We start from the raw sequence: 112,149 nt of genomic DNA, 5'->3' as shown, positions 1-112,149 counted from the left end.
CTTGCGCTGGGTGTCCTTGCGCTTGCGGCGACGGGCGATGCGGTGCAGGGCGGCTGCTTCGGCGGCGCGCGGGAGCACGCCGGTCCCTGCGTCGGCGTGTTCCTCCTCCTCGGGCGCCCCCTGGTGCCCGATGGCCTTCGCCACCCCTGGGGCGGAGGCATCCCTGTTGGAACGGCCCTTGGACGGTCCAACGGCATACCTTGCTGGCTGGTTGGCGTTGGTGGTCATCTCGGGCTGCCAAGCTGGGAGTTCGTGGTCGTCATGCATCGGGCGGTTTCTCCAAGCACCGTTGCGGGTGTTGTGGGGACGGAAGCGTCTGTGGCCGTCAGAGGACACCGGCGGGTTCCTTGCCGGGCTCGGCACGACGGGCTGACTCGTCGAGTTCGGCCTGCACCCGGTCCTTGATCTGCGTCAGACGGTCCTTGCCGATGCGGTACCTGGCGGCTCGAATGGCAGTCTCGATGTTGCGGCGTGAGGCGCGACCTCCGCGTCCCAACGGTGCGGTGCGCGCGACGACGAGCAGTTCTTCGAAGGTTGCGTCGTGCTCGTGCGCATCCGTGTTGGCGTGTGCCTTCTGCGGCACATCGACCGCTTCCTCTGCCGTGTTCGGGGGTTCGGCCACATCGGGCAAGCTTTCGGCCTGCGCCGGCAGACCGGCGTCGTCCTCCGCAGGGGCGGGCGGTTCGATGGTGTTGTGGCCGGGGTCGGGGACGTTGTGGCTCTTTGTGGCGGCGGCTTCGTCGGCCTGGGGTGCGGGGTGGCGGCGGATCACAAGATCGAGGTGGACAGCGCCGGCGAGCGCGAGTGGGGCGATGGCGGACAGGGCGCCAACGGTGACGTTGTCGAGGTGGAGTCCGGCGGTGTGTGCCTGCTGGTTGAGACGGACGGCGTGGAGGGCGTTCGCCCAGATGCTGGTGACGGTCGCGAGGCCGACGAGTGCCCAGACGTACAGACGAGAACGCCATGGTGCGGCACGAAGGATGAGCAGGGCGGCGACGCCGATGGCGATGAACCCGTCGATCACGAGCGGGAAGGTGTAGGTCAGCACTCCGCGGATGTGGATGGCGACGGCCATCTGCCGCAGGGCGTCGTAGGAGAGGGCGAAGCCGATCGTGCCGACCAGGGCGACCCCGAGGCGGATCGCGGCGGTCAAGACCGGCACGGGGGACGTGGTGGTGCGTGAAGGCAAGCGGCGTACTCCAGGCGATGGCGGGTGCCATGGGCACAAGGGGCTGGCGGGAAGGGCAGTGACTCGTCGCACCCGTCGCATGCCTGGTCAGGCAGGTACGGATGGCCGCCGTGGTACGGGTGGACTCGTCACAGCGAGGACACCCGTCGCGGGGCTGACCTGCGATGCGACGAGTGCGACGAGTCTTTACGGGTGCGGGCTCGGGACGTGGGCGTCGTTCTCGTCGCCGCTGTCGGCCGTCGGCTCTTCGGGGCAGTAGCGGGCCCACGCGTCGATGAAGCGGAGGCGGGCGAAGCCCTTGGCCTGCCGTCCGCCTTCGAAGCGGTGGGTGGCGGCCTTGATGTCGAAGTCCTTCAGGAGGATCCCCAGGTGGCGCGGGCTCAGGCCGGCGGTGCCGTACTCAGCCCAAGGCGCCTCCTGATCCTTGAGGAGTTCGTCCAGGAGGTCACGGGTGCGCATGATGTCGGGATCTCCGCAGCGTGCGAAGGCACGGCGGATGTCCTGCAGCAGGCGCGTCTTCAGGTTGGACTCGTCGTCTTTGCCCGCCTCGGCCGCGCACATGGCCGCACACGCGGTACGGGCCTGCTCGGGCCAGGTGTCGCCGGCGAGTTCGGCGACGATCACCAGTGGCTCCCAGGTGTCCGCCGCACGGTCCTGCACCGGCATCGGCGGTACCAGATCCGCTGCGGTGTCCATCAGGGGTCGGAGCCAGGCGGTCAGCCGGTCGCGCAGACCGTGGAGGGCAGGGATGTCACGGCGGGAGCGGAACTGATCCACCCGCTCACCGTCCTTGCGGCGCTGCATGCGGATCACCACCGCCCGGTCCATGACCGTGTCCGGCAGGTCCCCGATGCCGGCGAGTGCGGCCATCGCGAAGGTGGGGAACGCCTGCGGCTTGTGCTCCGGGCCGGAGATGCGCAGGGCGGGCCGGTTGCGCTGGTGGCCGGCGTTGAGCAGGCCGCGCAGCTCCTCGTTCTTCTCGGCGGCCTTGATGCTGCCGAAGATGGTGTCGGCCTCGTCCACCAGCAGGGTGGGTGGGTCGTCGCCGATGGCGCGGAAGACCACCGCTGGGCTGGTGTTGACCGTGATCAGCGGTTCGCGCACCGTCTCGGTGATCACGTCCAGCAGGCGGGACTTGCCGCACCGCTTCGCTGGCCCGACCACCGCGAGACGGGGCGCGTGCTGGAGCGCGGGCTGGATGTGGGTGGCGGCCACCCACAGCGTCACAGCGGTCAGCGCCTCGCCGCTCGGCAGGATCACGTACCGCGCGATGGCTGCCCGCAACTCGTCCAGTAGCAGGGCCCCTTCATCGGGTCGCGTCGGCTCCTCGTCGGTGGCTGAGGTCGGGGGAGCGGGGGCGGTGGCGGAAGACGTAGGTTCGTCCACAGGCATTCCTCCCTGGTGGGCCGGACGGGCAAGGCCCGGCCCACCGGTTCGATCGTTCAAGGGCGACGGAGCAGGGGCTTGGACCGGCGGCTTCAGGACGCGAGGTCGTACGCGGACTGGCTGGTCACCCAGGCGTCCACCTCGTGCCAGCGGTAGCGCAGGTGGCGGCCGACCTTGTGCACGTTGGGGCCGATGGCCCGGTACTTCCACTGGTAGAGGGTCTTCACCGGCACGCCGAGGTAGGCGGCGACTTCCGCCGGGGTGGCCAGCGGACCCCGCCTGGCAGCGTCGGCGGTGGAAGAGGCGTTGGCGTTGCGGGCAGCGGTATTCGGCATACGGCTCCTTTTCGGTCATGGACAGCGTGCCTGGACAACACAGCCACACCGCGAGCGAAGAAGTCCAGCGTTGGTTCTAAAACTCTCCACTAATTCCCTCGGCGTGGCTGGGAGGGGGAATAACCGTAGAGGCGGATCGGCCGTTGACCAAAAAGTCGGCGGCTACGTCCTCGTCCTTGAGCCCACGAGGGGTCCCCTCAGGGTCGGTGCCGGCCGTTGTCGCAGGCCAAGGGTGACTAGGTAGGTGCGCAAATGGGCTGGAGCGGGCGGTGAGCACATCGGTATATACCTGCTCAAAACACCCAAACTTTCCGCGCGACGGCAAGTTAGCGCAGCGACCGGCGGGAATTGCCCGTGCGCGCCTCGTGAATAGGAGAGATAAACGCCACGCCGCCCACGGTCACCTGGCGGCGAGTTCTGTAGAGTTTTAGAGCCAACTCTTGCCATAAAGGCCAGCTGCAAGTTACAGCTACCTGTCATGGCAACTCGACCCGTCGAAATAGGCCCCGCCGGCCTCCACACCGCCCGCGCCATAGAGCGAATACGTATCGCGCGCGGCCTGACCCAGCACCAGCTGGCTGCCCGATGTACCGCGCTGGGCCGTCCGATGTCCAACACCGCCCTCAGCCGCACCGAGCGTGCCCACCGCCGCTGCGACGTCGACGACCTCGTCGCGATCTCCGCCGCCCTCGGCGTCTCGCCCGCAGTCCTGCTGCCTCTGGAGACCTCTCCAATCCAGATCTGGGAGTGCATCCAGGGGGTTCTTCTTGGCTGACGTGTACGACCGCTGGCACAAGTCCCACCCCAAGCCCACCGAGGCCGAGTGCGGTGAACACAAGAGCCGTACGCGGCAGATGGTCCCCACCGCTGATCACGGCGTCGGCAAGCGTTGGCAGGTCCGCTACCGCGATCTGGACGGCCGCCAGCGCAAGGAGAACTTCGACACCAAGGCCGAGGCGGACAACCGGGCCGCTGAGGTCGACGTCGAAATCCGGCGCGGCTCCTACGTCGTGCCAGCCGAGACGAAGCAGACGCTCGGCGCCTACGCGCAGAAGTGGCTGGACGCGAACTCCGTCGGTCCGACGACAGCCCTCCGCTATGAGGCGACGGTCCGCAACCACATCGTCGAGCACCTCGGGCGACGCGAGCTGCGTTCCCTCAACCAGCCCTCGGTCATCCAGGGCTGGATCCGCACTCTTCAGGACGCCGCCCTGGAGGTGTCGACGATCGAGGGCATCTTCGACATCCTCTCCAGCATCCTCGGCGCGGCCGTGGAGGACGGGCTGCTGCCGAAGAACCCCTGCAAGGCGAAGTCGGTCAAGCTGCCGACCGCGACCAAGAAGAAGATCATCCCTTGGCCGCTGGAGCGCGTTCGCGCAGTCATCGCCGGCCTGCCCAAGCGCTTTCACGCTGGCGGCAAGCTGGCCTTCGGCTGCGGCCTGCGTCAGGGCGAGGTCTTCGGCTTCGCCGTCGAGGACATCGACTTCAAGACCGGTTGGATCCACGTCAACCGCCAGGTGCGGCTCGTCGGCACGAAGGCCGTCTTCGCGCTGCCCAAGGGGAACAAGATCCGGTCCGTGCCTCTACCGGCCCAGCTTGCCGCTGCCCTCAAGGCGCACATGAAGGAGTTCCCGCCGGTCGAGGTCACCCTGCCCTGGGCCAAGCCGGACGGCGAGCCGAAGACCTTCCGTCTCCTCTTCGTGGACCAGAAGGGGCGGGCGTACAACCGCAGCGTCTTCAACATGGGCGACTGGAAGCGCGCCCTGGCCGCCGCCGGCGTGATCCCTCCCCGTGAGCGCGGCGCGAGGTACCTCCAGGCGGCCCGGGAGGACGGGATGCACGCCCTCCGGCACGCCTACGCCTCCGTGCTCCTGGATGCGGGGGAGAGCATCAAGGCGCTCTCCGAGTACCTCGGCCACTCGGACCCGGGCTTCACGCTGCGGACGTACACGCATCTGCTGCCGTCCAGCGAGACGCGGACCCGCAAGGCGATCGACGACGCCTTCATGGAGGAGTCGGCAGGGGGAGCCCAGGGCACATCGGTGCCCCCGGCGAAACCAATGTGCCCCCAATGTGCCCTGGCCGCCTGAAGGCCCCTCCTGGCACATGACGAGGGCGGGGTCCGAAAACCCCGCCCGCCACCCGAGAAATCCCAGCTCAGGGCCACACAAGGCAATACGGCTGATGCCCCGCCTCATGCAGCCGATGCGAGAAGTCCTGCCACTCGTGCAGCAGCTGGTACACGTTGAACGCGTCCCGTGGGCCGCCCCGGTCCGGGACCGTCGACCAGATGAAGGCCGCCGCGCCGACCGCTTCCTCGCCGATGCCGCGCAGGGGGTCGACGACGGTCATGGGGAGCTTGACGACGGCGTAGTCGGGGTGGAGGACGACCAGTTCCAGGGGCGGGACCTTGTGCAGGGGGACGCCCTCGATGCCGGTCAGCACCATCGCGGCCATGGTCTCCGGCTTGATCTTGGTGAACATGCCGTTCATGCCCAGCTCGTCGCCGCCGAGTTCCTCGGGGCGCATCGAGATGGGGACGCGGGCCGCGGTCGCGCCGTCGGGCGCGCCGAAGTATTTGTATGTCACCCCCACCCGACCACCATTCCTGCTCCCCGCCCTCAGGCGGTCGGCCCGATGGTCGAACCGGCGGTCGGACGGCCGGTCCAGCTGGCTCTCCAGCTGCCGGTCGGTCCGCCGGTCGTACCGCTCGGGCTCACCCGGTACACCCTGTGTCTGACGTGCGTCGCTCTGCCGTGCCTCGCTCGCTTCCTCCGCGTCGCGCCGGTGCCTTCCCCGCCGGGCACGTCGAGGACCCAGGTCATCAGTCCCCTCGCCCAGTCCGCCACCGCGATGCATATCTCCACCCGACTGCTTTTCTAGGACGCGTGGCCCCCGCCGCGCAACCCGATCATCGTGTCAGTGACCTCCCCCACGGCCGCCCGCCGAAACGTGCGGTGGAACAACAGTCCACGGGTTCTTCCCGGCCCCTGAGCATCCTCTGATCATTACGTGCGTAAGAGCTGTGTGTATCAGCTCTCAGTCTCGCAGATGGGACGCGCGCGGTGCCGCGGACCGGAGGCGGGCCGCCCCGTGCCCGGCCCGCGGCCTACCCTGAGGAGGTCACCCAAGCAACCGGAGTCCGAGAAGCCGGAGAAGTCGCACACCATGAGTGCCCTGAGCGAAACGCCCTATCCCTACGACGCGCCCGTCTCCCAGGCGCTCTTCGACCGCGCCTCCGCCGTCACGCCCGGCGGTGTGAACTCCCCGGTGCGCGCCTTCCGTGCCGTCGGCGGCACGCCCCGTTTCATGGTGTCCGGCCGCGGCCCCTACCTGACGGACGCGGACGGCCGGGAGTACGTCGACCTCGTCTGTTCCTGGGGGCCCATGATCCTCGGGCACGCGCACCCCGAGGTCATCGCCGCGGTCCAGGAGGCCGTCGCCCGCGGTACGTCCTTCGGCACGCCCGGTGAGGGCGAGGTCGCGCTCGCCGAGGAGATCGTCGCCCGGGTCGAGCCCGTCGAGCAGGTCCGGCTGGTCAGCAGCGGGACCGAGGCGACCATGAGCGCCATCCGGCTCGCCCGCGGGTTCACCCGGCGGTCCAAGGTGATCAAGTTCGCCGGCTGCTACCACGGACACGTCGACTCGCTGCTGGCCGCCGCCGGCTCCGGGGTCGCCACCTTCGCCCTGCCGGACACCCCCGGTGTCACCGGCGCGCAGGCCGGCGACACGATCGTGCTGCCGTACAACGATCTCGAGGCGGTGCAGGAGGCCTTCCACCGGCACCCCGGCGAGATCGCGTGCGTGATCACCGAGGCCTCGCCCGGCAACATGGGCGTGGTGCCGCCGGACCCCGGGTTCAACCAGGGGCTGCGGGACGCCTGCCACAAGAACGGCGCCCTCTACATCTCCGACGAGGTCATGACCGGGTTCCGGACCAGCCGCGCCGGATGGTACGGGGTGGACGGGGTCAGGCCCGACCTCATGACCTTCGGGAAGGTCATGGGGGGCGGGTTCCCCGCCGCCGCCTTCGGGGGGCGGGCCGATGTCATGGCCCACCTCGCGCCCGCGGGTCCCGTGTACCAGGCGGGCACCCTCTCCGGTAACCCCGTCGCCACCGCCGCCGGGCTCGCCCAGCTGCGGCTGCTCGACGACGCCGCGTACGACACCGTGAACGCCGTGTCCGCGCAGATCCAGGGCCTGGTCAGCGAGGCGCTGAGCAAGGAGGGCGTCGCGCACCGGGTGCAGACCGCCGCCAACATGTTCTCCGTGTTCTTCACCGACCGGCAGGTGCGCGACTACGAGGACGCCAAGCGGCAGGAGTCGTTCCGCTTCACCGCGTTCTTCCACTCGCTGCTGTCGAACGGCGTCTACCTGCCGCCGTCGTCCTTCGAGTCCTGGTTCGTGTCCACGGCCCATGACGAGCGGGCCCTTCAGAAGATCGCCGACGCCCTTCCGGCGGCGGCCCGGGCGGCTGCGGAGGCCACCGCGTGAGCAACAGCGTCAGCAGCAGCACCGGCAGCAGGGACAAGGACGTCACCGTCGTCCACCTCATGCGGCACGGAGAGGTCGAGAACCCGACCGGGATCCTGTACGGGCGGCTGCCCGGCTACCACCTGTCCGAGCTGGGCCGGCGGATGGCCGACCGGGTCGCCGAGCACCTCGCCCCGCGGGACGTGACGTACGTCTGCGCCTCACCGCTGGAGCGGGCGCAGGAGACGGCCGGCCCGATCGCCAAGGCGCACGGTCTCGACCTGGACACCGACGAGCGGCTCATCGAGGCCGACAACGTCTTCCAGGGCAAGACCTTCGGCGTCGGCGACGGCGCGCTGCAGCGGCCCGGCAACTGGAAGCACCTCGTCAACCCGTTCCGGCCGTCCTGGGGCGAGCCGTACGTCGACCAGGTCGTGCGCATGATGGGCGCGCTGAACGCGGCCAAGGACGCGGCGCGCGGGCACGAGGCGGTGCTGGTCAGCCACCAGCTGCCGATCTGGATCGTGCGGTCCTATGTCGAGCGGCGGCGCCTGTGGCACGATCCGCGCAAGCGGCAGTGCACGCTGGCCTCCCTGACGTCCTTCACCTACCTCGGCGACAAGATCGTGTCGGTCGGCTACAGCGAGCCCGCCATCGATCTCGTCCCGGCCCATCTGCGGGCCGGTGCCAAGCCGCAGAAGGGCAAGGGCACCGCCCAGGGGAAGGCCTTCGGGGCCTGAGCCGGCCTGGGCAAGCCCTGAGCAGGCCCCGAGCAGGCCTGAGCAAGCCCCGAGCGGCGTTTTCTGACGGTCCGTTTGGCGGCGCTTAGGTTATCTTTGCCGCAACTATTGCGAAAAACATAAGAATTATCGGAACCTCCCCGATCGCCGTGTCCTCTCAGTGGGTGACCACCACACAGGCGCGATGATCGGGGAACTCCATGCGCACCGTCTCCCGGACCTTCTCCCGCCGGGGAATACTCGGCCTCGGCGCGGGTGCCGCGGCCGCCGCCAGCCTCGCCGGTTGCGGGAGCCACACGTCATCGGACGGCGCCGGGGCCGCGGACGGTTCCGGCGGCGGAAAGAACGGCGGCAAGGGCGGCGACGCGAGCGGCGCGCCGCAGGGCCGCCTCATCGGGGACGGCTCCACGTCCTTCACCGGCAAGCAGCCGCACCAGCCGCCCGCGCCGGAGCCGCTGCAGCCCGGCCAGACCCCGCCGCAGTTCGTGGTCTTCTCCTGGGACGGCGCCGGCGAGGTCGGCAACGGGCTCTTCCCGCGCTTCCTGGACCTCGCCAAGGAGCACGGCGCGAGCATGACCTTCTTCCTGTCGGGCCTGTATCTGCTGCCCGAGTCGAAGAAGCGGCTGTACGTCCCGCCGAACAACAAGATCGGCGCCTCCGACATCGGCTACCTCGCCGACGACCACATCAAGGCGACGCTGACCAACGTCCGCCGGGCCTGGCTCGAAGGCCACGAGATCGGCACCCACTTCAACGGGCACTTCTGTGGCGAGGCCCACACCTCGGTCAAGTGGTGGACGCCACAGCAGTGGCACAGCGAGATCAAGCAGGCCAAGTCCTTCGTCAAGAACTGGAAGACCAACACCGGCCTCACCGACATGCCGGCGCTGCCGTTCGACTACGACAAGGAACTGGTCGGTGGCCGTACGCCCTGTCTGCTCAACCAGGAGAACCTGCTGCCCACCGCCCGCGAGCTGGGCTGGCGTTACGACGCCTCCTCGCCGGGCGGGCTGCAGATGTGGCCGGTGAAGAAGCAAGGGCTGTGGGACCTCCCGCTGCAGGAGATACCTTTCCCCGGCAGGAAGTTCCAGGTCCTCTCGATGGACTACAACATGATGTTCAACCAGTCGCAGAACTCGACCAAGGCGCCGGCCTACAACTACCCGGCCTGGCGCGAGCAGGCGGCCGGGGCGTACATCGCCGGCTTCAAGCGGGCGTACTTCTCGAACCGGGCGCCGTTCTTCATCGGCAACCACTTCGAGCACTGGAACGGCGGCATCTACATGGACGCCGTCGAGCAGGCCTTCAAGCACATTGCGCAGGCGAAGGAGAAGGGCGCCGACGTCCGGCTGGTCTCCTTCCGGCAGTTCTGCGACTGGATCGACGTACAGAAGCCCGAGGTGCTCGCCAAGCTGCGCACGCTCGCGCCCGGACAGGCTCCGGCCGGCGGCTGGAAGACCTTCCTCGCGTAGCCGCTCGCCCGCCCGCCTGCCGGAAATGTCCCGTGTAAATACGCCCTGAAATGCGGTTTTCCGCCCGGCAGGGGGGCGCCACAGAGCGCCGGAGGGGACATGCGAAACTTTTCACATGAGTACCCGTAGCCGCGCCGTCCTGCTCAGCGCCGTGGCCGCCGTCGCGGCCCTGACCTTGTCCGCGTGCGGCAAGGGCGGCACCTCCGGCGGCGGTGGCAACACGGGCTTCGTCACCGGCCACAACGGCATCGCCACCGTCCCGGCGGGCGAGCGCGCCAGTGCCCCGGACCTGTCCGGCAAGACCATCGACGGCAGGACCCTGGACGTCGCCGACTACAAGGGCCAGGTCGTCGTCATCAACGTCTGGGGCTCCTGGTGCAGTCCGTGCCGCGAGGAGGCCCAGTACTTCGCCAAGGTCTCGAAGGAGTACCAGGGCAAGGGCGTGCAGTTCGTCGGCATCAACACCCGGGACACCAGCACCACCCCCGCCGTCGCCTTCGAGAAGGAGCACGGGATCGGCTACCCCAGCCTGTACGACCCCACGGGCAGGCTGATGCTCCGCTTCGAGAAGGGCACCCTCAACCCGCAGCTGATCCCCTCCACGCTCGTCATCGACAGGCAGGGGAAGGTCGCCGCGCGGGCCCTGGAGGCGCTCGACGACACCACGCTGCTGAAGATGCTCAAGCCGGTCCTCGCGGAGAAGTGACGTGAGCGCACTCGTGACGCTGGCCGCGACGGGCCAGAACGAGACGGTGCTCAACGGCGCCCTGCTGATCGCGCTGCCGGTCGCGTTGCTCGGCGGGCTCGTCTCCTTCTTCTCGCCCTGCGTCCTGCCCCTGGTCCCCGGCTACCTCTCCTACGTCACCGGCGTCGCCGGCACCGACCTGGCCGAGGCCAGGCGCGGGCGGATGGCCACCGGCGCCCTCCTGTTCGTCCTCGGCTTCACCGCCGTGTTCGTCTCCGGCGGCGCGCTGTTCGGCTTCTTCGGCTCCACCCTGCAGGAGTACAAGGACACGCTGTCCAAGGCGCTCGGCGTGCTCATGATCCTGCTGGGCGTCTTCTTCATGGGGCTGATGCCCTGGCTGACCCAGCGTGAGTTCCGCTTCCACCGGCGTCCGGCGGCCGGTCTGGTCGGCGCGCCCCTGCTCGGCGCCCTGTTCGGAGTCGGCTGGACCCCCTGCATCGGTCCGACCCTCGCCTCCGTCATCGCCCTGTCCTCCCAGCAGGCGAGCGCCGGCCGGGGCGCGATACTGACCGTTGCCTACTGCCTCGGCCTCGGCGTCCCCTTCGTGCTCACCGCGATCGCCTTCCGCAAGGCGCTCGGTGCCTTCGGCTGGGTCAAGCGCCACTATGTCTGGGTGCTGCGCGCCGGCGGCACGATGATGATCGTCACCGGTGTGCTGCTGCTGACCGGTGCCTGGGACAGCCTGGTGCAGCAGATGCAGACCTGGTCCAACGGCTTCACTGTGGGGATCTGACCGATGAGCAAGACCGAAACCGACAAGAGCCAGGACCAGGCGAACCCGGACGGGGCGAACCCGGACCAGGAGGACCTCGGCGCGGCCGGCTCCCAGCTGTCCACCGCCCCGGCGGAGGAGCTCTCCGTCGCGCCGGGGCTCGGCGTCATCGGCTGGGCCCGCTGGTTCTGGCGGCAGCTGACCTCCATGCGGGTCGCGCTGCTGCTGCTCCTGCTGCTCTCGCTCGGCGCGATCCCTGGCTCGCTCATCCCGCAGACCGGCGCCGACCTCAACAAGGTCGACGACTTCCGCAAGGCCCACCGGACGCTCGCGCCGATCTACGACAAGCTCGGCCTGTTCCACGTCTACAGCTCGGTGTGGTTCTCCGCGATCTACATCCTGCTGTTCGTCTCCCTCATCGGCTGCATCGTCCCGCGCACCTGGCAGTTCGTCGGCCAGCTGCGCGGCCGCCCGCCGGGCGCCCCCAAGCGGCTGACGCGGCTGCCCGCCTACACGACGTGGCGTACGACCGCCGACCCCGAGCAGGTCCGCGAGGCCGCGCTCGCGCTGCTGAGGAAGCGCCGCTTCCGCGCCCATGTCGCCGGTGACGCCGTCGCCGCCGAGAAGGGCTATGTGCGCGAACTGGGCAATCTGGTCTTCCACATCGCCCTGATCGTGCTGCTGATCGCCTTCGCCTCCGGCCAGCTGTACAAGTCGGACGGCACCAAGCTGATGGTGGAGGGCGACGGCTTCTCCAACGCGCTGCCGATGTACGACGACTTCAAGTCCGGCAGCCTGTTCCAGAACGACGACCTCGTGCCGTTCAGCTTCGACCTGAAGAAGTTCACCGGCACCTACGAGGTCTCCGGCCCCAACAAGGGCACGCCGCGCACCTACGAGGCGAGGATCGACTACAGCGTCGGTGCGTACGGCAAGCCGAAGTCGACCACCGTCAAGGTCAACCAGCCGCTGCACATCGGCGACGCCAAGGTCTACCTCGTCAGCCACGGCTACGCGCCGGTCGTCACGGTCCGCGACGGCAAGGGCAACGTCGTCTACCGCGATGCCGTACCGCTGCTGCCGCTCGACGGGAACGTCACCTCCAACGGTGTGATCAAGGTGATGGACGGCTACCGCAACGCCCAGGGCCAGAAGGAACAGCTCGGCTTCCAGGCCTTCTTCGTGCCCACCTTCGACCCGAAGGCCGGCACGATGCTCTCCCAGTTCCCCGCGCTGGTGAACCCGCTGCTCGCGGTGAACGCCTACCACGGCGACCTCGGCGTCAACGCCGGCATCCCGCAGAGCGTGTACCAGCTGGACAAGACGCACATGAAGGCGTTCAAGGACAGCAAGGGCCAGCTGCTGAAGAAGCTCCTGCAGCCGGGCGACACCATGACGCTGCCGAACGGCGCCGGGTCCATCACCTTCGAGAAGGACATCAAGGAATGGGCCGGCTTCGAGATCGTCCAGGAGCCCGGCAGCGGCTGGGCGCTCGGCGGTGCCCTCGCCGCGATCTTCGGCCTGGCCGCCTCGCTGTTCATCCAGCGGCGCCGGGTGTGGGTGCGCGCGGTGCGCGGCGCCGACGGCGTGACGGTCGTCGAGATGGCCGGCCTCGGCCGCAGCGAGTCCGCCAAGGTGCCCGAGGAGCTGGGCGACCTCGCCGGAATCCTCTACGACCAGGCGCCGGGGGCACCCGACCCCGACGACGACCCTTCAGAATCCTCCGACACCCCAGTCGTACCTGCCGAAGGGGCTGAGAAGTGACTCTCGCCGCCGCAACCGATCTCGCCGCCGCGACCAACGAACACCTGGCGAGCATCAGCAACACGCTGATCTACTCGTCGATGGCCGTCTACACCCTGGCCTTCTTCGCGTACATCGCCGAATGGCTCTTCGGCAGCCGCAGCAAGGTGGCCCGTACGGCCGCCGCGCTGACGGCGTCGGAGACCTCCGCGAAGGCCCCCGCGGTCACCGTGAAGCAGGCCGGGGGCACCGCCGTGCTGGAGCGGCCCAAGGTCGTCGTCCGCTCGGCCGCCGGCGCCCGCGACGTGCCGGACGGGCCCGGCGCGCACGGCGGGGACGCGCAGGGCGACCTCTACGGCCGGATCGCCGTCTCGCTCACCGTGCTCGCCTTCCTGGTGGAGCTGGCCGGTGTCGTCGCCCGCGCGGCCTCCGTGCAGCGGGCGCCGTGGGGCAACATGTACGAGTTCAACATCACCTTCTCCACGGTGGCCGTCGGCGTGTACCTCGCGCTGCTGGCGCTGAAGAAGAACGTGCGCTGGCTCGGGCTGTTCCTGATCACCACGGTCCTGCTGGACCTGGGCCTCGCGGTCACCGTCCTGTACACGGCCAGCGACCAGCTGGTCCCGGCCCTGCACTCGTACTGGCTGTACATCCACGTCTCCACCGCGATCTTCTGCGGCGCGGTGTTCTACGTCGGCGCGGTCGCCACGATCCTGTACCTGTTCAAGGACTCGTACGAGAACAAGCTGCAGACCGGCGGCAAGCCCGGCGCCTTCGCGACCTCGGTCCTGGAGCGCCTGCCCGCCTCGGCCTCGCTGGACAAGTTCGCCTACCGGGTCAACGCGGCCGTCTTCCCGCTGTGGACGTTCACGATCATCGCGGGCGCGATCTGGGCGGGCGACGCCTGGGGCCGCTACTGGAACTGGGACCCGAAGGAGACCTGGTCCTTCATCACCTGGGTCGCCTACGCCTGCTACCTGCACGCCCGGGCGACGGCCGGCTGGAAGGGCCGCAAGGCCGCCTACCTGGCGATGATCGCCTTCGGCTGCTGGCTGTTCAACTACTACGGCGTCAACATCTTCGTCAGCGGCAAGCACTCCTACGCGGGCGTGTGAGCCGAGGGTCGCCCACACTGGTGACATGAGCGGTTCCATCGCACAGGGCACCAGTCAGACCCACGGGAACACGCACATACTCCACTTCCTGGTGCGGCTCCCGAGGCCCATGGAAGACGTCTGGCCGGCGGTGGCCACCCCCGAGGGACTCGGGGCGTGGTGCACCGCCGTCGACGTTCTGCAGCCCCGCCTCGACGGCGCGGTCGGCCTGCGCGACCTGGGCTCCGGCCGGGTCACCGCCTGGGACGTGGACCGGGTCGCGGAGTACACCGTCGAGGGCGGCGGCCGGATCCGGTTCCATCTGGAGCGGGGCGGCGACGGCGGGAGCGTGCTGCGCTTCACGCACGAGTTCCGGGGCGAGGCGGCGACGGAGTCCGGCTGGCGGGCCAGATTCGAACGCCTGATCGACATCCTGGCGTCCGCGCAGGGTCTGCCGGGGCAGCAGCCGTCCGAGCCCGTGGAGCCCCTTCCCGGGCAGTTCACCTAGGGGCGGCGCGGGGCGGCGGGCGCGGGGCGGCGTACGGCGGCAGGGGCTCAGGACACCGCGGGCAGGGTGCCGTGGGCCACCGAGGCGATGTGGTCGCGCAGCCGCTCGACGTACAGGCGCAGGTTCTTCGCCGCCACGTCCGTGTCCGGGTACCGGGTCGCCAGCCACAGCCCCTCGTGCAGCCGGTTCACCCACACGCACACCTGGTCGCCGTAGCTCACCCGCAGCAGCGCGTGCGCCCGCTGCTCGGCCCAGCGCTCGGCGCCGGGCACGGCCCGGGTGTCGACGTAGGAGACGATCGAGTACAGGTCCGGCGAGGTCGGCCGGAAGTCCGCGCCGAGCAGGCTCAGCACCCGGGCCAGCGGCATCCGCGCCAGCGAGCGGTTGGCCTGCAGCTCCGCGCGCACCGCCCGCAGGGTGTCGGGGAAGCCCGTCGTACGGCCCACCGGGACCTCGATCGGGGCGCCGCCCACGTACCAGCCCACCGAGTCGCTCCAGCGCGACTTCACCCGGGTGTGGAACGGCACCACCGTCCGGTACACCGGCTGCCCGCCCAGCTCGTGCACGATCAGCCCGGTCGCGGCCAGCAGACCGACCAGGCTGCCGCCGTACGGCCTGCAGAACGCCTCGAACGCGGCCGCCTCCGCCGCGTCCGCCAGCGGCTCGCACAGCATCCGCTGCCTCGGCAGCGGGCCGCCCGGCTCCAGGCCGAGGTCGACCGGGAAGCCCGGCAGCATGCCGTCGCAGCGCCGGATGAACGCGCGCCAGCGGCCGACGATCGCGTGCCGGGCGTCGATGCCGTCCGCGTCGGCCCGCTCGATCTCGCAGAAGTCGACGTAACTGGCCGCCGGGGCACGGGAGTCGGGATCGGTGTCGGCCAGGCCCGCCGTGTACAGCTCGTGCACCTCGGCGGCGATCCGGGTCAGGGAGTAGGCGTCGACGTTGCTGTGGTCGAAGGCCAGGTACACGCTGGCGCCGTCGTCCCGTACGACCGCCGTGTAGATCAGGTTCGGCCAGCGCAGCGCGTCCGCGACGGTGTCGAAACGGTCCTGGAGGTGCCGGACCAGCGCGTCCGCGTCCGGGAAGTCGCCCGCGTCCGTCCGCGCCAGGGACACGTCGGCGGCGTCCAGGGTGAACCGGCGCAGTTCGTCACCGGCCCAGCGGAAGCCGCTGCGCAGCGTCTCGTGCCGTACCGTCCACGCGCGCAGCGCCTCCTGGAGCACGTCGAGGTCGACCGGGCCCGGCAGGTCGAAGGCGGTGCCGAGCCAGGTCGGCACGAACAGCCCGTCCTCCCGGACGCAGCGGGCGGTCCTGATGTGCGACTCCTGGATGTAGGCCGGGGGCCGGGAGTCCTCCGGGAGTGACGTCGCCGCCGCCACCGTCGCCGGGCTCAGTGTCCACTCGACGAGCCGTCCCGGCCGGACCTCGCAGCGCTGGATGTCAGTGATTCGCACGCGTCTCCCATCGCAAGAAGGGGGCCCTGGTTGTGGGCCCCCTTCAAGGCCAATGCCGTGGGACGCGGCCGGGACATGCCCGTCGGCTTCATTTCAACGGAACGGGTGATGGTGCGAACGCGTGAGCGGACAACGGGCGGTGCGGCCGTACGGGGGTTCACCCGAGGGTGATCGAGTCCAGCTTCTCGCGCAGATACACATGGGAGTCGACCGGCGGGTACGCCACCCGGCCCACCGGCGCCGGCACGGACTCCACGCGGGTGCCCGGCGTGCACTCGCCGAAGTACACCAGCGACATCAGCTCCTCGGCGGGCGCGTCGACGGGCGGGGGCAGCACCCGGTGCCGCCCGGACCGCCAGCGGTCACCGGTCCAACGGGTCAGCAGGTCACCGATGTTGACGGTGAAGGCGTCCGGGTCGTACGGCGCGTCCTCCCAGCCGCCGGCGTCCGTGTACACCTGGAGCCCGCCCTTCCCGGCCTGCCGGTCGAGGATGGTCACGGTGCCGAAGTCGGTGTGCGGCCCGATCCGGAACTGCCCGGGCAGCGGCTCGCCGACGACGTCCGTGCCCGGATACCAGTTGATGTTGAAGCCGTACGTCGGACGGTCCATGTGCCGGGAGAAGAAGTCGCGTTCGAGCCCCAGCGCGTAGCCGAGCAGCGACAGCAGCTCCTTCTCCAGGTCGGCCATGCGTGCCAGGTACGTCCTGCACAGCGTCCGGAGCTCGGGCACCTCGGCCGGCCAGACATTGGGCGCGTACCACTCGGCGTTGACCACCGGGTCCTCGAACGGCTCGTCCGTCGCGAAGGTCAGCGACTCCTTCAGGTCGGGCGGCGTCTCGGTCCCCTCCGCGTACCCGTTGGCCTCGGCACCGGGCCCCAGCCAGCCCCGGCCGCCGACCTTCGCCTCGTACCGCTGCTTGACCCCGGCGGGCAGCAGGAAGAACTCCCGCGCCGTCCGCCGGATCCCCGCCCGCAGCCCCGGCTCCACGCCGTGCCCTTTCACCAGTAGGAACCCGGCGGTCTGCAGCGCCCCGTCGACGGTACGGGCGAGGGCGGCCCGGGCCCGCTCGTCACCGGCCAGCCAGGGCCGCAGGTCGATGGTGGGAACACGCGTGTCAGTCACCGATGTCCTCGTTCCACAACTCGGGGTTGTCCTTCACGAAGGCACGCATCACGGCCACGCACTCGGGGTCCTCCAGTACCAGGACCTCGACACCGTGCCCGGCCAGCCAGTCGTGGCCCCCGTGGAAGGTGGTGGCCTCGCCGATCACCAGCCGGGAGATGCCGAACTGGCGGACCAGGCCGCTGCAGTACCAGCAGGGCGAGAGCGTGGTGACCATGGTCGTGCCACGGTACGACCGCTGCCGTCCCGCCGCGCGGAAGGCGGCCGTCTCGGCGTGCATCGAGGGGTCCCCGTCCTGGACCCGGCGGTTGTGCCCCCGGCCGAGGAGCGTGCCGTCGGGCCCGTAGAGCGCGGCACCGATCGGGATCCCGCCTTCGCCCAGCCCGGCACGGGCCTCCGCCACGGCGACACCGAGCCAGGCACGGGCCTGCTGTTCGTCCATGGCTTTACTGTGCTGCGCCGGGGAAGGGCGGGGCAACAGCGCCCCGAACGGGCTCGGCGCTCACCCGTCCCCGGCCACCGCCCGCCAGATGCGTTCCGGCAACAGCACCGCCGCCTGGTCCAGGTCCACGTCGTCCACCCCGGACAGCCAGCGCCGGGCGACCGCGACGACCGGCCCCAGGATCAGGGACTCCAGCAGGGGCACCGGAAGAGGAGCCAGGTCACCGGCGTCCACATACCGTCCCGCCCACTGCGCGAGCGGCGACACGCGGGCCTCCTGCGCGTCCCGGAGCCGCCGCCCGTCGGCCATGGAGTGGCGGTCGGCGTACGCGGAGTGCAGAAGCAGCGCGGCGTCCCGGTGCTCCTGGACGAAGTTCAGGTACGCCCGCACCAGGGCACGGATACCGGTGTGGGCGGTACGGGTGTGCTCCAGCGCCGCGAGCAGCTCGCCGAGCAGCCGGCCGAGCCACCGCGTCAGCAGGGCGTTCATCAGTCCGTCGACGCTGCCGAAGTGGTGGTACAGGCTGCCGAGACTGACGCCGCTCGCCTTGGTGACCGCGGCGACCGTCAGCCCCTGCTCACCCGACTCGGCGTAGACCCGCAGTGCGGCGTCCAGGAGCTGTTCGACGGTGGCTTCGCCACGCTGCTGCTTGGGGCTCATTCTGAAGTAGGTTTCTAGAAAGATATTTTGGTTCTGGGCCCCTGTTGGCCCAGACTGGTCGCCTCATCCTCACATCCAGGAGCAGCCGGTGTCGTCACCCGAGAACCACAGGGGGAGTGAGTTGAGCGGGGAACACTGCGGAGTCGAGCCGCTTCAGGCCGGTGATCCGCGGCGGATCGGGCCGATTCCGCTCGTCGGCCGGCTCGGGACCGGCGGCATGGGGCGGGTCTACCTCGGTGTGCACGAGGGACGCTACGCCGCCGTCAAGCAGGTCCTGCCGTCGGTCGCCGGCGAGGACAAGGACTTCGTCCGCCGCTTCGGGCACGAGCTGGACAACCTCGCCCGGCTGCCCGCCGCGGCCACCGCCCCCCTCCTCGCCGGGGACCGGGACGCCCGCCCGCCGTGGTTCGCCACCGCGTACGTCCCCGGGCTGACCCTGCGCGAGGCCGTCGAGGCGCACGGCGGGCCGCTGCCGGCCGACTCGCTGTGGCTGCTGCTGCGGGAGGCGGCGGCCGGGCTGGCCGCGGTGCACGGGCTGGACATGGTGCACCGGGACGTCAAGCCGTCCAACGTCATGCTGACCCTCGACGGGGTCACCCTCATCGACTTCGGCGTCGCCCGGGCCGCCGAGCAGAGCCAGCTGACCCGGACCGGCATGGTGGTCGGCACCCCGGCCTACATGTCTCCCGAACAGGCCTCCGGCGCCCGGCGGCTGACCGGCGCGGTGGACGTCTTCGCGCTCGGGTCCGTGGTGGCGTACGCCGGGTGCGGGCGGCCGCCGTTCGGTGACGAGTCCGGGCACGCGGTGCTGTACCGGATCGTGCACGAGCAGCCGGACCTGGCGGAACTGCGCGCGGTGGACGCCGAGTTGGCCTCCGTCGTCGCCTCCTGCCTGGACAAGGACCCCGAGGGCCGCCCCACCGCCGCCGAACTGCTGGCGGCGGCCGAGGCCCACGTGGTCTCCGGCGCCCCCCTGTGGCCCGCCACCCTCACCGAACTCCTCACCGCCCGCGCCGAGTTCGCGGCCCAGGCGCCGGAGGCGGACGGGGATTCCGGTCCGGAGGGGGCAGGGGCAGGGGGAGCCACGACGGTCCCGACCCCGCGCGGAACGGGAACAGACAGGCCGGAGGCCGAGGGCGGCGGACCCGAGCCCGAGGCCACCAGGCCGGAACCCAAGAAGGACGGGCCCGAGTCTGAGACCGGCAGGCCTGGTTCCGAGGGGGGCGGGCCGGGGGCCGAGGGCACCGGGCCTGGATCCAGGGGCGGCGGCCCGCGTACGGAGAACGGTGGGCCGCGTACGGAGAACGGTGGGCCCGAGTCCGGGAACGGTGGGCCCGGGGCCGAGAACGGTGGGCCCGGGGCCGAGAACGGTGGGCCGGAGTCCGAGCTCGTCGTCCGGCCCACCGGGTCCGCCGCGCGTCGGCCGGAGCGGGAGCGGCGGCGTCGGCGCGTGCTGGTGGCCGTCGTGCCGATCGTGGTCGGCGCCGGTGTCGCGACGCTCGCCTTACAGCTGGCCCCGTACGCCACCGACACCCACCGGAACGGCGCCGCGGGCACACCCGGCGCCTCCGTCTCCGCGTCGGCCGATCCGGCGCCCGGCGCCCCCTCGGGGAGCGGCTCCGGGAGCCCCGAGCCGAGCGGGAAGGGCGCGGACGGCAAGGGCTCCGCCTCACCGGCGAGCGAGAAGCAGCGGCGCGGCAAGGGGGGTGCGACGGCGGACCGGCCGGGTGGCTCGGGCGGCTCCGGTGCCGGGTCCGGCGGCGCGTCCGGCACCGGGAGCGGTGGCAGCGGTGCCGGATCCGGCAGCTCGGGGGGTTCCGGCACCACCGGAGGGGCCGGCGGCTCCGGTGGATCCGGCGGCTCGGGCGGTTCCAGCAGCTCAGGAGGCAGTTCGGGAGGCAGCTCGGGGGGCAGCTCCGGCGGCTCGACCGGTGGAGGCACCGGTTCCGGCGCCTTCCGGCTGAAGAACGGCGAGAACGGCAAGTGCCTGGTCCAGGTCTACGGCTCCAGTGCCCTCGGCAGCTGCTCCGACTCGACCGCCGGCTGGACCTTCCGCAGCGCCTCCGGCGGCACCGTCAAGGTCATCAACGCCTCGACCGGGCAGTGCCTGAGCGCCAACATGAAGGGCCAGGCGGTCTTCGTCGGCGACTGCTCCAGCGCCAGCGCGGCGATCCAGTGGCGGACCGGCTCCGGCAACTCCCTGATCACGACCTACGACGGCGGCTGCCTCGACGTCGGCTACGGCGGCAACGTCGTCACGGCGAGCTGCGCGTCCGGAGCGGACTCCCAGAGCTGGGCCAGGAGCTGAGCGCCTGCCGCCGACTGCCCGGCTCCGGCGGCCGCCTGGTTCCTGACGATGCCATGCCCTCTGTGAACAGTTGACGGGGACTCAGTCGGCCACCCGCAGCAGCAGCTTCCCCGTGCTCGACCGTCCGCCCATCAGCCGGTGTGCCTCCGCGGCCTCCGCGAGGGGGAACTCGGCCGTCACCGGCAGGGTCACCGTGCCGTCGACCGCCTTCGCCAGCGCCCGCTCCGTCAGCCGGCGCAGGGCGTCCGGCGCGGTCCGGGCCAGGGTCAGGACGGAGAAGCCGGAGACCGAGACGCCGAGCGGGTACAGCTCGGGCTGGCCCACGCTCCACGGCTCGGCGCCGCTCGCGTTGCCGTAGGAGACCAGGCGCCCGAAGGGTGCGAGTGAGGCCAGTCCGGCGCGCAGGGTGTCGCCGCCGACGGGGTCCAGCACCAGGTCCGCGCCGCGCCCGCCGGTCGCCGCGCGCACCGGCTCCTGGAAGGCGCCGACGAACACCTCGTCGTAGCCGTGGTGCTTGGCGTACTCCGCCTTCGCGGCCGAGGACACCACGCCGTACACCGCCCCGGCGCCCGCGGCCCGCGCGAGCTGCCCGACCGCCGTGCCGACCCCGCCGGCCGCGCCCTGGACGAGGACCGACTCGCCGGGCTGGAGCCGGCCGACGGTGTGGACCAGGGCGTACGCCGTGGTGAGGACCGTCGGGAGGGTGGCGGCGGTGCGCAGGTCCAGGCCGGAGGGGACCGGGAAGACGGTCGTCGCCTCGGCCACCACCACCTCCGCGTATCCGCCGCTGCCGGTGTGCGCGACCACCTCCTGGCCGACGGCCAGGCCCGTGACGCCGGCGCCGAGCGCCCGGACCCGGCCGGAGACCTCCAGGCCGGGGACGAACGGCAGCGCGGGCACCCGGTAGCCCTCCGCGCGGGCCTTGAGGTCGGCGAAGTTCACGCCGGTCCAGGCCACGTCGATGCTCACCTGCCCGGGTCCGGGTTCCGGCACCTCGGCCGTGACCAGTCGCAGCACCTCGGGACCGCCGTACTCCTGGAACTCCACCGCGCGCATGCCACACCCCTGGCTCGACTCGACTGTTCAATCAAAAGCGAACACTCGTGAGTGTATGGTTTTCATCGAACACTCGGCAAGCGGAAGAGGGGAGCGTGGCGTGGTAGCCGCCGGTCACCGGGCCGCCCCGGAGCACACCCATCCCGACGACGTGCCCGTCCTCGCGGCGCTCGCCGCCCTCGCCGACCCCGTGCGCCTCGCCCTGGTCAGGGAGCTGGCCGGCGCCGCCGACTGGACCCGCAGCTGCGGCAGTTTCGACGTGCCGGTCGGCAAGGCCGCCCTCAGCCACCACTTCGCGGTACTGCGCGCGGCCGGCCTGGTGGAGCAGCGGGACGAGGGCCCCCGCCGGGTCAACCGGCTGCGCCGCGCGGAGTTCGATGCCCGCTTCCCGGGACTGCTCGACCTCGTGCTGCGCGCCGACTGACGCACCACGCCTGACGGTCCTTCACATTCCCTTCGCCTCACGTTCGTTGAGCGTTCCATCCGTCATCGTCCGGGGAGCGGACGATCCTGTCCCCGCTGACGCAGGAGACACGGGTGGTCACACACAGAGCCGAGACCGAAAGACCCCGTCAGACCGGTGAGCCCCGCCTGCGGGTCGGGGAGCCGGCGGACCCGCCCTCGCCGGGCTCCACGGCGCGCCGGTGGTTCCCGCGCGCCGTCGCCGCCGTCACCGCCCTGTGCGCGATCGTCGTCCTCGCCCAGGGCCATGTCGGCCTGCCCTTCACCCGTATCGTCACGATCGAGGCCAAGATGGCCTCGAAGGCGGACTACTTCGAGGATCCCGAGGTCCAGCGGCTGCTCGTCCGGCACGGCTTCCGGGTGCACATCACCCGCATGGGCTCGCGCGGGATCGCCGCCCAGAGCTACGACGGCTACGACGTCGTCTTCCCCTCCGGGCAGCCCGCCGCCGACCTGATCACCAGGAAGCGTGCGGCCGAGGGCCACCCGGCGACGACGTACCGCCCGTTCGTCAGCCCGGTCGTGCTCGGCACCTACCGCGAGTACGCCGAGACGCTGCAGGACGCCGGGATCGCCACCCCGTTACCGGGGGTGCCCGCCGGAGCCAAGCCGATGTACTACTCGCTGGACATGCAGAAGTTCCTGCAGGCGACCGCCGACGGCCGCCGCTGGGACAGCCTCGGCACCGACCGCGGCGGCAGACGCGTCGGCATAGACAGCCACGGCATCCACAACGGCAACAAGGTGCTCGCCCAGACCTCCGACATCTGCGAGGCCAACTCCGCCGGCACCTATCTGGGGCTCGTCTCCTACATCTGGAACCACGACAACATCCCGCAGGACACGGCCGAGGCGACCCGGTTCGCCGCGCGGATAAGGCTCCTCCTCAACGACCAGGGCATGCCGTCCTCGGAGAAGAACGAGACCTACGTCTCGGCCGAGGGCAAGAGCATCGCGCCGATCGCGGTGATCTACGAGCACCAGTTCCTGGCCCACCAGATCGCCACCCAGGCCGGCACCGGGCACGTCGACAGCGAGCGCGTGCTGCTCTATCCGTCGGCGCGGTTCATCGCCGAGCCGCAGCTCATCGCGCTCACTCCGGCCGGCGACCGGCTCGGCGACCTGATCACCAGGGACCCGGCGCTGCAGAAGCGGGCGATGGAACTGGGCTTCCGGGTCCGGGACGCCGAGGGCGCCTCCGCCACCAGCGACTCGCTGACCCGGTTCCTCACCGACCACCACATCCAGGCGCCCGTCCTGTCGGACGACGACACCAAGGCGGTGCTGCCCCGGCTCGACCTGCTGGAGAAGATGATCGAGATCGTCGGCGACTGCGACCCCGTGCCACAGTCGGCCCCCGGCGGTGACGCACCATGACCACCCGCGGACCGATGACCACCCCCGACCCGGTAGCCGCCCGCGGACCGTTGGCCGCCTGCGGGCCTATGGCCGCCCGCACCCCGATCGTCGCCCGCCGACCGATGGCCGCCCTGTGCCGGGCTCGTGGTCTCCCCGCCGCCCTGTGCCTGGTCCTGGTCGCCGCGCTCGGCTCCCTCGTCTCCTGCTCCGGCGGGGGTGGCGGCCCCGAGACCACCCTGCACGTCCTCGCCAGCGACGAACTCACGGACATGGAGCCCCTGTTGGGCCGGCTCCGGCAGGACACCGGGGTCCGCCTGGACATGGACTACCGGCCGACCAACGACGCGAGCGACACCCTGCTGACCGGCCGCCACTCCTACGACCTGGCCTGGCTCTCCTCCGACCGCTACTTCCGACTGAAGGCCAAGAGGGCGGCCGCCGGGACCCACCCGGCCGCCATCGTGCAGAGCGCCTCGGTCATGCGCTCCCCGGTCGTCGTCGGCCTCACCCGCGACGTGGCCCGCACACTGCGCGCCGAGGCGCCCGGCGGACGCCTGTCCTGGGCGGACCTCGCCGACGCCGCCGCCACCGGCACCGTGCGCTTCGGCATGGCCGACCCCCGGCACAGCAACAGCGGGCTCGCCGCGCTGGTCGGCGTCGCCACCGCCGCGGCCGGCACGGGCAGCGCGCTGAGACCGCAGGACGTCAGCTGCGACCGGCTGCGCGGCTTCCGCTCCGGGCAGACCCTCACCGCCGAGAGCTCCCACGCCCTGCTGGACGCCTTCGCCGAGCGCCCCGGACGCACCAACGCCCTGATCACCTACGAGTCCGAACTGCTCACCCTGAACGCCTCCGGGCGCCTCAAGCAGCCCCTGGAGATCGTGCACCCCGCCGACGGCATGGTCCTGTCCGACTATCCGCTGCTCCTGCTCGACCAGCGCAGCCGGGACGCCTACGACCGGGTGGTGAAGTGGCTGACCGCCGCCGACCACCAGCGGGAGATCATGCGGCGGACGCTGCGCCGCCCGGTCAGCACCGCCGTCGCCCGCGACCCCCGGCTCACCGCGCCCCTGGACAACGCCCTGTACTTCCCCGACGACCCGGCCGTCCTGGACCGGCTCCTCGCCGACTACGGCGACCCCCGGCGCCGCGTCGCCGACCAGGTGATCTTCCTGCTCGACTTCTCCGCCTCCATGCGCGGCTCCCGGACCACCGCGCTCCGGGCCGCGTTCGCCGGGCTCAGCGGCGCGGACTCCTCCGCCACGGGCAAGTTCGTCCGCTTCTACCAGGGCGAGAAGCTGACCGTGATCCGCTTCGGCGGGCGCCCGCTGGCCGAGCGCACGGTCACCGTGCACGGCGGCGCCGACCTCACGGCCCTCACCGACTTCGTCGCCGACGGCGGCTACGACGGCTCGACGGCCGTCTGGTCCGCCCTGGACCACGGCTACGGCACCGCCGAGCGGGCCCTCGGCGCGGACCCGGGGCGGGCCGTGGCGATCGTGCTGATGACCGACGGCGAGAACAACGCGGGCATCGACCGCGCGACCTTCGTCAGCCGCTACCGGGCCCGGCCCGCCGACGCCCGAGCCGTGCACACCTACCCCGTCCACTTCGGCGACGCGGACGCGGCCGAACTGCGCCAGGTCGCCTCGGTGACCGGCGGCCGCATGGTCGACGCCCGGCACTCGTCCCTGTCCAGCGCGTTCAAGGAGATCCGTGGCTGTTCTTGACGGCACCTGGTGGAGCGCCTGGTGGGGCGCGATGACATGGTGGCTGGTGGCCTTCGCCGGCCTCGTCGTGCTGGCCGTGCTCGTCGTACGGCGGGCCGTGAAGCGACTCGGGAGGACGGTCGAGGAGCCCCACTACCTTCCGCTGTATCTGGACAACGACGCGGTCATGGACGTGTTCAGCATGCGCAACCACCGGTCGGCGCTGCGCAAGGAGGTCGAGGAGCGGAACGTGCGCAACACCGGCTGCCTGGCGGCGATCCCGGTGCTGTCCCTGATGTTCCAGCTCACCGGGGACAGGACCACCGAGATCGTCGCCAAGTACGTCGACGAGAGCAAGCCGATACAGGTGATCGGGCTGCTGCTGTCCGTCCTGGAGCGGGGAGACGGGCTGGCCAAGGTGCGACTGCGGGAGAAGTCCCGGGAGAAGTCCACCGTCACCCCCAACCGCGCCCTCCTCGGCGCCGGGGTCACCGACGACGTGGTGCTCAGCGAGATCGGTGAGTTCGTCATGATCACCGGCCGGTTCGAGGCCCAGGACCCCCAGGGCGAGACCCTGGTGATGCGGGCACCCTACGGAGACGGCGAGCAGTCCGCGCACCTGCGGGTCGTCCTGCGCCCCGCCGGGCTGCGTCCCCCGGGCCGGCAGTTGCCCGAGGGCCAGTTCCAGGCCCACTGCCTGGGCAAGGTGACGACCTGGCGCCCCGACACCCGCGAGGTCGTGCTCCAGTACCCGGTCGCCGTCTTCCAGTGACCGTCAACCCTGCCCGGGGTCCTCCTTGTTCAGGGACCTGAGGAACTCGGGGTTGTCGTCGGGGGCGACCCACCGCCCGGCCGCGGCGCCGCGCGCCGTGGCCCCGCTCCGCACCTTGCCGGTGAGCAGCCAGGCCACCGGGCCCACCAGCACCTCGCCGAAGAGCAGGATGATGACCACCCACACCACCTTCGGCAGATGCCGCACCTCTTCCTCCGGGGTGTTCAGACAGTCCACGAAGGCATAGATCCACAGCGCCAGCACCAGCAGGAACGGCAGATACCTGAGCATGGCGTGCAGGGTATACGAGCGCCCCGGATATCGAGCGCCCCGAAGGGGCGCGGGGCTGTGCCGATATGCGCCTCCGCCGCGTCGGCGCGAGCAACCCGCCCGCACCCGCACCCGCACCCGTACCTGGCAACGGCGCGACAAGCCCCCCACGGCCGCCGTTTCTCCCCGTCGGCGATACTTGACCGCATGGCTTACGACGATCTTCGCTCCCTGCTGCGGGCGCTGGAGCGCGAGGGCGACCTCAAGCGCATCAAGGCCGAGGTCGACCCGTATCTGGAAGTCGGGGAGATCGTCGACCGGGTGCAGAAGTCCGGCGGTCCCGCCCTGCTCTTCGAGAACGTGAAGGGCTCGGCGATGCCCCTCGCCATGAACGTCTTCGGCACCGACCGCCGCCTGCTGAAGGCGCTGGGCCTGAAGTCGTACGGCGAGATCTCCGAGAAGATCGGCGGCCTGCTGCGGCCCGAGCTGCCGCACGGCTTCGTCGGCGTGCGCGAGGCCTTCGGGAAGCTGGGCGCGATGACCCACGTGCCGCCGAAGAAGGTCAAACCCGACAACGCGCCCGTGCAGGAGGTCGTCCTGCACGGCGACGAGGTGGACCTCGACCGGCTCCCGGCGCTGTTCACCTGGCCCAAGGACGGCGGCTCCTTCTTCAACCTGGGGCTCACCCACACCAAGGACCCGGAGACCGGCGTCCGCAACCTCGGGCTCTACCGCCTCCAGCGCCACGACAGGCGCACCATCGGCATGCACTGGCAGATCCACAAGGACAGCCGCAACCACTACCAGGTGGCCGCGAGAAGGGGCGAGCGGCTGCCCGTCGCCATCGCCTTCGGGTGCCCCCCGGCCGTCACCTACGCCTCCACCGCGCCGCTTCCCGGCGACATCGACGAGTACCTGTTCGCCGGGTTCATCGCGGGCAAGCGGATCGAGATGGTCGACTGCAAGACCGTCCCGCTCCAGGTGCCGGCGAACGCCGAGGTCGTGCTGGAGGGCTGGCTGGAGCCGGGCGAGATGCTGCCCGAGGGCCCCTTCGGCGACCACACCGGCTTCTACACCCCGCAGGAACCCTTCCCGGCGCTGAAGATCGACTGCGTGACGATGCGCCGCCGCCCCCTGCTCCAGTCGATCGTCGTGGGCCGCCCCCCGACGGAGGACGGACCGCTCGGCCGCGCCACGGAACGCTTCTTCCTGCCCCTCCTCAAGATCATCATCCCGGACATCGTGGACTACCACCTGCCCGAGGCGGGCGGTTTCCACAACTGCGCGATCGTCTCGATCGACAAGAAGTACCCCAAGCACGCCCAGAAGGTGATGCACGCGATCTGGGGGGCACACATGATGTCCCTGACCAAGCTGATCGTGGTCGTGGACGCCGACTGCGACGTGCACGATCTGCACGAGGTCGCCTGGCGGGCCCTCGGCAACACCGACTACGCCCGTGACCTCACGGTCGTCGAAGGCCCCGTCGACCACCTCGACCACGCCTCCTACCAGCAGTTCTGGGGCGGCAAGGCGGGCATCGACGCGACGAAGAAATGGCCCGAGGAGGGCTACACCCGCGACGGCGGCTGGCCGGACATGGTGGAGTCCGACCCGGATACGGCGGCCCTGGTGGACCGCCGCTGGAAGGAGTACGGCCTGTGAGCAGCGCCTCTGCCGCGATCCCCCAGCCGGGACGCACGAAGGCCTTTCTGCGACTGGTGATGATCGAGCACTCGATCTTCGCGCTGCCCTTCGCCTACATCGCCTCGCTCACGGCGATGTACGAGTGGGACCGGAACGTCCACTGGGGCCGGCTGCTGCTGGTCACCGTCTGCATGGTCGGCCTGCGCACCTTCGCGATGGCGGTCAACCGGATCATCGACCGCGAGATCGACGCCCGTAACCCGCGTACGGCGCACCGCGAGCTGGTGACCGGCGCGATGACCGTCCGGCACGCCTGGACGGGCGCCCTGATCGCCCTGGTGATCTTCCTGGGCGCGGCGGCCCTGCTGAACCCCCTGTGCCTGGCGCTGGCCCCCATCGCCGTGATCCCGATGGTGGTGTATCCGTACGGCAAGCGGTTCACGAACTTCCCGCAGGCCATCCTCGGTCTCGCGCAGGCGATGGGCCCGGTGGGCGGCTGGCTGGCCATCTCCGGGACCTGGAACTGGGACGCGGTGATCCTCGGCCTCGCCGTCGGCGTCTGGATCGGCGGCTTCGACCTGATCTACGCCTGCCAGGACGTCGAGACCGACCGCGAGATCGGCGTCATGTCGGTACCGGCCCGCTTCGGCATCCCGGCGGCGATCTGGGGCGCCCGGGCCTGCCACACGGTCACGACGGCCCTGTTCGTCTGGTACGCCCTGGCCACTCACGCCGGCGCGTTCTTCTGGCTGGGCCTGCTGATCGTCGCGGGAGCCTTCGTCTACGAGCACACGATCGTGCGCCCGCACGACCTGTCCCGCCTCAACCGCGCGTTCTTCTCGGTCAACGGCTTCATCGGCATTGCCCTGTTCGTGTGCGCCCTGCTCGATCTCCTGGTTCGAGGTCTGACCGCCTGAGTAGCCTCCGGCGGTGTGGGCCGACTTCACTCGCAGCTCGCCCGGTTCGAGGACGCCTTTCCCGGCTTCCGTACGGAGATCGTGGAGGGCAATGTCGTGGCATACCCGGTCAGGCCGTTCGACGGCAGCACCGTCCACGCGGTCTGGAACGCCGTCGAGTCCCAGCTGCCGTCGGGACACGCCCCGGTGACCGACGTGGCGTTCCCCTTCGACCACGCGCACGAGTTCTGCCCGGACATCGCGGTCATCCCGGCCGAGGCGGAGGCCGAGAACCGCATCTCCTACCCGCCGGACCTCATCGAGTTCGTCGCGGAGGTCGTCTCCCCGGAAAGCATCCGGCGGGACTACGAGCTGAAACCCCGTTGGTACGCCGCCCGGGGTATCCCCAACTACCTGGTGCTGGACCCGCTCAAGGGCCACGTCGTCACCATGTGGAACCCGGGGTCCGACGGCTACCTGGGCCGCGACACCATTCCCTACGGCCCCGAGCTCATCGTGCACTCACCCCTCGGGAAGCTCACCGTCCCCACCTCCCGCCTCCCCGTCCACCCCGAGGCCCCCCACCCGGCCTGAGCACCTCCCGACCCACCGGTACGCTCAAGGTGTGAACGCAGGAGAAACGCAGCGCGTGCCTTGGATCGTGGGGGTGTCCGGTGCTTCCGGGACGCCGTATGCGGCTGCCGTGCTGCGGGGGCTGCTCGGGGCGGGGGAGGCGGTCGACCTCGTGGTCAGCCGGGCCTCGCGGCTGACGCTGCTGGACGAGACGGGCATCTCGTTCCGGGACGCCCACTGGCAGGACGACCTGCGCGAATGGCTGGCCCGGGGAGCCGACGGCAAGCCCGGGACCTTCGACGTGGACATCAGCGGGGTGCGGTACTGGAGCGCGGGGGACCTCGCGGCCGGCCCGTCCTCGGGGTCGTACCCGGTGCGGGGGATGCTGATCGTGCCCGCCTCGACGGCCTGTGTCGCGGGCGTCGCGCTGGGCCTGTCCAAGGACCTGCTGCAGCGGGCGGCGAGCGTCACCCTCAAGGAGCGCCGCCCCCTGGTCGTGGCCGTACGCGAGACCCCGCTCAGCGGCCAGACCCTGCGGCACCTCGTGGCGCTGGACGACGCCGGCGCGAGCGTCGTACCGGCCTCGCCCGCCTTCTACGCGGGCGCCACCCACATCCAGGACCTGGTGGACTTCGTCGCCGGGCGGGTGCTGGACGCGGCGGGCGTCGGGCACGGCCTGTACCGGCGCTGGAAGGGCGAACTGGGCGGCGGCACGGACCAGTAGCGCACATGGCGGTACGTCCCAGCAGTACGGCTCATCACTTCAGGAACTCTTCAGACCTCTTCAGCGGAAGGCTTCGATCGCATGGACGCGGTGGACAGGCAGCTCATCCAGGCCCTGAGGGAGAACGGCCGGGCCTCGTACGCGGAGCTGGGGCGCCTCGTCGGCCTGTCGGGCCCCAGCGTCACCGACCGCATCAACCGTCTTGAGGCGGCCGGTGTCATCACCGGCTACCGCGCCACGGTGAACGCGGCCTCCCTCGGCCTCGGCGTCACCGCGCTGATCGGCATCTCGCTCTCCGACGCCGCCGACCACGAGGACGTCGCCCAGCGCCTGCGGGACCTGCCGGAGATCGAGGACTGCTGGTTCATCGCCGGCGACGACTCCTTCATGCTCAAGGTGCGGGCGACGGACGTGGACGGCCTGGAGAAGATCATCCGCCGGCTGTCCGGAACCAAGGGCGTCTCGCGCACCCGCACCACGATCGTGCTCTCCACCAAGTGGGAGAACCGGGTCGGGGAGCTGCCCGAAGAGGTCTAGGGATACGGTGGGCGGTGCTGTCGTAGAAAGGGCGTGTTGGCATGGACGTCGGGCTCAAGCGCGAGCTGGAGGAGAAGGTCCGCTCCGGTGAGCGGCTGACCCGCGAGGACGGCATCGCGCTGTACGAGTCGGACGACCTGGCCTGGCTCGGCGGCCTCGCCCACGAGGTGCGCACCCGCAAGAACGGTGACGTGGTCCACTTCAACGTCAACCGGCACCTCAACATGACCAACGTGTGCACGGCCTCCTGCGCCTACTGCTCCTTCCAGCGCAAGCCGGGGGAGAAGGACGCGTACACGATGCGCATCGAGGAGGCCGTCAAGCTCGCCAAGGCGATGGAGTCGGACAACCTCACCGAGCTCCACATCGTCAACGGCCTGCACCCGAACCTGCCGTGGCGCTACTACCCGCGCTCGCTCAGGGAACTGAAGAAGGCCCTCCCGAACGTCTCGCTGAAGGCCTTCACGGCGACGGAGATCCACCACTTCGAGACGATCTCCGGGCTGAGCGCGAGCGAGATCCTGGACGAGCTGATCGACGCGGGCCTGGAGTCCCTCACCGGCGGCGGCGCGGAGATCTTCGACTGGGAGGTCCGGCAGCACATCGTGGACCACCGGACCCACTGGGAGGACTGGTCCCGCATCCACCGCCTGGCGCACGAGAAGGGTCTGAAGACCCCGTGCACCATGCTGTACGGCCACATCGAGGAGCCCCGCCACCGCGTGGACCACGTCCTGCGCCTGCGTGAGCTGCAGGACGAGACGAACGGCTTCCAGGTCTTCATCCCGCTGCGCTACCAGCACGACTTCGTGGACATGAAGGACGGCAAGGTACGCAACACCCTCCAGGCCCGCACCCAGATGGCGACCGGCGCGGAGGCGCTGAAGACCTTCGCCGTCTCCCGTCTCCTCTTCGACAACGTCCCGCACGTGAAGGTCTTCTGGGTCATGCACGGTGTCCAGACCGCCCAGCTGGCCCTCCAGCACGGTGCGGACGACATGGACGGCTCGGTCGTGGAGTACAAGATCACCCACGACGCGGACAACTTCGGCACGCCGAACAAGCTGACCCGCGAGGACCTGCTGGAGCTGATCCGCGACGCCGGTTTCCGCCCGGTGGAACGCAACACGCGCTACGAGATCATCCGCGAGTACGACGGCCCCGACCCGGCCCGCCGGGAGTCGCCGCAGCCGATGCGGGTCTGAGATCCCTCGCCCGCCCACCCACCCGACTCGGTCGGCTGGTAAGCGGGGGGGAAGTGGTCCCACCTAAAGGGGCGCGGGGAACTGCGCGACGAGCCACGACGGCGCGGTAGCCGGGCGACGGCCGAAACCACCCCTTCGTTCGCCACGCCCCACACCGGGTACCCGGCGGGCATGGCTGTGACGAAAGCCCCCGAGGACGCCTACACCGCGGAGCCCTTCGTCCCCGACGGTGCCGATCTCGCCGCTCTCCGCCGGGCCGCCGCGGACTGCCGTGGCTGCCCCCTCCACGGCCCCGCCACGCAGACCGTCTTCGGCGCCGGAAACGCCCACGCGCGCGTGATGCTCGTCGGCGAGCAGCCCGGCGACCAGGAGGACCGCCAGGGCAGGCCCTTCGTCGGTCCCGCCGGCAAGCTCCTCGACCGCGCCCTCGCGGAGGCGGGCATCGACCCGGCGGAGTCGTACGTGACGAACGCCGTCAAGCACTTCAAGTTCACCCAGGCCGAGCCCCGCAAGCGCCGCATCCACAAGGCGCCGAGCCTGCGGGAGATGACCGCCTGCGGGCCCTGGCTCGCGGCGGAGCTGGCGCTGGTCGAGCCCGAGCTGATCGTGGTCCTCGGCGCCACCGCGGGCAAGGCGCTGCTCGGGTCCTCGTTCCGGGTGGGCGAGACGCGCGGGACCGTACTGGAACGGGAGATCCACGGCCGCCCCGAGCGGCTGGTGCCGACGGTCCATCCGTCGTCCGTGCTGAGGGCGCAGGACGAGGACCGCAGGGCCGCGTACGAGGGACTGGTGGCGGACCTGAAAGTGGCTGCGCGAGCCCTGGGGTAATGGCTAACATCGCCGCATGCCACTTACCTTCACGCTGGACCCCGCCATCACGCCCGAGCTGCGGGACGGCTTCCTCGACCTGTGGACGGACGTCAGCAACGCGGGCGGCGCCGTCGGCTTCGTGCCGCCGGTGACCCGCGAGGAGATACGCCCGGAGCTGGTCCGGCTGTTCGCGCAGCTGGCCGAGGGGCGCAGCCGGCTGCTCGTCGGGCACGACGAGGCCGGAGAGGTGGCCGCCACCGCCGTCATCTCGTTCAACGCCCACCGTCTGATGCGGCACTGGGTGTGGCTCTACACGGTGATGGTCCACCCGAGGCACCAGGGCAAGGGGTACGGCCGCGACCTGCTGGCGGCCGCCGCGGACGCGGCCCGCACCTTCGACGGCATCGAGGCGATCCGCCTGGGCTGCCGGGGCGGCCACGGCCTGGAGCGCTTCTACGCGTCCTGCGGCTACAAGGAGGTCGGCCGGGTGCCCGGCGCGATCCGGGTCGCCCCGGGGGACGACCGCGACGACATCACCATGCTGCTGCCCCTCGGCTGACCCCCGTGCAAGATCCCTCCCCGCTCGTGCTTCACTGGACGATGACCCCTTTTGGAATCGGACGAGTGGATTGAGATGCTCCGCTACACGCTGATGCGCCTCGGCATCTTCGCCGGCTGCCTCGTGGTCGTCTGGGGAGCCGTCTACTCCGGCATCTTCCCGCGCGGCTTCGGCAACTCCAACGGCCTCTGGGTCCTGCTGCTCGCCCTGATCCTGTCGGCGCCGATCAGCTGGGTGGTGCTGCGCAAGGAGCGGGACCGGGCCTCGGTGCAGATCGTGACCCGGGTCGACCGGATGAAGGCCAACCTGGACGCCAGCCGCGGCCAGGAGGACGGCGCCGACGACGCCGCGAGGGCGCAGGGCGGGGCGGCCGCGTCCAACTAGTCTTGCCCTCATGGGTGGGGCGAAGACCAAGCGGATGCCGCGTGCGGTGCGGGAGCAGCAGATGCTCGACGCCGCCGTACGCATCTTCGGGCAACGCGGCTACATGGCCGCCTCCATGGACGAGATAGCCGAACTCGCCGGTGTCTCCAAGCCCTTGGTCTACCTGTACCTGAACTCCAAGGAAGACCTCTTCACCGCCTGCATCCGCCGCGAGGCCACCGCCCTGACGGAGGCCGTCCGCGCCGGGGTGCGCACCGACCTGCCCGCCGACCGCCGGCTCTGGGACGGCCTCCAGGCGTTCTTCGCCCACACCGCCGAGCACCCCGACGCCTGGTCCGTGCTCCACCTCCAGGCCCGCACCCACGGCGAACCCTTCGCGACCGAGGTGGCCGCGATGCGCGAGGAGATCGTCGCCTTCGTGACCCACCTGGTGGCCGTCGCCGCCCGGGAGGCCCACCGAGCCCCCGACCTCCCCGAGCACGAGGTGGCGGGCCTGGCGGAGGCCCTGGTCGGCGCGGCGGAATCCCTGGCCGCCTGGGCCAACACCACCCCCGGCGTCACCGCCCGCCAGGCGGCGACCACCTTGATGAACTTCGCCTGGTCGGGCTTGGGCAATCTGATGCGGGGCAACTCCTGGACGCCGCCGACTGCGGATGCCTAGGGGCGCGGGGCTGTATCGATATGCGGCTCCGCCGCGTGGGCGCGAGTAACCACGACGGACCAGCACTCGGCAACGGCGAAGCACCCCAACGGCGCCTAGCTCACCTCACCCCACAGATGCAGTCGCCCTCCCTCACCCCGCAACTCGAACCGACCTGACCCATCCGCCCCGTAAGCCACCGTCCCCGGCAACAACACCGGCGCCAGAAACCGAGCCCGCACCACGGCGGAGCCGCCCGCGGAGCCGCCCGCGGAGCCGCTCGCGGCGAGGCACCGCGCCACCGTCCACATCCCGTGCGCGATGGCCCGCGGAAAGCCGAGGAGGCGGGCGGTGAGCGGGTGCAGATGGATGGGGTTGCGGTCGCCGGACACGGCGCCGTACCGCCGGCCCACGTCCCCCGCGAGCCGCCACTCGGCGACGACGGGCAGCGGTGCGGGCCGCGCCTCCCGGGGTTCGGCGGGCCCGTCGGTGCGGTGCCGCGCGAGATAGGTGCTCCGCGACTCCCATACGACCTCACCCTCGGCCCGCATCCCGGTGACCACGGTGGCCTCGGTGCCGCGCCGGTGCGGGGCCAGTCCCTCGACGTGCACGGCGAGTTCGTACTCCCCGGTCGCCGGAAGGGAGGTGTACCGGGTGATCTCGATCGAGGTGTGGACCAGCCCCAGCAGCGGCAGCGGAAAGGCCCGGTCGCTCATCAGCCGCATGGCCGTCGGGAAGCCGAGGACGTGCGGATAGGTGACGGGCAGGGCGCCGTCGGCCGAGCCGGTGGGGAAGCCGCACACCCGCTCGTAGGCGGCCAGCCGGTCCTGGTCGACCCGTATCCCGGCCCGCACCAGCCGGTCCCTAGGGAAGTCCGCGTGCGGGGAGGGCCGTTTGAAGGGAGAGCGAAGCACGCCGCCCGTGAGATGCAGCAACTCGCCTGGCATGTCCAGCTCCCATTGCTTACTCTGCAGTAAGGTTACCGCCGGTAAGTCTAACGTGAGCGTCCGTCACACAACCCCCGAGGCTGCACATCCCCGGCCCCGGAGCACCCCCGAACCCGCACGATCCCCTCACAAGGGACCCGTACGATCACCTCGCTAACCGGAGGTAACCCCTATCTCACGGACCGCCGCCGGTGAACGCCTCCACGCGTGAGGCACGTACGTCATGCAGCAAGCCGCGCACCGCTGCAACGCCAGAGGAGCCGCCCGTGTCCGCCCCCTTCCCGAACGCCCCCGTCTCCTCCGGCACCCCCGTCTCCGCCACCGACTACGACGGCCGCCCGGTCCTCGTGGAGCCCTGGGTCCAGCGGCTGGACGGCGCCGTGCGGGAGGTGTCCGTACCGCCGTTCGCGTCCCCGGTGAAACACGGCTCGCTCGCGGACCTGCCGTTCGACAACGCGGACGCGTCCCCCGCCGCGATCGTGCTCAGCCGCAGGCAGCAGGACGGCCGCTGGGCCGACGTGACGGCCGCCCACTTCGCCGAACAGGTCCTCGCCGTGGCCAAGGGGCTGATAGCGGAGGGTCTGGTGCCGGGCGACCGGATCGCCGTCATGGCCCGTACGACGTACGAGTGGACGCTCCTCGACTTCGCCGCCTGGGCCGCCGGCCTGGTCACCGTGCCGGTCTACCCGACCTCCTCCGTCTTCCAGACCCGGTGGATCCTGCACGACTCCGGGGCGGTCGCCCTGATCACCGAGACCGCCGCGCAGGCCGCCGCCCTCGGCCCCGAACTCCAGCACCTGCCCGACCTGCGCCACCTGTGGGTGATGGACAAGGACCACGTCGCCCGGCTCGCCGAGGCCGGCGTCCAGGTGCCGGACGGCGAAGTGGCCGTACGCCGGGGCATGCTGGGCCCCGACACCCTCGCCACCCTCATCTACACCTCCGGCACCACCGGGCGTCCCAAGGGCTGCGCCCTCTCGCACGGCAACTTCTTCGCCGAGGTCGACAACGCGATCGAGCTGCTCCACCCCGTCTTCAAGGCCGACCAGGGCGAGGAGCCGTCGGTCCTCCTCTTCCTGCCGATGTCCCATGTCTTCGGGCGCATGGTGGCCATCGCCTGCGTCCGCGCCCGCGTCCGGCTCGGCCACGCGCCTAGCCTGGCCGCCGACGACCTCCTCCCGGACCTCGCCGCCTTCAGGCCGACCTGCCTGCTGACCATTCCCTACATGCTGGAGAAGGTCTACAACTCGGCCCGCGCGAAGGCCGAGTCGGGCGGCCGGGTCGCCGCCTTCGACCGGGCGGCGGCGGTCGCCGTCCGCTACGGCGAGGCCCTGGAGGCCCGGCAGACCGGCACCGGCGGCGGCCCGAGCCGCTCCCTGAAGACCGCCCGCGCCTTCCACGACCCGCTGGTCTACCGCAAGCTCCGGGCCGCCATGGGCGGCCGCGTCCGGTACGCCATCTGCGGCGGCTCCCCGCTCGGCCGGCGCCTGGCCGCCTTCTACGCGGGCGCCGGAATCGAGATCTTCGAGGGCTACGGCCTGACCGAGACCACCGGCGCCACCACCGTCACCCCACCGCTCAAACCCCGCCTGGGCACGGTCGGCTGGCCGCTGCCCGGCACCCGCGTCCGCATCGCCGCCGACGGCGAGATCCTCGTCTCCGGCGACCACGTCCTGCGCGGCTACTGGGACCCGCAGGCCGGCGGGGTCGTCCCCGCGACCCGGGACGGCTGGCTGCCGACCGGCGACCTCGGCGAGCTGGACGACGAGGGCTACCTCACCATCACCGGCCGCAAGAAGGAGCTGCTGATCACGGCGGGCGGCAAGTCGGTGGCCCCGGCCCCGCTGGAGAACTGGCTGCGCCAGCACCCGCTGATCTCCCAGGTGATGCTGGTCGGCGACGGCCGCCCGTACGTGGCCGCGCTGATCACCCTCGACATCGACGGCCTGACCCACTGGCGGCAGATGATCGGCAAGCACCCGGTGCCGCCCGAACTCCTCGTCGGTGACCCGGAGTTGGAGACCGTCCTGCAGCGCGCGATCGACGAGGCCAACAAGCTGGTCTCCCGCCCGGAGTCCATCCGCCGGTTCGCGGTCCTGCCCGTGGACTTCACCGAGGAGTCCGGCCATCTGACCCCGTCGATGAAACTGCGCCGCGAGCAGATCACGACCGACTTCGCGAGCGAGGTGGAGGGCCTGTACGGCCCGGCCACCGGGCCCTGAGCGACCGGGGGTCGGCACCCGCTCCTCGCGCGCGGAGCGGGTTGCCGCCTGGGTCGGCCGTGGCCCGCCACCGATCCTCGTACGGCACCTGACTGCCAGTCAATCCTTGGGTTTCCTTCCCGTACCCAAGTGTTAGCTTGGATGTCGTGACCCTGGACGACCTCCGTGTGTTCGTGGCCGTGTGCCGCGCCGGCAGCCTCAGTTCCGTCGCCCGGGACCTCGGCTGCACCCAGTCCGCCGTCAGCCAGCACATCAAGCGCCTGGAGCGGGAGACCGGGGTCGCACTGCTGGAACGGCTGCCGAGGGGCGTCCTGCCGACCCAGGCCGGGCGGATACTGGAGGCCGCCGCGGCCGAGGGCATCTCCGGGCTCGACCTCGCCGTACGGCAGCTGCGCGACCTGGTCGACGGCCACAGCGGGCAGGTCCGAGTCGCCACCGGTGCCACCACCGTCCGGCACTTCATGTCCGAGGCGGTGGTCGCCTTCCGCCGCCGCCATCCCGCCGTCAACCTCGAATTCCGCACGGTCAGTTCGGGGCGCGGCACCTTCGACGCGCTGGCCGACGGCACCCTGGACCTGGCCTGGATCACCGTCGGCTCCCCGGTCCGGGGCATCGAACAGCGGACGGTCGCGGAACTGCCGTGGCTGCTCGCGGTCCCCGCGGACGACCCCCTCGCCGGGCGGCCCCGTCTCGACGCGGCCGATCTGGCCGGCGTACGGCTCATCCGGCTGCCCCCGAACTCCACCTCCGCCGTCCACTTGGACGCGGCCTGCGCCGAGCTGGGCGTCCGCTTCACCTACGACACGAGCGTCGCCGACTGGGACACGGCGCTGCAGCTGGCCGAGCTGGGGGTGGGCCGGGCCGTGGTCCCCGCCGTACCGGGCCTTCCGGTACCGGGGGAGGGCGACCTGCGACTCGTCCCGCTGCCGGGCCTGCGCCCCCTGCCGGTCGGCTGGGCCGTCCGCCGCTGGGACGCCCTCAGCCCTCCGGCGCGGGCCTTCGCCCACACGGTCGCGGAGTTCCGGGGCGGGGCCGCTGCGGGCGCTGCCGCGGGCTGAGCGGGAGTTCGGCCCAGACGGTCTTGCCGACGGTGCGCTGCGTCACGCCCCACCGGCTCGACAGCACGAGTACGACGACGAGCCCGCGCCCGTTCTCGTCCTCCGGCCGGCCGTCCAGGAACCGCAGCTCCTTGTCTCCCCGGGCGTCACTCACCTCGATGCGCAAGGTGTCCCTCTCGGAGAGGAGCCGCAGCCGGAGCTCGAAGTCCCGGCCGGGGACGCGACCGTGGGTGACCGCGTTCGCCGCGAGCTCCGCGACGATCAGCTGCGCCGTGCAGTTCGGGTCACTGTCGTGCGGATATCCCCAGATCGCGAGCTGGGTGGAGGTGAGCCGACGGGCCAGCCGGGCGCCGAGCGGGGTGGCACTGAGGCGCTGGACGAGTTCGGTGGCCCCGGTTGCGGGGGTGGAGATTTGCGGATTCACGTCACCGAGAGTGGTGGGTTCTCCCTACGCTGACCAGGGGAGGACCGGCGACTGTGCGTAGTCGTACGGGTGCGGTTGGTTTGCTGTACGGGAGTCGGAGGTGACGATGGACGAGCGGCGACCGGAGACGCCCGCCGAGGTCAACGGGGCGGTGGGTGTCTTCGTCGTGATCGGCAAGCAGCTGAAGTTGCTGAGGGAGCGGGCGGGGCTGAGCCAGCGGGAGTTCGGGGACCTGGTGGGGTACGGCCCCGACCAGATCTCGGCGATGGAGAGAGGGGTACGGACACCGAGGCCGGAGTTCTTGCGGAAGGCGGACGAAATCCTGGGAGCCGGGGGGCTGTTGACTGCCGTCATCCCGCAGGTCGAGGAGGCGATGAGCAGGGCGCGGACTCGGCATCCGGAGTGGTATCGGAGTTACGCGGCGATGGAGGCGGAGGCGGTTGAGCTGCATCACTACAGCAGCCACGCCTTGCAGGGCCTACTGCAGACCGAGGGGCACGCGCGGGCCGTGTTCGCGAAACGGCGGCCGTTTCTCAGCGAGGAAACCATCGAGAAGCGTGTGGCCGACCGCCTCTCGCGCCAGCAAGTGTTCGAGCGCCGACCTGCGCCAGTGGTCAGCTACGTCCTCGAAGAGGTTGTGCTTGACCGGCCGATGGGTGGGCAACTGGTCCACGCGGAGCAGCTGCGCCGCCTGCTTCGAGTCGGCGCCATGCAGAACGTCGAGATCCAGGTGATGCCGACGTCCTCGGAGGAACACCCCAACATGGACGGCGCGTTCAACCTCCTCTTCCCCAAGGGGCACCCGCAGGTTGCGTACACGGAAGTCCAGGGCTTTCCACGATTGATCACCGATGGCGAAGAGGTCCGGAAGATCGCAGACCGCTATGGGACCATGCGGGCGATGGCACTATCACCCACGGAGTCCCGGGCGTTGATCGAAAAGAAGCTGGAGTCGCTATGAGCAGTGGCCAACTCGCCTGGTTCAAGTCGAGCCACAGCGGCGGTGAGGGAGGAGACTGCCTCGAACTCGCCTACAGCTGGCGCAAGTCGAGCTACAGCAGCGGTGAAGGCGGCGAATGCCTGGAGGTGGCCGCCCACCCCACCGCCATCCACATCCGCGACTCGAAGCAACCCGCCGCCCCCCACCTCACCGTCGCCCCCGCCGCCTGGTCAGCCTTCCTTCTGGGCGAGAAGGAACGCCTGGTCCGCTGACTCGGCCTGTGCCGCGTCCCGTTGGCGGACGGTGCTGGAGCGGAGCGTGAAGCCGCCGTCGGCCAGCAGGCCTGCCATGAACTCGGGGCGGCGGCGCTCGAAGTCCAGCGTCACCGGACGCCCCCACGGCTGAGCCAGGCGTCGCGGCTCGTCGCCCGTCTGGAAGGCGAGGAGGAGATGGCCGCCGGGGGCGAGGACCCGGTGGAACTCGGCGAAGAGGCGGGGGAGTTCCTCCACGGGCGTGTGGATGCTGGAGTACCAGGACACGGCCCCGGCGAGCGAACCGTCGGTGAGGGGCAACTCCAGCATCGAGCCCTGCTCGAACCGCAGGGCGGGATGCTCGCGGCGGGCGACGGCGAGCATGGACGCGGAGAGGTCGAGCCCGAAGACGTCGAGGCCGAGGGAGGCGAGGCACGCGGTGGCGACGCCGGTGCCGCACCCGAGGTCGGCCACGGTCCCGGCGGTGCCGACCAGTTCGGCGAACGCACGGAGCAGCGCCCGCTCCAGCGGCTTGTCCCCGAGGTGGTCCCCGAAGTGGGCGGCGTAGTCCTCGGCGACGGTGTCGTAGAAGGTGCGGGTGGCGGTGAGAAAGTCAGCCGTGTCGGTCATGACGGGGGACCGTACCGGCCCGCACTGACACCCCCCTTAGGCTGCTGCCGTTCGGTCAAGTGATCGGAACGGGGGGAAAGAGACCGATGGACCAGGAAACGGGCGTTTTCCAGCCACTGCAGGCGGACGATCCGCCGGTGGTGGCCGGTTACCGGCTGGCCGCGCGGCTCGGCGCCGGAGGCATGGGCCGGGTCTACCTGGCGCACACCCAGGGCGGCCGGCCGGTGGCGCTCAAGGTGGTGCGGCCGGAGCTGGCGGACGACCCGGACTTCCGGCGCCGGTTCGCGCGGGAGATCGGGGCGGCCCGGCGGGTGCGGGGGGCGTACACGGCCGAGCTGATCGACGCGGACGCGGACGGCGTACCGCCCTGGCTGGCCACGCTGTACGTGCCGGGGCCGTCGCTGGCGGATGCCGTGGCCCGGCGTGGACCGCTGCCGGTACCGGCGGTGCTGTGGCTGATGGCGGGGGTGGCGGAGGCGCTGCAGGCCATCCACGCCGAGGGCATCGTGCACCGGGATCTGAAGCCGTCGAACGTGCTGCTGGCCGCCGACGGGCCGCGGGTCATCGACTTCGGCATCGCGACGGCCGCCGACGGCACCGCGTACACCGCCACGGGTGCCGTCATCGGCACGCCCTCGTTCATGGCTCCCGAGCAGGCGTCGGGCCACGAGGTCACGGCGGCGACCGATGTCTTCGCGCTCGGTCAGACGGCGGCGTTCGCGGCGCTGGGCCGGCCGCTGTACGGGGACGGCCCGGGGATCAACGTGCTCTACCGGATCGTGCACTCCGAGCCCGACCTGACCCTGCTGCCCGAGCCGCTCCGGCCGCTGCTGGCCCGGTGCCTGGCCGCCGATCCGGGGGAGCGGGCCACTGCGGCGGAGGTGGTGCGGTGGTGCCGGGAGCGGCTGGGGCCGGGCGCGGACGCGGGTGGTGGGCCGGCCGTGTGGCGGGAGATCACCGGGCCGGAGGTCGTGGTTCCGGGGCCGGTTCCGCGTCCCGCCCCGGCGCACACGCGGCCGTTGTACACCCAGCCGCTGCTCGCTCCGCCCCGTCCGCCGCAGCCGACGCCCGAGCAGCGGAAGGCCCGCAGGCGGCGAACGGCGCTGATCTCGGCCGCCGGGGTGGCGGGGGGTGCGTTGCTGGTGTCGTTGCTGGCGTGGTCGGTCATGGACGCCAAGGACCGGCTCGGGCGCCGGGACGCGGCGGATTCCAGGACGTCCGCCACCGGTCCGGCCGCGCGGTCGTCGGCGTCGGCGCCGAGCTCCGCATCGGACTCGTCGGACCCTTCGGCGCAAGGGGGCGGTGACGGTGGCGGCAACGCGTCCGGGGATGCCGCGTCCTCGTCGGCCTCGCCCCGGGACCCGCGGCCGGAGGGCTTTCCCCTGCTGTGGCTGGACGCGAAGACCTCGTTGAGCCTCAAGGACAAGGAGCCCGCACGGAAGGACCGCAAGGGTGACATCCGCTTCGACTGCCGGCCGATCGGGTGCGAACTGACCAGCGACAGCGCGGTGTTCTTGCAGATGTACGGCGCGCACGGCACCACCCTCGACGACTGCCGGCTCATGCTCAGGAGCGCCGACAAGCACAGTTGGACGCTGTCCGGGGCGGCGGTCGGCACCGAGTTCTGCATGAAGGACACCGAGGGCGACATCGGGCTGTTCGTGATCCAGGTGAAGTCCACGGCGGTCCCGGACATCGCCTTCCTGGAGGGAGACCTGACGATCTGGCGAAAGGCGGTCTAGCCCCGGCCCAGCCCCGGTCTAGCCCACCCCCGCCAGCCGCAGCAGCGCGGTCGTCGTCGCCGCGGCCACGACCACGACGGGGAACGGCGCCCGGCGCCAGGCCAGGACGCCCGCGACCAGGACCCCGGCGGGGCGCGCCCAGCCCGCGAAGCCGCCGGACTCCGTCAGCGCGCCGGTGGCCAGCAGGGCGACGAGCAGGACCACCGCCCCGGCCGAGGCCAGCTCCTGTGCCCGCGCGGGTATCTCGACCCGCCCGTGCAGCACCGGCCCCACCAGCCGGAAGGCGTACGTGCCGACGGCCAGCGCGAGGATCACCACGACGGTGGCGTTCATACGGCGGCCTCCACGCGCTGTCGGCGGTGCAGGAGGAGTCCGGCCAGGGCGAGCAGCACCGGCACCCCGGCGGGCACGGCGGGCGTCACCGCGAGGGCGATGACCGCGCCGAGCAGGGCACAGCGCCGTACCGTCGCATCGCCCCGCAGCTGGGGCAGCACCAGCGCCACCAGTACGGCGGGGAACGCGGCGTCGAGGCCGTACCGGGCCGTGTCCCCCAGGGCGTCCCCGGCGAGTGCGCCGCCCAGCACACCGATGTTCCAGACGGCGAACAGACCGAGCCCGGAGATCCAGAACGCCCTGCGCTGCCGTACCGGATCGGACTGGGCGAGGGCGAAGGCGACCGTCTCGTCGGTGACCAGGTGCGCGCCGAGGAAGCGGGCCGCGCGCCCCGTACCGATGATCTCCGCGACCGCCAGGCTGAACGCGGCCGTGCGGGTGTTGAGCAGCAGCCCCGTCGCCGCGGCGGCGATCGGCCCGCCCCCGGCGAGCAGCACGCCCACCGCGCTGAACTGGGCCGAGCCGGCGTACACCACCAGGGACATGAGCACCGGCACCCACATCGGGAGGCCGCCCGCCACGGACACGGCGCCGAAGGAGACGCCGACGACCCCGCTGGCGAGCCAGACGAGCGAGCTGTCACGGACCAGGGACATGTCATCAGGTGTTCGCGCTGTTCGCTGTACCGAACGCATGTTTCCTACAATGGACAGCAGATCGCCTGTCCGTCAAGGCGAACGATCGTACCGATGAAGCGAACGGAGCGAACGCGATGTCCGAGCCCCCCGCCCGGCTCCCGTTGGAGTGGATCGCCACAGCGCTCAAGCGCGAGCGGGCCCGCACCGGGCTGTCCCTGTCCGAGCTGGCCAAACGCGCCGGAATCGCGAAGTCGACGCTCTCCCAGCTGGAGGCGGCGGGCGGGAATCCGAACGTGGAGACACTCTGGGCGCTCGCGGTCGCCCTCGGGGTGCCGTTCAGCGCGCTGGTCGAGCCGCCCGCGCCGCAGGTCCAGGTGATCCGCGCCGGCGAGGGCCCGGAGGTCGCCTCCGGGCAGGCGAACTTCGTCGCCACCCTGCTGTCCGCGAGCCCTCCCGGGGCCCGGCGGGACGTCTACCGCCTGCGCGCCGAGCCGGGGGCTGCCCGGATGTCGGACCCGCACATCCCCGGCACGGTCGAGCACCTGATCGTCGGCTCGGGCCGGATGAAGGCGGGCCCCGCCGGGCAGGAGGTGGAACTGGGGCCCGGCGATTACCTGACCTACCGCGGGGACGTGGCGCACTCGTACGAGGCGCTGGAACCGGGGACGACGTTCATCCTCGTCATGCAGCACACGTGAGCCGGGAGGCCGCGGGAGGCCGCGGGAGGCCGCCGGGAATTCACCCGGAATTCATGGACGGCCGGGCCGGAAAAGGCAGGAGCCCCGTCGCCGGAACGGCGCGGGGCTCCTTGGGTACTGCTCTCAGGTTCTGCGATCAGGCAGAGATCAGACGGGGGTGACGTTCTCCGCCTGCGGACCCTTCGGGCCCTGCGTCACGTCGAAGCTCACCTGCTGGTTCTCCTCGAGGGAGCGGAAGCCGGAGGCGTTGATCGCGGAGTAGTGAACGAAGACGTCGGGGCCGCCGCCCTCCTGGGCGATGAAGCCAAAGCCCTTTTCGGCGTTGAACCACTTAACGGTTCCGGTAGCCATAAGCCCTCCTTGGGCTCAAAAGGGTTGCCCTGCTCCAGAACCTGCAAGTGTGAAACGGTGCTGCACAACTGCATACTTCTGAAAACGACGAGAGCCTGCGGTTACATGCTCCGCAGGCTCTGTACTGCAAGGGAAACCAAACTGCAACTTGCGGCAAGCCTAGCATCCGGGCGGCCGAAAGCAATAGGGGTCAAGATCACGTCACCCGGAGGTTTGAACACCCGATAGCCCGTTTGGCGGTGGGGGCGGTCCCGGCGCCGTACGGCACGGGGTCTAGTCTCGCGATGTGGACAATTCTCGCACCCGGCCGCGCGTCGGCCACATCCAGTTCCTGAACTGCCTGCCCCTGTACTGGGGGCTCGCGAGAACCGGCACCCTACTCGACTTCGAGCTCACCAAGGACACCCCGGAGAAGCTCAGCGAGCAGCTCGTGCGCGGCGACCTCGACATCGGCCCCGTCACCCTGGTCGAGTTCCTGCGCAACGCGGACGACCTGGTCGCCTTCCCGGACATCGCCGTCGGCTGCGACGGCCCGGTGATGTCCTGCGTGATCGTCTCGCAGGTCCCGCTGGACCGCCTGCACGGCGCCCGGGTCGCGCTCGGCTCCACCTCCCGCACCTCGGTCCGCCTCGCCCAGCTCCTGCTCGCCGAGCGCTACGGCGTCCAGCCCGACTACTACACCTGCCCGCCCGACCTCAGCCTGATGATGCAGGAGGCCGAGGCCGCCGTCCTCATCGGCGACGCGGCGCTGCGGGCGAACCTGCTGGACGGCCCGCGCTACGGCCTCGAGGTGCACGACCTCGGCGCGCTCTGGAAGGAGTGGACCGGCCTGCCGTTCGTCTTCGCGGTCTGGGCGGCCCGCCGGGACTACGCCGACCGCGAACCGGACATCACCCGCAAGGTCCACGAGGCGTTCCTGGAGTCCCGCAACCTCTCCCTGGACGAGGTCGCCAAGGTCGCCGAACAGGCCGCCCGCTGGGAGGCCTTCGACGAGGCGACCCTGGCCCAGTACTTCACCACCCTCGACTTCAGCTTCGGCACCCCCCAACTGGAGGCCGTCGCCGAGTTCGCCCGCCGCGTCGGCCCGACGACCGGCTTCCCGGCGAACGTGAAGGTGGACCTGCTGCGGCCGTGAGCGGGCATCACTAGGCTGCCGTACAGGAGGCGTCGAGGGGGAGAGTGCGCCATGCAGCCGCTGGAAGTCGACGAGCCGGCCACCGTCGGGCCCTACCGGCTGCTCGGCCGGCTCGGCTCGGGTGGCATGGGCCGGGTCTACCTCGGCCGCAGCGCGGGCGGCCGTACCGTCGCCGTGAAGATCGTGCACCCGCACTTCGCGCTGGACGAGGAGTTCCGCGCCCGGTTCCGGCGCGAGGTGGCGGCCGCCCGCCGGGTCGGCGGCGCCTGGACCGCACCCGTCCTGGACGCGGACCCGGACGCCCCGGTGCCCTGGGTGGCCACCGCCTACGCGGCCGGCCCGTCCCTCGCCGCGGCCGTCACCGACACCGGCCCGATGCCCGCGCACACCGTACGGGCCTTGGGCGCGGGCCTCGCCGAGGCGCTCACGGCCGTACACGAACAGGGCCTCGTACACCGGGATGTGAAGCCCTCCAACGTCCTGCTGACCCTCGACGGCCCCCTGCTGATCGACTTCGGCATCGCGCGGGCCATGGACGGCACGGCCTCCCTCACCTCCACCGGCGTGTCGATCGGCTCCCCCGGCTACATGGCCCCCGAGCAGATCCTCGGCAAGGGCGCCACGGGCGCCGCCGACGTCTTCTCCCTCGGCGCGGTGCTGGCCTACGCGGCGACCGGCGAGCCGCCGTTTCGCGGGGACTCGTCCGCCGCGCTGCTCTACAAGGTCGTCCACGAGGAACCCGAACTGGACTCCCTGGACGGCGACTTGCGCGAGCTGACCGCATCCTGCCTGGCCAAGGACCCCTCGTCCCGCCCGAGCCCCACCGAACTGGCCCACCACCTCGCCCCCGAGGGAGCCACCCGCCTGATCACCGGCGGCTGGCTCCCGGGCCCCCTGGTCGAACAGGTCAGCCGCAGCGCCGTACACCTGCTGAACCTGGACACGGGGGAGACGGCACCTTCGGGGCCGGTGGCTTTCGACAGCCCTGCGGTGACGGGGTCATCGGCGGGGACGCCGGTTTCCGGGGAGGGGCTGGGCGCGGGTGCGGGGCCGGCTCCGAGCACGGGTGCAGGGTCGGCTTCCGGGCCGGGGCCGGCTTCGGGCGTGGGGCCGGCTTCGGGCGTGGGGTCGGCTTCGGGCGTGGCCCCGGTTCAAGGCGCTGCCTCCATCCCTGCCCCCGCCGAGCCGAACTCGTTCGCCGGGGCCGGGGTGTTCGGGCCCGCACCGGTGATGAATCCCGGTGTGCCTGGGCCCTCTTCCGGGACCGCGACCGGTGTGGCCGGGGCTCCCCACGGCGCGCCGACCGTCGTGCCCGCGCAGCGGGACGCGCCGCCGCCCGGCCGGTTCTCCGTCAGCGTGGCGGCGGCCTCCGCGCCGGCCGAGGGCGGCCGTGGGCGCCGGCTGAGCTGCACGGTGGTGCTGGCCGTCGCCGGTGCGCTGGCCGTGGGGACGTTGGGCGTCGGCGCGCTGCTCCGGCCCTGGTTGCAGGACGACGGGAACAGCAGTGCGGGAGGCAGCGCCCCCTCCCTCTCCCAGACGCCGCCCTCGGCCTCCAACGGCGCCGGCGATCAGGGCACCGGAGCCGGCGCGATCCCGGCCCGCTACCTCGGCACCTGGGAGGGACAGGCCACCGGCCTCGGCGGCAGCCTGCCCATGGGCACCTTCCGGCTCACCGTCCGTCAGGCCGCCGTGGGCCAGGAGCTGGGACGGCTGAGGCAGACCGACCAGATCGGCGGTGTGTGCACCGATGTCCTCACCCTGAAGAAGGTGACGAAGACCCAGATCCTCGCGACCTCGACCGGCGCCAAGGACAACCCGGGGCACTGCGTACCGACCCCGCACCAGGTCGAGTTGACCCCGGTCGGCGACGACCTGAAGTTCACCTCGGACAGCTCGGCGGAAGGGAATCCGGTGGCGCGCATGTCGAAGGTGGGCTGACGGGCGAGGTGGACGCCCCTGCGGAATCAGGAGTCCGACGGGGCCTTGTAGAGCCGTACGGTGCCGAGGATTCTCCGTATCGTCGCGTCCGGTACCTCGTGGGGCACGTTCTTCGCGCCGAAGAACGACCAGGAGACCAGGCCCCCTGAGGCGTTCTTGAAGCCGAAGGTCCACGCCTTGCCGTCCGAGGCGCACTTCTTCGACTTCGGCACGCCCACGGACCAGGCCGTGCCCAGCGTGCCCTTGAGGCCGGAGTTCGTGGTGAACGCCTGGAGGGCGCCGGCCTTCACCTTCTTCTTGTCCGGCTGGGCGTACCCTCCGTACACCCAGGTCCCCGGGTCGGAGCCGGCGATGTCCTGGGTGCTCCGGTAACCGTTGTTGCCCCTCGTACCCACCTGGGCCAGTGGTGTGTTCTCCAGGGTGCCGTTCCGGTCGTCGTCCGAGGAACACCAGGTCTTCTGCAGCATGGCGACATTGCGGATCGCGATGAGCGGGTTGTCCTCCGGGTCCCCCTCCTTGGACACATAGCTGACCCAGTCGGCGGACTGGACCTCCCATTGGGGCGGGACGTCGAACGCGATTCCCTGGGTCGGGTTCGTCAGGACCTGCCAGCCCTTGATCGTGGCGGTCGCGGTGTCGGACCCACGGGGGTCGGCGGAACTCTGCGAAGATGAGGGGGAGTTGGTCGGCTTCGGGCCGGGCCCGTCGTTCTTGTGGCCGCCGAGCACCAGGAATCCGGTGACGCCCGAGGCGATGACGACCGCCCCCGCGGCGACGACTGCGACGATGCCGGCCCGGTTCCGGCCACCGCCCGTCGGCGCGGGCCCGGACGCGCCGGCGGCCGGCTGTGTCGGCATCTGCCAGGGCTGAGGCTGCTGGTAGGGGTTCGACTGGAAGGCGCCAGGGCCGGGTTGCTGGTAGGGGTTCGGCTGACCGGGGCCGGGCTGCTGGTACGGGTTCGGCTGACCGGGACCCGGCTGCTGGTACGGGTTCGGCTGGTGTCCGACCTGGGGCTGCTGCGGGTTCTGGCCGCCCCCCGGCGACTGCTCTCCTGGCCACATGTGCGGTAACGATACGGCGGCCGTCTCCCGTACCACGACCGAGGGTCTGGGTACGCCCCAGGCGGGTCCGCTCCCAACTCCCCACGCCTGACGGTCGATAGGATTCAAGCATGGACGCCTCTCACACCCTCACAGAGGCCCGCGACAGGGCGTCTCACGCCGAGGGGCCCGCACGGCGCGCCGGCGTCGCCGCGGCCGGATGAGCGGGGTGCTGCTGTGGGTCGCCGCCGCGCTGTGGGGCGCGGTGGCGGGAGCACTGCTTCCCAGGGCCGCCTACCGCTTCGCCGTCCCGGCGGGGGAGGAGTGGCGGGACCGGTGCCCCCGGGGACACGCGCTGCGGGGCTGGCTCGGGCCGGCGCGCTGCGGTCGGTGCGGGCGGGGTGGCGCGGGTTCCGCCGGACCGCTCGGGGCGGTGGAGTCGTCCGGTGCGGTGGAGTCGTCCGGTGCGGCCGAGCCGCCGTACGCCCCCTCCGTCCCCCTCCTCTCCGCGGCGACCGCACTTGCGTGCGCCGCGCTGGCCGCCGCCACCGGAACCCGCCCGGAGCTGGCGGTCTGGCTGCTGCTCGCGCCGGTCGGCACCTTGCTGGCGGCCGTGGACTTCCGGGTGCAGCGGCTGCCCGACCCGCTGACCCTGCCGCTCGCCGCGGCCGCCCTCGCCCTGCTGGGCCTCGTCGCGCTGCTGCCCGAGCACGCCGGTCACTGGTCCACCGCGCTGTACGGCGCCCTCGCGCTCGGCGCCGGCTACTACGCGCTGTTCCTCATCAACCCCGCCGGCATGGGCTTCGGCGACGTCAAGCTGGCCGTCGGCATGGGCGCCGTACTCGGCTGGTACGGCTGGTCCACCGTCCTGCTCGGCGCCTTCGCCGGTTTCCTGCTCGGCGCGCTGTACGGCGGTGCGCTCGTCGTCGTACGGCGGGCGGGCCGGAAGACGGCGATCCCGTTCGGGCCGTTCCTGCTGGCCGGGGCCTTCGCCGGGCTGCTGATCGGCGCGTACGCGGCCTGACGTCGGTGCGGTGAAGGCGCTGGCGTAGGCTGGTTCGGTCCGTCCAGACCCCTTACGAACCCTGACGAAAGGGACGCCCGGTGACCGAGAAGGCCGACCTCCAGTCCGTGCTCGACCGAGCCGCAGCGGGCGGACGCATCACGCCCGAGGAGGCGCTCGACCTCTACCGGGACGCCCCGCTGCACGCGCTGGGCGCCGCCGCCGACGCCGTACGCCGCCGCAAGTATGCCGGTACCGAGCACATCGCGACGTACATCATCGAGCGGAACATCAACTACACGAACGTGTGCGTCACGGCGTGCAAGTTCTGCGCCTTCTACGCGGCCCCCAAGGACAAGGACAAGGGTTGGACCCGCGACCTCGACGACATCCTGCGCCGCTGCGCGGAGACCGTCGAGCTGGGCGGCACCCAGATCATGTTCCAGGGCGGCCACCACCCGGACTACGGCGTCGAGTACTACGAGAAGCACTTCCGGGCCATCAAGGAGGCCTTCCCGCAGCTGGTGATCCACTCGCTGGGCGCCTCCGAGGTCGAGCACATGGCCCGGATCTCCGGTGTGCCGGTCGAGGAGGCCATCACCCGGATCCACGAGGCGGGCCTCGACTCCTTCGCCGGCGCCGGCGCGGAACTGCTCCCCGAGCGCCCCCGCAAGGCCATCGCGCCCCTCAAGGAGTCCGGCGAGCGCTGGCTGGAGATCATGGAGACCGCGCACCGGCTGGGCGTGGAGTCGACCTCCACCATGCTGATGGGCACGGGCGAGACGAACGCCGAGCGCATCGAGCACCTGCGGATGATCCGGGACGTACAGGACCGCACGGGCGGCTTCCGGGCCTTCATCCCGTACACCTACCAGCCCGAGAACAACCACCTGAAGGGCCGGACGCAGGCCACGATCTTCGAGTACCTCCGGATGATCGCCATCGCCCGCCTCTTCCTCGACAACGTCCAGCACATCCAGGGCTCGTGGCTGACCACCGGCAAGGAGGTCGGCCAGCTGTCGCTGCACTACGGCGCGGACGACCTCGGCTCGATCATGCTGGAGGAGAACGTGGTCTCCTCGGCCGGCGCCAAGCACCGCTCCAACCGCCTGGAGATCATCGACCTCATCCGCAAGGCGGGCCGCGTCCCGGCGCAGCGCTCCACGACGTACGAGCACCTGGCCGTCCACGACGACCCGGCGAACGACCCCGTCGACGTGCGGGTGATGTCCCACATCTCGTCCACGGCCATCGAGGGCGGCACGGCCCACCCGGAACTGAAGCTGCTGGCGTCCAACTGAGGCCGCCTTGCTGACGATTCACACCGACTCCAGGGGCCACGCCCTCGCCGTCGAGGGGGAGTTGATCGCGAGTGCCGGTCCCCTTGAGGAACTGGTCGCCGTGTACCCGCACGCGCGCGTGCGCTCCTGGCCCGGCATCCTCACGCCGGGGCTCGTCAACCAGCACGGCACCGAGTTGCTGGAGGAGGCGTACCACCCGGACCCCCGGGAGGCCGACGAGCTGGGCACCGAACCGCTGACCGGCGACGCCCTCACCGCGCTCGCGCTCGACGACGCCCGCTGGGGCGCGAGCGCCCGGCGCGGGGCGCAGCGCATGCTGGCGCACGGCACGGTCGCGGCGGCCTGCGAACCGCTGCGCAACCGGGCGGTCGCCGACGCCGTACGGCGCACTGGACTGGTGCTCGCGGGTCGGGCCGCCCGCCCGGCCGGCGTCCCGTCCCTCGACCCGTTCGCGGCCGGGGTACCGGCGGTGTTCGCCCCGGCCCGTGACCGGGGCTCGGCCGCCCGCTTCGCCGTCTTCGACGTCCGCGACGAGAAGGAACTGACCGAACGGGGCGCGGGCACGTGCGTGGCGACGGTGCTGGCAGGCCGACTGGTGTTCAGACGCCGCTGACTCCTGCGACGGTCTACCCCCCGAACGCCTCCCCGAACGCCCCCGCCCCCCTGACTCACCCCGCTGCAGTCGGTCGCCGCGTCGTCCGCCCCGGACTCTCGCCCGTACACCGCCGGTCCTGGAAGGCGGCCCACATCGACACCCAGGCGATCCCCTTACGCTCCGCGAACCTCCGCACCTGGATGCCGGGCCGGCAGATCGTCTACTGGGTCGTCCCGCTCGGCGACCCCCCGGGCAACGCCCGGGGCGAGCAGGCCTGGGAGATCCTCTGGTACCTGCGCACGTATCTGTGGTTCGTCCTGCTCTCCCCGGCCCTGCTGTGGATCTTCCGCGGCGCCCGTCCGCGTGCTGCTCCTGTCCCGCGCCCCGATCCTGGTCCTGAACTTCCTCTCTCCTGATCGCCGTCTTCGTCCTGCTGTGCGGCTGGGTGGAGGATGTCGCGGCGCGCAGGGCACCGAGGCTCCTGCCGTGAGACCGGGCTGCAACAATGGGCGGGTGACCCGCGCTTCCCTGAACAAGCAGCCGCACGAAGTCGCCTCGATGTTCGACGACGTGGCGGAACGGTACGACCTGACGAACGACGTGCTGTCGCTCGGCCAGGACCGGGTGTGGCGCAAGGAGGTGGCCAAGGCGGTCGACGCGCGCCCCGCACAGAAGGTCCTCGACCTGGCCGCCGGTACGGCCACCTCGTCGCTGCCCTTCGCGCGCACGGGCGCGTACGTCGTCCCCTGCGACTTCTCGCTCGGGATGCTCCAGGTCGGCAAGCGCAGGCACACCTGGCTGCCGTTCACGGCCGGCGACGCGACGCGGCTGCCCTTCAAGGACGACACCTTCGACGCCGTGACGATTTCCTTCGGGCTGCGCAACGTCCAGGACACCGACGCGGCGCTGCGGGAGATGTACCGGGTCACCCGGCCCGGCGGACGGGTGGTGATCTGCGAGTTCTCGCACCCCACCTGGGCGCCCTTCCGGACCGTCTACACCGAGTACCTGATGCGGGCGCTGCCGCCGGTCGCGCGCGCGGTCTCCTCGAACCCCGACGCGTACGTCTACCTCGCCGAGTCCATCCGCGCCTGGCCCGACCAGCCCGCCCTCGCCGAGCGGCTGCAGAAGGCGGGCTGGTCGAGGGTGGCCTGGCGCAACCTCACCGGCGGCGTGGTCGCGCTGCACCGGGGCTTCAAGGAGAGCTGAGGCCGCGGGGCCGACGGACGGGCGCTCAGCGGTTGATCATCTCGAAGGCGTCACCGGGCTCACCGAGTTCGCGTTGCAGGCCACCGGCGGGCGGCCGCGGGACGCGTGGCTCGCGCACGCCTCCGCCGCCCTCTCCGTCGCCGAAGTCGAACCACACGTACACCATGGAGTCCCGGGGCACCTCGGCGCCGGGCTGCGGGTACTGGCGTACGACGTAGTCGACGACCGCGAGGTGGAAGTCCGGGCGGTCCGGCGCATTGAGGAACAGGCCCTGCGCCCGGGCCGTTTCGCGCGCGTCCACGGCCATCATTCCGACCAGCCGTGGCACGCGCACTTCGGGTGTTTTGGGTGTTATGCGCACAGATGTCACCCCCAGCGGTACTGGAAGGGTAACTCCCGTGCGCCCCGGCCGGAAGGAGTTGGTGTCTTTCTGTGACAGTTGACTACTCTGCGTGAGTAATGGTCAGAGGGTCAGCCGGAAGCAGAGGGCGTCCTCGTCCAGGGTGGGATGCCGGTAGGTCTCCGCCGGGCGCATGCCGAGCCGCCGGGTCACCGCGATCGACCGCTCGTTGCCCGGCCGGACCATCGCCACGACCTCCTTGACCCCGGCCTGGCGCACCCGCCGCAACGTCTCGTGCGCGGCCGCGGTGACGTACCCCTTGCCCCAGTGCGCGCGGCCCAGCCGCCAGCCGATCTCCATCTCGCCGACCGGACCCCAGTCGGGCCGCCAGGGCTGCGCTCCGGTGAAGCCGATGACCTCACCGGACTCGTCCAGCATGGTCCACAGGCAGAAGCCGAGCTCGGCGTCGTGCCGCCGCTGCCGCGCGGTGAGTTCCTCGTAGACCGACAGCGCGGCCGGCTTGCCGCCGTAGAACTCCATGACCTCCGGGTCGTCGAAGACCCGGTGCCAGGCGATCGCGTCCTCGTGGGTGGGGACGCGCAGCCGTACCGCGGGGAGAGGTCGGTTCACAGGGCAGCCCTTCAGCCGGGTGATCAATTCTGCTGAATAGACTGCCCATGTCCAGTGCCGGTCGGCACGCAGATTTCGAACTTGGGGAGATCCCGCCGTGACCGTCGTGAAGGAGCCCCTCTCCGAGAACACCGCCGACGTGATCGTCGTCGGCGCGGGGCCGGCCGGCTCCACGACCGCGTACCACCTCGCCAAGGCCGGTCTCGACGTCCTGCTCCTGGAGAAGACCGAGTTCCCGCGCGAGAAGGTGTGCGGCGACGGCCTCACCCCGCGCGCGGTCAAGCAGCTCGTCGCCATGGGCATCGACATCTCCGAGGAGGCCGGCTGGCTGCGCAACAAGGGCCTGCGCATCATCGGCGGCGGCTCCCGACTCCAGCTGGACTGGCCGGAACTCGCCTCCTACCCGAACTATGGACTGGTCCGCAAGCGCGACGACTTCGACGAGCAGCTCGCCCGTAACGCCCAGAAGGCGGGGGCGCGGCTGTACGAGCGCTGCAACGTGAGCGGCCCGGTCATCGACGACCGCACCGGCCGCATCACCGGCGTCACCGCCAAGCTCGGCGAGGAGAAGCGCGAGGTCACCTTCCACGCGCCGCTGGTCGTGGCCGCCGACGGCAACTCCACCCGGCTGTCCCTGGCGATGGGCCTGCACCGCCGTGAGGACCGCCCGATGGGCGTAGCGGTCCGGACGTATTTCACCTCGCCCCGCCATGACGACGACTACCTGGAGTCCTGGCTGGAACTGTGGGACCGCCGCGGCCCCCAGGACCGCCTGCTGCCCGGCTACGGCTGGATCTTCGGCATGGGCGACGGCACCTCGAACGTCGGCCTCGGTGTGCTGAACACCTCCGCCTCCTTCAAGGAGCTGGACTGGCGCGAGATCCTCAAGGCCTGGTGCGCCTCCATGCCTCAGGACTGGGGCTACACCCCGGAGAACATGACCGGCCCCATCCGCGGCGCCGCCCTCCCCATGGCCTTCAACCGCCAGCCCCACTACACGCGCGGCCTGCTGCTCGTCGGCGACGCCGGCGGCCTGGTGAACCCCTTCAACGGCGAGGGCATCGCCTACGCCATGGAGTCCGGCCAGATCGCCGCCGACGTCATCGTCCAGGCACACGCGCGTGCCACACCCGCCCAGCGCGAGATCGCCCTGCAGCGCTACCCGCGCGTCCTCAAGGACACCTACGGCGGCTACTACACCCTCGGCCGCGCCTTCGTGAAGCTCATCGGCAACCCGAAGGTCATGCAGATCGCCGCCCAGCGGGGTCTCACCCACCCGCTGCTGATGAAGTTCACCCTCAAGCTCCTCGCGAACCTCACCGACCCCACGGGCGGCGACGCGATGGACCGCATCATCAACGGCCTGAGCAAGGTGGCCCCGAAGGCGTAGGCCTCACCGGGCCCGGCGCAGCTCTGCCGCCCTGGCGGACCGGCGGGCGAGCACCTCGTCCCGCCGGTCCGCCATCTGCCGCAGCGCATCCTTTTCGTCCCGCTTGGAGAGCCGATCCAGGTAGAGGCGCCCCTCGGTGTGGTCGGTCTCGTGGATGAGACAGCGCGCGAAGTACCCCGTGCCCTCGACGACAAGGGGGTTGCCGTCCCTGTCCTGCCCGCGCACGACGGCCCGGTCCGGCCGCGCCACGGCCATCACGGCACCCGGCACCGACAGACAGCCCTCGCCCTTGTCCAGCAACCGTCGCCCGCTCGTGGGCGTTTCCAGCACCGGATTGACGATGTGTCCGACATGCCGGACTCCGTCGTCATCGGGGCAGTCGTACACGAAAAGCCGCAGACCGACCCCTACCTGATTCGCGGCGAGTCCCGCCCCTTCGGCGACATAAAGGGTGAGGAACATGTCGTCGATGAGTGCGGCGAGGTCGGGCCCGAACTCCGTGACGTCCCGGCACGGCTTGTGCAGGACCTCCTCGCCGGCCTCGGTGATCCGGCGCACCGCGCCGCGCCCGGCCTCGGGGGCGTGGCGGGGGTAGTGGTCGGCGGGCCTTCCCTGGACGAACACGCGTGGCATGACGCGGTCTCCTTCGCTCGTGGACGGACCGCCGGCCGGCGGTCCGGTCAGAGCTTGTCAGGAAGGGACCCGGAGGCGCGCCGGGAACGGCGCAAGGGCCGCTGCCCCCGAGCGGCTGCGGCCCTACGCGCGTGAGAGGTGCGTGGTGCGCTCAGAGCACCCGCACGGCGCCGGTCGGCGGGTCGTACGACAGCGGGTGCTCCCCGACGCCGCTGGAGGGGTTCTGCGCGCCGACGAACATGCCGTCGCCCACGTACACCGCGACGTGGTAGGCGCTGCCCGCGCTGCCCCAGTACAGGATGTCGCCCGGCTGCAGGTTGCTCAGCGAGACCTGGGTGCCCTGCGTCGACTGGTCCTGCGAGACGCGCGGCAGGCTGATGCCCACCTGCTTGAAGGCCGTCTGCACCAGGCCGGAGCAGTCGTACGCCGAGGGGCCGGTGGCGCCGGAGACGTACGCCTTGCCGATCTGCGCCTTGACGAAGGCGACGACGGCGGCGGCGGAACCGGTGGCGGTGGAGCTGCTCGCGGAGGTGCTGCCGGTGTCCGTGGCGGCGAGCGTCGTCCGCTCGGCGTTGCGCGAGGCACGCGCGGCGGCGGCCCTGCGGGCGGCCTCGTCGGCCTTCTTCTTGGCCTCGGCGGCCTTCTGCTTGGCCTCGGCGAGGTCCGCCTTGGCCTGCTTCGCGGCCTTTGCGGCGGCCGCGTCGCGCTCGGCCTGCAGCTGGTAGTTCGCGGCGGCCTGCTGGGTGGCGTCCGCGGACTTGGCTGCCTGAGCGGCCAGGTCGGCCGTCAGGGTGGGCAGTTCCAGGGTCTGCGTCACCGGCTCGGCCGCGTTCGCCGAGCCGGACGCCCCGGCGACTGCCAGGCTGCTGAGGACGCCACCGGCAACTCCGGCCCGCATCGCGAGGGTCGACGCGCTGCGGCGGGGCTTCCGGTGGCTGCGTATGTGAGCGGTGTGGGACATGGGAACAAGCGGTACCAGGGGCTCCTTCATATCTTCAAGAAACGTGTGCTGCGCCACAGTTGCTCAATCGAGACCTGGAATCCCGGGCGTGTCGCTCTTTATTGACGCCGTAACGGACATTGCGGACGTCGGTGATCAAGGGCTTGATCACGGTCTTTGATCATTACGTCCGAATTGCCCCCCACCTACCACCGGTTGGGGTCGTTGGCCAAGCCCGGTTCTCAGGGGTCTCTCATCGATGTGGCGGAGGTCACGGAACGGTCACCGGAATCGCGGCGTCCCGTGCGCGCGGAGCTCGTGAATGTGTGCACGCGTCCACATGCCCGTCCACATCGCACCGCGCACCTCCCTCTGATGTGTGAACGCGCCCTCTAGCAGGCGCCCGCGTCCAGCGCCAATTTGCATGCAGCGGAACTCTCTTGATATGGAGACGCGCCCTCCGGCCTGCGATGACAAGCGAGAATGTCACTTCTCGTGATCAACTGAACGCTTCGCGTATGAAGATCACTCATCATCCGACTTCATGATCCTTCGTCAGGTGGTGGAGATCACAAAGCTCGTGCAATACCCCGTGTCGCAGATCACAGAGCGACGGGCATAAGATGCGTGGCAACTGGGCTTGTGACCTGCTTCACATGTTCTCGATCTTCGCCCGGGACGGCGGGGTTCGTGGGGCCGGTGAGGCGGAAGTGAGCGCAGTGCACCAGTGCAACCGCCAGCAGTCAGCGCCGACTGAGAGGAGCGAGGAGCGGTGAACGCGTATGCGCCCATCCTCGTACTGGGAGCCCTCGGGGCAGGCTTTGCGATCTTCTCCGTGGTCATGGCCACGCTGATCGGTCCGAAGCGGTACAACCGCGCCAAGCTCGAGGCCTACGAGTGCGGCATCGAGCCGACCCCCACGCCGGCCGGCGGCGGGCGCTTCCCCATCAAGTACTACCTGACGGCGATGCTCTTCATCGTCTTCGACATCGAGATCGTCTTCCTCTATCCCTGGGCCGTCACCTTCGACGCCCTGGGGATCTTCGGGCTCGTGGAGATGCTGCTCTTCGTGCTCACCGTCTTCGTCGCGTACGCGTACGTGTGGCGGCGCGGCGGCCTGGAATGGGACTGAGGGGCCTTAGGACATGGGACTCGAAGAAAAGCTGCCGAGCGGCTTCCTGCTGACCACCGTCGAGCAGGCCGCGGGCTGGGTGCGCAAGGCGTCCGTCTTCCCGGCCACCTTCGGCCTCGCCTGCTGCGCCATCGAGATGATGACCACCGGCGCCGGCCGCTACGACCTGGCGCGCTTCGGCATGGAGGTCTTCCGCGGCTCACCGCGCCAGGCCGACCTGATGATCGTCGCCGGCCGGGTCAGCCAGAAGATGGCGCCGGTGCTGCGGCAGGTCTACGACCAGATGCCCAACCCGAAATGGGTGATCTCCATGGGCGTCTGCGCCTCCTCGGGCGGCATGTTCAACAACTACGCGATCGTCCAGGGCGTCGACCACATCGTCCCGGTCGACATCTACCTGCCGGGCTGCCCGCCCCGCCCCGAGATGCTGATGGACGCGATCCTCAAGCTCCACCAGAAGATCCAGTCCTCCAAGCTCGGCGTCAACGCCGAGGAAGCGGCCCGCGAGGCGGAGGAGGCGGCGCTCAAGGCCCTGCCCACGATCGAGATGAAGGGGCTGCTGCGGTGAGCGACGCGAACGGCAACGGCACGGGCGGCGTGAACGGGTCCGCGAACGGGGTGAACCCCGAGAAGGACCTCTCCGCCTCCAACCTCCCCGGCCAGCGCGGCCAGGGTGGCGAGGAGATCCGCGTCCAGCGCGGCATGTTCGGCGCCAACAACGGCGGCGACACTTCCGGCTACGGCGGCCTGGTCCGCTCGGTCCGGCTCCCGGGACCGGCGAGCCGCCCCTACGGCGGCTGGTTCGACGAGGTCGCCGACGAGCTGGAGGGCGCCCTGGAGGAACAGGGGCTCCTCCCCGGCAACGCCATCGAGAAGACGGTCGTCGACCGCGGCGAGCTGACCTTCCACATCGAACGCGAGCACCTGCTCCGCGTCGCCCGCACCCTGCGCGACGACCCGGCCCTGCGCTTCGAGCTCTGCACCGGCGTCAGCGGCGTCCACTACCCGCACGACAAGGGCCGCGAGCTGCACGCCGTCTACCACCTGCGCTCGATCACCCACAACCGGCTGATCCGCCTGGAAGTCAGCGCCCCCGACGCCGACCCGCGCATCCCGTCCCTCGTCTCCGTCTATCCGACGAACGACTGGCACGAGCGCGAGACCTACGACTTCTTCGGAATCGTCTTCGACGGTCACCCGGCCCTGACGCGGATCATGATGCCGGACGACTGGCAGGGCCACCCGCAGCGCAAGGACTACCCCCTCGGCGGCATCCCCGTCGAGTACAAGGGCGCCCAGATCCCGGCTCCGGACCAGCGGAGGTCGTACTCGTGAGCACGCAGTCAGCATCCGCCGCGTCGGCCGCCTCGGCGCGCGAGACCACCGAGGGCACCGTCTACACGGTCACCGGTGGCGACTGGGACGAGGTCGTCCAGTCCGCGACCCGCGCCGACGACGAACGCATCGTCGTCAACATGGGTCCCCAGCACCCCTCCACCCACGGAGTGCTCCGCCTGATCCTGGAGATCGAGGGCGAGACGGTCACCGAGGCCCGCTGCGGCATCGGCTATCTGCACACCGGCATCGAGAAGAACCTCGAGTACCGCACGTGGACGCAGGGCACTACCTTCGTCACGCGCATGGACTACCTGACGTCCTTCTTCAACGAGACCGCCTACTGTCTCGCCGTCGAGAAACTCCTCGGCATCGAGGACGACATCACCGAGCGCGCCAAGATCATCCGGGTGCTCCTGATGGAGCTGAACCGGCTGTCCTCCCACCTGGTGTGCATCGCCACCGGCGGCATGGAGCTCGGCGCCACCACGATCATGATCTACGGATTCCGTGATCGTGAAATGATTCTCGACCTCTACGAGCTCATCACCGGCCTGCGGATGAACCACGCGTACATCCGCCCCGGCGGACTCGCCCAGGACCTGCCGCCCGGCGCGGTGGACCAGATCCGCGAGTTCGTGAAGAAGATGAAGAAGAACCTCCCGGAGTACGACAAGCTCGCCACCGGGAACCCCATCTTCAAGGCCCGCATGCAGGACATCGGCTACCTCGACCTGGCCGGCTGCATGGCCCTCGGCGCCACCGGCCCGATCCTGCGCTCCACCGGCCTGCCCCACGACCTGCGCAAGGCACAGCCGTACTGCGACTACGAGACGTACGACTTCGAGATCCCGACCGCCGACACCTGCGACGCCTACGGCCGCTTCCTGGTCCGCCTGGAGGAGATGCGCCAGTCGCTCGGGATCATCGAGCAGTGCCTGGACCGGCTCCAGCCCGGCCCGGTCATGGTGGCCGACAAGAAGATCGCCTGGCCCGCCCAGCTCGCCCTGGGCCCGGACGGACTCGGCAACTCCCTCGACCACATCAAGAAGATCATGGGCACCTCCATGGAGGCCCTGATCCACCACTTCAAGCTCGTCACCGAGGGCTTCCGCGTCCCGCCGGGACAGGCGTACGCGGCCGTCGAGTCCCCCAAGGGCGAACTCGGTGTGCACGCCGTCTCCGACGGCGGCACCCGCCCCTACCGGGTCCACTTCCGTGACCCGTCCTTCACCAACCTGCAGGCCATGGCGGCGATGTGCGAGGGCGGCCAGGTCGCCGACGTGATCGTCGCCGTCGCGTCCATCGACCCCGTGATGGGAGGCGTCGACCGGTGACCACCTCTTCTTCGGAGCGGGGCGTCAGCCTGGGCATGCCCGAATTGCCCGCGCCCGCCTACCCGGACGACGTCCGGGCCCGGCTGGAGGCGGACGCGCGCGAGGTCATCGCGCGCTACCCGGACTCCCGGTCCGCCCTGCTCCCGCTGCTCCACCTCGTGCAGTCGGAGGAGGGCCATGTCACGCGCACCGGAATGCAGTTCTGCGCGGACATGCTGAACCTCACCACGGCCGAGGTCACCGCCGTCGCCACCTTCTACACCATGTACCGGCGGAGGCCCTCCGGGGACTACCAGGTGGGCGTGTGCACCAACACGCTGTGCGCGGTGATGGGCGGCGACGCGATCTTCGAGACCCTCCAGGAGCACCTGGGCGTCGGCAACGGCGAGACCACCGACGACGGCAAGGTCACCCTGGAGCACATCGAGTGCAACGCGGCCTGCGACTTCGCGCCGGTCGTGATGGTCAACTGGGAGTTCTTCGACAACCAGACCCCCGGCAGCGCCAAGCGCCTGGTCGACGACCTGCGCGCGGGACGGCCCGTACAGCCCACGCGCGGGGCGCGGCTGTGCACGTTCAAGGAGACCGCGCGGATCCTGGCCGGCTTCCCCGACGAGCGGCCCGGGGCCGTCGAGGAGGGCGGCAGTGCGGGACCCGCGTCGCTGGTGGGCCTTCGCCTGGCAAGGGGAGAGGCCGCACCCGCGCGCGTGGTCCATCCGCGCGGAGGCCCGCATGAGGAACCGAGGGACAGGGTGCACGAGCCGTCGCCGGCCGAGCACCTCAGTTCCCATGACGCGCCGCAGGAGACATCGGCCTCCGACCCGGCCCACCCGGCAGGGCCTACCGCCGAGGAGGGGGAGTGATGACCGTGGTACCCGAGGTCAAGGACACGAGCCCCGAGAAGCTGCTCGCACCCGTGCTGTCGGCCTTCTGGGACGAGGACCGGTCCTGGACCATGGACGTCTACCGGAGGCACGAGGGGTACGAGGGGCTCCGCAAGGCGCTCGCCATGTCCCCGGACGACGTGATCGCCTACGTCAAGGAGTCCGGGCTGCGCGGCCGCGGCGGCGCGGGGTTCCCGACCGGAATGAAGTGGCAGTTCATTCCGCAGGGTGATGGAAAACCGCACTATCTAGTTGTCAACGCCGACGAATCGGAGCCCGGGACCTGCAAGGACATCCCGCTCCTCTTCGCGAACCCGCACAGCCTCATCGAGGGCATCGTGATCGCGTGCTATGCCATCAGGTCGTCGCATGCCTTCATCTATCTGCGTGGTGAAGTCGTCCCCGTTCTGCGGCGGTTGCACGAGGCCGTGCGCGAGGCCTACGCGGCGGGCTACCTCGGCGAGAACATCCTGGGCAGCGGGCTCGACCTGCAGCTCACCGTGCACGCGGGCGCCGGCGCGTACATCTGCGGTGAGGAGACCGCACTGCTGGACTCGCTCGAAGGCCGCCGTGGTCAACCGCGGCTCCGTCCCCCCTTCCCTGCGGTGGAAGGCCTCTACGCCTGTCCGACTGTTGTGAACAACGTCGAGTCGATCGCGTCGGTTCCCGCGATCCTGAAAAACGGGAAAGACTGGTTCAGGTCGATGGGCAGCGAGAAGTCCCCGGGCTTCACGCTCTACTCGCTCAGCGGCCACGTCGCCAGCCCCGGCCAGTACGAGGCCCCGCTCGGCATCACCCTCCGCCAGCTCCTCGACATGAGCGGCGGCATGCGGCCCGGCCACCGGCTGAAGTTCTGGACGCCGGGCGGCTCCTCGACGCCGATGTTCACCGACGAACACCTCGACGTCCCCCTGGACTACGAGGGCGTCGGCGCCGCCGGTTCGATGCTCGGCACCAAGGCCCTGCAGTGCTTCGACGAGACGACCTGCGTGGTGCGGGCGGTGACCCGCTGGACCGAGTTCTACGCCCACGAGTCCTGCGGCAAGTGCACGCCCTGCCGGGAAGGGACGTACTGGCTGGTGCAGTTGCTGCGGGACATCGAGGCGGGCAAGGGCGTCATGTCCGACCTCGACAAGCTGAACGACATCGCCGACAACATCAACGGCAAGTCCTTCTGCGCCCTCGGCGACGGCGCCGCGTCCCCGATCTTCTCCTCGCTGAAGTACTTCCGTGAGGAGTACGAGCAGCACATCACGGGCCGGGGCTGCCCCTTCGACCCGGCCAAGTCGACGGCCTGGGCGGACCGCCCGGAGGTGAACGCATGACCGTGACCACCAGTGCTCCCGCCGGTGGGGGAGAGGCGGCGGTCCCGCCGGAAGACCTCGTCACGCTGACGATCGACGGCATCGAGATCAGCGTGCCCAAGGGCACCCTCGTCATCCGGGCCGCCGAGCAGCTCGGCATCGAGATCCCCCGGTTCTGCGACCACCCCCTCCTGGACCCCGCCGGTGCATGCCGTCAGTGCATCGTCGAGGTCGAGGGCCAGCGCAAGCCGATGGCGTCCTGCACCATCACCTGCACCGACGGCATGGTGGTGAAGACCCAGCTGACCTCGCCGGTCGCCGAGAAGGCCCAGCACGGTGTGATGGAGCTGCTGCTCATCAACCACCCGCTGGACTGCCCGGTCTGCGACAAGGGCGGAGAGTGCCCGTTGCAGAACCAGGCGATGTCGCACGGCAACGCCGAGTCCCGCTTCGACGGCAAGAAGCGGACGTACGAGAAGCCGGTACCGATCTCCACACAGGTGCTGCTCGACCGCGAGCGGTGCGTGCTGTGCGCCCGCTGCACCCGGTTCTCCAACCAGATCGCGGGCGACCCGATGATCGAGCTGATCGAGCGGGGCGCGCTCCAGCAGGTCGGCACCGGCGAGGGCGAGCCGTTCGAGTCGTACTTCTCGGGCAACACCATCCAGATCTGCCCGGTCGGCGCGCTCACCTCGGCGGCCTACCGCTTCCGCTCCCGCCCCTTCGACCTCGTCTCCTCGCCGTCCGTCTGCGAACACTGCGCCGGCGGCTGCGCCACCCGCACCGACCACCGGCGCGGCAAGGTCATGCGGCGGCTCGCCGAGAACGACCCCGAGGTCAACGAGGAGTGGATCTGCGACAAGGGGCGCTTCGCGTTCCGGTACGCACAGCTCAAGGACCGCCTCGACACCCCGCTCGTCCGTAACGCCGACGGCGTCCTGGAGGCCGCCTCCTGGCCGGAAGCCCTGGAGGCGGCCGCGCGGGGCCTGACCGCCGCCCGCTCCCGGGCCGGCGTCCTCATCGGCGGCCGGCTGACCGTCGAGGACGCCTACGCGTACAGCAAGTTCGCGCGCGTGGCGCTCGACACGAACGACATCGACTTCCGCGCGCGCGTGCACAGCGGCGAGGAGGCCGACTTCCTGGCCGCCCGGGTGGCGGGCCGCGGCCGCGACCTCGACGGTACGGGCGTCACGTACACCTCCCTGGAGAAGGCGCCCGCCGTCCTGCTGGTCGGCTTCGAGTCGGAGGAGGAGGCGCCCGGCGTCTTCCTGCGGCTGCGCAAGGCCTGGCGCAAGCACAAGCAGAAGGTGTTCGCGCTGGCCACGCACGCGACCCGGGGCCTTGAGAAGGCGGGCGGCACCCTGCTGCCGGCCGCACCCGGCACCGAGACCGAGTGGCTGGACGCCCTGGCGAGCGGCGTCGGCCTGGAGGAGCCCGGCACACGGGCTGCGGAGGCCCTCCGCACCGAGGGCGCGGTCATCGTCGTCGGTGAGCGGCTTGCCACGGTCACGGGCGGGCTCACCGCCGCCGTACGCGCCGCCGCCGCGACCGGCGCGCAGCTGGTGTGGATCCCGCGCCGGGCCGGTGAGCGCGGCGCCGTCGAAGTGGGCGCGCTGCCCTCGCTGCTGCCGGGCGGCCGTCCCGCGACCGACCCGCGCGCGCGGGAGGAGGTCGCCGCCGCCTGGGGGCTCGCCGAACTCCCGCTGCGCTACGGCCGCGACACCCACCACATCGTCGAGGCCGCGGCCACCGGCGAACTGTCGGCACTCGTGGTCGCCGGGGTGGAGGTCGCCGACCTGCCCGACCCGGCACGCGCGCGTGAAGCACTCGACAGCGTCGGCTTCCTGGTGTCGCTGGAGCTGCGGCCCAGCGAGGTCACCGAGCACGCCGACGTCGTCCTGCCGGTCGCCGCGGTCGCCGAGAAGGCGGGCACCTTCCTCAACTGGGAAGGCAGGGTGCGGTTCTTCGAGGCCGCCCTCAAGCCCGACCAGATGACCCGCCGCCTGGCCCCCACGGACGCGCGCGTGCTGCAGATGCTCGCCGATGCCATGGACGTCCACCTGGGCCTGCCGGATCTGCGCACCACGCGCGCGGAGATCGACCGGCTCGGCCCCTGGGACGGCCCGCGCGCCTCCGATCCCCAGGAGTCCGCGGGTGCGCTGCCCCGCCCGGCCGCCGGGGAGGCCGTACTCGCCGGGCACCGGCTGCTGCTCGACCAGGGCGTCCTCCAGGCGGGCGACGAGGCGCTCGCCGGCACCCGGCATGCCGCACACGCGCGCGTGTCCGCCGCGACCGCCGCCGAGGCAGGCGTCAAGGACGGCGAAGTCCTTGCCGTCACCGGTCCCTCCGGCACCGCCGGACTCCCGCTGCGGATCACCGAGATGCCCGACCGGGTGGTCTGGCTCCCGTTGAACTCCGTCGGCGCGGGCGTCGCCTCCGACACCGGCGCACAGCCCGGTTCCCTCGTCCGCATCGGCCCGGCGGCACCCGCCGAACAGGCCCCCAAGGAGGTGGAGGCATGAGCCCGTACCTCGCCGCTGAAGACCTCTCGATGTTCGGCCGCGACCCCTGGTGGCTGGTCGTCGTCAAGGCCGTCTTCTGCTTCGCCTTCCTGATGGTGACCGTGCTGTTCTCCATCGTCTGGGAGCGCAAGGTCGTCGCCTGGATGCAGCTGCGCATCGGCCCGAACCGGCACGGCCCCTGGGGCATGCTCCAGTCGCTCGCCGACGGCGTGAAGCTGATGCTCAAGGAAGACATCATCGTCAAACGCGCCGACAAGGTGGTCTACGTCCTGGCCCCGATCGTCGCGGCCATCCCGGCCTTCATGGCGATCGCGGTGATCCCCTTCGGGCCGGCCGACAACGAGATCTCGATCTTCGGTCACCGCACGACGATGCAGCTGACCGACCTGCCGATCGCGATGCTCTACATCCTCGCGGTCGCCTCCGTCGGCATCTACGGCATCGTCCTGGCGGGTTGGAGTTCCGGATCCACCTACCCGTTGCTCGGCGGCCTGCGTTCCTGCGCGCAGATGATCTCCTACGAGATCGCGATGGGCGCCGCGTTCGCCTCCGTGTTCCTGTACTCGGGGTCGATGTCGACATCCACGATCGTGGCCCAGCAGCACGACCGCTGGTACATCCTGCTGCTGCCGGTCTCGTTCATCCTCTACATCGTCACGATGGTCGGCGAGACCAACCGCGCCCCCTTCGACATGCCGGAGTCCGAGGGCGACCTGGTCGGCGGCTTCAACACCGAGTACTCGTCCATCAAGTTCGCGATGTTCATGCTCGCCGAGTACGTGAACATGGTGACTGTGTCGGCCGTGTCGACCACGCTGTTCCTCGGCGGCTGGCGCGCCCCCTGGCCGATCAGTTCCTTCTGGCAGGGCGCCAACCACGGCTGGTGGCCGCTGCTCTGGTTCGTGATCAAGGTGCAGCTGCTGCTGTTCTTCTTCATCTGGCTGCGCGGCACGCTCCCCCGCGTCCGCTACGACCAGCTGATGAAGCTCGGCTGGAAGGTCCTCATCCCGGTCTCCGTGACCTGGCTGATGCTGGTGGCGACCGTACGGGCCCTGCGCAACGAGCACTACGACTTCGCCGACATCGCCCTGTACGTGGGCGGCGCAGTTCTCGCCCTGCTGCTGATCTCCTTCGTCGCCGACATGTTCCGGGAGAAGGCCAAGGCCCCCGAGCAGCCCGCCGCCGAGCAGGCCGGATTCGACGCGATGGCGGGCGGATTCCCCGTACCGCCGCTGCCCGGACAGGAGCTGCCGCCGGTGCCCAGGCGCCGCCCGCGCCGCGAGCGGGAGCTGATTGTCAGTGGCGGGTCGGACACTGTCAGTGATGGATCTACGGATGGAAAGGAGGCGTCCGATGGCTGAGGAGCCCAAGGAGACCAAGCCCGGTTTCCTGAACCCCGTGGCCGGCTTCGGCGTGACCTTCAAGGCCATGTTCAAGAAGCGGCTGACCGAGCAGTACCCGGAGCAGAAGAAGACCACGGCTCCGCGGTTCCACGGACGGCACCAGCTCAACCGCCATCCGGACGGCCTGGAGAAGTGCGTCGGCTGTGAGCTGTGCGCCTGGGCCTGCCCCGCCGACGCCATCTACGTGGAGGGCGCCGACAACACCGACGAGGAGCGCTACTCGCCGGGCGAGCGGTACGGCCGCGTCTACCAGATCAACTACGCCCGCTGCATCCTGTGCGGCCTGTGCATCGAGGCGTGCCCCACGCGCGCGCTGACGATGACCAACGAGTTCGAACTGGCCGACTCCAGCCGCGCCAACCTCATCTACACCAAGGAACAACTCCTCGCCGGCCTCGAAGAGGGCATGGTCGACACGCCGCACGCGATCTTCCCGGGGACCGACGAACAGGACTACTACCGGGGCCTGGTGACACAGGCCGCCCCCGGCACGGTCCGCCAGGTCGCCCTGTCCAAGGGCGAGGTCCCGCAGGAGGCCGCGTCCACCTTCGGCGAGGACGAGCCGGCCTCGGAGAAGGTGATCGGCCGATGACCGCACAGCTCGCCGCCTACACCACCTCCACCGGTGAGGCCTTCCAGTTCTGGGTCCTCGGCACCGTCGCGGTGATCGGCGCCCTGTGCACCGTCCTCATGAAGAAGGCCGTGCACAGCGCGCTCTGCCTCGCCGGGACCATGATCGTCCTGGCGGTGTTCTACCTCGCCAACGGCGCCTACTTCCTGGGCGTCGTACAGATCGTCGTCTACACCGGCGCGATCATGATGCTGTTCCTGTTCGTGGTGATGCTCGTCGGCGTCACGGCCGCGGACTCGCTCAGGGAGACCATCAAGGGCCAGCGCTGGCTGGCCCTTCTGTGCGGGGCCGGCTTCGGCATCCTGCTCTTCGCCGGCATCGGGAACGCCTCCCTGAAGGAGTTCGCCGGCATCGGCCAGGCGAACGTGAACGGCAATGTGGAGGGCCTCGCGTCCCTCATCTTCACCAAGTACGTCTTCGCCTTCGAAATCACCGGCGCCCTGCTGATCACGGCGGCCGTCGGCGCCATGGTGCTCACCCACCGCGAGCGCACCGAGCGTGCCAAGACCCAGCGCGAGCTGTCCGAACAGCGGGTCCGTGAGGGCACGCACGTGCCGCCGCTGCCCGCCCCCGGTGTCTACGCCCGGCACAACGCCGTCGACATCGCGGGCCTCCTCCCCGACGGCACCCCTTCCGAGCTGACCGTCAGCAAGACGCTGCGCGAGCGCGGCCAGATCCGTGACGTGTCGGCGGAGGCCCTCAACGACCTGCGGGCGCTGGAGCAGCGCGCGGAGGAGCGTCTGGAGCGCAAGGCGATCGAACCGGCGACGTTCAAGCGGCCCGAGGAGGCGTCGAAGTGAACCCGGTCAACTACCTCTACCTCGCCGCCCTGCTGTTCACGATCGGCGCCACCGGCGTACTGATCCGCCGCAACGCCATCGTGGTCTTCATGTGCATCGAGCTGATGCTGAACGCCTGCAACCTCGCGTTCGTCACCTTCTCCCGGATGCACGGCAACCTCGACGGCCAGATCATCGCCTTCTTCACGATGGTCGTCGCCGCCGCGGAGGTCGTGGTGGGCCTCGCGATCATCGTGTCGCTGTTCCGTACCCGCCACTCGGCCTCGGTCGACGACGCCAGCCTGATGAAGCTGTAAGGGGTCGGAAGAATCGTGGAGAACCTGATCGCGCTGCTCATCGCGGCGCCCCTGCTCGGAGCGGCCGTCCTTCTGGTCGGCGGCCGGCGGCTCGACGCCGTCGGCCACTGGATCGGCACGCTGCTCTCGTTCGTCTCCTTCGCCATCGGCCTCGTCCTCTTCGCCGATCTGCTCGGCAAGGCCGCCGATCACCGGACCTTGATGCAGCACCTGTTCAGCTGGGTCCCGGTGGCCGGCTTCCAGGCGGACGTCACCTTCCGCCTGGACCAGCTGTCGATGACGTTCGTCCTGCTCATCACGGGCGTCGGCTCGCTGATCCACCTGTACTCGGTCGGGTACATGGAGCACGACGAGCGGCGCCGCCGCTTCTTCGGCTACCTGAACCTGTTCCTCGCGGCCATGCTGCTGCTCGTCCTCGCCGACAACTACCTGCTGCTGTACGTCGGCTGGGAGGGCGTCGGCCTCGCCTCGTACCTCCTGATCGGCTTCTGGCAGCACAAGCCCAGCGCCGCGACGGCGGCGAAGAAGGCCTTCCTGGTGAACCGCGTCGGCGACATGGGTCTGTCGATCGCGATCATGCTGATGTTCACCACCTTCGGCACCTTCGCCTTCGGCCCGGTCCTCAGCCACACCGGCGACACCTCCGAGGGCAAGCTCACCGCGATCGGCCTGATGCTGCTCCTCGCCGCCTGCGGCAAGTCCGCCCAGGTGCCGCTGCAGTCCTGGCTCGGTGACGCCATGGAGGGCCCCACCCCGGTCTCGGCCCTGATCCACGCCGCCACGATGGTGACCGCGGGCGTCTATCTGATCGTCCGTTCCGGAGCCGTCTTCAACGCGGCCCCCGACGCCCAGCTGGCCGTCACCGTCGTAGGCGCCGTCACGCTCCTGTTCGGTGCGATCGTCGGTTGCGCGAAGGACGACATCAAGAAGGCGCTGGCCGGCTCGACCATGTCGCAGATCGGCTACATGGTGCTCGCCGCGGGCCTCGGCCCCATCGGCTACGTCTTCGCGATCATGCACCTGGTGACGCACGGCTTCTTCAAGGCCGGGCTGTTCCTCGGCGCGGGCTCGGTCATGCACGGCATGAACGACGAGGTCGACATGCGCCGCTACGGCGGCCTGCGGAAGTACATGCCGATCACGTTCATCACCTTCGGGCTCGGCTACCTGGCGATCATCGGCTTCCCGTTCCTGTCCGGCTTCTACTCCAAGGACAAGATCATCGAGGCGGCCTTCGCCAAGGGCGGCACGGAGGGCTGGATCCTCGGCGGCGCGGCCCTGCTTGGCGCGGCCATCACGGCGTTCTACATGACCCGCGTGATGCTGATGACGTTCTTCGGAGAAGAACGCTGGCGCGACGCCCCGACCCCGTCCCCCGCCGAACCGAGCGTGGAGCCCGCCGCCGAGACGCGCGGCGAGCACGCCGTGCCGCACCCGCACGAGTCGCCCAAGGTCATGACGATCCCCATGATCGTGCTGGCCGTGGGATCGGTGGCCGGCGGCTTCTTCTTCAACCTCGGCGACCGCTTCCTGCACTGGCTCGAGCCGGTCACCGGGCACAGCGAGGGCCACTCCCCGGTCAGCACTTGGACCGTCACCGGAGCCACCCTGGTCTGCCTGGTCGTCGGCGTGGGCATCGCCTGGGGCCAGTACGGCCGCAAACCCGTCCCCGCCGTCGCCCCGCGCGGCTCGCTGCTCACCCGCGCGGCCCGCCGCGACCTGCTCCAGGACGACTTCAACCATGTGGTCCTGGTGCGTGGCGGCGAGCACCTGACGCGCTCCCTGGTCTACGTCGACCACACCCTGGTCGACGGCGTCGTCAACGGCACGGCGGCCGGCTTCGGCGGCCTGTCCGGACGGCTCCGCCGGATCCAGAACGGCTTCGCCCGCTCCTATGCGGTCTCGATGTTCGGCGGTGCGGCACTCCTGGTCGCCGCGACCCTGCTGATGAGGGCGGTCTGATACCGATGTCCTTTCCTCTGCTGACAGCGACGGCGGTGCTCCCGGCCGTGGGAGCCGTCGCCACGGCCGCCGTACCGGCCGCGCGGCGCACCGCCGCCAAATGGCTGGCGCTGCTCGTCTCGCTCGCCACGCTCGCCCTGGCGATCACCGTCCTGGTCCGTTTCGACCCGAACGGCGCCCGCTACCAGCTCACCGAGTCCCGCGCCTGGATCGAGAACTTCGGCGTGAGATACGAACTGGGCGTCGACGGCATCGCGGTGGCACTGATCGCGCTGACCGCCGTACTGATCCCGTTCATCATCCTCGCGGGCTGGCACGACGCGGACCCACTGGAGACGGGCAGCCGCCGCTGGCGGCCCACCCAGGGCTTCTTCGCGCTGATCCTCGCCGTCGAGGCGATGGTGCTCATCTCCTTCGAGTCCACCGACGTCTTTGTCTTCTACATCTTCTTCGAAGCCATGCTCATCCCGATGTACTTCCTCATCGGCGGTTTCGGGGACCGCGCCCACGCGCAGGGCGAGAAGGCGGCGTCGACGCAGCGGTCGTACGCGGCGGTGAAGTTCCTGCTCTACAACCTGGTCGGCGGTCTGATCATGCTGGCCGCGGTGATCGGCCTCTACGTGGTGGCCGGAAACTTCAGCCTGCAGGAGATCGCGCAGGCCCGCGCGAACGGCTCGCTGCACATGGCGACGAGCACGGAACGCTGGCTGTTCCTGGGCTTCTTCTTCGCCTTCGCGGTGAAGGCCCCGCTGTGGCCGCTGCACACCTGGCTGCCCAACGCGATGCAGGAGGCCACCGCACCGGTCGCCGTCCTCATCACCGCGGTCGTCGACAAGGTGGGCACCTTCGCGATGCTCCGCTTCTGCCTCCAGCTCTTCCCCCAGGCCAGCACATGGGCGACGCCCGTCATCCTCGTCCTGGCGCTCATCAGCATCGTCTACGGCGCACTGCTCGCCGTCGGCCAGCGGGACATCAAGCGCCTGGTCGCCTACGCGTCGATCTCGCACTTCGGCTTCATCATCATGGGCATCTTCGCGATGACCAGCCAGGGCCAGTCCGGCGCGACGCTCTACATGGTCAACCACGGCATCTCCACCGCCGCGCTGATGCTGGTCGCCGGCTTCCTGATCTCCCGGCGCGGCTCGCGGCTCATCGCCGACTACGGAGGCGTGCAGAAGGTCGCCCCGGTGCTCGCCGGCACCTTCCTGATCGGCGGCCTCGCCACCCTCTCGCTGCCCGGCCTCGCCCCGTTCGTGAGCGAGTTCCTGGTCCTGGTCGGCACGTTCACGCGCTACCCGGCGATCGGCATCATCGCCACCTTCGGCATCGTCCTCGCCGCGCTCTACACCCTGGTCCTGTACCAGCGGACGATGACGGGCCCGGTGAAGCCCGAGGTCTCGGCGATGCCCGACCTGCGCGTGCGTGAACTCGTGGTCGTCGCCCCGCTGATCGTGCTGCTGATCTTCCTCGGCGTCTACCCGAAGCCCGTCACGGACATCGTCAATCCGGCGGTCAAGCAGACCATGTCCGACGTCCACAAGACCGACCCCAAGCCCTCGGTGGAGGCGGCCAAGTGAGCACAACAGTCGTCCACAGCCTGTGGACAACCGCGGCCGACCCGATCGCGAAGATCCCGGCACCGAAGATCGAATACGGACAATTGTCGCCGACGCTGATCGTCGTCGGTGCGGCACTGGTCGGCGTGCTGATCGAGGCGTTCGTCCCGCGCAAGTCCCGCTACTACGCCCAGGTGTTCGTGTCCGTCGTAGCCCTCTGCGCCGCGTTCGCCGCGGTGGTCGCGCTGGCCGCCGACGGCTACGGCACCACCAAGGCGCACATCGCGGCCATGGGGGCGATCGCGGTCGACGGACCCTCCCTGTTCCTGCAGGGCACGATCCTGCTGGCCGGACTCGTCGGCCTGTTCACCTTCGCCGAGCGGCGCCTCGACCCGGCCGCGCACGGCAACCGCGTCGACTCCTTCGCCGCGCAGGCCGCCTCCGTACCCGGCAGCGACAGCGAGAAGGCCGCGGTGAAAGCCGGCTTCACCACCACCGAGGCCTTCCCGCTGCTGCTCTTCGCGATCGCCGGCATGCTGGTGTTCCCCTCGGCCAACGACCTGCTGACGCTGTTCGTCGCCCTGGAGGTCTTCTCCCTGCCGCTGTACCTGCTGTGCGCGCTGGCCCGCCGCAAGCGGCTGATGTCGCAGGAAGCCGCGGTCAAGTACTTCCTGCTCGGCGCGTTCGCCTCGGCGTTCACGCTGTTCGGCATCGCCCTGCTGTACGGCTACGCGGGCTCGGTGTCGTACGCGCGCATCGCCCAGGTCGTCGACGGCACGGTCACCAACGTCGATCCGGCGCTCGCCAACACCATGGGCAACGACGCGCTGCTGCTGCTCGGCAGCGCCCTGATCGTGATGGGCCTGCTGTTCAAGGTGGGTGCGGTGCCGTTCCACATGTGGACGCCGGACGTCTACCAGGGCGCGCCGACCCCGGTGACCGGCTTCATGGCGGCGGCGACGAAGGTGGCCGCGTTCGGCGCGCTGCTGCGGCTGCTGTACGTCGTTCTGCCCGGGATGCGCTGGGACTGGCGGCCGGTCATGTGGGCGGTGGCGATCATCACCATGCTCGGCGGTGCGATCATCGCGATCACGCAGACCGACATCAAGCGGCTGCTGGCGTACTCGTCCATCGCGCACGCCGGATTCATCCTCGCGGGTGTCATCGCCACGTCGAAGGACGGCGTCTCGTCCGTGCTCTTCTACCTGGCCGGCTACTCGTTCGTGACGATCGGCGCCTTCGCGGTGGTCACGCTGGTCCGCGACGCGGGCGGCGAGGCGACCCACCTGTCCAAGTGGGCGGGGCTCGGCCGGCGCTCCCCGCTGGTGGCGGCGGTCTTCGCGGTGTTCCTGCTGGCCTTCGCCGGCATCCCGCTGACCTCCGGCTTCGCCGGGAAGTTCGCCGTGTTCAAGGCGGCGGCGGACGGTGGCGCGGCGCCGCTGGTCGTCGTCGGTGTGATCTCCTCGGCGATCGCCGCGTTCTTCTACATCCGCGTGATCGTGCTGATGTTCTTCAGCGAACCGAAGCCGGAGGGCCCCACCGTGGCCGTCCCCTCCCCGCTGACCATGGCGGCGATCGCCGTCGGCGTCGCGGTGACGCTGGTGCTCGGTGTGGCCCCGCAGTACTTCCTGGACCTGGCGAGCCAGGCCGGAGTGTTCGTGCGCTGACGCTCCACCCTGCCCGTGCCGCTGCCCGGCACCGCCCGTTCGGGAGGGGCCGGGCAACGGCACGTTTCCATGATCACCGGGCCGGGTGCCTGTGGATAACTCCGAGGCTGTCGGTCCGGACCCCTATCGTGGAGGCAGCGGTCGAGAGACGACACACGGGGGACCGACGGGGGACAGGACGATGGGTGCGACGGGCGGGATCAGCGAGATGCCACAGGTGACCGAGGGGCCGGGCGCGGCCGACAGCGAGGCGCTGGCCACGCTGCACCGGGTCTTCGGGTACGACGCCTTCCGAGGTGAGCAGCAAGCGGTCATCGAGCATGTGGTGGCGGGCGGCGACGCCGTCGTCCTCATGCCCACCGGCGGCGGAAAGTCGCTCTGCTACCAGATCCCGGCCCTGGTCAGACCGGGGACGGGCGTGGTGATCTCGCCGCTGATCGCGCTCATGCAGGACCAGGTGGACGCCCTGCGCGCCCTCGGCGTGCGCGCCGGCTTCGTCAACTCCACGCAGGACTTCGACGAGCGGCGCGTGGTCGAGGCCGAGTTCCTGGCCGGCGAGCTGGACCTGCTCTACCTGGCGCCGGAGCGGCTGCGCCTGGAGGGCACGCTCGACCTGCTCTCGCGCGGCAAGATCTCCGTCTTCGCGATCGACGAGGCGCACTGTGTGTCCCAGTGGGGCCACGACTTCCGCCCGGACTACCTGACTCTGTCCCTCCTCGGCGAGCGCTGGCCGGACGTCCCGCGGATCGCCCTCACCGCCACGGCCACCCGCGCCACCCACCAGGAGATCACCCAGCGGCTGAACCTGCCGGCGGCCCGCCACTTCGTGGCCAGCTTCGACCGGCCCAACATCCAGTACCGGATCGTGCCCAAGGCCGACCCCAGGAAGCAGTTGCTCGCCTTCCTGCGCGAGGAGCACCCGGGCGACGCCGGCATCGTCTACTGCCTGTCGCGCAACTCGGTGGAGCGGACGGCGGAGTTCCTGACCGCCAACGGCGTCGATGCGGTGCCGTACCACGCGGGCCTGGACGCGAGCATGCGCGCCGCCCACCAGGCCCGGTTCCTGCGTGAGGACGGCCTGGTGGTGGTGGCGACCATCGCCTTCGGCATGGGCATCGACAAGCCGGACGTACGGTTCGTCGCCCACCTGGACCTGCCCAAGTCCATCGAGGGCTACTACCAGGAGACCGGCCGCGCGGGCCGCGACGGGCTGCCGTCCACGGCCTGGATGGCATACGGCCTGAACGACGTCATACAGCAGCGCAAACTGATCCAGTCCGGCGAGGGTGACGAGGCGTTCCGCCGCCGGGCCACGGCCCACCTCGACGCCATGCTCGCGCTGTGCGAGACGGCCCGCTGCCGCCGCGGCCAGCTGCTCGCCTACTTCGGCCAGGACCCCGACGCGGCGGGCTGCGGCAACTGCGACACCTGCCTCACCCCGCCGGAGACCTGGGACGGCACGATCGCGGCGCAGAAGGTGCTGTCCACGGTCGTCCGCCTGCAGCGGGAGCGCGGGCAGAAGTTCGGCGCCGTGCAGATCGTCGACATCCTGCTCGGCAAGCGCACCGGCAAGGTGATCCAGTTCGACCACGACCAGCTGTCCGTCTTCGGCATCGGGCAGGACCTCAGCGAGGGCGAGTGGCGGGGCGTCATCCGGCAGCTGCTGGCGCAGGGGCTGCTCGCGGTCGAGGGGGAGTACGGCACTCTGGTGCTCACCGAGGGAAGCGGCTCCGTGCTGCGGAGCGAGCGGGAGGTGCCGCTGCGCAAGGAGCCGAAGAAGCCGGCCGCCTCCCGGTCCCGGTCGTCCGGCGGCGACCGCAAGACCAAGGCCGCCGTGGCCGAACTGCCCGAAGAGCTCCTGCCCGCCTTCGAGGCGCTGCGTGCCTGGCGTGCCGACCAGGCCCGCGAGCAGGGCGTACCGGCGTACGTCATCTTCCACGACGCCACCCTGCGGGAGATCGTCACCCGCAGGCCCGGTTCGGTCCGTGAGCTCGGCACGGTGAGCGGCGTCGGCGAGAAGAAGCTGGCGACGTACGGGGAGGGCGTGCTGGCCGTGCTCGCCGCCCTGGACGGCCCGGCCCCGGCCCCGGCCGCAGGCGACGCACAGGACGCCGACTGGCCGGAGCCGGACGTGGAGCCCGAACCGGACGACTGGATATAGCGGGCGGGCGGGTTCGGGGTGATGCGCGGAAGCGCCGCCGTCACAGCCCCCGAGCCGCGTAGGCCCTGACGTCCGCGTCCGAGTCGGCGGTGGCCGTCGCGAGGGCCGCGCGTGCCTCCTCGGTGGCCCGGTGCCGGGTCAGGGACAGCACCGCCGCCTTGCGCACATCGGCGTTGGTGTCGGCCAGCGCCTTGGCCAGGGCGGCGACGGCGATCTCGGAGGACGCGGCGGACAGCGCGGTGGCGGCGCCGGAGCGGACCTGCCAGGCCGGGTGGGACAGTGCGGCGACGGCACGGTCGGCCAGCGGGCCCGGGCAGCCGGTGCCGGCCAGCGCGCCGTACGCGGCCCCGCGCACCAGGGGATCGCTGTCCTCGGTGAGCCGGTCCAGGGCGGCGGTCAGCAGCTCCCGGTCGGCCGCGGTCAGGGACACCGAGCCGACGGCGGCCAGGGCCTTGGCCACGGTGACCCGGACCTCCCGTGAGGGATCGTCCGCGGCACCCGCGAGCGGCCGGACAGCGTCGACGGAGACGAGCGCTCGTACGGCCTCGGTGCGCACGGTGATGTCGGGGTCGTCCAGCGCCGCCGCGAACACCCCGGCCTCGCCGAGCCGCAGGGCGCGCAGCACATCGAGGGCGGCGGCGCGGACCACCGGGTCGGCCGCGGCGAGGGCACCGGTGAGAGCGGTGCCCAGGGCGGGTTCGGGCGGCAGGGTCTCGACGAGTTCGCGCAGCGAGGCAGCGGCGGCGGCGCGCACCCCGGCATCGGGATCGGACAGGGCACCGGCCAGGGCCTGCCCGGTGCCGGATGGCACGGTCTCGGTCAGGACCGAGACGGCCGTACGGCGCACGGCGGGGTCCGGGTCGGCCAAGTAGGGCTCGACCAGCACGAGTTCGGGTTCCGCATCGGCCAGCTCCAGCAGTTCCAGCAGCCGAGGGGAGGCACTGCCCGGCGCGTCGGCCCGGTCGGCGGAAACGGTGGCAGGCGCGGACGTCCGTCCGCCTGCGACCGGAGCCACCTCGCGCGGCCCCGCCGTGGCCACGTGCTCGGGGCGGACCTCGCCCAGCTTCCGGGAGGGACCGCCGACCGGCGCGAACTCCTCGACCGGGACCAGATACGGAGCCACGGGACGGGCCGTGAACTCCATCGCACCAGAGGGGGACTTGTGCAGATCGAGATGGCGGAACCAGGAGACGTCGTCGCGACCGGGGTGGTCGAGACGGTCGTGGTAGAGGCCCCAGCGGGACTCGGTGCGGGCGAGAGAAGCGCGGGCGGCCATCTCGGCGCAGTCCCGGATGAAGGTGACCTCGGCGCAGCGCATCAGCTCGTGCGGCGTGCGGGCACCCATGGCGGCGATGTCGGCGTGCATCCGCTCGAAGGCCTCCAGGGCGAGGGAGAGCCGGGCGCCGGACTTCGGCGGTGCCACGTAGTCGTTCACGAAACGGCGCAGCTTGTACTCGACCTGGGTCTGCGGCGGGCCGTCGGGGTTGCGCAGCGGGCGGTAGATCAGCTCGTGCGCCTCACGCACCTGATCCGCGGGAAGTTCACCCTCGTACGCGGTGTACTGGGCGGCGTCCGCACCCGCGAGGTCGCCGAAGACGAACGCGCCGATCATGTAGTTGTGCGGGACGCAGGCGAGGTCACCGGCGGCGTACAGGCGGGGGACGGTGGTGCGGGCGTGGTCGTCGACGCGGACGCCGGAGGCGGAGTGGCCGCCGCACAGGCCGATCTCGGAGATGTGCATCTCGACGTCGTGGGTGCGGTAGTCGTGCCCGCGGCCGGCGTGGAAGGTGCCTCGGGTGGGCCGTTCGGTGGAGTGCAGGATCGACTCCAGTGCGGAGATCGACTCCTCCGGGAGGTGGCTGAGCTTGAGGTAGACCGGGCCGCGGTCGCTGGCGATCTCGGCGGCGAACTCGGCCATCATCTGCCCCGACCAGTAGTCGGAGTCGACGAACCGCTCACCGTGCCGGTTGACCTGGTAGCCGCCGAAGGGGTTGGCGACGTAGGCACAGGCCGGGCCGTTGTAGTCCTTGATCAGCGGGTTGATCTGGAAGCACTCGATGCCGGTCAGCTCGGCGCCGGCGTGGTAGGCCATGGCGTAACCGTCCCCGGCGTTGGTGGGGTTCTCGTAGGTGCCGTACAGGTAGCCGGAGGCGGGCAGGCCGAGCCGGCCGCAGGCGCCGGTGGCGAGGATGACGGCGCCGGCGCGGACGGTGACGAAGGCGCCGGTGCGGGTGTTGAATCCGGCGGCGCCCACGGCCCGCCCGTCGGCGGTCAGGACCCGGACCGGCATCACCCGGTTCTCGATCCGGATGCGCTCCCGCATCTCGCGCCGCCGGAGCTGCCGGTACAGGACCTTTTTGACGTCCTTGCCCTCTGGCATGGGCAGTACGTACGAGCCGGAGCGATGCACCTGGCGCACCGCGTACTCACCGTGCTCGTCCTTCTCGAACTTGACGCCGTACGACTCCAGCCGCTGCACCATCGCGAAACCGCGGGTGGCGGTCTGGCGGACGGTGGACTGGTCGACGATGCCGTCGTTGGCGCGGGTGATCTCGGCGACATAGTCGTCGGGTTCGGCGCGGCCGGGGATGACCGCGTTGTTGACGCCGTCCATGCCCATGGCGAGCGCGCCGGAGTGACGGACGTGGGCCTTCTCCAGCAGCAGGACGTTCGCGCCGCGCTCGGCGGCGGTCAGGGCGGCCATGGTGCCGGCGGTGCCGCCGCCGATGACGAGGACGTCGCAGGTCAGTTCATCGGCGTCGGCGACGGCGGGAATCTCCGGGGAAGTGGTGGCGGGGGTGGTCACCGGGGTGCCTTTCAGGAGCCGAGCGAGGAGAGGATGTCGCGCCGCAGGGCCATGCGGGCGGGGTCGTCCACGGCCCCGCGGTCACGCGGCCCGGGCACGTCCCGTACGGCGGCCACCCGGCCGGAGCCGAGCAGGGCGACGCGATCTCCGAGGAAGAGGGCCTCGTCCACGTCGTGCGTGACGAAGACGATGGTCGCGCCCGTGCCGCGCAACACCTCCACCAGCAGGTCCTGCATGCCGGAACGGGTCTGTGCGTCGAGGGCGCCGAAGGGCTCGTCCATCAGGACGGCGCGCGGGCTGTCGGCCAGCGCCCGGGCCAACTGGGCGCGCTGGCGCTGCCCCCCGGACACCCGGTGCGGCAATTGCCCCGCCTGCGCACTGAGTCCGACGCGGGCGAGCCACGCCTCGGCCCGGGAACGCCGTTCGGAACGCGGTACGCCGCTGATGGCGAGCGGCAGTTCGACGTTCCCGCGCAAGGTGCGCCAGGGCAGCAGCGTGTCCTCCTGGAAGACCAGCGCGCGGTCGGCCGACGGTCCCGTCAGCGGGACGCCGTCCACCTCGGCGGTGCCGCCCAGGGGAGGCAGCAGCCCGGCGAGGGTGCGCAGCAGGGTGGACTTGCCGCAGCCGGAGGGACCGACGACGGTGAGGATCTCGCCGGGGGAGACATCCAGGTCGACGTCGTACAGCACCGGCGCGTCCGGCCTGCCGAGCACGGCGGAACGGAAGGTGAGCCGGGTGCCGCGTCCGGCCTCCGACGCCGGCGTGACAGGAGCGGTGACGATCTCAGACGAGGTGCTCATCGCGGGCCTCCTCGGCGTCCTGCTGGCTGTGTTGCTCGGGCTGGGCCTGGTGCTCGGAATCGCTGTCGGCACCAACGGGGGCTATGACAGGCCGGGGCACGCGGGTGCGGCCGCTGGGGACGTACGAGGTCCGGGGCAGCCAGCGGGTCAGGCGCCGGCCGAGGAGTTCCACGGCCGTGGAGGTGACCCAGCCGAGGACGCCGATGGTGACCATGCCGACGAAGACGCCGGGGTAGTTCACCACCGTGTAGTCCTGCCAGGTGCGGTAGCCGACCCCGTACTGGCCGGAGATCATCTCCGCGGAGATCACGCAGATCCACGACACGCCGATGCCGACCGACAGCCCGCCGAAGATGCCGGGCAGCGCGCCCGGCAGCACCACCGAGCCGAGAATCCGCAGCCGGCTGCCGCCCATGGTGCGTACCGCCTCTTCCCAGACGGGGGTCAGCGCGCGGACCGCGTGCCGGGTGGAGACCAGCACGGGGAAGAAGGCGGCGGTGCAGGTGATGAAGACGATGCCCTGCTCATTGGACGGGAAGAGCAGGATCGCGACCGGGACGAGGGCGATCGCGGGGATCGGGCGGATGACCTCCAGGACCGGGCCGAGCAGATCCTCGGCAAGGCGCGAGCGGGCCACGAGCACGCCCGTCGCCACGCCCAGGGCGGCCGCCAGCGCGAAGCCGGTGAGGATCCGGGTGAGGCTGTCGGTGAGGTCGGTCCAGTAGTCGCCTCCGGAGAGCCGGTCGGCGAAGGCGCGGGCCACGTCGGTGACCGTCGGGAACTGCGAGAAGCGCAGCCACAGGTCGACGTTCAGGCTGGTCAGCGCCTGCCAAAGCCCGAGGAAGGCGGCGAGGGAGGCCGTCCGCAGCGCATACCGGGCCAGGGGCTGCCGGGTCATGAGGCGCGCTCCAGAGCCTCTCGGTACGACACCGTACGGGCACCGCCGTGGGCGGTGACGTAGGCCTGCGCGGTTGCCGGGGTGACGAAGGGCAGCAACTGGTCGCCGTCGGCCACCCAGACTGCCTTGTCGGCGAACCAGAGGGTGCCGGTGGTGACGTCAGGCACATAGGCGGCGCGGACGCCGCCTTGGTGCCCGGCCACATACGCCAGCAGCTCCTTGGCGGACTTGAAGGAGACCGTCTTCTCACTGCCCTTGGGCCATACCTCGTCCGCGGCGGGTGCGGGCCCGTCGGCGAGCCGCCGGGCGTACGAGGCGGCGAGGGCCTTCTTGACGTACTGGTCGTCGACGAAGGAGTCCACGTCGATGTCGCCGGTCAGCTTGGCAGCCTTCAGTACGGACACGTCCTGCTTCAGTGCGGAGACGAGCTGTGGCTTGACGGCCGGATCGAAGGTGGCGACGCCGTGGGCGCCGTTGTAGAGGTAGACGACCTCGGCGGGCAGGCCGGTGGCCTTCGCGACCTTCTCGGCGGCGGCGACGGGGTGGGCGTTGAGGTAGTCGGTCGCCTCCGCCTGAGCCTTGAGGAATGCCTCCAGGACTGCCGGATGCTGCTTGGCGAAGTCCTCACGGGCGGTGACACCGTGGAAAGTGGGCAGGTTCAGCTGGGCGCCGTCGTACAGCGCCTTCGCCTTGCCCTGGTAGGCGAGCAGGCCCGGCCAGGCGACGAACTGCGACAGGGCGTCCACGCTGCCGGAGGAGAGTGCCGAAGCCCCCACCGCAGGCTGCTGGTTGAGTTTGGAGATGCCCTTGTCCGGGTCGATGCCGGCGCGCTGCAGGGCTCGTACGAGGGTGCCGTCGGCGGCGGAGCCGATGCTCGTGGAGACCTTCTTGCCCTTCAGGTCCTGCAAGGACGTGAGCTTCGAGCCGGGTGCGGTGACGACGGTGTTGAGGCCGCCGCGCAGGTTGTAGCCGGTGACCGAGACCAGATGGGTGGGGCGGCCGAGCTGTTTGCCGCGGGCGGCGTTGAGCAGCAGCGGGAAGTCGCCCATCGAACCAATGTCGATCTTGCCCGCGGTCATCTGGGCGGTGATCGGGGCGCCGGTGGCGTAGTCCTGCCAGTCGACCTTGTAGGTGTGGCCGTCGTGCAGGGAGTTGAGCTGTTTCTCGAAGGAGCCGAGGGAGCGCAGCAGGGTGCCGGCGGTGACGGTGTTGATGGTCTTGGACTGGTAGCCGACGGTGACGGTGATCGTGGAGCCGCTGCCTGCCTCGGCGCTGCCGCCGCAGGCCGACAGGGGGAGGAGGAGCGCGGCGGCGGATGCGGCAACTGCTGTTCGTTTCATGGTGGTGGTACCTCTCACCGGAGCAGGTAGGGCATGTTGACGGTGACGGCCCCGGTGGGGCAGCGGGCTGCGCAGGGGCCGCAGTACCAGCACTCGTCGACGTGCATGTACGCCTTGCCGTTCGTCTCGTCGATGGCGAGGGAGTCCAGCGGGCACATGTCCACGCAGAGGGTGCAGCCGTCGATGCACTTCGACTCGTCGATGGTCACGGGCACGTCGGCCCGCTGGGGCGCCAAGGGCATGGCTGTCTCCAGGAAACGTGCAGGCAGGGGCAGGTGCGGCGGGGTGTCTACGACCGGTGGAGCAGGCCGCTCATGGTGATCCGGTCGCCGCGGAAGCGGATGAACTCCAGGTCGACGGGGCGGCCGTCGGCGAGGTGGGTGAGGCGTTCCAGCATCAGCACGGCGGCGCCGCGCGGGGCCTGGAGTACGGCAGCGGAGTGGGCGTCCGCGGTCACCGCCTCCAGGGTGATCTCGGCATGGCCGAGGGGGCGGCCGGTGATGGCTTCCAGGAGGCGGAAGACATCGGTGTTCTCCAGGTCGGCGCCGAGCAGGGCGGTGCCGATGTCGAGCGGGATGTAGGTGAGGTCGAGGGAGAGGGGGAGGCCGTTGAGACGGCGCAGGCGTTCGATGTAGAGGACGTCGGCACCGGCGGGGACGTGGAGGCGGTCGGCGACCGGGGCGGGTGCGGGGGCGGGGCCCATGGTGCGGACCTCGTTGGTGACGCGGCCGTGTTCGCGGAGGGTTTCCGCGAGGCCCATCAGACGGTCGAGCCCGTGCGGGTATTTCCGGGCGACGACCACGGTGCCGACACCGGGCAGCCGTTCCACCAGGCCCTCCGCCCTGAGGAGGTCCAGGGCCTGGCGAACGGTGTTGCGGGAGGCGCGGTAGTCGGTGGCGAGGGTGGACTCATGGGGGAGGGGGCCGTTCTGGAAAGCGCCGGTGAGGATCTGGTGGCGCAGCAGGTCGGCGAGCTGCCGGGCCCGGTCCGCGCGCAGCCGTCGACGCGTGCGGTGGGCGGCGACGGTGGTCGCGGCGCCCTGACCGGCGTGGTCGCGGGGGCGGTCGGTGGGTGGCATGGCTGGAACCATACCGATGCGGTAGGGAAAGTCGTGTTGCTGAAGTGTTGCGCCAGGTGAGGCGGCGTCGGATACCCCGCTCACCTGCGGGTTTTCCTTGCCGGTCGGGAAGATCTGCCACTCGGTGAGCCGGTCAGGACAGTGCCGTCAGCCCCGGCGCGAACGTGATCAGCAGCGGCAGCAGCGGCACCAGGGCGGCCACCGTCGTCGTCAGGGCCCGGTGCCGGCGCAGCAGCCGTGGCGGGGGTTCCAGCAGCCGGTCCACGCGTTCGCCGAGGAGACGGCGGCTGGAAGCGCAGGACAGGACGCCCCGGTGCTGGTTCAGTTCGATCAGCGCGAGGGCCGTGGTGAGGTGGCCGCAGCGCCGGGACGCCGTGTCGTCGGCGGCCAGCTCGACCAGGCGGTGCGTCTGGTCGCAGAAGTGGGCGAAGAGCGGCACGCGCGGGAAGCCGGTCGCGAGCGCGGTGGACAGGTGCAGCAGCCAGTCGTGGTGGGCACGCGCGTGCCCGCGCTCGTGGGTGAGGACGGCGTCCAGCTGATGGTCGGTGAGCCGGTGGAGGGCGCCGGTGGTGACGACCAGCTGCGGCGGATGTCCGGGCATCCACCAGGCGTCCGGGTACTCGTCCTCCAGCACCAGCATCGGGCCGCGTGCCGCCGGCAGCCCGGCCGGCAGGTCGGGGGCGCGCTCGCGCAGCTGTGCGCGGGCCTGGCCGCGGCTGCGGCGGGCCTCGACGAGTTCCCGGGCCAGCATCGCCGTCGTCCAGGCGGCCCCGCAGGCCAGCAGCATGGTGAGGGCGGAGGCCCACACCGGCGCGGAGGAGAGGTCGTAGGCGGCGGTGACGGAGGGCGGCGCGGGGGCGAACACGTGGTCGCGGACGGTGTGGAAGACGGCCGCCGCGCCCAGGACCAGTGCGGCCAGGCAGCACAGCAGGACGGTGGCGACCAGGCACTGCCACACCCACAGCGCGACGACGGGTTCCCGCTCGGGCCAGGCGGCACGGGTCAGGGCGCGCGGCGCCGGCAGGGCGGCCGTCAGGGCGACGACGCTCAGCAGGAGCAGGCAGACGGTCATGCCGGGGCTCCGGTTCCTGGTCGGAGAGTTGTGCGGGTGTCGGGTGGTGCGGGTCGATGCGCCGAGGGCGCATCGCATGGTGCGTGTCCGCCCAGTATGACGGTGCCGGGCGGCGAGAGGCAGGTCTCGGCGGTGATCCGTCGCGTGGTTGCGGCCACTCGCTCGCCCCTGGGTCCGGCTTGCGGTGGATGCGGTCCCCACGGTTCCGTCGCAACGCGAGTTCAGCAGGGCACCACGCCCTTGCCGTGGTCGAGTGCGGACAGCCGGCAGGCCGCCGGGGTGCCCGTGGCAACGCCGGAAGTGCGGGCGTAGCGGTCGACCAGGGCCGGGAGGCCGCCGACAGGGCGGTCACGCCGAGATCCGTCATGGAAGTCCGCATGGAAGCCCGCCGTGAACGCACGACTCGTACTCACCGCTTGCGTCAAACCGTGAGTACAAGGCGTCCGTCCCGGCGGACTTGTGTCAACGACCTGCTACAAGGAGACCACCCTTCACCCCGCCACGACCCGTCCGCTGACCTCCCCCAGCCCGACCCGGCGTCCGTCCGCGCCGGGGGCCCAGGCCGTCAGGGTCACCACGTCGCCGTCCTCCAGGAAGGCCCGCTTGCCCTCCGGGAGTTCCAGGGGGTCGCGGCCGTTCCAGGTCAGCTCCAGCAGCGAGCCGCGCTGACGCTCCTCGGGGCCGCTCACCGTGCCCGAGCCGTACAGGTCGCCGGTGCGCAGCGAGGCGCCGTTCACCGTCATGTGGGCGAGCTGCTGGGCGGCCGTCCAGTACATGGTCGAAAAAGGCGGCTCGGAGACCACGTGGCCGTTGATGGCGATGGAGATCCGCAGGTCGTAGCCGCCGGGCTCGATGCCGGGTGCAGAATCGTCCAGGTAGGGCAGCAGCGGGTGCGTGCGCTCCGGAGGCGCCACGCGCGCGTGCTCCAGCGCTTCCAGCGGGGTGATCCACGCCGACACGGAGGTCGCGAAGGACTTGCCGAGGAAGGGGCCGAGGGGGACGTACTCCCAGGCCTGGATGTCGCGCGCGGACCAGTCGTTCAGCAGGCACAGCCCGAAGACGTGCTCGCGGAAGTCGCCGAGCGGGACCGGCCGGCCCAGCGCGGACGGCGCGCCCACGACGAAGCCGACCTCGGCCTCGATGTCCAGCCGGATCGACGGGCCGAACACGGGTGCCGGATCGGCCGGGCCCTTGCGCTGCCCGGACGGCCGTACGACGTCCGTGCCGGAGACGACGACCGTGCCGGAGCGGCCGTGGTAACCGATCGGCAGGTGCTTCCAGTTGGGGGTGAGCGAGTCCTCGGCGTCCGGGCGGAAGATCCGGCCGACGTTGCGGGCGTGGTTCTCCGAGGCGTAGAAGTCGACGTAGTCCGCCACCTCGAACGGCAGGTGCAGGGTTACCTCGGACAGGGGGTGGAACAGCGGCTCGACGGCCTCGCGGTGCGCGGGGTCCGTGACCCAGGCCGTGACGGCGCGCCGTACCTCCGTCCAGGCCGGGCGGCCGGCGGCCAGCAGCGTGTTGAGGGTGGGCCGCGCGAGCAGCGCGTGGTGCGGCGAGCCGAGGGCGGCGGCCGCGGCGCCCGCGTCGAGGACCTGGCCCCCGAGCCGGACGCCGACCCTCCGCTCCGTGCTGCCGGAGGGCGAGAACACGCCATAGGGAAGGTTGTGCGGGCCGAAGGGGTCGCCCTCGGGGACGTCGAAGGGGGGCATGGGGTGCTGCCTCACTCTCATCCGGGCCGTGCGTGGCGCTCGTTCCATGTGGTCGCGCCACACGTTACGGCCGTGATGCGTGTCTTGGGCAGAGCCTCCTGCGGCGCCCGTCACGGTGTCCGAAAGGTCGTGTCGAAGAGGCTTCGAAAGGTTGCTCGCACCCTGTCTAAAGAGTTCGCAATGTCCGAATAGGCCTTGTCGGAGGCGGCAATTCCGGCTTAGCGTCCTTTGGGGACACGGACGGGGTGGGTCCGTTCCATTGGGGGGACACGTGGGGGGACCCGTGGCCGGAGACACCGTCGGTGTGCCGTTCGAGGCGGACCGGGACGTACCAGGGCTGATCGTCAAGTTCGGCGACTATCCGCTGCACCACGGCGGCGTCGGCGCGATCCGCAGCCTGGGCCGGCTCGGCGTGCCCATGTACGCCATCACCGAGGACGCCTACACGCCCGCGGCCTCCTCCCGCTATCTGAAGAAGGCCTTCGTGTGGCCGACGACCGGTGCGGAGGAACCCGGCCATCTGGTCGAGGGCCTGCTGCGCATCGGCCGCCGCATCGGCCGCCCCACGGTTCTCGTCCCCACGGACGAGGAGGCCGCCGTACTGATCGCCGAGCACCAGGAAGAGCTGGCCGGTTCCTTTCTCTTCCCGCGTGTCGACCCCGCGCTGCCGCGCCGGCTCGCCAGCAAGCAGGGCCTGCACGAACTGTGCGTGGAGTACGGCATCCCGAGCCCCGCGTCGGCGTTCCCGGAGTCGTACGAGGACGTGGTCGCCTTCGCCGACACGGCGCGCTTCCCGGTGGTGGCCAAGAACCGGGAGGCGTTCGTCCGGCGTACCCGGCCGGCCGTGGGCGGCACCACGCGGATCGCCACCCGCGAGGGCCTGCTCGTCCTGGCCCGCGACTGGGGCGCGCGGCCGGGGGTGATCCTCCAGGAGTACCTGCCGCGCGAGGAGGCCGAGGACTGGATCGTGCACGCCTGCTTCGACCAGGACGCGAGCCCCCTCGCGATGTTCACCGGCGTCAAGGTCCGCTCCTGGCCGCCGCACGCCGGCATGACGGCGAACGCGTACGTCGTCGACAACCCGGAACTCACCGACCTCGCCGCGCGTTTCATCAAACAGATCGGCTACAGCGGCATCATCGACCTCGACCTGCGCTTCGACCGGCGCGACGGACAGTACAAGCTCCTCGACTTCAACCCGCGCATGGGCGCCCAGTTCCGGCTGTTCGAAAACGAGTCGGGCGTGGACGTCGTACGCGCCATGCATCTGAACCTGACCGGCCGCCCCGTCCCGGAGGGGGAACAGCGCGCCGGCCACCGCTACATCGTGGAGAACATCGACCTGCCGGCCCTCCTCGCCTACCGCCGCAGCGGCTATACGACGCCGCACGCGCCGGCGACGGCGAGCGGGACCGAGCTGGCCTGGCTCGCGGGTGACGACCCGCTGCCGTTCCTCACGATGCTCGCCCGCTTCGTGCGCCCGGGCGCGAAGCACCTCTACCAGCTGTGGCGGACCAACCGCCGCGGCAGCAGCACCTCCACGAAGTAGGCAAAGCCACCGCCAAGAGTGGCGCACCATGTCCTGGGGAGGGACTTCGTGACTCGACCGGTTGCAGTCATCGGGGCCGGGCCGTTCGGCCTGTCCACCGCCGCCCATCTGCGGGCGCGCGGCATTCCCGTCCGCGTCTTCGGTGACCCCATGGTCAGCTGGCGCGACCACATGCCCGAGGGCATGCTCCTGAAGTCGACACCCGCCGCCTCGAACCTCGACTGCCCGCAGCCCGGCCACACCCTCGCCGACTACTGCGACGCGGCAGGCATCCGCCGCCTGGTCACCGACGAGGACATCATCCCGGTGGAGACCTTCATCGCCTACGGCGAGTGGTTCCAGCAGAAGCTCGTCCCCGGCCTGGAGGGGGTCCGGGTCGTCTCGGTGGACCGCGACAAGAGCGGCGGCTTCGAACTGAAGCTGGATTCGGGGGAGATGTTCACCGCGCGCGCGGTCGTCGTCGCCACCGGGCTGTCGGGCCTCGCGCATCTGCCGGCGGAGCTCGCGGAAGCAGCGGCCGACGGACCGGCGCCCACCGGCCCGGTCTCGCACAGCTCCCAGCACCACGACCTGAGCCGTTTCGCCGGCAAGGAGCTCATCGTGGTCGGCGCGGGCCAGTCCGCGCTGGAGACCGCGGCGCTCGCCGCCGAGGCGGGGGCACGCGTGCGTGTGGTCGCGCGCGGCCGCGGCCGGGTCGCCTTCGGCGCCCCGCCCTGGGACCAGCCGAAGCTGCGTCCCGAGTCCCCGTTCGGCCGCGCCTGGTCGCTGTGGGCGTTCAGCTACTACCCGCACCCCTACCGCTACCTGCCCGAGGCCACCCGCCACTTCCTGGTCCGCCGGGTCCTCGGACCGCTCGGCGCCTGGTGGCTGCGCGAGCGCTTCGAGAGCGCGGTGCAGGTGCAGGACGTGGAGCGGGTGGTGAGCGCCGAGGCACCGGGCGGCAGCCCCGTCCTCACCGTCCGCACCCACGGCGGGCACACCGAGCGGCTCACCGCCGACCACGTCATCGCCGCCACCGGCTACCGCGTGGACATCGCGGCGATGGACTTCCTCGGCCACGAACTGCGCACCCGGCTCGCGGTGAGCCGCGGCACGCCGAGGCTCGGCCCCGGCTTCGTCTCGTCCGTTCCCGGCCTGTACTTCACCGGTCTGCCGGCGGCGTCGTCGTACGGCCCGGTGATGCGTTTCGTCTGCGGCACGGAGTTCGCCTCACCGCGCCTGACGAAACACCTGGCGTCGGCCCACGGGTGAGGCCGCGGCCCGCCCTGATCCCGCTCATCGGCGCGCATCAACGAGGAGGCGGGAGACACCACTTGGGGTGGATCAGCACGTAAGTGCGCAGGGCGACAAGGTGAGTCGGCGGAGCCAGGTATCCGTATTCTCTGATCATGGCAGCCTCACCCGCATATGCACTGATCGCCACCGACCTGGACGGAACACTGCTGCGCGGCGACGACAGCGTCTCCGGCCGGTCGCTCGCCGCGCTCGCGCGGGTGGCGCGGGCCGGTGCCCGGCACCTGGTGGTGACGGGCCGCCCGGCTCCGCGGGTACGGCAGCTCCTCGCGCACCTCGGCTGCACGGGGCTCGCGGTGTGCGGCCAGGGCGCACAGGTCTACGACGCCGGGACCGGCCGTCTGCTGTGGTCGGTCCGGCTGGACCGGGAGCTGGCCGAGACCGCGCTCGGCAAGATCGAGGCCGAGGTGGGGCAGGTGTACGCGGCCGTCGACCAGGACGGGGTCGACGGGCTCACGCTGATCGAGCCCGGGTACCGGATGCCGCACCCGACCCTGCCCGCGGTCCGGGTCGGCCGGCGCGACGACCTGTGGTGCGCGCCGATCAGCAAGGTGCTGCTGCGCCATGCCGCCCTGCCCGACGACGAGTTGGCGGCCATCGCGCGCGCGGTGGTGGGCTCGCTCGCGACCGTCACCATGTCGGGGCCGGGGACCGTGGAGCTCCAGCCGTCGGGGGTGACCAAGGCGACCGGTCTCGCGCTGGCCGCCGAGCGGCTCGGGATCGCGGCGGAGGCGGCCCTGGCGTTCGGCGACATGCCCAACGACATCCCGATGTTCGAGTGGGCCGGACGCGGGGTCGCCATGGCCAACGCGCACCCCGAACTGAAGGCGGTGGCCGACGAGGTCACCCTGTCGAACGAGGACGACGGCATCGCCGCCGTCCTCGAAAGACTGTTCCCGACCGACTGACCGGCACATCAGTAGGCGCCCGCCCGTCCCGCGGAAGCGGCGACGGCCGCCCGGCGCGCCCCTCCGTCAGGTCGGGGCACACTCCGGGCGGCCGAGGCCGGGCCGGTCGCGGGACCGTCAGTACGCGCTGGACACGTTGTCGATCGACCCGTACCGCGCGGCGGCGTAGTTGCAGGCCGCGGTGATGTTGGCGACCGGGTCGTAGGGGTCGAAGGAGGTGCCGGCCACGTGGTAGGCGTTGAAGGTCGGGTCGATCACCTGGAGCAGGCCCTTGGACGGGATGCCCTTGGCGGCGTTGGAGTCCCAGTTGTTGATGGCGTTCGGGTTGCCGGAGGACTCCCGCATGACGTTGCGGTGGATGCCGTCGTAGGTGCCCGGGATGCCCTTCTGGGCCATGATCGCGAGGGACTCGCGGATCCAGCCGTCGAGGTTGTTCGGGTACCCGGCGAGGGTGGTGGAAGCCGTCTTGGTGGCGGTCGTGCCGGTGGCCGCGGAGGCGCTGGTGGCACCGATGAGCGGCAGGGCGAGGACGGCGGCGCCGGTGCCGGCGACGGCGAGGGCGCGGGCGAGACGGTTGGCGCGGGGGCGGCGGTGCTGAGCGGCAGCGGGCATGGGGAAGTCCTCTCCGGCGCCTGCGAGGTGAGCTGTCGGGTTCGGGCGGGGAGGTGCCCGGCCGCGCCCTCGGGAGAGGACACGGCTTCACCCCTAGCCGTTCCGGTGCGGCGTGTGCCGGCCGGTCCGGCGGACTTACCTGGGTCCCCCGCTCCTGCCGTACGAATGAGTTCGTCGATGGGTCACACGGGCGGCGGCAGGATTCGGCGTCCACCCGACTGGCCCGGAACGTATGCGAGAGCACATGTCGGGAACAAGGGCTGGATTCACATAACGTCCAGTTTGACCTTGGTATGCGCCGTTTGGGACACTTGATCCTTTGCGGTTGCCAACTCTCAACTCGCCCACGGAGCAAGGAGTGGAGGTAGCCTGGCGGGCCCTCAGGGGTGGCGGTTGCGCGTGATCGCGCGTGACCCAACTCACTAAATCGCAAAGTATTTTAAATCGGACATGAGGGATTTGGGTGAATCGGGTGGCAGGCATTACTCCGCCCGCTCTTCGGTTCGCGACACAGGGCGCGGATTCCTGTTAAGTCGATAAATGTCCGCTCATAGCACTTGATCAAAAACATACCGGTCGTGATCCGATACCGCCCGGGCTGGACCGGTGGGCGCTATCGGTGATCGAACAGGGACCGGATACGCTGACTTGAGTGATGGCAGCGACCTATCGACAAACCGTGTAATCGCCAGCAGACACCAGCAGACAGGAGACCCCTCGTGACCGTCGTCGGGCCGTTCGGGCTGAGCGTGCGGGACCAGGCTCTGGAAGCCGATGTCCAGGCCGGATTGGCGGCTGTCGAGGAAGGCTTGCTCGAGGCCACCAAGAGCGAGGTCCCGTTCATCACGGAGGCCGCGCAGCACCTCGTACGAGCCGGCGGGAAGCGGTTCCGGCCGCTGCTCGTGATGCTCGCGGCCCAGTTCGGCGACCCCTACGCGCCGGGCATCGTGCCCTCGGCCGTGGTCGTGGAGCTGACCCACCTCGCCACGCTGTACCACGACGACGTCATGGACGAGGCGGCCGTGCGCCGCGGCGTGGACAGCGCCAACACCCGCTGGGGCAACTCCGTCGCGGTGCTCACCGGCGACTTCCTCTTCGCCCGCGCCTCCCAGATCCTCGCCGACCTCGGCCCCGAGGCGGTCCGGGTGCAGGCGCTCGCGTTCGAGCGGCTGGTCACCGGCCAGATCCTGGAGACCGCCGGCCCCTCCGACGGCCGCGACCCGGTCGAGCACTACCTGGACGTGCTCGGCGGCAAGACGGGCTCGCTGGTGGCGGTGTCGTGCCGGTTCGGCGCGATGATGTCCGGCGCCGACGAGACGGTCGTGGACGTGCTCACCCAGTACGGCGAGCGGCTCGGTGTCGCCTTCCAGCTCGCCGACGACGTCCTGGACATCGCCTCCGACTCGCACGAGTCCGGCAAGACCCCGGGCACCGACCTGCGCGAGGGCATCCCGACGCTGCCCGTGCTCCGGCTGCGCGAGCGGGCCGCCCGCCTGGGTCTGGCCGAGGACATCGCGCTGTGCGAGCTGCTCGACTCCGACCTCAGCGACGACGCCCGGCACGCCGAGGCGCTGGCCGCGCTGCGCGCCCACCCCGCGCTGGAGCAGGCCCGCCGGGACACCGTGCGGTACGCGGAGGAGGCGCGGGCCGCGCTGGTGCCGCTGCGCGAGTGCGACGCCAAGGCCGCGCTGATGGAGCTGTGCGACGCGGTGGTCCACCGCGCTGGCTGACCTCCCGTCACCCGACACGCCGTACGCCTCCGGTCGTACGGCCCGGCACGCTTCCGGCCGTTCGCCGCGCCGTTCACCGCGCCGCGCTCCGGGCCGTGCGACCGGGTGGCCCGTCTCCGGTGGTCCGCCGCTCCGGGCCTCCGGCCGTCCGCCCCTCCGGTTCGTACGGCCCCGCACGCGCGCGTGCCGGGTCATACGCCCGTGCGTCCGTACGCCCCCACGACCCCGTACGGCTCCCTCCGTTCCGGTGAGACCCCTACGGGTCGGCGGAGCTCCGGCCCCTACGTGTCATACCGCAGGCGTACACGGAGTTGGCTCCGTGGTCTGACGCTTCCTCATGGCTGATTTGGTGAGATGGGGACCACGGAAATCACCACTCCTCACCGATTCGGGTGAGAATGGCGGCTCTGGTGGACCAGCGTGAGAACAGCCGCCGCCGACGACGGAGGTAAGGCACACATGGCACCGTACGAATCCGACGACGCAGTGGACGCCGGGCGGGAGGACGAGGAGCGGCACCCCGGACGCCGCAGGGCCGCCCGCTACGCGGTCCCGGTCGCCGTGGTGGGGGTCGCGGCGGCCACGATCGGTCTGGTCCCGGCGCTCGCCGCCTCCGGGGACCCCGACCTGCCCAGGATCACCGCACAGCAGCTCATCGAGAAGATCGCCAAGTCGGACGTGCAGCAGCTGTCCGGCACCGTGCGAATCAACACCGACCTCGGCCTGCCCGACCTCGGCGGACTGGAAAGCAGCCTGGCCTCCGGCGCCGTCAAGGGCTCCGGCGGCGGCTCCTCCGCCGACCCGCAGTCCCAGCTCACCTCGCTGGTCTCCGGCACGCACACGCTGCGCGTCGCCGCCGACGGTCCCGAGAAGCAGAAGCTGTCGCTGCTGCAGAGCGGCTCCGAGTACAGCCTCATCCACAACGGCACGAACGTGTGGGGCTACAACAGCAAGACCAACGAGGTCTACCACGGCACTTCGGCCGACTCCGGCAAGGAGCACAAGGCCGAGCCGCCGGCCACGCCGAAGGACTTCGCGGACCAGGCGCTGAAGTCGGTGGACGACACCACGTCCGTCACCGTCGACGGCACCGAGCGGGTCGCCGGCCGGGACGCCTACAAGCTGCTGATCAAGCCCAGGCAGTCCGGCACCACGGTAGGTGCCGTCAGCATCGCCGTCGACGCGAAGACGGGCATGCCGCTGAAGTTCACGCTGACGCCGAAAAGCGGCGGCGCCGCCGTCCTCGACGTGGGCTTCACCCAGGTCTCCTTCGCCAGGCCGGCCGCCTCCGCGTTCTCCTTCACCCCGCCCAAGGGCGCGAAGGTGACGGAGGAGAAGAAGGACCCCGCGGCTCGGAAGCACGCGCCCGACTCCGGCGAGGACTTCGCCAAGGGCAGGAACGGCGCCAACGTGCTGGGCAAGGGCTGGACGTCCATCGCCACCTTCGACACCGGCGCCAAGGGCGGCCTGCCGACCGGCTCCCGGGGCGGTGACCTCGGCGGCTTCCTCGGCTCGCTCGGCGACAAGGTCTCCGGCAAGTTCGGCAAGGGCACGGTCTTCTCCACCCGCCTGGTCAACGCCCTGATCACCGACGACGGCAAGGTGTACGCCGGCGCGGTGACCAAGGACGCCCTGGTGAAGGCGGCGAACGCAGGAAAGTGACCCCTCCCGGGCACTACGCGGCGTGACCGTACGTTCACCCTTCACGGAGGCTGAATCGAGGGAAGCCGGATCGAGGGGGAGCCGATGGACGGAGCGTCCGCCACGGAGCGCGAGGCGGGGGACGCGGAGCAGCGCGCCCCGGGGCAGGTCGAGGAGCGGGCCCCGGGGCAAGGCGAGGAGCGGGCCCCGGGGCGAGTGAAGCAGCGTGTCCGGGGGCAGGTGGAGCAGCGTGCCGCCCCCGGGGACGTGGAGGCGAGCGTCATTGCCACCCGTGGTCTCACCAAGCGCTACCGCGGCGGACAGCTCGCCGTCGACGGCCTCGACCTGACCGTCCCCGCCGGCAGCGTCTTCGGCTTCCTCGGTCCGAACGGCTCGGGCAAGACCACCACCATCCGCATGCTGATGGGCCTGATCGAGCCGACGGCGGGCACGGCCCGTGTGCTGGGCCGCCCGATGCCCCCGGCGGCCCGGTCCGTCCTCCCCCAGGTCGGCGCCCTCATCGAGGGTCCCGCGCTGTACGGCTTCCTCTCCGGCCGGGACAACCTGCTGCGCTACGACGCCGCCGACCCGACCGCCGACCCCCGTACCCGGCGCGTCCGCGTCGCCGCCGCCCTGGACCGGGTGGGCCTCGCGGCCGCCGCCGGCAAGAAGGCGAAGGCGTACTCGCTGGGCATGAGACAGCGCCTCGGCCTGGCCGCCGCGCTGCTCCAGCCGCGCCGGCTGCTCGTCCTGGACGAGCCCACCAACGGCCTGGACCCGCAGGGCATGCGCGAGATCCGCACCCTGATCCGCGAACTGGCCGCCGACGGCACGACCGTCTTCCTCTCCTCCCACCTCCTCGACGAGATCGAGCAGGTCTGCACCCACGCGGCGGTCATGGCCCGAGGCCGGCTCCTCACCCAGGGCGCGGTGGCCGAGCTGGCCGCCGGGGCGCGCGGCCGCCTGGTGGTGACGACCCCGGATCCGGCCGAGGCGGCCCGGGTGCTGAAGGAGCAGGGCGTCGGGGACGTCACCGCCGACGGCGACCGGGTCACCGGAGAGCCACCCGCGCGGGACCTCGCCGAGGTGAACGCGGCCTTGGTCGCCGCGGGGGTCCGGGTCCGGGGATTCACGGTCGAACGGGCCTCGCTGGAGGACGCGTTCGTGGCACTGACGGGGGAGGGCTTCGATGTCGCGGGCTGAGACGGTCCCGGTGTCCGAGGGGGTCGCCGCATCCGCCGCGCGTCGGCCGAGCCCCCTGTGGACCTTCGGGCTGCTGCGCAGCGAACTGGTCACGACCCTGCGCCGCTGGCGCACGCTCGCCCTGCTCGTGGTGCTGGCTGCCGTGCCGGTGCTGGTCGGGATCGCGGTGAAGATCCAGACCCGGGGCGGCAGGACGGTCGACCACAGCGGCCAGGGCCCGGCGTTCATGACGCAGATCACCAATAACGGCCTGTTCCTGGTGTTCACGGCCCTGGCCGCGACCCTGCCGTTCTTCCTGCCGATGGCCGTCGGGGTCGTCGCCGGCGACGCGATAGCGGGCGAGGCGGGCGCGGGCACCCTGCGCTATCTGCTGGTCGCCCCGGCCGGCCGCACCCGGCTGCTGCTCACCAAGTACACGACGGTGATGGCCTTCTGCGTGCTGGCCACGCTGGTCGTGGCCGGCTCGGCGCTGATCACGGGCGCGCTGCTCTTCCCGCTGGGCGACCTCACGACCATATCCGGCACGCGCATCAGCTTCGCCGAGGGCCTCGGCCGGGCGGTGCTGATCGCCCTGGTGGTCGCCGCCTCACTGGTCGGCGTCGCGGCGCTCGGCCTGTTCGTCTCGACCCTCACCAACAGCGGCATCGCCGCGATGGCGACCACCGTCGGCATACTCATCACGGTCCAGATCCTGGACCAGATACCCCAGTTGCACGCGCTGCGGCCGTACCTCTTCCCGCACTACTGGCTGTCCTTCGCCGACCTGGTGCGCGACCCCGTCTACTGGGACGACCTGGTGAAGAACCTCGAGCTCCAGGCGCTCTACGCGGCCGTGTTCGGCTCGGCGGCCTGGGCGCGGTTCACGACGAAGGACATCAGCGCCTGATTCCCCTTCAGGCGACCAGGCGATGAGGCGATCAGGCGGTCTCGGCGATGTCGTACGGGAAGCGCGCGAGGGGCGGGTCCTGCGCGAAGAACGTCTTCGCGTGGGCCAGCGCGTCGGCGTCCTTCAGCACGTCACCCGGAGCGCTGCCGTTGCCCAGCAGGACGCCGCCGAAGCGCATGCCCATGTAGGCGGCCGAGTTGTTGAGCGTGCCGATGTAGGGGTCGGCGACCGGCGTCTCGGCATGGGCGAGCGCGGCGATGCCCCAGAGCGTGCGCCCGGCCAGGGTCGCCTTGAAGTCGACGCCCGGGGTGCGCAGCCAGCCGGACCAGTGGTCCAGATAGCGCTTGGTGAGGCCGGACACCGAGTACCAGTACAGCGGTGAGGCGATCACGATGTCCGTGGCGGCGAGGGTGGCGTCCAGCAGCAGACCGGTCGGGCTGTCCGAGGGCGGCCGTACGTGGTCGCTGTCGTGCCGCAGGTCCGTGAAGTCGGGCAGCGGGTGCTCGGCCAGGCGGATCCACCGCTGTTCGACGTCACCGGGCAGCTGCTCGGCCGCCGCGCGGGCCAGCAGTTCGGTGTTGCCCTGGGCACGGGAACTGCCCAGGAGGAAGAGGAAGCGGCGCGTCGTCATGACTACCCCCGGTTGATCGGCGTACGACAATAAAGCGCACCTGCATTATATGCACATGCAGCTTTCCTGTCGGGGTCCGTCGCGTTCGGGAGCCTTGCCGGCCTCCGCGCCCCGCAGGTGACGGGCCGCCCATCTGGGACGAGGCTGTGACGTCGCGGTGACGCGTGGGCCGCACCGTGGGGAGAGACTGGGGAGCACGGTACGAGGGGTACGACCGGATCGTGATGTGGGGGAGAGGCACACTGATGGCCCGACTCAGCTTCGAGAAGAAGCGGGCGCAGCAGCCCGTGGCGCATCCGGCGGTGGTGGCCGTCCGGGTGTTCGGTGCGGGAGGCGCGTCGGTGGGCGGGACGTCGGTGGTGGCGGCGCCGGGCGAGGAGATCCAGCAGGCCGTCCTCAACCACCTCCAGCGCCTGGCCATCAGCCTCGGCGCTCCTATACACGCCACGATCCACGACGACCGCGCGGGCTGCGTGGTTCCCCTGGAGGTCTCGGCGGACGGCTCCAGCCGGGTCACGGGGCAGGCGGTACGGGTGACCACGCCCTCGACGAAGCCGCGGGCGGCGAGCGTGACTTCACCGGAGCCGCCGACCGCGACGGGTGCGCGGGCCGCGGCGGGTGTGACGGCCGCGGCGGGCGAGGCGTCACCGGCGGTGGCTTCGCAGGCGGCTGCGGCTTCACCCATGCCAGTGCCTTCCCCGCAGGGTGTGCGGGATGTCCCCTCGGTGAAGCAGCCGGTGCCCGTGTCGCCCGGGACCGTGCAGGCGCCGACCGGGCAGTTCGGTCCCGCGCCGGTCATGTCGGTCGCGGAGGCCCTGCTGCCCGTCATCGACGCCTCCGAGGCCGAAGCCGCCCCCACCACCGCGACTCCCACCCCCGCCCGGGGTTTCGACGCCGTCGCCGAGGAGGTGCTCGGGGACGAACCCGTGACCGAGACCGCGGAGGGCGCCGAGTTGCTCACGGAGCCGATGTCACGGATCAACGAGGCCGTGCGGGCGGGCCGGATCGAGGCGGCGGCCGAACTCGCCGACCGTACGGTCATCGAGGCGTCCGCCGTGCTGGGCGCCGGGCACGCCGAGGTGCTGCACCTGCGCGAACTGACCGCCTACATCGCCTACCTGGCGGACGAACCGGTCCGCGCCTGCGAACTGTCCCTGGAGCTCGCCGCACTGCGCAGGCAGGCGAGGGACGCGGAGGCCGCGTACGGCAACGTGCAGAGCGCGGCGACCGCGTGGCGCGCGGTGCGCGACCCGGAGGAGGGCCTGCGACTGGGCCGCGACCTCATCGAGCTGTGGGCGGACCTCACCACCGAGCCGGGTCCGGCCGCCGCCGACCCGCGTCCGCTGGAGTCCGCCCGCGCCCGCATGGTCCGCCTGACCGACCGTGCGGCCCGCGCCGCACAGCCATAACCGGCGTCCGCACAGCCGTACTCGGAGGCCGCACGCCGTACCCGGCGGCCGCACGCCGCATCCGGCGGCCGCACGCCGCATCCGGCGGCCGTACGCCGTACCCGGCGGCCGTCGCCGTATCCGGCGCACAGCCCTACTGCACGCAGAACTCGTTGCCCTCCGGGTCCGCCATCAGTACCCACTCACCGGCGGGCTCCTTCACCTCGCGCAGTACCCGCGCGCCCAGCGCCTGGAGCCGGGTCACCTCGTCCGCGCGTCTGCCCTCGTCGGCGTGCAGGTCGAGGTGCAGCCGGTTCTTGACGGTCTTCGGCTCCGGCACGCGCTGGAACAGCAGCCGCCGGCCGAGCCCGGTGCCGGTCTCCGGGTCGTACGGGTCGTCGGGGTGCCGTACGGCGATCAGGTCACGGAAGGCGGGCCGGCCGTGGTACTCGACCGTGGCCGCGCCGGGCAGCGCGCCGAGGGACAGCAGCCGTTCGACCAGGGCGCTGTTGTCCTCGGGCGTGTAGTGCAGCGCCGCGGCCCAGAAGTCGGCCTGGGCGTGCGGGTCGGCCGCGTCGATGACGAGCTTCCAGTGCAGTGGTGCGGGTGTCTGCGTCGACATGGTCGTCACTTATAGCGCGCGGCACTGACAACGGCCGTACAAAAAGGCCGTGCAATCGGCCGTGCAAAGGGCCGCACAACCGGCGTCAGATCTCCACCGGCGCCGACTCCGCCCGCTCGCCCCGTGCCACCACCAGCGATGCCCGGGTCCGCCTCGCGGTGCGCAGCGCGTCCGCCGTGAGCAGCACCAGCGCCAGCCAGACCAGTGCGAACCCGGCCCAGCGCTCGGGCGGCATGGCCTCGTGGAAGTACAGGATGCCGAGCAGGAACTGGAAGACGGGCGCCAGGTACTGCAGCAGCCCCAGCGTGGAGAGGGGGACGCGGATCGCCGCCGCGCCGAAGCAGACCAGGGGCAGCGCGGTGACCAGGCCGGTGGAGGCGAGGAGGACGGCGTGCCCGGGGCCGTCGTTCAGGAAGCTCATGTCGCCGTGCCCGCCGAGCCACAGCAGATAGCCGAGCGCGGGCAGGAACTGGATCGCGGTCTCGGCGGCCAGCGACTCCAGGCCGCCGAGGGCGACCTTCTTCTTGACCAGGCCGTAGGTGGCGAAGGAGAACGCGAGGACGAGCGAGATCCACGGCGGGCGGCCGTAGCCGACGGTCAGCACGACGACGGCGGCGAAACCGGTCGCGACCGCCGCCCACTGCGCGGGCCGCAGCCGCTCCTTCAGCAGCAGTACGCCCATCGCGATGGTCACCAGCGGGTTGATGAAGTACCCGAGGGAGGACTCGACCACATGGCCGGAGTTCACGGCCCAGATGTACACGCCCCAGTTCACGGTGATGACGGCGGCGGCCACGGCGACGAGCCCGAGCCGCCGCGGTTGGCGCAGCAGCTCGCCCGCCCACGCCCAGCGCCGTACGAAGAGCAGGGCGACGGCGACGACGACCAGGGACCACACCATGCGGTGGGCGAGGATCTCCACCGCCCCGGCGGGCTTCAGCAGAGGCCAGAAGAGGGGCACCAGGCCCCACATGCCGTAGGCGGCAAAGCCGTTCAGCAGGCCTATCCGGTGCTCACCCTTGGACTTTCCGGCCACCGGCCCCTCCCTCTCACGTCAGGCACGCGAGAACGAAGGTAGCGCCGAGCACCCCCGGCTGTCATGGCCGTATCGCCATACGGTCATGACAGCCGGGGTGTGCCGGATGACTCAGCCCTTGAGCGCGGCGGTGACCGCGTCCGCGAGCGGGGTGGCGGGGCGGCCGGTCAGCCGCGAGAGGTCCCCAGAGGAGACCACCAGCTCGCCCTTCTCGATCGAGGCGTCCACACCGGCCAGGATCGCGGCCAGCGGCCCGGGCAGCCCGGCGCCGGTCAGGATGCCGGAGAAGGCCTCGACGGAGACGGGGCTGTAGACGATCTCCTTGCCGGTCTGCCGGCTGAGCTCCGCCGCGTACTCGGCGAAGCTCCACGCCTCGTCGCCGCCCAGCTCGTACGTCTTGTTCTCGTGGCCCTCGCCGGTCAGCACCGCGACCGCGGCGGCGGCGTAGTCGGCGCGGGCGGCCGAGGAGACCCGGCCGTCGCCCGCGGCCTGGACGACCGCGCCGTGCTCCAGCACCGGGGCCAGGTTCTCGGTGTAGTTCTCGTGGTACCAGCCGTTGCGCAGCAGCGTGTACGGCAGGCCGGAGGCGAGCAGTACCTGCTCCGTCGCCCGGTGGTCGTCCGCGAGGGCGGCGGTGAGGCTGCCCGGGGCGCTGGTGTAGGCGAGCAGGGCCACGCCGGCGGCCTTCGCGGCGTCGATGACGACTTGGTGCTGCCGCACCCGGCCCTTGTCGAACTCGTTGCCGGAGATCAGCAGGACCTTGTCGCCGGCGGCGAACAGGCCGTCGAAGGTCTCGGGCGCGTTGTAGTCGGCGACGGCGAGCCTCACCCCGCGGGCCGCGAAGTCGGCGGCCTTCGCCTCGTCGCGCACGACGGCGGTGATCTGTTCCGCCGGAACCTTCTCCAGCAGCTGCTCCACGACGTGCCGGCCGAGGTGTCCGGTGGCTCCGGTGACGACGATGCTCATGATGCGGAACTCCTTGTGGAATGCCGTAGGTCTCGTATGGCACTCACCCTAGGAGGGGCGCTAACCTAGCGAAAGTACCCACTTTGAAGTAAGGTACTGGCATGGCGGTAAGTGAGACGAGGGAAGTGCGTGAGAAGCGGCTCGTGGACGCCGAGGCGCTGTGTCCCTACCGGCTCGTCCTGGAGCACGTGACCAGCCGCTGGGGCGTCCTCGTCCTCATCGAGCTGCTGGAACGGCCGTACCGGTTCAGCGAGCTGCGCCGGGCGATCAGCCGGTTCGGCGGGCGGGGCGTCAGCGAGAAGATGCTCACCCAGACCCTGCAGACCCTGGAGCGTGACGGCCTGGTCCACCGGGACGCCAGGCCGGTCATCCCGCCCCGCGTCGACTACTCCCTCACCGCCCTCGGCCGCGAGGCGGCGGAGCAGGTGCGCTCCCTCGCCCAGTGGACCCATGACCGCATGGGCGAGGTGGAGAAGGCCCGCCGGGCGTACGACGAGGCCCGGGACGCGGGGTCCCGGGCCTCGTAGTCACCTCACCCGAAGTCGGTCTCGGCCGAAGCCGGTGTCGGGGGACGCCTCAGGCCTCAGCCGATGACGGTCCAGGTGTCGCCGCCGGCGAGGAGTGCGGCGAGGTCGCCCTTGCCCTTCTGCTCGATGGCGGTGTCGAGCTGGTCGGCCATCGCGGTGTCGTAGACGGGCCGGTCGACGGAGCGGAACACGCCGATCGGGGTGTGGTGCAGAGTGTCCGGGTCCGCGAGGCGGGACAGGGCGAAGGCCGTGGTGGGGGAGGCGGAGTGGGCGTCGTGGACCAGGACGTCCGCCTCGTTGTCGGCCGTGACGGTGACGACCTGCAGGTCGCCGGTGGTCTTGTCGCGGACGACGCCGCGCGTGCCGTCGGGGCCGAAGCGGATGGGCTGCCCGTGCTCCAGGCGGATGAGGGCCTCCTGGGCCTGTTGCTGGTCCTTGAGGGCGTCGAAGGCGCCGTCGTTGAAGATGTTGCAGTTCTGGTAGATCTCGATCAGGGCGGTGCCGGGGTGGCCGGCGGCGGCGCGCAGGACCTCGGTGAGGTGTTTGCGGTCGGAGTCGATGGTGCGGGCGACGAAGGACGCCTCGGCGCCGATGGCCAGCGACACCCGGGTTGAACGGGGCGTCGAGGGAGCCCATCGGGGTCGATTTGGTGATCTTGCCGAGTTCGGAGGTGGGGGAGTACTGGCCCTTGGTCAGGCCGTAGATCCGGTTGTTGAACAGCAGGATCTTGAGGTTGACGTTGCGGCGCAGGGCGTGGATGAGGTGGTTGCCGCCGATGGACAGGGCGTCGCCGTCGCCGGTGACGACCCACACGCTCAAATCCCGGCGGGTGGTGGCCAGGCCGGTGGCGATGGCGGGGGCGCGGCCGTGGATGGAGTGCATCCCGTAGGTGTTCATGTAGTACGGGAAGCGGGAGGAGCAGCCGATGCCGGAGACGAAGACGATGTTCTCCCTGGCCAGGCCGAGTTCGGGCATGAAGCCCTGGACGGCGGCGAGGATGGCGTAGTCACCGCAGCCCGGGCACCAGCGCACCTCCTGGTCGGACTTGAAGTCCTTCATCGACTGCTTGGCCTCGGCCTTGGGGACCAGCTGCAGCAGCCCGTTGCCGGTGTCAGTCATCGATGGCCTCCTTCAAAGCCGCGGCGAGCTGTTGTGCCTTGAACGGCATGCCGTTGACCTGGTTGTAGGAGCGGGCGTCGATGAGGTATCTGGCCCGGATCAGGGTGGCGAGCTGCCCGAGGTTCATCTCCGGGACCACCACCGTGTCGTAGGCCTTGAGGACCTCGCCCAGGTTCGCGGGGAAGGGGTTGAGGTGCCGCAGGTGCGCCTGCGCGATCGCATCGCCGGCCGCGCGCAGCCTGCGGACGGCCGCCGTGATCGGCCCGTAGGTCGAGCCCCAGCCGAGGACGAGGGTGCGCGCGTCGCCGGTGGGGTCGTCGACGTCGATGTCCGGCACCGTGATGTTGTCGATCTTGGCCTGGCGGGTGCGGACCATGAAGTCGTGGTTGGCCGGGTCGTAGGAGATGTTCCCGGTGCCGTCCTGCTTCTCGATCCCGCCGATACGGTGCTCCAGCCCCGGCGTCCCCGGCACCGCCCACGGCCGGGCCAGCGTCTGCGGGTCCCGCTTGTAGGGCCAGAACACTGCGGTGCCGTCGTCCAGGGTGTGGTTGGGGCCCTGGGCGAACCGCACCCGCAGATCCGGCAGCTCCTCCAGGTCGGGGATCCGCCACGGCTCGGAGCCGTTGGCCAGATACCCGTCCGAGAGCAGCATCACCGGGGTGCGGTAGGTCAGCGCGATCCGGGCCGCCTCCAGAGCCGCCTCGAAACAGTCCGCCGGCGTGCGCGGCGCCACGATCGGCACCGGCGCCTCCCCGTTACGCCCGAACATCGCCTGCAAAAGGTCCGCCTGCTCCGTCTTCGTCGGCAACCCCGTCGACGGCCCGCCCCGCTGGATGTCCACCACCAGCAGCGGCAGCTCCAGCGAGACCGCCAGCCCGATCGTCTCCGACTTCAACGCAACCCCCGGCCCGGACGTCGTCGTCACCGCCAGCGAACCGCCGAACGCCGCACCCAGCGCCGCACCGATCCCCGCGATCTCGTCCTCCGCCTGGAACGTGCGCACCCCGAAGTTCTTGTGCTTCGACAGTTCATGCAGGATGTCCGACGCGGGCGTGATCGGGTACGAGCCCAGGAACAGCGGCAGGTCCGCCTGCTGGGATGCGGTGATCAGACCGTAGGCCAGGGCCAGGTTGCCGGAGATGTTGCGGTAGGTGCCGGTCGGGAACGCAGAAGCGGCCGGGGCGACCTCGTAGGAGACCGCGAAGTCCTCCGTCGTCTCCCCGAAGTTCCAGCCCGCCCGGAACGCCGCCAGGTTCGCCGCCATGATCTCGGGCTTCTTCGCGAACTTCGCCCTCAGGAACCTCTCCGTGCCCTCGGTCGGCCGGTGATACATCCACGACAAAAGACCCAGCGCGAACATGTTCTTGCTGCGCTCGGCCTCCTTACGGGACAGCTCGAACTCCTTCAGCGCCTGAACCGTCAGCGTCGTCAACGGCACCGGGTGCAGGCTGTAGCCGTCCAGCGAGCCGTCCTCCAGCGGGGAGACGTCGTAACCGACCTTCTGCAACGCCCGCCTGGTGAACTCGTCCGTGTTCACGATGATCTCCGCACCCCGCGGCAGATCACCGATGTTCGCCTTCAACGCCGCCGGATTCATCGCCACCAGCACATTCGGCGCATCCCCCGGCGTCAGGATGTCATGATCGGCGAAATGCAACTGGAACGACGAGACACCCGGCAAGGTCCCGGCAGGCGCGCGGATCTCGGCGGGGAAGTTGGGCAACGTGGAGAGGTCGTTACCGAACGACGCGGTCTCCGAGGTGAACCGGTCACCCGTGAGCTGCATACCATCACCCGAGTCCCCCGCGAACCGGATGATCACCCGATCCAGGCGCCGCACGTCCTTCGCGCCGCCCGGTTTGCGCTGTTCTCCGACGACGGCTCCGTCGGCCTGCTCCGCCTGGCTGCTGACCTGGCTGGTCACTGAACTGGACCTCCTTCGAGGCGGCTGTCCGGGGCGATCGTCCCACGGACCATCCCAGGATCAACCCTACGTCGGTTAGGGTCGCCTTCCCGAGGTCATCCGAAGATTGGACGGCGTTTCGAGACGGCTTGTCGCGCTGCTGCTCACTCTCCCGCATGATGACCCGCGTCGCCGGAATCCCGATCAAGAAGCCCCCGAGCATGCCTCAGAAGGGCTCTCGGGAATTCAGACCTCAGGAATGCGGACCTCAGGAATTCAGGTACGTCAGTACGGCCAGGACACGCCGGTGATCACCCTCGCTCGGCGCCAGCCCGAGCTTCAGGAAGATGTTGCTGACGTGCTTCTCCACCGCGCCGTCGCTCACCACCAGCTGTTTGGCGATCGCCGAGTTCGTGCGGCCCTCCGCCATCAGCCCCAGGACCTCGCGCTCCCGCGGGGTCAGCCCCGCCAGCACGTCCTGCTTGCGGCTGCGGCCGAGCAGCTGCGCGACCACCTCGGGGTCCAGCGCCGTACCGCCCCCGGCCACCCGCACCACCGCGTCCACGAACTCGCGCACCTCGGCGACCCGGTCCTTGAGCAGATAGCCCACGCCCCGGCTGGATCCGGCCAGCAGTTCGGTGGCGTAGCGCTCCTCCACGTACTGCGAAAGCACCAGCACCCCGAGCCCCGGATGGGCCTTGCGCAGCCGTACGGCCGCCCGGACGCCCTCGTCGGTGTGCGTCGGCGGCATCCGTACGTCCGCCACCACGACGTCGGGCAGCTCGCCCTGTGCGTCCAGGTCGGCGACGGTCTTCACCAGCGCCTCCGCGTCGCCGACGCCGGCCACGACATCGTGCCCGCGGTCGGTCAGCAGCCGGGTCAGGCCCTCCCTGAGCAGCACTGAGTCCTCGGCGATGACGACCCGCACCCTTTCCTCCACGATCCCCTGGCCCCCCAAGTCAGCCCTACGCAGGTCCGGTACGGAGGTCCAGCATTCCAGCATTCGGTACGCGCCGCTCGCCCGGCCGGCACAATCCCGCCCCCGGACCACGGAGGCGGGACAGGCAGGGGCGGGTTCACGCGTCAGGTTCGCCAGGGCAGTTCCGCGATCACCCGGGTGGGGCCGCCGGCCGGGGAGTCCACCACGAGGACGCCGTCCACCGCGTCCAGACGGCCGGCGAGACCGGCCAGGCCCGAGCCGCGAGCGGCGTCCGCGCCGCCGACGCCGTCGTCGGTGACCTGCAGCATCAACCGGTCCTCCGTGCGCCACACGTCCACCGAGGCGGACCGGGCCCGGCTGTGCTTGCTGATGTTCTGCAGCAGTTCGGAGACGGTGAAGTAGGCGATGCCCTCGATGGCGGGCGCGGGTCGGCACGGCAGATCGACCTCCACCCGCACCGGCACCGTGCAGCGGGAGGCGACCGCGGACAGGGCCGCGTCCAGGCCCCGGTCGGTCAGGACGGCCGGGTGGATGCCGCGGGCGAGGTCGCGCAGCTCCTGCAGCGCCGTCTTCACCTCGCCGTGCGCCTCGTCCACCATCCGTGCCGCCGCCCGCGGGTCCTCCCGCAGCTTCTCCTTCGCCAGCCCCAGGTCCATGGCCAGGTTGACCAGCCGCGCCTGGGCGCCGTCGTGCAGGTCCCGCTCGATGCGCCGCAGATCGGCGGCGGCCGCGTCCACCACGACCCCGCGGTCCGACTCCAGCTCCACCACCCGCGCCGACAGCGGTGAGGGCCCCAGCAGGCCCCGGACCAGCAGCCCGTCCACCGTCGTCAGGGCCCGTACGATCCACGGCGCGGCCAGCGTGAACACCAGCCCGACCAGCGCGGTCACGGTGATCTCGAAGGGGTTGTCGAGATAGACGCTGTGGTGCTCGTCGCCGTACAGCTGAAGCCCGCCCTGGCCGCCGTACATCGGGAAGACCCAGAACCACAGCGGGTACGTCAGCAGCGACAGGGCCATCGACCACAGGCTCAGCGCCACCGAGAACGTGAACACGGCCCACGGGAACTGCAGCAGCGTGTACAGCAGGTTGCGCCAGGAGGTGCCGCTCTTGAGTACCGCGCCCATCCAGGCCAGCGCCCCCGGCGCGCGCATCCGCAGCGGCTCCGGCTCGGCCACCTCCAGCCGCAGCAGCCCGCGCGCCCGCGCCCGCTCCAGCGCGCCGAAGCCGCGGCAGCCGGCGAGCGCCGCCGCGAGCACCGGGACGCCGAGGAAGGTCACCAGCAGGCCCGCGCCGAGCGAGGTCATGGTCACCGTCCAGGTGAACAGCACGATCGAGAGCGGCAGGCTCAGCAGCACATACCCGAACTCACGCCAGGTGCGCGCCTCGAACGGCGCCCGCAGCGCGGCGGGCAGCCGATGGCGGGTGCCGGCGGGCCTGCCGTCCTCCCGCCCGTACCCGTACCCGTGTCCGTACTCCGTGGCCATCGATGTCGTCCCGTTCTTCTCGTCCGAGCGGCGGTTCAGCCGTGTCTCCAGGGTCGTGTGCCGTGGTCCGCCGGGCCATGGAGTCCGTCGGCGTCTTGGGGCGGGGGTTTTCCCTACCGGTTGCCTCCGGCGGTCGGGCCGATTGACCGGTGTGCGTTGGCTCATCGGTGCGGTTGGCTGTGGATGGCGTTGTGCGCTCTCGCCGTGGGGGTTCTGCTGTCGGGCGGGTGCGCGTCCGTCGTGGTTGCTCGCGCAGTTCCCGGCGCCCCTGGGGAGTTGCAGTCGCCGTACCCGAAAAGGGCACGTCGGCCTCCGCACCCGAAAGGGCACGCCAGCCTCCGCACCCGAAAAGGCATGCCGGCCGCCGCACCCGTACCGGGAGCCGTCGGCTTACTCCGTGCGGTCACGCCACGGCAGCTCCGCCGTGACCACCGTCGGGCCGCCGGGCGGTGAGTCGAGGACGAACAGGCCGTCCACCGCGCCCAGTCGCTCGGCGAGGCCGCGCATGCCGGTGCCGCCGTCGAGGCGGGCGCCGCCCCGGCCGTCGTCCCGGACCTGCATGAACAGCCGGTCCTCCGTGCGCCACACGTCCACCGAGGCGGACCGGGCGCGGCTGTGCTTGCTGACGTTCTGCAGCAGCTCGGAGACGGTGAAGTAGGCGATGCCCTCGATGGCGGGCGCCGGGCGGTCCGGCAGGTCCACGGTCACCTTCACCGGAACCGTGCAGCGGGAGGCGACCGAGGACAGGGCCGCGTCCAGGCCCCGGTCGGTCAGCACGGCCGGGTGGATGCCGCGGGCGAGGTCGCGCAGCTCCTGCAGGGCCAGCTTCACCTCGCCGTGCGCCTCCTCCACCATCGCCGCCGCCGAGTCGGGATCCTCCAGCAGCTTCTCCTTGGCCAGACCGAGCCCCATGGCCAGGTTGACCAGCCGTGCCTGGGCGCCGTCGTGCAGGTCCCGCTCGATGCGCCGCAGATCGGCGGCGGCCGTGTCGACCACCACCCCGCGGTCCGACTCCAGCTCGGCGATACGGCGCTCCAGCTCGTCCGAGGGCGACAGCAGCCCGCGCACCATGAACCGGTCGACGTTCGCCAGGCCACGCGCCAGATACGGCAGCACCGGCCACAGCACGAACAGCGAGGTCAGCACGGTGCAGAAGGTGAGGACGCCCCAGGGCAGCCGGATGAGGTCGTACAGCAGTGTCCGCCAGGCCACCGGGTCCTTCAGCGCCATCCACAGCCGCTGCGCCAGGCCGCCGGTCCGGGCGAGCGGCAGCGGAGTCGGCTCCTCCACCCGCACCCCGAGCAGCCGCCGGGCGCGGGCCCGCTCCAGCTTTCCCAGCTGCCGGGAGCCCAGCAGGCCGAGCGCCAGCAGCGGAAGGCCGACGACGGTGATCGTCAGGGACCCGCCGACGGACAGCGCGGTGAGCGCGTACACGAAGCCGAACACCGTGACCGGCAGGTTCAGCAGGAGATACAGGATCTCCTTCCAGGTGTGCGCGTCGTACGCCGGCCGGAGCGGGGGCAGCTGGTCGGTGCCGTCGGCCCGGCCGGCGGCGGAACTGGTAGCGGTCATACCGGTCAGCCTGCCGTGCCCGGCACCCTCCGCGCCATGCGGTACGCCGCCCTCCGCCGACGGGGGAAAACCCCACCCCGCACCCCTCGGCCGTCCCCGCCGGCCGTCCCGAGCCGTCTCATGGCGTGACAGGCTGCTTACCCGCTCTTTATCAGGGCCTAGACTCCCGTGCGTACAGATCGTCGAATGATGTCAGGGAGCGAGGTCGGACGGTGCGGGAGACGTTGGGGGACTCGACGGCCGCCGCGGCGCACGTCATCGCGGCCGGCTACTTCCAGTCCTACTCGGTGGTGGGCCTGCTCGCCCTCGTCGGCGTGCTGTTCGTCGCGGTCGCCTTCGGCGCGGGCCGCCTGCTGCGCCCGGTCGTGCCGACCCCCGAGAAACTCCTGACCTACGAGTGCGGCGTCGACCCCGTCGGCGAGGGCTGGGCCCACACCCAGGTCCGCTACTACGTCTACGCCTTCCTGTACGTGATCTTCGCCGTCGACTCGATCTTCCTGTTCCCCTGGGCGACGGTCTTCGCCGCCCCCGGCTACGGCGCGACGACGCTCGTGGAGATGTTCGTCTTCCTCGGCTTCCTCGCCGTTGGCCTGCTGTACGCATACAAGAAGGGCGTCCTGACATGGACGTGAACCCGGAGCCCGTGTACCTGCCGGAGCCCAAGCGGCTGGGCGCCCTGGCCCGCCTGGCCCCCGAGCCGATGAAGGTGGTCCTGAACTGGGGCCGCCGCTACTCGCTCTGGGTCTTCAACTTCGGCCTCGCCTGCTGCGCGATCGAGTTCATCGCCGCGTCGATGGCCCGTCACGACTTCATCCGCCTCGGCGTGATCCCGTTCGCCCCCGGGCCCCGCCAGGCCGACCTGATGGTGGTCTCGGGGACGGTCACGGACAAGATGGCCCCGGCCGTCAAGCGCCTGTACGAGCAGATGCCCGAGCCGAAGTACGTCATCTCCTTCGGTGCCTGCTCCAACTGCGGCGGCCCCTACTGGGACTCGTACTCGGTGACGAAGGGCGTCGACCAGATCATCCCGGTGGACGTGTACGTCCCCGGCTGCCCGCCGCGCCCCGAGGCGCTGCTCCAGGGCATCCTCAAGCTCCAGGAGAAGATCGCCCGCGAGTCGCTGGAGGAGCGGTACGGCTCCGGTTCCGCCCGGCCGTCCGCGGCCGCCCTGACCAGCGACCTGGTGAAGCCGCCCGCCCCCGCCGGTGAGGGGGACACCCGATGAGCGCTGTCGGCTGGCTGCCCGCCCCGGTCGAGGACCTCTTCGGTACGGACGCCACGGCCGAGGAGTCGTACGACCTCCTGACCGTGGATGTACCCCCGTCCTCCTGGCTCACCGCCCTGGAGACGGCCCGTACGACCCTGGGCTGCACCTACTTCGACTGGCTGAGCGCGGTCGACGAACCGGGCACGGGTTTCCGCGTCTCCGCGCACGTCGTCGCCCTGGGGCCGGTCCGCCGCCTCCTCGTCCGTACGACCGTCCCGCACGAGGCGCCGGCACTGCCCTCCGCCGTCGGCGTCTACGCGGGCGCGGCCTGGCACGAGCGCGAGACCCACGAGATGTTCGGCGTGGTGTTCGAGGGCCATCCGGGTCTGGAGCACCTGCTCCTGCCGGAGACCTTCGAGGGCCACCCGCTGCGCAAGGACTTCGTCCTCGCCGCGCGTGTCGCCAAGGCCTGGCCCGGCGCGAAGGAGCCCGGCGAATCCGAGCACGGCGGCCCCAAGCGCCGCCAGATGCTCCCACCGGGCGTGCCGGACCCCAACGAGTGGGGCCCGCTGAAGGGCCAGCTGCCCCCTGCCCCTGCCCGCCCGGCGCGGGGCGCGGGCCGCGCGCCGGGCGAACGACCGGCAGCTCGCGCGGGCGCGGCCGGTGACCGTCCGGTACGACGCACCCGTACGGCGGCGGAGGGCTCGGCGAGCCAGACGGGCGAGGCTGCTACGGCGGCGGGGGCTGGTGCGGCTCCGGGCACGGGTGCTGCTGGGGTTGCGGGTGCCGGTGCTGCTGGGGCTGTGGGTGCGGCTGGGACTGCGGGTGCCGGTGCGGCTGGGGCTGCGGGTGCTGCCGGTGCCCGGCCGCGGCGGATGCGGAGCGCCGGTGAGGGCTCGGTGAGCCAGACGCCGGCACCCCAGGACGTGGCCCAGGACGCGGCCGAGCTCGAGCAGGCCGCTGCCGAGGGCGACACGACCCGTGCCGCGGCGGCGGAAGGCCCGGTCGCCGAGGCCTCCGTGGCCCACGAGCCCGGCCCCGCCCCGGCCCGTCCGCGCCGCGCCCGCAGCGCCTCGGAGGGCTCCGCCTCACAGCGACCCCGGACTCCGGAACCGACGGCACAGGCGCCGGGCGAGCCGACGGCACCGGCTACGGATGAGCGGGCGGCGCCGGACACCGCGGCGCCCCCCGGCCGCCGGAGCCCGGCCCCGCGCAGCGCGGACGCCCCGTGGCACCACGCCCGCCCGGCCTTCGAGGAACCGGAACAGGCCCCGGCGGCGCCGGAACAGGCGCCGGAGGAACCGGAGCGGGCGCCGGAGGAACCGGAGCGGGCCGCTGCGGCGCCCGAACACACCGGGCAGGCAGGGCAGCAACCCGAAGGGCCGGCCGTAACCGGGGGCGCGCCCACCACCGGGGAGGCGCCCACCACCGGTGACGAGCCCACCACCGGGGAAGAGCCCGGCAATCCGGACGACTCCAGCCCGGACACCGGCGCCGACTCCAGTCCGGACACCGGCACCGCCCCCGACCCTGACGACCACGACCCCACGGGAGGCCCGCAGTGAACGGCGCGCTGGACGTCGCCCTGCGACTCCTGCTGGTGTTCGTCGTCTTCCTCACCTTCCCGCTGATCATCGGCCAGACCGAGCACAAGGTGATGGCGCACATGCAGGGCCGCCTCGGCCCGATGTACGCGGGCGGCTTCCACGGCTGGGCCCAGCTCATCGCGGACGGCGTGAAGTTCGCACAGAAGGAGGACGTGGTCCCGGCCGGCGCCGACCGCCGCGTCTTCCAGCTCGCCCCGGCCGTCGCCCTGCTGCCGTACCTCCTCGTGCTGCTCGCCATCCCGATCGGCCCGAGCAAGGGCGCCGTCGGCCAGGTCCTGGACGCGGGCGTGTTCTTCGTGCTGGCGGTCATGGGCGTCGGCGTGCTCGGCTCGCTCATGGCCGGCTGGGCCAGCGCGAACAAGTTCTCCCTGCTCGGCGGCCTGCGCACGGCCGCCCAGCTGCTCGCCTACGAACTGCCGATGCTGCTCGCCGCCGCCTCGGTCGCCATGGCGGCGGGCACCGTCTCCCTGCCCGGCATCCTGCACGCCTTCCACTGGTGGTGGGTGCCCTGGCAGATCGTCGGCGCGGTCGTCTTCTTCGTCGCCGGACTCGCCGAGCTGCAGCGCCCGCCCTTCGACATGCCCGTCGCCGACTCGGAGATCATCTTCGGCGCGTACACCGAGTACACCGGACTGCGGTTCGCCCTCTTCCTCCTCGCCGAGTACGCCGGGATCGTCGTCCTGTGCGGCCTGACCACCGTCCTCTTCCTCGGCGGCTGGCACGGACCGTGGGGCCACGACGGACTCGGCTGGCTGTGGACCCTGCTGAAGACCGCGATCCTCGCCTTCCTCGTCATCTGGCTCCGCGTCACCTACCCACGGCTGCGCGAGGACCAGCTCCAGAAGCTGTCCTGGACCCTCCTCGTCCCCCTCTCCCTCGCCCAGATCGCCCTCACCGGCATCGTCAAGGTGGTGATCTCCTAATGGCCCCCATCCCTGGCAGCGGCCTCGCCAAGGGCCTTGCCGTCACCCTCCGCACGATGACGAGGAAGCACGTCACCGAGCAGTACCCGGACGCCCAGCCCGAACTCCCGCCCCGCACCCGCGGCGTGATCGGCCTGTTCGAGGAGAACTGCACGGTCTGCATGCTCTGCGCCCGTGAGTGCCCGGACTGGTGCATCTACATCGACTCCCACAAGGAGACGGTCCCGCCGGCCGCCCCGGGCGGCCGCGAGCGCAGCCGCAACGTCCTCGACCGGTTCGCCATCGACTTCTCCCTGTGCATGTACTGCGGTATCTGCATCGAGGTGTGTCCTTTCGACGCGCTGTTCTGGTCCCCGGAGTTCGAGTACGCCGAGACCGACATCCGCGAGCTCACCCACGAACGGGACAAGCTCCGCGAGTGGATGTGGACCGTCCCGGCCCCGCCGGCCCTCGACGCGGCCGCCGAGGAACCGAAGGAGATCGCCGCCGCCCGCAAGACCGCCGAGAAGCTGGCCGCCGCGCAGGCCGAACCGGGGGAGGCCACGTCGTGACCCTCGCCTCCACCCTGAGCGCGGCCGCGGGTCACCCCGGCGTGCACCTCGCCGCGGCCTCGCACGGCTTCCTGTCGCCGACCGGCGTCGAGATCGCCTTCCTCCTCGTCGGACTGGTCACCTTCGGCGCCGCGCTGGTCACCGTCACCACCCGCCAGCTGGTGCACGCCGCCCTGTGGCTGGTGGTCGCGCTCGGCGGCCTCGCCGTGGAGTACCTGCTGCTCACGGCCGAGTTCATCGCCTGGGTGCAGGTCCTGATCTACGTCGGTTCCGTCGTCGTCCTCCTGCTGTTCGGGCTGATGCTCACCAAGGCCCCCATCGGCCGCTCCCCGGACGCCGACTCCGGCAACCGCTGGGCCGCCCTGACCGTCGCGGTCGCCGCCGCCGTCGCCCTGGTCTGGGTGGTCGTCGACGCCTTCCGCACCACCTGGATCGACCTGAACGGCCCGGCCGCCGGCTCCACCCGGGTCACCGGCGAGAGCCTGTTCCGCAACTGGGTGCTGCCCTTCGAGGCGCTGTCCGTGCTGCTCCTCGCGGCCCTGGTCGGCGCGATCGTCCTGTCCCGGAAGGCCAAGGCGGACACGGACGCCACCTCCGTGACCGGCGTGACCACCGCCGGCGAGAAGGAAGGCGCCCGCTGATGCACCTCGCCTACCCGGCCGTACTCTCCGCCCTCCTGTTCTGCACCGGCCTGTACGGCGTCCTCGCCCGCCGCAACGCGATCCTGGTCCTGATGTCGGTCGAGCTGATGCTCAACGCCGTCAACCTCAACCTCGTCGC

The 112,149-nt window shown here is 71.1% G+C and carries 108 protein-coding genes, 3 pseudogenes and 1 riboswitch (2 of these 112 cut by a window edge); of the genes and pseudogenes, 70 read left to right on the top strand and 41 right to left on the bottom strand.

Annotated elements, in window-relative coordinates; translation table 11 throughout:
• The 4 genes from mobC to ABB07_RS16635 form a co-directional block, all read right to left on the bottom strand.
• A protein-coding gene (mobC, locus tag ABB07_RS16650) for a plasmid mobilization relaxosome protein MobC (protein ID WP_208899437.1) crosses the window boundary here: on the bottom strand, positions 1–267 show its 5' end (the start). The gene continues 372 nt to the left of window position 1, outside the view; the window shows 267 of its 639 coding nt (coding positions 1–267); its start codon is at positions 265–267; its stop codon lies beyond the left edge, outside the window.
• Between the two features lie 58 nt (positions 268–325).
• The gene (locus ABB07_RS16645; RefSeq protein ID WP_244189390.1) at positions 326–1,162 is read right to left on the bottom strand and encodes a DUF2637 domain-containing protein; all 837 of its coding nucleotides are present in this window, start codon (positions 1,160–1,162) and stop codon (positions 326–328) included.
• Between the two features lie 213 nt (positions 1,163–1,375).
• Entirely contained in the window at positions 1,376–2,581 is a 1,206-nt protein-coding gene (locus ABB07_RS16640) for a DUF3631 domain-containing protein (protein ID WP_208899435.1), read from the bottom strand.
• 86 nt (positions 2,582–2,667) lie between these two features.
• Complete coding sequence (locus ABB07_RS16635) at positions 2,668–2,910, bottom strand: helix-turn-helix transcriptional regulator (protein ID WP_079173374.1); 243 nt, start codon at positions 2,908–2,910, stop codon at positions 2,668–2,670.
• Between the two features lie 478 nt (positions 2,911–3,388).
• Between ABB07_RS16635 and ABB07_RS16630 the strand changes: the two genes are divergently transcribed.
• A complete protein-coding gene (locus ABB07_RS16630; protein WP_208899434.1) occupies positions 3,389–3,685 on the top strand; it encodes a helix-turn-helix domain-containing protein in 297 nt (98 codons plus the stop codon).
• Between the two features lies 1 nt (position 3,686).
• Positions 3,687–5,000 carry a tyrosine-type recombinase/integrase gene (locus ABB07_RS16625; protein WP_208903480.1) on the top strand — a complete coding sequence of 438 codons (1,314 nt, stop codon included), beginning with the start codon at positions 3,687–3,689 and terminating at the stop codon, positions 4,998–5,000.
• A gap of 67 nt (positions 5,001–5,067) precedes the next feature.
• Here ABB07_RS16625 and ABB07_RS16620 read toward each other — a convergent pair whose 3' ends face one another.
• Positions 5,068–5,505: a hypothetical protein gene (locus ABB07_RS16620; RefSeq protein WP_003974483.1), complete on the bottom strand. Its 438-nt coding sequence runs from the start codon at positions 5,503–5,505 to the stop codon at positions 5,068–5,070.
• Between the two features lie 582 nt (positions 5,506–6,087).
• On the opposite strand from ABB07_RS16620, the gene hemL reads away from it, so the two are divergent.
• The 8 genes from hemL (at position 6,088) to ABB07_RS16580 (ending at position 14,397) form a co-directional block, all read left to right on the top strand.
• Entirely contained in the window at positions 6,088–7,404 is a 1,317-nt protein-coding gene (gene hemL / locus ABB07_RS16615; RefSeq protein ID WP_208903479.1) for a glutamate-1-semialdehyde 2,1-aminomutase, read from the top strand.
• A gap of 59 nt (positions 7,405–7,463) precedes the next feature.
• Positions 7,464–8,123, top strand: a complete 660-nt coding sequence (locus ABB07_RS16610) for a histidine phosphatase family protein (RefSeq protein ID WP_055706415.1) — start codon at positions 7,464–7,466, stop codon at positions 8,121–8,123.
• Between the two features lie 200 nt (positions 8,124–8,323).
• Positions 8,324–9,595: a polysaccharide deacetylase family protein gene (locus ABB07_RS16605; RefSeq protein WP_208899433.1), complete on the top strand. Its 1,272-nt coding sequence runs from the start codon at positions 8,324–8,326 to the stop codon at positions 9,593–9,595.
• Between the two features lie 115 nt (positions 9,596–9,710).
• Positions 9,711–10,301 carry a TlpA family protein disulfide reductase gene (locus ABB07_RS16600; RefSeq protein WP_208899432.1) on the top strand — a complete coding sequence of 197 codons (591 nt, stop codon included), beginning with the start codon at positions 9,711–9,713 and terminating at the stop codon, positions 10,299–10,301.
• A gap of 1 nt (position 10,302) precedes the next feature.
• Positions 10,303–11,073 carry a cytochrome c biogenesis CcdA family protein gene (locus ABB07_RS16595; protein WP_208899431.1) on the top strand — a complete coding sequence of 257 codons (771 nt, stop codon included), beginning with the start codon at positions 10,303–10,305 and terminating at the stop codon, positions 11,071–11,073.
• A 3-nt stretch (positions 11,074–11,076) separates the two neighbouring features.
• A complete protein-coding gene (resB, locus tag ABB07_RS16590; RefSeq protein ID WP_208899430.1) occupies positions 11,077–12,816 on the top strand; it encodes a cytochrome c biogenesis protein ResB in 1,740 nt (579 codons plus the stop codon).
• Positions 12,813–13,910, top strand: coding sequence for a c-type cytochrome biogenesis protein CcsB (gene ccsB, locus ABB07_RS16585; RefSeq protein WP_208899429.1), 1,098 nt, complete (start codon positions 12,813–12,815; stop codon positions 13,908–13,910). Before resB ends, ccsB begins: the two co-directional genes overlap by 4 nt.
• Before the next feature lie 25 nt (positions 13,911–13,935).
• Positions 13,936–14,397 (top strand): SRPBCC family protein, encoded by a 462-nt coding sequence (locus ABB07_RS16580; RefSeq protein ID WP_208899428.1) that lies wholly within the window; start codon positions 13,936–13,938, stop codon positions 14,395–14,397.
• A 47-nt stretch (positions 14,398–14,444) separates the two neighbouring features.
• Here ABB07_RS16580 and ABB07_RS16575 read toward each other — a convergent pair whose 3' ends face one another.
• The 4 genes from ABB07_RS16575 to ABB07_RS16560 form a co-directional block, all read right to left on the bottom strand.
• Positions 14,445–15,851, bottom strand: a complete 1,407-nt coding sequence (locus ABB07_RS16575) for a condensation domain-containing protein (protein WP_208899427.1) — start codon at positions 15,849–15,851, stop codon at positions 14,445–14,447.
• Positions 15,852–16,008: 157 nt separating this feature from the next.
• Entirely contained in the window at positions 16,009–16,974 is a 966-nt protein-coding gene (locus ABB07_RS16570) for an isopenicillin N synthase family dioxygenase (protein ID WP_208899426.1), read from the bottom strand.
• Positions 16,967–17,416: a nucleoside deaminase gene (locus tag ABB07_RS16565; protein ID WP_208899425.1), complete on the bottom strand. Its 450-nt coding sequence runs from the start codon at positions 17,414–17,416 to the stop codon at positions 16,967–16,969. Before ABB07_RS16565 ends, ABB07_RS16570 begins: the two co-directional genes overlap by 8 nt.
• A gap of 60 nt (positions 17,417–17,476) precedes the next feature.
• Positions 17,477–18,076 carry a TetR/AcrR family transcriptional regulator gene (locus ABB07_RS16560; protein WP_208899424.1) on the bottom strand — a complete coding sequence of 200 codons (600 nt, stop codon included), beginning with the start codon at positions 18,074–18,076 and terminating at the stop codon, positions 17,477–17,479.
• Positions 18,077–18,197: 121 nt separating this feature from the next.
• Between ABB07_RS16560 and ABB07_RS16555 the strand changes: the two genes are divergently transcribed.
• On the top strand, positions 18,198–20,384 hold the full coding sequence (locus ABB07_RS16555; RefSeq protein WP_208899423.1) for a serine/threonine-protein kinase: 2,187 nt from the start codon (positions 18,198–18,200) through the stop codon (positions 20,382–20,384).
• 81 nt (positions 20,385–20,465) lie between these two features.
• Here the strand turns inward: ABB07_RS16555 and ABB07_RS16550 are convergent, their stop codons facing one another.
• The gene (locus ABB07_RS16550) at positions 20,466–21,440 is read right to left on the bottom strand and encodes a quinone oxidoreductase family protein (protein WP_208899422.1); all 975 of its coding nucleotides are present in this window, start codon (positions 21,438–21,440) and stop codon (positions 20,466–20,468) included.
• A 100-nt stretch (positions 21,441–21,540) separates the two neighbouring features.
• On the opposite strand from ABB07_RS16550, the gene ABB07_RS16545 reads away from it, so the two are divergent.
• The 4 genes from ABB07_RS16545 (at position 21,541) to ABB07_RS16530 (ending at position 25,742) form a co-directional block, all read left to right on the top strand.
• Positions 21,541–21,864, top strand: a complete 324-nt coding sequence (locus ABB07_RS16545) for an ArsR/SmtB family transcription factor (RefSeq protein ID WP_244189389.1) — start codon at positions 21,541–21,543, stop codon at positions 21,862–21,864.
• Between the two features lie 113 nt (positions 21,865–21,977).
• Positions 21,978–23,279 (top strand): hypothetical protein, encoded by a 1,302-nt coding sequence (locus ABB07_RS16540; RefSeq protein ID WP_244189388.1) that lies wholly within the window; start codon positions 21,978–21,980, stop codon positions 23,277–23,279.
• Positions 23,276–24,991: a vWA domain-containing protein gene (locus ABB07_RS16535; protein WP_244189387.1), complete on the top strand. Its 1,716-nt coding sequence runs from the start codon at positions 23,276–23,278 to the stop codon at positions 24,989–24,991. The genes ABB07_RS16540 and ABB07_RS16535 overlap by 4 nt, the downstream gene beginning before the upstream one ends.
• Positions 24,978–25,742 carry a hypothetical protein gene (locus ABB07_RS16530; protein ID WP_208899420.1) on the top strand — a complete coding sequence of 255 codons (765 nt, stop codon included), beginning with the start codon at positions 24,978–24,980 and terminating at the stop codon, positions 25,740–25,742. The genes ABB07_RS16535 and ABB07_RS16530 overlap by 14 nt, the downstream gene beginning before the upstream one ends.
• 3 nt (positions 25,743–25,745) lie before the next feature.
• On the opposite strand, the gene ABB07_RS16525 is transcribed toward ABB07_RS16530, so the two are convergent.
• Entirely contained in the window at positions 25,746–26,033 is a 288-nt protein-coding gene (locus ABB07_RS16525; RefSeq protein WP_208899419.1) for a PLD nuclease N-terminal domain-containing protein, read from the bottom strand.
• A 186-nt stretch (positions 26,034–26,219) separates the two neighbouring features.
• Between ABB07_RS16525 and ABB07_RS16520 the strand changes: the two genes are divergently transcribed.
• From ABB07_RS16520 to ABB07_RS16475, 10 genes are all read left to right on the top strand, one after another.
• Positions 26,220–27,677: a menaquinone biosynthesis decarboxylase gene (locus ABB07_RS16520; protein WP_208899418.1), complete on the top strand. Its 1,458-nt coding sequence runs from the start codon at positions 26,220–26,222 to the stop codon at positions 27,675–27,677.
• Positions 27,674–28,576 (top strand): menaquinone biosynthesis prenyltransferase MqnP, encoded by a 903-nt coding sequence (gene mqnP / locus ABB07_RS16515; RefSeq protein WP_208899417.1) that lies wholly within the window; start codon positions 27,674–27,676, stop codon positions 28,574–28,576. The genes ABB07_RS16520 and mqnP overlap by 4 nt, the downstream gene beginning before the upstream one ends.
• A 15-nt stretch (positions 28,577–28,591) precedes the next feature.
• Entirely contained in the window at positions 28,592–29,149 is a 558-nt protein-coding gene (locus ABB07_RS16510) for a Uma2 family endonuclease (protein WP_208899416.1), read from the top strand.
• A 55-nt stretch (positions 29,150–29,204) separates the two neighbouring features.
• Positions 29,205–29,852, top strand: a complete 648-nt coding sequence (locus ABB07_RS16505) for a UbiX family flavin prenyltransferase (RefSeq protein WP_208899415.1) — start codon at positions 29,205–29,207, stop codon at positions 29,850–29,852.
• Positions 29,853–29,933: 81 nt separating this feature from the next.
• On the top strand, positions 29,934–30,389 hold the full coding sequence (locus tag ABB07_RS16500) for an Lrp/AsnC family transcriptional regulator (protein WP_055707813.1): 456 nt from the start codon (positions 29,934–29,936) through the stop codon (positions 30,387–30,389).
• A gap of 41 nt (positions 30,390–30,430) precedes the next feature.
• Entirely contained in the window at positions 30,431–31,594 is a 1,164-nt protein-coding gene (gene mqnE / locus ABB07_RS16495; protein ID WP_208899414.1) for an aminofutalosine synthase MqnE, read from the top strand.
• Positions 31,595–31,765: 171 nt separating this feature from the next.
• Entirely contained in the window at positions 31,766–32,422 is a 657-nt protein-coding gene (locus tag ABB07_RS16490; RefSeq protein ID WP_208899413.1) for a UdgX family uracil-DNA binding protein, read from the top strand.
• Between the two features lie 16 nt (positions 32,423–32,438).
• The gene (locus ABB07_RS16485; protein WP_208899412.1) at positions 32,439–32,963 is read left to right on the top strand and encodes a GNAT family N-acetyltransferase; all 525 of its coding nucleotides are present in this window, start codon (positions 32,439–32,441) and stop codon (positions 32,961–32,963) included.
• A gap of 75 nt (positions 32,964–33,038) precedes the next feature.
• Positions 33,039–33,347 (top strand): DUF4229 domain-containing protein, encoded by a 309-nt coding sequence (locus tag ABB07_RS16480; RefSeq protein WP_208899411.1) that lies wholly within the window; start codon positions 33,039–33,041, stop codon positions 33,345–33,347.
• Positions 33,348–33,357: 10 nt separating this feature from the next.
• Positions 33,358–34,008 (top strand): TetR/AcrR family transcriptional regulator, encoded by a 651-nt coding sequence (locus tag ABB07_RS16475; protein ID WP_208899410.1) that lies wholly within the window; start codon positions 33,358–33,360, stop codon positions 34,006–34,008.
• Between the two features lie 95 nt (positions 34,009–34,103).
• On the opposite strand, the gene ABB07_RS16470 is transcribed toward ABB07_RS16475, so the two are convergent.
• Positions 34,104–34,934: a MaoC/PaaZ C-terminal domain-containing protein gene (locus tag ABB07_RS16470; RefSeq protein ID WP_208899409.1), complete on the bottom strand. Its 831-nt coding sequence runs from the start codon at positions 34,932–34,934 to the stop codon at positions 34,104–34,106.
• Between the two features lie 347 nt (positions 34,935–35,281).
• Here ABB07_RS16470 and ABB07_RS16465 point away from each other — a divergent pair, with 347 nt between their 5' ends.
• Positions 35,282–37,156, top strand: coding sequence for an AMP-dependent synthetase/ligase (locus ABB07_RS16465; RefSeq protein WP_244189770.1), 1,875 nt, complete (start codon positions 35,282–35,284; stop codon positions 37,154–37,156).
• Positions 37,157–37,302: 146 nt separating this feature from the next.
• The gene (locus ABB07_RS16460; protein ID WP_208899407.1) at positions 37,303–38,214 is read left to right on the top strand and encodes a LysR family transcriptional regulator; all 912 of its coding nucleotides are present in this window, start codon (positions 37,303–37,305) and stop codon (positions 38,212–38,214) included.
• Here ABB07_RS16460 and ABB07_RS16455 read toward each other — a convergent pair.
• On the bottom strand, positions 38,135–38,638 hold the full coding sequence (locus ABB07_RS16455) for an ATP-binding protein (protein WP_244189386.1): 504 nt from the start codon (positions 38,636–38,638) through the stop codon (positions 38,135–38,137). The genes ABB07_RS16460 and ABB07_RS16455 overlap by 80 nt on opposite strands.
• Before the next feature lie 106 nt (positions 38,639–38,744).
• On the opposite strand from ABB07_RS16455, the gene ABB07_RS16450 reads away from it, so the two are divergent.
• Together ABB07_RS16450 and ABB07_RS16445 are read left to right on the top strand one after the other, a co-directional pair.
• Entirely contained in the window at positions 38,745–39,599 is an 855-nt protein-coding gene (locus ABB07_RS16450) for a helix-turn-helix domain-containing protein (protein ID WP_208903476.1), read from the top strand.
• Positions 39,596–39,850 carry a DUF397 domain-containing protein gene (locus tag ABB07_RS16445; protein ID WP_208899406.1) on the top strand — a complete coding sequence of 85 codons (255 nt, stop codon included), beginning with the start codon at positions 39,596–39,598 and terminating at the stop codon, positions 39,848–39,850. The genes ABB07_RS16450 and ABB07_RS16445 overlap by 4 nt, the downstream gene beginning before the upstream one ends.
• On the opposite strand, the gene ABB07_RS16440 is transcribed toward ABB07_RS16445, so the two are convergent.
• Positions 39,809–40,459 (bottom strand): class I SAM-dependent DNA methyltransferase, encoded by a 651-nt coding sequence (locus ABB07_RS16440; protein WP_208899405.1) that lies wholly within the window; start codon positions 40,457–40,459, stop codon positions 39,809–39,811. The two genes, ABB07_RS16445 and ABB07_RS16440, sit on opposite strands and share 42 nt — an antisense overlap.
• 86 nt (positions 40,460–40,545) lie before the next feature.
• On the opposite strand from ABB07_RS16440, the gene ABB07_RS16435 reads away from it, so the two are divergent.
• Positions 40,546–42,201, top strand: coding sequence for a serine/threonine-protein kinase (locus ABB07_RS16435; protein ID WP_208899404.1), 1,656 nt, complete (start codon positions 40,546–40,548; stop codon positions 42,199–42,201).
• A gap of 18 nt (positions 42,202–42,219) precedes the next feature.
• Here ABB07_RS16435 and ABB07_RS16430 read toward each other — a convergent pair whose 3' ends face one another.
• Entirely contained in the window at positions 42,220–42,534 is a 315-nt protein-coding gene (locus ABB07_RS16430) for an AzlD domain-containing protein (protein WP_208899403.1), read from the bottom strand.
• A complete protein-coding gene (locus ABB07_RS16425; RefSeq protein WP_208899402.1) occupies positions 42,531–43,229 on the bottom strand; it encodes an AzlC family ABC transporter permease in 699 nt (232 codons plus the stop codon). Before ABB07_RS16425 ends, ABB07_RS16430 begins: the two co-directional genes overlap by 4 nt.
• A 77-nt stretch (positions 43,230–43,306) precedes the next feature.
• On the opposite strand from ABB07_RS16425, the gene ABB07_RS16420 reads away from it, so the two are divergent.
• A complete protein-coding gene (locus tag ABB07_RS16420; RefSeq protein ID WP_208899401.1) occupies positions 43,307–43,870 on the top strand; it encodes a helix-turn-helix domain-containing protein in 564 nt (187 codons plus the stop codon).
• Positions 43,871–44,017: 147 nt separating this feature from the next.
• Here ABB07_RS16420 and ABB07_RS16415 read toward each other — a convergent pair whose 3' ends face one another.
• Positions 44,018–44,221, bottom strand: coding sequence for a cold-shock protein (locus ABB07_RS16415; RefSeq protein WP_003992177.1), 204 nt, complete (start codon positions 44,219–44,221; stop codon positions 44,018–44,020).
• Positions 44,222–44,507: 286 nt separating this feature from the next.
• On the opposite strand from ABB07_RS16415, the gene ABB07_RS16410 reads away from it, so the two are divergent.
• The gene (locus tag ABB07_RS16410) at positions 44,508–45,356 is read left to right on the top strand and encodes a menaquinone biosynthetic enzyme MqnA/MqnD family protein (RefSeq protein ID WP_208899400.1); all 849 of its coding nucleotides are present in this window, start codon (positions 44,508–44,510) and stop codon (positions 45,354–45,356) included.
• Between the two features lie 51 nt (positions 45,357–45,407).
• Entirely contained in the window at positions 45,408–47,294 is a 1,887-nt protein-coding gene (locus tag ABB07_RS16405) for a serine/threonine-protein kinase (protein ID WP_208899399.1), read from the top strand.
• A 26-nt stretch (positions 47,295–47,320) separates the two neighbouring features.
• Here the strand turns inward: ABB07_RS16405 and ABB07_RS16400 are convergent, their stop codons facing one another.
• Positions 47,321–48,355, bottom strand: coding sequence for a DUF8017 domain-containing protein (locus ABB07_RS16400; RefSeq protein ID WP_208899398.1), 1,035 nt, complete (start codon positions 48,353–48,355; stop codon positions 47,321–47,323).
• 199 nt (positions 48,356–48,554) lie between these two features.
• Here ABB07_RS16400 and ABB07_RS16395 point away from each other — a divergent pair, with 199 nt between their 5' ends.
• The 3 genes from ABB07_RS16395 to ABB07_RS16385 all read left to right on the top strand — a co-directional run bounded on the left by ABB07_RS16395 (position 48,555) and on the right by ABB07_RS16385 (position 51,251).
• Positions 48,555–49,358 carry a prepilin peptidase gene (locus ABB07_RS16395; protein WP_208899397.1) on the top strand — a complete coding sequence of 268 codons (804 nt, stop codon included), beginning with the start codon at positions 48,555–48,557 and terminating at the stop codon, positions 49,356–49,358.
• Positions 49,359–49,438: 80 nt separating this feature from the next.
• Positions 49,439–50,638 carry a cyclic dehypoxanthinyl futalosine synthase gene (gene mqnC / locus ABB07_RS16390; protein WP_208899396.1) on the top strand — a complete coding sequence of 400 codons (1,200 nt, stop codon included), beginning with the start codon at positions 49,439–49,441 and terminating at the stop codon, positions 50,636–50,638.
• 7 nt (positions 50,639–50,645) lie between these two features.
• Positions 50,646–51,251, top strand: a complete 606-nt coding sequence (locus ABB07_RS16385) for an amidohydrolase family protein (RefSeq protein WP_208899395.1) — start codon at positions 50,646–50,648, stop codon at positions 51,249–51,251.
• A 13-nt stretch (positions 51,252–51,264) separates the two neighbouring features.
• Here the strand turns inward: ABB07_RS16385 and ABB07_RS40845 are convergent.
• Positions 51,265–51,432 (bottom strand): annotated as a pseudogene (locus ABB07_RS40845) (hydrolase); the annotation flags it as partial.
• Here ABB07_RS40845 and ABB07_RS16380 point away from each other — a divergent pair.
• Positions 51,425–51,671 (top strand): annotated as a pseudogene (locus ABB07_RS16380) (acyltransferase family protein); the annotation flags it as partial. The pseudogenes ABB07_RS40845 and ABB07_RS16380 sit on opposite strands and share 8 nt — an antisense overlap.
• A 75-nt stretch (positions 51,672–51,746) precedes the next feature.
• Positions 51,747–52,442, top strand: coding sequence for a demethylmenaquinone methyltransferase (locus tag ABB07_RS16375; protein ID WP_208903475.1), 696 nt, complete (start codon positions 51,747–51,749; stop codon positions 52,440–52,442).
• 25 nt (positions 52,443–52,467) lie between these two features.
• Here ABB07_RS16375 and ABB07_RS16370 read toward each other — a convergent pair whose 3' ends face one another.
• Together ABB07_RS16370 and ABB07_RS16365 are read right to left on the bottom strand one after the other, a co-directional pair.
• Complete coding sequence (locus tag ABB07_RS16370; RefSeq protein ID WP_208899394.1) at positions 52,468–52,776, bottom strand: PASTA domain-containing protein; 309 nt, start codon at positions 52,774–52,776, stop codon at positions 52,468–52,470.
• Between the two features lie 129 nt (positions 52,777–52,905).
• The gene (locus ABB07_RS16365) at positions 52,906–53,412 is read right to left on the bottom strand and encodes a GNAT family N-acetyltransferase (protein ID WP_208899393.1); all 507 of its coding nucleotides are present in this window, start codon (positions 53,410–53,412) and stop codon (positions 52,906–52,908) included.
• 97 nt (positions 53,413–53,509) lie between these two features.
• Here ABB07_RS16365 and ABB07_RS16360 point away from each other — a divergent pair, with 97 nt between their 5' ends.
• Positions 53,510–54,802, top strand: a complete 1,293-nt coding sequence (locus ABB07_RS16360; protein ID WP_208899392.1) for a geranylgeranyl reductase family protein — start codon at positions 53,510–53,512, stop codon at positions 54,800–54,802.
• Positions 54,803–54,805: 3 nt separating this feature from the next.
• Here ABB07_RS16360 and def read toward each other — a convergent pair whose 3' ends face one another.
• Positions 54,806–55,435 carry a peptide deformylase gene (gene def, locus ABB07_RS16355; protein ID WP_208899391.1) on the bottom strand — a complete coding sequence of 210 codons (630 nt, stop codon included), beginning with the start codon at positions 55,433–55,435 and terminating at the stop codon, positions 54,806–54,808.
• A 151-nt stretch (positions 55,436–55,586) separates the two neighbouring features.
• Positions 55,587–56,396 carry a C40 family peptidase gene (locus tag ABB07_RS16350; protein ID WP_208899390.1) on the bottom strand — a complete coding sequence of 270 codons (810 nt, stop codon included), beginning with the start codon at positions 56,394–56,396 and terminating at the stop codon, positions 55,587–55,589.
• A gap of 751 nt (positions 56,397–57,147) precedes the next feature.
• Between ABB07_RS16350 and ABB07_RS16345 the strand changes: the two genes are divergently transcribed.
• From ABB07_RS16345 to recQ, 15 genes are all read left to right on the top strand, one after another.
• The gene (locus tag ABB07_RS16345) at positions 57,148–57,507 is read left to right on the top strand and encodes an NADH-quinone oxidoreductase subunit A (protein WP_003992243.1); all 360 of its coding nucleotides are present in this window, start codon (positions 57,148–57,150) and stop codon (positions 57,505–57,507) included.
• A gap of 13 nt (positions 57,508–57,520) precedes the next feature.
• Positions 57,521–58,075: a NuoB/complex I 20 kDa subunit family protein gene (locus ABB07_RS16340; RefSeq protein ID WP_007383964.1), complete on the top strand. Its 555-nt coding sequence runs from the start codon at positions 57,521–57,523 to the stop codon at positions 58,073–58,075.
• Positions 58,072–58,842 carry an NADH-quinone oxidoreductase subunit C gene (locus tag ABB07_RS16335; protein WP_055703810.1) on the top strand — a complete coding sequence of 257 codons (771 nt, stop codon included), beginning with the start codon at positions 58,072–58,074 and terminating at the stop codon, positions 58,840–58,842. Before ABB07_RS16340 ends, ABB07_RS16335 begins: the two co-directional genes overlap by 4 nt.
• Positions 58,839–60,179 (top strand): NADH-quinone oxidoreductase subunit D, encoded by a 1,341-nt coding sequence (locus ABB07_RS16330; protein ID WP_208899389.1) that lies wholly within the window; start codon positions 58,839–58,841, stop codon positions 60,177–60,179. Before ABB07_RS16335 ends, ABB07_RS16330 begins: the two co-directional genes overlap by 4 nt.
• A complete protein-coding gene (gene nuoE, locus ABB07_RS16325) occupies positions 60,176–61,042 on the top strand; it encodes an NADH-quinone oxidoreductase subunit NuoE (RefSeq protein ID WP_208899388.1) in 867 nt (288 codons plus the stop codon). Before ABB07_RS16330 ends, nuoE begins: the two co-directional genes overlap by 4 nt.
• Positions 61,042–62,388 carry an NADH-quinone oxidoreductase subunit NuoF gene (gene nuoF / locus ABB07_RS16320; protein WP_398001809.1) on the top strand — a complete coding sequence of 449 codons (1,347 nt, stop codon included), beginning with the start codon at positions 61,042–61,044 and terminating at the stop codon, positions 62,386–62,388. The genes nuoE and nuoF overlap by 1 nt, the downstream gene beginning before the upstream one ends.
• Positions 62,385–64,889, top strand: a complete 2,505-nt coding sequence (locus tag ABB07_RS16315) for an NADH-quinone oxidoreductase subunit G (RefSeq protein ID WP_208899386.1) — start codon at positions 62,385–62,387, stop codon at positions 64,887–64,889. Before nuoF ends, ABB07_RS16315 begins: the two co-directional genes overlap by 4 nt.
• A complete protein-coding gene (nuoH, locus tag ABB07_RS16310) occupies positions 64,886–66,250 on the top strand; it encodes an NADH-quinone oxidoreductase subunit NuoH (protein WP_208899385.1) in 1,365 nt (454 codons plus the stop codon). Before ABB07_RS16315 ends, nuoH begins: the two co-directional genes overlap by 4 nt.
• Complete coding sequence (gene nuoI / locus ABB07_RS16305; RefSeq protein WP_208899384.1) at positions 66,243–66,884, top strand: NADH-quinone oxidoreductase subunit NuoI; 642 nt, start codon at positions 66,243–66,245, stop codon at positions 66,882–66,884. The genes nuoH and nuoI overlap by 8 nt, the downstream gene beginning before the upstream one ends.
• Complete coding sequence (locus ABB07_RS16300; protein ID WP_208899383.1) at positions 66,881–67,723, top strand: NADH-quinone oxidoreductase subunit J; 843 nt, start codon at positions 66,881–66,883, stop codon at positions 67,721–67,723. The genes nuoI and ABB07_RS16300 overlap by 4 nt, the downstream gene beginning before the upstream one ends.
• A complete protein-coding gene (gene nuoK / locus ABB07_RS16295; RefSeq protein WP_023547474.1) occupies positions 67,720–68,019 on the top strand; it encodes an NADH-quinone oxidoreductase subunit NuoK in 300 nt (99 codons plus the stop codon). Before ABB07_RS16300 ends, nuoK (ABB07_RS16295) begins: the two co-directional genes overlap by 4 nt.
• A gap of 15 nt (positions 68,020–68,034) precedes the next feature.
• Positions 68,035–69,981 carry an NADH-quinone oxidoreductase subunit L gene (nuoL, locus tag ABB07_RS16290; RefSeq protein WP_208899382.1) on the top strand — a complete coding sequence of 649 codons (1,947 nt, stop codon included), beginning with the start codon at positions 68,035–68,037 and terminating at the stop codon, positions 69,979–69,981.
• Between the two features lie 5 nt (positions 69,982–69,986).
• Positions 69,987–71,558 carry an NADH-quinone oxidoreductase subunit M gene (locus ABB07_RS16285; RefSeq protein ID WP_208899381.1) on the top strand — a complete coding sequence of 524 codons (1,572 nt, stop codon included), beginning with the start codon at positions 69,987–69,989 and terminating at the stop codon, positions 71,556–71,558.
• The gene (gene nuoN, locus ABB07_RS16280; RefSeq protein ID WP_208899380.1) at positions 71,555–73,204 is read left to right on the top strand and encodes an NADH-quinone oxidoreductase subunit NuoN; all 1,650 of its coding nucleotides are present in this window, start codon (positions 71,555–71,557) and stop codon (positions 73,202–73,204) included. The genes ABB07_RS16285 and nuoN overlap by 4 nt, the downstream gene beginning before the upstream one ends.
• A gap of 181 nt (positions 73,205–73,385) precedes the next feature.
• Positions 73,386–75,365: a DNA helicase RecQ gene (gene recQ, locus ABB07_RS16275; RefSeq protein WP_208899379.1), complete on the top strand. Its 1,980-nt coding sequence runs from the start codon at positions 73,386–73,388 to the stop codon at positions 75,363–75,365.
• 40 nt (positions 75,366–75,405) lie between these two features.
• Here recQ and ABB07_RS16270 read toward each other — a convergent pair whose 3' ends face one another.
• The 8 genes from ABB07_RS16270 to fahA all read right to left on the bottom strand — a co-directional run bounded on the left by ABB07_RS16270 (position 75,406) and on the right by fahA (position 85,068).
• Positions 75,406–78,171 carry a fumarate reductase/succinate dehydrogenase flavoprotein subunit gene (locus ABB07_RS16270; RefSeq protein WP_208899378.1) on the bottom strand — a complete coding sequence of 922 codons (2,766 nt, stop codon included), beginning with the start codon at positions 78,169–78,171 and terminating at the stop codon, positions 75,406–75,408.
• 11 nt (positions 78,172–78,182) lie between these two features.
• The gene (locus ABB07_RS16265) at positions 78,183–78,971 is read right to left on the bottom strand and encodes an ABC transporter ATP-binding protein (RefSeq protein ID WP_208899377.1); all 789 of its coding nucleotides are present in this window, start codon (positions 78,969–78,971) and stop codon (positions 78,183–78,185) included.
• Positions 78,955–79,869, bottom strand: coding sequence for an ABC transporter permease (locus ABB07_RS16260; RefSeq protein ID WP_244189384.1), 915 nt, complete (start codon positions 79,867–79,869; stop codon positions 78,955–78,957). Before ABB07_RS16260 ends, ABB07_RS16265 begins: the two co-directional genes overlap by 17 nt.
• On the bottom strand, positions 79,866–81,209 hold the full coding sequence (locus tag ABB07_RS16255) for an ABC transporter substrate-binding protein (RefSeq protein WP_208899376.1): 1,344 nt from the start codon (positions 81,207–81,209) through the stop codon (positions 79,866–79,868). The genes ABB07_RS16260 and ABB07_RS16255 overlap by 4 nt, the downstream gene beginning before the upstream one ends.
• Positions 81,210–81,223: 14 nt before the next feature.
• Positions 81,224–81,451 carry a 4Fe-4S dicluster domain-containing protein gene (locus ABB07_RS16250; RefSeq protein WP_031166915.1) on the bottom strand — a complete coding sequence of 76 codons (228 nt, stop codon included), beginning with the start codon at positions 81,449–81,451 and terminating at the stop codon, positions 81,224–81,226.
• Between the two features lie 47 nt (positions 81,452–81,498).
• A complete protein-coding gene (locus ABB07_RS16245; protein WP_208899375.1) occupies positions 81,499–82,287 on the bottom strand; it encodes a GntR family transcriptional regulator in 789 nt (262 codons plus the stop codon).
• A 133-nt stretch (positions 82,288–82,420) separates the two neighbouring features.
• The gene (locus ABB07_RS16240) at positions 82,421–83,359 is read right to left on the bottom strand and encodes a M56 family metallopeptidase (protein WP_208899374.1); all 939 of its coding nucleotides are present in this window, start codon (positions 83,357–83,359) and stop codon (positions 82,421–82,423) included.
• 491 nt (positions 83,360–83,850) lie between these two features.
• On the bottom strand, positions 83,851–85,068 hold the full coding sequence (gene fahA, locus ABB07_RS16235; RefSeq protein ID WP_208899373.1) for a fumarylacetoacetase: 1,218 nt from the start codon (positions 85,066–85,068) through the stop codon (positions 83,851–83,853).
• A gap of 304 nt (positions 85,069–85,372) precedes the next feature.
• Between fahA and ABB07_RS16230 the strand changes: the two genes are divergently transcribed.
• From ABB07_RS16230 to ABB07_RS16220, 3 genes are all read left to right on the top strand, one after another.
• Positions 85,373–86,617, top strand: a complete 1,245-nt coding sequence (locus ABB07_RS16230) for a carboxylate--amine ligase (protein ID WP_208903474.1) — start codon at positions 85,373–85,375, stop codon at positions 86,615–86,617.
• Between the two features lie 48 nt (positions 86,618–86,665).
• Positions 86,666–87,868, top strand: a complete 1,203-nt coding sequence (locus tag ABB07_RS16225; protein ID WP_208899372.1) for an FAD-dependent oxidoreductase — start codon at positions 86,666–86,668, stop codon at positions 87,866–87,868.
• A gap of 137 nt (positions 87,869–88,005) precedes the next feature.
• A complete protein-coding gene (locus tag ABB07_RS16220; RefSeq protein WP_208899371.1) occupies positions 88,006–88,818 on the top strand; it encodes an HAD family hydrolase in 813 nt (270 codons plus the stop codon).
• Between the two features lie 117 nt (positions 88,819–88,935).
• Here ABB07_RS16220 and ABB07_RS16215 read toward each other — a convergent pair whose 3' ends face one another.
• Positions 88,936–89,430, bottom strand: coding sequence for a transglycosylase SLT domain-containing protein (locus tag ABB07_RS16215; RefSeq protein WP_208899370.1), 495 nt, complete (start codon positions 89,428–89,430; stop codon positions 88,936–88,938).
• A gap of 4 nt (positions 89,431–89,434) precedes the next feature.
• Positions 89,435–89,617, bottom strand: a riboswitch (cyclic di-AMP (ydaO/yuaA leader).
• Between the two features lie 532 nt (positions 89,618–90,149).
• Between ABB07_RS16215 and ABB07_RS16210 the strand changes: the two genes are divergently transcribed.
• The 4 genes from ABB07_RS16210 (at position 90,150) to ABB07_RS16195 (ending at position 94,890) form a co-directional block, all read left to right on the top strand.
• On the top strand, positions 90,150–91,160 hold the full coding sequence (locus ABB07_RS16210) for a polyprenyl synthetase family protein (protein ID WP_055707701.1): 1,011 nt from the start codon (positions 90,150–90,152) through the stop codon (positions 91,158–91,160).
• Between the two features lie 459 nt (positions 91,161–91,619).
• Positions 91,620–92,822 (top strand): LolA family protein, encoded by a 1,203-nt coding sequence (locus tag ABB07_RS16205; protein WP_208899369.1) that lies wholly within the window; start codon positions 91,620–91,622, stop codon positions 92,820–92,822.
• A gap of 84 nt (positions 92,823–92,906) precedes the next feature.
• Entirely contained in the window at positions 92,907–94,004 is a 1,098-nt protein-coding gene (locus ABB07_RS16200) for an ABC transporter ATP-binding protein (protein ID WP_244189383.1), read from the top strand.
• Positions 93,991–94,890, top strand: a complete 900-nt coding sequence (locus ABB07_RS16195) for an ABC transporter permease (RefSeq protein WP_208899368.1) — start codon at positions 93,991–93,993, stop codon at positions 94,888–94,890. The genes ABB07_RS16200 and ABB07_RS16195 overlap by 14 nt, the downstream gene beginning before the upstream one ends.
• 31 nt (positions 94,891–94,921) lie before the next feature.
• Here the strand turns inward: ABB07_RS16195 and ABB07_RS16190 are convergent, their stop codons facing one another.
• Positions 94,922–95,521 (bottom strand): flavodoxin family protein, encoded by a 600-nt coding sequence (locus ABB07_RS16190; protein WP_208899367.1) that lies wholly within the window; start codon positions 95,519–95,521, stop codon positions 94,922–94,924.
• 341 nt (positions 95,522–95,862) lie between these two features.
• Here ABB07_RS16190 and ABB07_RS16185 point away from each other — a divergent pair, with 341 nt between their 5' ends.
• On the top strand, positions 95,863–96,930 hold the full coding sequence (locus tag ABB07_RS16185; RefSeq protein WP_425264811.1) for a hypothetical protein: 1,068 nt from the start codon (positions 95,863–95,865) through the stop codon (positions 96,928–96,930).
• 133 nt (positions 96,931–97,063) lie between these two features.
• Here the strand turns inward: ABB07_RS16185 and ABB07_RS16180 are convergent, their stop codons facing one another.
• The 3 genes from ABB07_RS16180 to ABB07_RS16170 all read right to left on the bottom strand — a co-directional run bounded on the left by ABB07_RS16180 (position 97,064) and on the right by ABB07_RS16170 (position 99,533).
• The gene (locus ABB07_RS16180; RefSeq protein ID WP_208899365.1) at positions 97,064–97,531 is read right to left on the bottom strand and encodes a VOC family protein; all 468 of its coding nucleotides are present in this window, start codon (positions 97,529–97,531) and stop codon (positions 97,064–97,066) included.
• 85 nt (positions 97,532–97,616) lie between these two features.
• Positions 97,617–98,567, bottom strand: coding sequence for an EamA family transporter RarD (rarD, locus tag ABB07_RS16175; protein ID WP_208899364.1), 951 nt, complete (start codon positions 98,565–98,567; stop codon positions 97,617–97,619).
• A 111-nt stretch (positions 98,568–98,678) separates the two neighbouring features.
• Positions 98,679–99,533 carry an SDR family oxidoreductase gene (locus ABB07_RS16170; protein ID WP_208899363.1) on the bottom strand — a complete coding sequence of 285 codons (855 nt, stop codon included), beginning with the start codon at positions 99,531–99,533 and terminating at the stop codon, positions 98,679–98,681.
• A gap of 101 nt (positions 99,534–99,634) precedes the next feature.
• Here ABB07_RS16170 and ABB07_RS16165 point away from each other — a divergent pair, with 101 nt between their 5' ends.
• On the top strand, positions 99,635–100,060 hold the full coding sequence (locus ABB07_RS16165) for a winged helix-turn-helix transcriptional regulator (RefSeq protein WP_208899362.1): 426 nt from the start codon (positions 99,635–99,637) through the stop codon (positions 100,058–100,060).
• A 56-nt stretch (positions 100,061–100,116) separates the two neighbouring features.
• Here ABB07_RS16165 and ABB07_RS16160 read toward each other — a convergent pair.
• The 5 genes and pseudogenes from ABB07_RS16160 to ABB07_RS16140 all read right to left on the bottom strand — a co-directional run bounded on the left by ABB07_RS16160 (position 100,117) and on the right by ABB07_RS16140 (position 107,081).
• Positions 100,117–101,179: pseudogene (locus ABB07_RS16160) on the bottom strand (2-oxoacid:ferredoxin oxidoreductase subunit beta).
• Positions 101,172–103,103, bottom strand: coding sequence for a 2-oxoacid:acceptor oxidoreductase subunit alpha (locus ABB07_RS16155; RefSeq protein ID WP_208899361.1), 1,932 nt, complete (start codon positions 103,101–103,103; stop codon positions 101,172–101,174). The pseudogene ABB07_RS16160 and the gene ABB07_RS16155 overlap by 8 nt, the downstream one beginning before the upstream one ends.
• A gap of 247 nt (positions 103,104–103,350) precedes the next feature.
• A complete protein-coding gene (locus ABB07_RS16150; protein WP_279617390.1) occupies positions 103,351–104,010 on the bottom strand; it encodes a response regulator transcription factor in 660 nt (219 codons plus the stop codon).
• Between the two features lie 155 nt (positions 104,011–104,165).
• Positions 104,166–105,509, bottom strand: a complete 1,344-nt coding sequence (locus tag ABB07_RS16145) for a sensor histidine kinase (protein WP_208899359.1) — start codon at positions 105,507–105,509, stop codon at positions 104,166–104,168.
• Between the two features lie 390 nt (positions 105,510–105,899).
• Positions 105,900–107,081, bottom strand: a complete 1,182-nt coding sequence (locus tag ABB07_RS16140) for a sensor histidine kinase (RefSeq protein WP_208899358.1) — start codon at positions 107,079–107,081, stop codon at positions 105,900–105,902.
• Positions 107,082–107,293: 212 nt separating this feature from the next.
• On the opposite strand from ABB07_RS16140, the gene ABB07_RS16135 reads away from it, so the two are divergent.
• The 7 genes in view from ABB07_RS16135 to nuoK (ABB07_RS16105) are tightly spaced (each overlapping or abutting the next) and all read left to right on the top strand, a layout consistent with a single transcriptional unit that may run on beyond the window.
• Positions 107,294–107,713, top strand: coding sequence for an NADH-quinone oxidoreductase subunit A (locus ABB07_RS16135; RefSeq protein WP_208899357.1), 420 nt, complete (start codon positions 107,294–107,296; stop codon positions 107,711–107,713).
• Positions 107,704–108,306, top strand: a complete 603-nt coding sequence (locus tag ABB07_RS16130; protein ID WP_208899356.1) for an NADH-quinone oxidoreductase subunit B — start codon at positions 107,704–107,706, stop codon at positions 108,304–108,306. The genes ABB07_RS16135 and ABB07_RS16130 overlap by 10 nt, the downstream gene beginning before the upstream one ends.
• Complete coding sequence (locus tag ABB07_RS16125) at positions 108,303–109,853, top strand: NADH-quinone oxidoreductase subunit C (RefSeq protein ID WP_208899355.1); 1,551 nt, start codon at positions 108,303–108,305, stop codon at positions 109,851–109,853. The genes ABB07_RS16130 and ABB07_RS16125 overlap by 4 nt, the downstream gene beginning before the upstream one ends.
• Positions 109,850–110,818 (top strand): complex I subunit 1/NuoH family protein, encoded by a 969-nt coding sequence (locus ABB07_RS16120; RefSeq protein WP_208899354.1) that lies wholly within the window; start codon positions 109,850–109,852, stop codon positions 110,816–110,818. The genes ABB07_RS16125 and ABB07_RS16120 overlap by 4 nt, the downstream gene beginning before the upstream one ends.
• Complete coding sequence (locus ABB07_RS16115) at positions 110,818–111,369, top strand: NuoI/complex I 23 kDa subunit family protein (protein ID WP_208899353.1); 552 nt, start codon at positions 110,818–110,820, stop codon at positions 111,367–111,369. Before ABB07_RS16120 ends, ABB07_RS16115 begins: the two co-directional genes overlap by 1 nt.
• Positions 111,366–112,010, top strand: coding sequence for an NADH-quinone oxidoreductase subunit J family protein (locus ABB07_RS16110; protein WP_425264727.1), 645 nt, complete (start codon positions 111,366–111,368; stop codon positions 112,008–112,010). Before ABB07_RS16115 ends, ABB07_RS16110 begins: the two co-directional genes overlap by 4 nt.
• On the top strand, positions 112,010–112,149 hold the 5' portion of the coding sequence (gene nuoK / locus ABB07_RS16105) for an NADH-quinone oxidoreductase subunit NuoK (RefSeq protein WP_208899352.1). The gene runs 232 nt beyond the window's last position; 140 of the gene's 372 nt are visible here — the first part of the coding sequence; it begins with the start codon at positions 112,010–112,012; its stop codon lies beyond the right edge, outside the window. Before ABB07_RS16110 ends, nuoK (ABB07_RS16105) begins: the two co-directional genes overlap by 1 nt.

It is taken from the genome of Streptomyces incarnatus, assembly GCF_001027185.1.
GTDB lineage: Bacteria > Actinomycetota > Actinomycetes > Streptomycetales > Streptomycetaceae > Streptomyces > Streptomyces puniciscabiei.
Note: the sequence above shows the minus strand (reverse complement) of the source record. Positions and strands in the feature narration are given on the sequence as shown.

Coding starts and splice junctions, on each gene's coding strand:
- ABB07_RS16440 (WP_208899405.1), bottom strand. CDS start 40,459: ATGACCGACACGGCTGACTTTCTCACCGCCACCCGCACCTTCTACGAC.
- ABB07_RS16580 (WP_208899428.1), top strand. CDS start 13,936: ATGAGCGGTTCCATCGCACAGGGCACCAGTCAGACCCACGGGAACACG.
- ABB07_RS16115 (WP_208899353.1), top strand. CDS start 110,818: ATGGCCCCCATCCCTGGCAGCGGCCTCGCCAAGGGCCTTGCCGTCACC.
- ABB07_RS16550 (WP_208899422.1), bottom strand. CDS start 21,440: ATGCGCGCGGTGGAGTTCCAGGAGTACGGCGGTCCCGAGGTGCTGCGA.
- ABB07_RS16640 (WP_208899435.1), bottom strand. CDS start 2,581: ATGCCTGTGGACGAACCTACGTCTTCCGCCACCGCCCCCGCTCCCCCG.
- resB (WP_208899430.1), top strand. CDS start 11,077: ATGAGCAAGACCGAAACCGACAAGAGCCAGGACCAGGCGAACCCGGAC.
- ABB07_RS16265 (WP_208899377.1), bottom strand. CDS start 78,971: ATGAGCACCTCGTCTGAGATCGTCACCGCTCCTGTCACGCCGGCGTCG.
- ABB07_RS16405 (WP_208899399.1), top strand. CDS start 45,408: ATGCAGCCGCTGGAAGTCGACGAGCCGGCCACCGTCGGGCCCTACCGG.
- ABB07_RS16300 (WP_208899383.1), top strand. CDS start 66,881: ATGACCGCACAGCTCGCCGCCTACACCACCTCCACCGGTGAGGCCTTC.
- ABB07_RS16130 (WP_208899356.1), top strand. CDS start 107,704: ATGGACGTGAACCCGGAGCCCGTGTACCTGCCGGAGCCCAAGCGGCTG.
- ABB07_RS16165 (WP_208899362.1), top strand. CDS start 99,635: ATGGCGGTAAGTGAGACGAGGGAAGTGCGTGAGAAGCGGCTCGTGGAC.
- ABB07_RS16485 (WP_208899412.1), top strand. CDS start 32,439: ATGCCACTTACCTTCACGCTGGACCCCGCCATCACGCCCGAGCTGCGG.
- ABB07_RS16245 (WP_208899375.1), bottom strand. CDS start 82,287: ATGCCACCCACCGACCGCCCCCGCGACCACGCCGGTCAGGGCGCCGCG.
- ABB07_RS16605 (WP_208899433.1), top strand. CDS start 8,324: ATGCGCACCGTCTCCCGGACCTTCTCCCGCCGGGGAATACTCGGCCTC.
- ABB07_RS16480 (WP_208899411.1), top strand. CDS start 33,039: ATGCTCCGCTACACGCTGATGCGCCTCGGCATCTTCGCCGGCTGCCTC.
- nuoI (WP_208899384.1), top strand. CDS start 66,243: ATGGCTGAGGAGCCCAAGGAGACCAAGCCCGGTTTCCTGAACCCCGTG.
- def (WP_208899391.1), bottom strand. CDS start 55,435: ATGCCACGCGTGTTCGTCCAGGGAAGGCCCGCCGACCACTACCCCCGC.
- ABB07_RS16600 (WP_208899432.1), top strand. CDS start 9,711: ATGAGTACCCGTAGCCGCGCCGTCCTGCTCAGCGCCGTGGCCGCCGTC.
- ABB07_RS16400 (WP_208899398.1), bottom strand. CDS start 48,355: ATGTGGCCAGGAGAGCAGTCGCCGGGGGGCGGCCAGAACCCGCAGCAG.
- ABB07_RS16180 (WP_208899365.1), bottom strand. CDS start 97,531: ATGTCGACGCAGACACCCGCACCACTGCACTGGAAGCTCGTCATCGAC.
- mqnE (WP_208899414.1), top strand. CDS start 30,431: ATGGACGTCGGGCTCAAGCGCGAGCTGGAGGAGAAGGTCCGCTCCGGT.
- ABB07_RS16470 (WP_208899409.1), bottom strand. CDS start 34,934: ATGCCAGGCGAGTTGCTGCATCTCACGGGCGGCGTGCTTCGCTCTCCC.
- ABB07_RS16260 (WP_244189384.1), bottom strand. CDS start 79,869: ATGACCCGGCAGCCCCTGGCCCGGTATGCGCTGCGGACGGCCTCCCTC.
- ABB07_RS16525 (WP_208899419.1), bottom strand. CDS start 26,033: ATGCTCAGGTATCTGCCGTTCCTGCTGGTGCTGGCGCTGTGGATCTAT.
- ABB07_RS16350 (WP_208899390.1), bottom strand. CDS start 56,396: ATGTCCCACACCGCTCACATACGCAGCCACCGGAAGCCCCGCCGCAGC.
- ABB07_RS16415 (WP_003992177.1), bottom strand. CDS start 44,221: ATGGCTACCGGAACCGTTAAGTGGTTCAACGCCGAAAAGGGCTTTGGC.
- ABB07_RS16200 (WP_244189383.1), top strand. CDS start 92,907: ATGGACGGAGCGTCCGCCACGGAGCGCGAGGCGGGGGACGCGGAGCAG.
- ABB07_RS16520 (WP_208899418.1), top strand. CDS start 26,220: ATGGCTTACGACGATCTTCGCTCCCTGCTGCGGGCGCTGGAGCGCGAG.
- ABB07_RS16125 (WP_208899355.1), top strand. CDS start 108,303: ATGAGCGCTGTCGGCTGGCTGCCCGCCCCGGTCGAGGACCTCTTCGGT.
- ABB07_RS16445 (WP_208899406.1), top strand. CDS start 39,596: ATGAGCAGTGGCCAACTCGCCTGGTTCAAGTCGAGCCACAGCGGCGGT.
- ABB07_RS16395 (WP_208899397.1), top strand. CDS start 48,555: ATGAGCGGGGTGCTGCTGTGGGTCGCCGCCGCGCTGTGGGGCGCGGTG.
- ABB07_RS16340 (WP_007383964.1), top strand. CDS start 57,521: ATGGGACTCGAAGAAAAGCTGCCGAGCGGCTTCCTGCTGACCACCGTC.
- nuoF (WP_398001809.1), top strand. CDS start 61,042: ATGACCGTGGTACCCGAGGTCAAGGACACGAGCCCCGAGAAGCTGCTC.
- ABB07_RS16430 (WP_208899403.1), bottom strand. CDS start 42,534: ATGAACGCCACCGTCGTGGTGATCCTCGCGCTGGCCGTCGGCACGTAC.
- ABB07_RS16220 (WP_208899371.1), top strand. CDS start 88,006: ATGGCAGCCTCACCCGCATATGCACTGATCGCCACCGACCTGGACGGA.
- ABB07_RS16250 (WP_031166915.1), bottom strand. CDS start 81,451: ATGCCCTTGGCGCCCCAGCGGGCCGACGTGCCCGTGACCATCGACGAG.
- ABB07_RS16500 (WP_055707813.1), top strand. CDS start 29,934: ATGGACGCGGTGGACAGGCAGCTCATCCAGGCCCTGAGGGAGAACGGC.
- ABB07_RS16215 (WP_208899370.1), bottom strand. CDS start 89,430: ATGCCCGCTGCCGCTCAGCACCGCCGCCCCCGCGCCAACCGTCTCGCC.
- ABB07_RS16490 (WP_208899413.1), top strand. CDS start 31,766: ATGGCTGTGACGAAAGCCCCCGAGGACGCCTACACCGCGGAGCCCTTC.
- ABB07_RS16560 (WP_208899424.1), bottom strand. CDS start 18,076: ATGAGCCCCAAGCAGCAGCGTGGCGAAGCCACCGTCGAACAGCTCCTG.
- ABB07_RS16195 (WP_208899368.1), top strand. CDS start 93,991: ATGTCGCGGGCTGAGACGGTCCCGGTGTCCGAGGGGGTCGCCGCATCC.
- ABB07_RS16315 (WP_208899386.1), top strand. CDS start 62,385: ATGACCGTGACCACCAGTGCTCCCGCCGGTGGGGGAGAGGCGGCGGTC.
- ABB07_RS16425 (WP_208899402.1), bottom strand. CDS start 43,229: ATGCGTTCGGTACAGCGAACAGCGCGAACACCTGATGACATGTCCCTG.
- ABB07_RS16205 (WP_208899369.1), top strand. CDS start 91,620: ATGGCACCGTACGAATCCGACGACGCAGTGGACGCCGGGCGGGAGGAC.
- ABB07_RS16435 (WP_208899404.1), top strand. CDS start 40,546: ATGGACCAGGAAACGGGCGTTTTCCAGCCACTGCAGGCGGACGATCCG.
- ABB07_RS16145 (WP_208899359.1), bottom strand. CDS start 105,509: ATGGCCACGGAGTACGGACACGGGTACGGGTACGGGCGGGAGGACGGC.
- recQ (WP_208899379.1), top strand. CDS start 73,386: ATGGGTGCGACGGGCGGGATCAGCGAGATGCCACAGGTGACCGAGGGG.
- ABB07_RS16610 (WP_055706415.1), top strand. CDS start 7,464: ATGCGGCACGGAGAGGTCGAGAACCCGACCGGGATCCTGTACGGGCGG.
- ABB07_RS16635 (WP_079173374.1), bottom strand. CDS start 2,910: ATGCCGAATACCGCTGCCCGCAACGCCAACGCCTCTTCCACCGCCGAC.
- ABB07_RS16565 (WP_208899425.1), bottom strand. CDS start 17,416: ATGGACGAACAGCAGGCCCGTGCCTGGCTCGGTGTCGCCGTGGCGGAG.
- ABB07_RS16170 (WP_208899363.1), bottom strand. CDS start 99,533: ATGAGCATCGTCGTCACCGGAGCCACCGGACACCTCGGCCGGCACGTC.
- ABB07_RS16450 (WP_208903476.1), top strand. CDS start 38,745: ATGGACGAGCGGCGACCGGAGACGCCCGCCGAGGTCAACGGGGCGGTG.
- ABB07_RS16240 (WP_208899374.1), bottom strand. CDS start 83,359: ATGACCGTCTGCCTGCTCCTGCTGAGCGTCGTCGCCCTGACGGCCGCC.
- ABB07_RS16475 (WP_208899410.1), top strand. CDS start 33,358: ATGGGTGGGGCGAAGACCAAGCGGATGCCGCGTGCGGTGCGGGAGCAG.
- fahA (WP_208899373.1), bottom strand. CDS start 85,068: ATGCCCCCCTTCGACGTCCCCGAGGGCGACCCCTTCGGCCCGCACAAC.
- ABB07_RS16630 (WP_208899434.1), top strand. CDS start 3,389: ATGGCAACTCGACCCGTCGAAATAGGCCCCGCCGGCCTCCACACCGCC.
- nuoH (WP_208899385.1), top strand. CDS start 64,886: ATGAGCCCGTACCTCGCCGCTGAAGACCTCTCGATGTTCGGCCGCGAC.
- ABB07_RS16285 (WP_208899381.1), top strand. CDS start 69,987: ATGTCCTTTCCTCTGCTGACAGCGACGGCGGTGCTCCCGGCCGTGGGA.
- ABB07_RS16190 (WP_208899367.1), bottom strand. CDS start 95,521: ATGACGACGCGCCGCTTCCTCTTCCTCCTGGGCAGTTCCCGTGCCCAG.
- ABB07_RS16535 (WP_244189387.1), top strand. CDS start 23,276: ATGACCACCCGCGGACCGATGACCACCCCCGACCCGGTAGCCGCCCGC.
- ABB07_RS16255 (WP_208899376.1), bottom strand. CDS start 81,209: ATGAAACGAACAGCAGTTGCCGCATCCGCCGCCGCGCTCCTCCTCCCC.
- ABB07_RS16140 (WP_208899358.1), bottom strand. CDS start 107,081: ATGACCGCTACCAGTTCCGCCGCCGGCCGGGCCGACGGCACCGACCAG.
- ABB07_RS16420 (WP_208899401.1), top strand. CDS start 43,307: ATGTCCGAGCCCCCCGCCCGGCTCCCGTTGGAGTGGATCGCCACAGCG.